The sequence below is a fragment of the Aromatoleum diolicum genome (assembly GCF_012910955.1).
GTDB classification, from domain to species: domain Bacteria; phylum Pseudomonadota; class Gammaproteobacteria; order Burkholderiales; family Rhodocyclaceae; genus Aromatoleum; species Aromatoleum diolicum.
On the sequence record NZ_WTVQ01000007.1, the window covers coordinates 57112 to 162069 of the forward strand.

The window sequence follows — 104958 nt, forward strand, 5'->3', positions numbered from 1 at the left end:
AGCCGGGCAAGATGTTCATGATCGACATGGAGCAGGGCCGCATCATCGACGACCGCGAGCTGAAGGAGTCGCTTGCACTGGCGAAGCCCTACCGTGAGTGGATCCGCCGCATCAACATCAAGTTCGACGACCTGCCCGTGCCGGAGAATGCGGATGCAGTGCAGCCGGCGGCGTCGATGCTGGATCGTCAGCAGGCCTTCGGTTACACGCAGGAGGACATCAAGTTCATCCTCGAGCCGATGGGCAAGACGGGCGAGGAAGCGACCGGTTCGATGGGCAACGACTCGCCGCTGGCGGTGCTGTCGGCGAAGGAAAAGCCGCTGTACAACTATTTCCGCCAATTGTTCGCGCAGGTGACCAACCCGCCGATCGATCCGATCCGCGAGCAGCTGGTGATGTCGCTGGTGTCCTTCATCGGGCCGCGGCCGAACCTGCTCGAGATCAACGAGATCAATCCCCCGTACCGCCTTGAAGTGACGCAGCCGGTGCTGGACTTCGACGATATGGCGAAGATCCGCAACATCGCACGTTACGCCGACAGCCGCTTCCGCTCGGCCGAGCTGGATGCGTGCTATCCGGTGGCGTGGGGCAAGGAAGGGGTCGAGGCGCGGCTGGCGACCCTGTGCGCCGAAGCCGAAGACGCGGTGCTGCAGGGCTTCAACATCCTGATCGTGTCGGACCGCAAGATCGATGCCGAGAAGGTCGCGATTCCCGCCTTGCTGACGACCTCGGCGGTGCATCAGCATCTGGTGGCGAAGGGCCTGCGTACGCGCGCCGGCCTGGTGGTCGAGACCGGCACGGCGCGCGAAGTGCATCACTTCGCGGTGCTCGCCGGCTATGGCGCCGAGGCGGTCCATCCCTATCTGGCGATGGAAACGCTGCAGCAGATCGCCGGTGGTGGCGAGGCGGGCGACAAGGCAATCAAGCATTTCGTCAAGGCGGTCGGCAAGGGCCTGATGAAGGTCATGTCCAAGATGGGCATTTCGACCTACATGTCCTATACCGGCGCGCAGATCTTCGAGGCGGTCGGCCTGCAGCAGGCGCTGTGCGACAAGTACTTTACCGGCACCACCAGCCAGGTCGAAGGCATGGGTGTGTTCGACGTCATGGAAGAGGCGATCCGCCTGCACCGCAAGGCCTTCAGCAACGACCCGGTGCTGGTCGACATGCTCGACGCGGGTGGCGACTATGCCTACCGCGTGCGCGGTGACGACCACATGTGGACGCCCGAATCGATCGCCAAGCTGCAGCATGCGACGCGCTCGGGCAAGACGGACACCTACAAGGAATACGCCAAGCTGATCAACGATCAGACCAAGCGCTACATGACGCTGCGCGGTCTGTTCGAGATCAAGCCCGCCGGTCCTCCGGTGCCGCTCGACGAGGTCGAGCCGGCGAAGGAGATCGTCAAGCGTTTTGCCACCGGTGCGATGTCGCTCGGCTCGATTTCGACCGAGGCGCATACCACGCTGGCCGTGGCGATGAACCGCATCGGCGGCAAGTCGAACACCGGCGAGGGTGGCGAGGATCCGATGCGCTTCAAGCCGATCACGCAGGCGATGCGCATGTCGCAGATCATCGGCGAGTCGCGCGTGGCGCGGGACCTCGAGCTCAAGGCGGGCGACAGTCTGCGGTCGGCGATCAAGCAGGTGGCCTCGGGCCGCTTCGGCGTCACGACTGAATATCTGGTCAATGCTGACCAGATCCAGATCAAGATGGCGCAAGGCGCGAAGCCCGGTGAAGGCGGACAGCTGCCGGGCCACAAGGTCAGTGAATACATCGGCTTCCTGCGCCACTCGGTGCCGGGCGTCGGTCTGATCTCGCCGCCGCCGCACCATGACATCTACTCGATCGAGGATCTGGCACAGCTGATTCACGATCTGAAGAACGCCAATCCGGTGGCGTCGATCTCGGTGAAGCTGGTGTCCGAAATCGGTGTCGGCACGGTGGCAGCAGGTGTCGCCAAGGCGAAGGCGGATCACGTGGTGATCGCCGGCCACGACGGCGGCACCGGCGCGAGCCCCTGGTCGTCGATCAAGCATGCCGGCAGCCCGTGGGAACTAGGTCTCGCAGAAACACAGCAGACACTGGTGCTCAATAACCTGCGCAGCCGTATCCGTGTGCAGGTCGATGGCCAGATGAAGACCGGTCGCGACGTCGTGATCGGCGCCTTGCTGGGTGCGGACGAGTTCGGCTTCGCCACCGCGCCGCTGGTCGTCGAAGGCTGCATCATGATGCGCAAGTGTCATCTGAACACCTGCCCGGTGGGTGTCGCGACGCAGGATCCGGAGCTGCGCAAGCGCTTCACGGGGCAGCCTGAGCATGTCGTGAACTATTTCTTCTTCGTCGCCGAGGAAGTGCGCGAGTTGATGGCCCAGGTCGGCATCCGCAAGTTTGACGACCTGATCGGTCGTGCCGAACTGCTCGACATGAAGAAGGGAATCGAGCACTGGAAGGCGAGCGGGCTCGACTACAGCCGTATCTTCTATCGTCCGAACGTGGCGGCGAGCGTTGCGCGCCGGCATGTCGCGACCCAGGACCACGGTCTTGAGAAGGCGCTCGACAACCAGCTCATCGATCTGGCGAAGCCGGCGCTCGAGCGCGGGGAGAAGGTGCGTATCGATCTGCCCGTGCGCAACATCAACCGCACCGTCGGGGCGATGCTGTCCGGGCGGGTAGCGGAGAAGTACGGTCATGCCGGCTTGCCGGACGACACCATCCACGTCACGCTGACCGGTACCGCCGGTCAGAGCTTCGGTGCGTTTGCAGCGCGCGGGGTGGCGCTGGAACTGGTCGGCGAAGGCAACGACTACGTCGCCAAGGGGCTCTCGGGCGGCCGTGTGATCGTGCGTCCACAGGCATCGTTCCGCGGCCATTCGACCGAGAACATCATCATCGGCAACACCGTGCTGTACGGTGCGATCGAGGGTGAGGCTTACTTCTCGGGGGTCGGTGGTGAGCGCTTTGCGGTGCGCAACTCGGGCGCAACGGCTGTCGTCGAAGGCGTCGGCGATCATGGTTGCGAATACATGACCGGCGGTACCGTGGTCGTGCTGGGCGCAACCGGGCGCAACTTCGCCGCCGGCATGTCGGGCGGCGTCGCGTACGTGCTCGACGAAGACGGCACTTTCGAGCAGCGCTGCAACATGGCGCAGGTCGCACTCGAGCCGGTGCCGGAGGAAATCGAGGCACGCAAGGGCTCGGAGTCCGGCGATGAGCTCGAGTCGCACGGCCGCGTGGACATCAACCATCTGGAGATGGGTGACGAACTGATCCTGAAGGGGCTGATCGAACGCCATCTGCGCTACACCGGCAGCCCGCGAGCTCGCGAGATCATCGAAAACTGGGGCGCCTGGCGGTGCAAGTTCGTCAAGGTGATGCCGCATGAATATCGTCGGGCGCTGGCCGAAATGGCTGCGCTCAAGCAGAAGCAACTGGAGGCCGCGTAAAAAATGGGCAAGCCCACCGGATTTCTGGAGTATCAGCGTCTGTCGGAGGCCTACGAGCCGGTTGCCGAGCGGCTGAAGAAGTACAAGGAGTTTGTGCTGCGCCTGACCGACGAGCAGGCCGCAGTGCAGGGTGCGCGCTGCATGGATTGCGGCATTCCGTTCTGCAATAACGGCTGCCCGGTCAATAACATCATTCCGGACTGGAACGATCTGGTGTATCGCGGCCAGTGGCAGCAGGCGATCGAGGTGCTGCATTCGACCAACAACTTCCCGGAGTTCACCGGCCGCATCTGTCCGGCGCCCTGTGAAGCGGCGTGTACGCTGAACATCAATACCGATCCGGTCGGGATCAAGTCGATCGAGCACGCGATCATCGACAAGGCCTGGGAGGAGGGCTGGGTACAGCCGTGTCCGCCAGCCGTCAAGACGGGCAAGAAGGTGGCCGTCATTGGTTCCGGCCCGGCTGGCCTGGCAGTAGCGCAACAACTTGCGCGGGCCGGTCACGACGTGACGGTGTTCGAGAAGAGTGACCGCATCGGTGGTCTGCTGCGCTATGGCATCCCCGACTTCAAGATGGAGAAAGGGCTGATCGACCGCCGCATGGCGCAGATGGAGACCGAGGGCGTGCGCTTCCGCACCAGCGTGCTGGTGGGGGCGTCAAACGTACCGGCGGGTATCGCCAGCGATGCGAAGGAAGTGGTCAGTGCCGAGTCGCTGAAGAAGGACTTCGATGCGGTGGTACTGGCTGCAGGCTCGGAAGTGCCGCGTGACCTGCCGGTGCCGGGGCGCCAGCTTGCAGGCGTGCATTTCGCGCTGGAATTCCTGATCCCGCAGAACAAGGCGGTCGCAGGCGATGCCCCCAATCCGATTTCGGCCGCGGGCAAGCATGTGGTGGTGATCGGTGGCGGCGATACCGGTTCCGACTGTGTCGGCACATCCAACCGTCACGGCGCAGCCAGCGTGACGCAATTCGAGCTGATGCCGATGCCGCCGGAAGAGGAGAACAAGGCGCTGACCTGGCCGTACTGGCCGATCAAGATGCGCACTTCGTCTTCGCACGAGGAAGGTTGCGCGCGGGATTTCGCCGTGGCGACAAAGGAATTCATCGGCGAAAACGGGACGGTCACCGGGCTCAAGGCGGTGCGTCTCGAGTGGAAGGATGGTCGCATGGCGGAAGTGCCGGGCTCGGAGTTCGAGGTGAAGGCCGACCTCGTGTTCTTCGCGATGGGTTTCACCAATCCGCTCGGCAGCCTGCTGGAGGCCTTCGGCGTCGAGAAGGATGCGCGCGGCAACGCCAAGGCGGCGACCGATGGTGCAGGCTGTTATGCGACGAGCGCACCGAAGGTGTTTGCGGCGGGTGACGTGCGCCGCGGGCAGTCACTGGTGGTGTGGGCAATCCGTGAAGGTCGTCAGTGCGCCCGCGAGGTCGATCAGTTCCTGATGGGCGAAACCGTCCTGCCGCGCTGATCGCACGCCATATGCAATAAGCAAAGGGCGACCTGCGGGTCGCCCTTTTTCATGCTCGCGCGATGTCGGCTCAATGCGCGTGTGCGAGCAGATCCACCGTGTAGCGCGCGATCATGCCTTCCTCGTTGGTCGGAATCACTGCGACGGCGACGCGGCTGTCCGGTGCGTCGATGCGTGTGGCGTGGGCGGCATTGGCGCTGGCGTCGATGGTTACGCCGAGCCATGCCGACAGCTTTGCCACTTGTTCACGTACCGGCGCAGCGTGTTCGCCGATGCCGCCGGTGAACACCAGCGCGTCCAGTCCGCCCGCCGCAGCCGCCAGTGAGCCGATTTCGCGCGCGATGCGGTAGCAGAACAGGTCGACGGCCTCGCGCGCTTCGCGGGCGTTCGAGGCGAGCAGGGTGCGCATGTCCTGGCTGATGCCGGACACGCCCAACAGTCCCGATTCCTTGTAGAGCAGGTTCGTCAGGGCCTTTACGTCCATGCCCTTCTGCTCCATCAGGTACAGCATTACGCCAGGATCGAGGCTGCCGGTGCGGGTGCCCATCATCAGCCCTTCGACGGCGGTGAAGCCCATCGTCGACGCCACGCTCTTGCCATCGCGCAACGCGCACATCGAGGCGCCGTTGCCGAGGTGGGCGATCAGCACCGCGCCGCGGGAGCGTTCGCCGATGACGTCCGGCAATTTGCGCGCGACGTAATCGTAGGACAGGCCATGGAAGCCGTAACGTTTGACGCCTTCGGCGCTGATCGCGCGCGGCAGCGCATAGGCTTGGGCGAGGGCCGGCTGGCTGCGGTGGAAGGCGGTATCGAAGCAGCCGACCTGCGGGACGTCGGGCATCAACGTGGCGACCGCGCGCACTGCGCGCAGATTGTGCGGTTGGTGCAGCGGCGCGAGCGGGATGAAGCCGTCGAGGTCGCGCAGCACGAATTCGTTGAGCTGGACGGGGGCGCTGTAGAGTTCGCCGCCGTGCACGATGCGATGGCCGGCCGCGACGATGTCGAGGTTCGGGTTGTGGGCGCTTAACCAGCCGAACAGGTGGTTGAGAGCGTCGCGGTGTTGTTCGTTCTGGCTGCCGCTGGCCTTGACCGCTTCGTGATAGCGCTCGCCGTGCGCGTCCTTGGCGGAGAGCTGTGGCGTGGCGCCGATGCCCTCGATCTGACCCGACAGCGCCGGGCTGCCGGCCAGCTCGGGCTCGGTGGGGAACAGCGCGAACTTCAGGCTGCTGGAACCGGCGTTGATGACGAGTACGGCTTTCATAGAAGCTTGGCCTCTCGCTTCTTGTGCGCCATCAGCTGGGCGATGGCACACGAGGCGGCGCGGGTTTCCGCGGTGTCGGCGCGGCTGGTGAGCACGATGGGCACGCGGGCGCCGAGCACGACGCCGGCCATCAGCGCGTTGGCGAGGTATTCGAGCTGCTTGGCGACCATGTTGCCGGACTCGAGGTCCGGTACGACGAGGATGTCGGCGTTGCCGGCGACCAGCGAGCGGATCCCCTTGGTCTTGGCGGCGACCAGCGACACGGCATTGTCGAACGCCAGCGGGCCGTCGAGCAGGCCGCCCGTGATCTGGCGACGGTCGGCCATCTTGCACAGCGCCGCGGCGTCGATCGTCGAGCGGATCTTGGAGGTGACGGTTTCGACTGCCGACAAGATCGCGACCTTCGGCTCGGCCAGCCCCAGTACGTGGGCGAGGTCGATGGCGTTCTGGATGATATCGACCTTGTCCTCGAGCGTCGGCTCGATGTTGATCGCGGCATCGGTGATCATCAACGGGTGCGGGTAGGTCGGCACGTCGGCGAGGAAGACGTGGCTGATGCGGCGCGCGGTGCGCAGGCCGCCGACTTTGGAGATGACGGCGCTCATCAGTTCGTCGGTGTGCAGCGAGCCCTTCATCAGTGCTTCGACGACGCCGTCGCGTGCCAGCGCCACGGCGGTTTCGGCCGAGGCGTGGCTGTGGTCGACGTCGATGATCCGGATGCCGTGCAAATCGAGGCCTTCCTGCTCGGCGACGGCGCGGATCTTGGCTTCCGGCCCGACCAGCACCGGGATGATGAGTCCGGCTTCGGCGGCCTGGATCGGGCCGCGCAGCGATTCGGGGTCGCACGGGTGGGCAACCGCCATGGGGATCGGCGCCTTGCCGGCGGTGATCGACAGCAGGTGGCCGTAGCGCAGTTCGCGATCGGAAATGGTGACTTCCGGCAGATTCATGCGCAGGCGCTTGATCTTCTCGGTCGGCGCCTGGACTTCGGCAATGCCGTCGATGACCTTGAGGCCATCCTGGTTAACGGCCAGGCAGTCAAACAGGATGTGGTGGTTGTGCTCGAATTTCTCGCGGCAGGTGACGCTGATCGTCAGCGTGTCGCCGATCGTGATCGGGCGATGGAAGTTCAGCCCCTGGGAGACATAGACGGTGCCGGGGCCGGGGAATTCGGTGCCGAGTACGGTCGAGATCAGCGTGCTGCCCCACATGCTGTGTCCGACGACTTCGCGGAACTGGCTGGAGCGGGCGAATTCCGTATCGACGTGGGTCGGATTTACGTCGCCCGACATCACCGCGAAGAGGTGAATGTCGTCCGGCCGCAGCGTGCGGACCAACTGCGCGTGGTCGCCTACCTGGATCTCGTCGAATACGCGGTTCTGGATGAATTGGGTGCCAGCATGGTCCATGGTCAGTTTCGCCTGGTTGCGTTGCAAAATCCGTATTTTAGCTGCGGTTAAAAGGTTTTTCGCCTCCGGACGTTAAATCTTGTGTGCAGTGCATCAACCTCTGTCCGATCAGTGCGACATCGCATCGCGGGTCATCGGGAGGGCATGGAGGTGCGTGCTAAAATCGCCGCCGATTCGAAGCAAAACGGGGTTTTCATGGAAGTCGTGATTCTGGCCGCTGGCCAGGGCAAGCGCATGCGTTCGGTACTGCCGAAAGTGTTGCAGCCGATTGCCGGGCAGCCGATGCTTGCGCACGTGATTGGTGCCGCGCGGGCGCTGGATGCGTCGCGCATCTGCGTAGTGTATGGACATGGTGGCGACGTGGTGCGGGAGCGCCTGCACGACGCCGAACTGCTGTGGGCGCGGCAGGAACCGCAGCTCGGCACCGGACATGCCGTGCAGCAGGCGCTGCCGCAGCTGTCGGACGGCCAGATGGCGCTGGTGCTGTATGGCGACGTGCCCCTGATCGGGGCGCCGACGCTGCGCCGCCTGCAGGCCGCGGCGGGGGCTGAGCGCCTGGCGCTGCTGACCGTCGAACTGCCGGACCCGACCGGTTATGGCCGCATCCTGCGCGATGGCGCCGGCAAGGTCACGCGTATCGTCGAGGAAAAGGATGCCAGCCCGGAGCAGCGTCGCGTGCGCGAGGTGAATACCGGCATTCTCGTCGCGCCGGTCGCCCGGCTGCGCGACTGGCTGGGGCGCATCGGCAACGACAACGCGCAGGGCGAGTACTACCTGACCGACATCATCGGTCTGGCGGTTGCCGAGGGTGTCGACATCGTCACCGTGCAGCCCGACGCGGTGTGGGAGACGCTGGGGGTCAATAGCAAGCCGCAGCTCGCGGAGCTGGAACGCATCCACCAGGGAAACATCGCGCGGCGGCTGATGGATGAAGGTGTGACGCTGCTCGATCCGGCGCGCATCGATGTGCGCGGCGCACTGCTGTGCGGGCGCGATGTCGAGATCGACGTCAATTGCGTGTTCGAAGGGCGCGTGGAGCTTGCCGACGATGTACGCATCGGCGCGAATTGCGTGATCCGCAATGCGCGCATCGGTGGCGGCACCCGGTTGGCGCCGTTTTCGCATGTCGAAGACACCGTGACCGGACGCGAGTGCGTGATCGGTCCGTACGCGCGCACGCGGCCGGGCACGACGCTCGGCGACGGCGTGCATCTGGGCAACTTCGTCGAGGTCAAGAACAGCGCGATTGCCGATCATTCGAAGGCGAACCATCTCGCCTATGTGGGTGACGCGGACGTGGGGCAGCGCGTGAATATCGGTGCCGGCACGATCACCTGCAATTACGACGGCGCCAACAAGTTTCGCACCGTGATCGAGGACGATGTGTTCATCGGATCCGACACCCAGCTCGTCGCCCCGGTGCGCGTCGGGCGCGGCGCGACGCTCGGTGCCGGCACGACGCTTACCAAGGATGCCCCGCCGGAGCAGCTTACCGTGTCGCGGGCCAAGCAGATCACCATAGCCGGCTGGAAGCGGCCGGTGAAGAAGAAGTAAGCCGGAGAAAACATCATGTGCGGCATCGTCACAGCAGTTGCGAAGCGCAACGTCGTCCCCGTCCTCCTCGAAGGCCTGCGCAAGCTCGAATACCGCGGCTATGACTCCGCGGGCCTCGCCGTGCTCAATGGCGGCCTGCAGCGCGTGCGCTCGACCGGTCGCGTCGCGGAACTCGCCGCGCTGGCCGATGCAAAGAAGCTCGACGCCGGCATCGGCATCGCGCACACGCGCTGGGCCACGCACGGGGTGCCGTCCGAGCGCAACGCCCACCCGCATGTCTCGGGGGGGCTCGCGGTGGTGCATAACGGCATCATCGAGAACTTCGAGGCGATCAAGGAGCGGCTCGTCGCGCGTGGTTACGTGTTCGAGTCCGAGACCGATACCGAGGCGATCGCGCATCTGATCCACAGCAAGCTCGCGACTCACCCCGACCTCTTCGAGGCCGTGCGTCTGGCGACCAGCGAACTCGTCGGCGCCTATGCGATCGGCGTGATTGGCGAGTCCGATCCGTCGCGTGCCGTCGTCTCGCGCCACGGTGCGCCGCTGCTTCTGGGCGTCGGCGAAGACGGCATGTATGCCGCATCGGACACTGCGGCGCTGCTGCAAGTCACGCGCAAGGTGATCTACCTCGAGGAAGGCGACGTCGCCGAGCTGCGTATCGATGGCTTCCGCATCGTGGGGCCGGACGGCACGGCGGTCGAGCGCGAGATGCATGTGTCGAGCCTGTCGGCCGATGCAGTCGAGCTTGGGCAGTACCGTCACTATATGCAGAAGGAAATTTTCGAGCAGCCGCAGGCGCTTGCGAACACGCTGGAGATCATCGCCGGCGGTGGATCGATCAATCCGCAGCTGTTCGGCAGCCAGGCTGCCGAGGTGCTCGGCGGTGTCGGCCGTGTGCTGGTGCTGGCTTGCGGCACCAGTTACCACGCCGGCCTGGTGGCTCGCTACTGGCTGGAAGCGGTCGCGAAGGTTCCGTGCACCGTCGAGATCGCCAGCGAATACCGCTACCGCGATTCGGTGCCGAATCCCGACACGCTGGTCGTCGTGATCTCGCAGTCGGGCGAAACCGCCGACACGCTGGCGGCGTTGAAGCACGCGAAGCGTCTCGGCATGACGCGCACGCTGGCGATCTGCAACGTGCCCGAATCGGCGATCGTGCGCGAGACGGCGCTGCGCTTCATCACGCGTGCGGGCCCCGAGATCGGTGTCGCCTCGACCAAGGCGTTCACGACGCAGCTGGCGGCGCTGGCGCTGCTGACGCTGTCGCTCGCGAAGCTCGCGGGGCGCTTGAGCGAGGCGGACGAAGCGCGCTATCTGACCGCGCTGCGCCACCTTCCCGTCGCGGTGCAGAAAGTGCTCGAACTCGAGCCCGAGATCGAGCGCTGGGCGCAGCGCTTCGCCGGCAAGCAGCACGCGCTGTTCCTCGGCCGCGGCCAGCACTGGCCGATTGCGATGGAGGGCGCACTGAAGCTCAAGGAAATCTCCTACATCCACGCCGAAGCCTATGCCGCAGGCGAACTCAAGCACGGCCCGCTGGCGCTGGTGGACAAGGAGATGCCGGTGATCGCGGTGGCGCCCGCCGACGAGTTGCTGGAAAAGCTGAAATCCAACCTGCAGGAAGTGCGCGCGCGCGGTGGCGAGCTGTATGTGTTTGCCGATGCCGGCAGCGAAATCCCCGCCAGCGAGGGGGTGCACATCCTGCACATGCCGGAGCACTACGGCATGTTGTCGCCGGTACTGCACGTGGTGGCCCTGCAGTTGCTGTCGTACCACGCGGCGCTGGTGAAGGGCACGGACGTGGATAAGCCGCGGAATCTCGCCAAGAGCGTGACGGTGGAATGATCGGCGGTCGTTGAATTTTTCGTCGTCGTTGTTCCCGACAATTACAGTCGAAACTCGCCATTAAAGTCGAAAACTGGATCTCTTCATGAAAACGCCCGACTTGTCGGGCGTTTTTGCTGACGGCCAGCCTTCACGGAACGAGCGGCAGCGATGCTGTGTACAGCTGTAGTTCGATTCGAGACCAGCCTGAATGGCAGCGCTCACTTGCCATCGAACTAGCCCTTCCGACTCAGAACGGCTCATTCGCGTCGCCGTCGCCTCGAACCCATGCTCGACAAACATCGCCTCGGCCGCATCAAGGATGTGGTCGCGGGTTTCGGGGCCAAGCTGACGAGTGGCGGGATCGCGCTAGAATGGCGGGAACGTTTGCCTATGTTGAATCATAGGTCTGAAGTGGCCGGCTTTCCTTGCGGCGGCCGCATCAGGAGATCGAGCGACGAAGCGGGAGCAGGCAATGGCGACAAGACATGCAGCAGGATGGGCGGCTTTCGTCGGTATGATCGGCTTCGCCCTCAGCGATACGTTTGCGGCCGACGCTGCGGCCGCCGGGCTGAGCGACGCCGACACCCGCGCCATCTTCAAGGCGGCCGGAGCGGTGCCACGCAAAGGGGGCTGGGTGATATGCACGGACGACCCCAACGCGTCCGGCGCCACGATCGACAGCGTGCGCGATCTGAACGGCGACGGGCTTCCTGAGGTGGTGCTGATGGAAGGCGGCACCTATTGCTACGGCCACGCGGGAATGGGCTTCCAGCTATTGAGCAAGCAGTCCGGCGGCGGGTGGAAGGTGATGGCGAAAGATAGCGGCATCCCCGACTTCCTCAAGAGCGTCGGAGCGAATGGCTGGCCCGACATTTCTGTCGGCGGCCCGGGCTTCTGCTTTCCGGTGCTGCGCTGGAATGGCAAACAATACGCGCATCATCGCTTCGAATACGAAGGCAAGCGCTGCAAACCGCCGCGGTAGCGACGGCCAACCGCCCAGCCGCGTCAGGCCTTGCCGGCCGCGCACAGGCGGGCGCTGGCCGGGAAGTGATCCAAGGGGTAGCGCCCGGAATGCACTGAGGAACATCTGACTCCTCGCGAACGTGGTGGCGCTGAATCCCCTGAAAGTGTGGCTGCTGCATGTCGGTACTGCAAATCCAGACGCCCACGGAGGAAGCAACCAATGCCCCCGAGCAGTATCGTCAATACGTAGCCGCTCGGATAAGAGAAGGGGGGGATAGCATCTGTTGCATTGACGATAACTTTAGCAGGACGGCACCGGACCGTAAGCGGGAAGTCCCTGTTCGGCCACTGCTGCCGCTGGGACCACAAGTGACGAACGTCCCGACTGGGCCAAGGCCGCCGTTCCTTGCGCCTTCAACAGACGACAGCTCCGCCCGACGACCCGTCCTCGGCCTTATGGAAAGCTTTCCATAAGGCCGAGGACGAGGCGGCCAGCCTGAAGAAGCGACTGGCAGCCTGAAGAGCAGAAAGCCGACTTCGACCTTGCAAGCCTCATCAGGCAGGTTAGGGGCGGCAGTGTGAATTCGAACAGAACGAAATCGGCCGTTCAGCAAAGCCCCGGAATCGGGGCAGGCCAGTGTGAGCAATAGTTCATTGACGACAGCATGCGGGAGCGACAAAGATGGCAGACATGAAAGCCTCCATCGACCCCGCGATACATCTGCTGCACGAAGCGCACCACGCCACGCTGGCGACGCACTCGACGCAGCTCGCGGGCTATCCTTATGCAACCGCCCTGCCTTGCGTCGGCGATGAGGCGCACCGGCCGCTGTTCTGCATCAGCGCGCTGGCCGAGCACACGAAGAATCTCCTTGCCGATCCGCGCGCAAGTCTGTCCGTTGTGGGGGGCGAGAACGGCAACGTCCAGGCCGCGCCGCGCCTGACCCTGCTGGGCGACGCTGAGCGCTTCGATCCGGGCCCGGAGGTCGTTGCGCGCTATCTGCGTTACCAGCCGGACGCGAAGCAGTACCTCGAACTCGATTTCATGTTCTTCCGCTTCCGGCCGAAGCGTGTCCGGTTCATCGGCGGGCTGGGGCGCATGGGCTGGATCGAGGGCGCGCAGTGGGACGCGGTGCCCGTCCTCGCGCCGCAGGACGAGGCGGTGGCGCTAAAGCGCGTCGCCGTCAATCTGCCGGCCGGCCTGCATCTGCTCGGGCTGGACTGCTTCGGCATCGATTACGAAGCGAACGGCCGCCGCGCGCGCCAGCGCTTTCCCGAGCCGATGACCCCCGAGAGCCTCGCGGGGGGCCTTCCGCGGATCGTTGCCGGCCTGCGCTAAAGGCCTACCCTTGCATAACCACGGTGCCGCTGACCGCGGCCATCAGCATCCCGTTGGTTTGCCGCGAAAGTCTAGCAATCAGGCTGACGGAAGTCGTCCTCGAGCCACGCGTTCGCGCTGGCCGCAGTCAGTTTGAACCCCGCGTCCACGCGCACCCGGGCCAGTTCTTCGCCGGCAGCATCGTAGGCCCCCAGTAGCGCATGGGGTTCGTATTCGTCGGCGACGATGTCGAGCGTGACGATGATCGGGCCCGACTCGGTGCTTACGCTGAGCTTCTTGTGGAGCATCGCATGCAGCTGTTGCTCGTGGCGGCGCAGGACTTCCGAGGCGGTCTTGACCAGGGTGTTGAACGCAGAGGAGTCGAGGGGCTTGGGGTTCTTCTTGTCGCGCCCCATCGTCCAGGGGCCGACCAGGGCAGGCTCGGGTTCGCCCTCCTTGATCATTTCGACAGCCCAACCCTCGTCGTCGATGTTCTTGATGACGCGAGCGGTCCAGCCGTCGTCGCGCCACAATCGCGCCTCTTTCACAGGGGCGGAGTCGCCGGCCTCCAGGGCCTCGTCGGTTTCAATTGTGCTCATGGGCGAATCTTACTTGCTGGCAAGTGGCTGCGGGGCGCCGCAGGGGGCGCGTGACGCCAGCTTTGCGGCGGTGCGGTCGATCCGGGCGCGCCCGTTGCGGCGAACAAAGGGGCGACGTGTCATGGGAAGGGTGTACCATGGTGGGTTAATTCTTGTTTTTACGCAGCATCAGCGGAACGTATTCATGCAATTAGAAAGCTTCATCCCGGGCAAGGACGCCTCGCTCGAATCCTCGATCAACACCATGCAGGGCAAGCTGGAGGCGCTCGGCTTCCACGTGGAGGAACGGTCGTGGCTCAACCCCGTCGATGGCATCTGGTCGGTGCATGTGCGCGACCGCGATTGTCCGCTGATGTTCACCAATGGCAAGGGCGCGTCGAAGTTGGCGGCGCTGGCGAGCGCGCTGGGCGAGTTTTTCGAGCGCCTGTCGTGCAACTACTTCTGGAACCATTATTACCTCGGCGAACAATACGCCGAGGGCGGGGCCGGGCGCAGCTTTGTCCATTACCCGCAGGAGCAGTGGTTTCAGCCCGGCGAGGGCGGCGAGTGGCCGGAAGGCTTGCTGACGCGCGAGCTGCAGCAGTTCTACAACCCGAAGGGCAGCATTCACGCCGATTCGCTGGTCGATTTCAACTCCGGCAACTTCGAGCGCGGCATCTGCGCGATTCCCTACGTGCGCCAGCGTGACGAGGCCGTGGTGCATTTCCCGGTCAACATCATCGGCAACCTGTACGTCAGCAACGGCATGTCGGCGGGCAATACGCCGGCCGAGGCGCGCACGCAGGCGCTGTCGGAAATCTTCGAACGCCACATCAAGTTCCGCATCATCAGCGAAGGGCTGTGCCTGCCGGACGTGCCGGAAGCCGTCATCGCACGTTATCCGCGCATTGCCGCCGGGATCGCTGGGTTGCGTGCCGCGGGTTTCGGCATCCTCGTGAAGGACGCCTCGCTCGGCGGCAAGTATCCGGTGATGAACGTGACCCTGCTGCATTCGCAGGACCAGGGCTGCTTCTCCAGTTTCGGCGCCCACCCGCGCTTAGAGATCGCGCTCGAGCGGGCGCTCACGGAGTTGCTGCAAGGCCGTGCGCTGGATGCGCTGGCCGGTTTCCCGGAGCCCGGTTTCGATCTGGAGGAAATCGCCAGTTCGCCGAACATCGAGATCCACTTCGTCGACTCCAGCGGCATCATCAGCTGGAACTTCCTCGGCGCGCAGCCGGACTTCGCCTTCCACGACTGGAACTTCGGCACTACGACGGCCGAAGACTACGCCTGGCTGGTCGATAGCATCCACGATGCGGGTCACGACATCTACGTGGCCGACTTCACGCATCTCGGCATGTACGCGTGCCGCATTCTCGTGCCCGGCATGTCGGAGATCTACCCGATCGACGAACTGGAATTCGAAAACAACAGTGTCGCCAACGATGTCCGTGAAGCGATCCTGCATCTGGCCGAGCTCGACGACGATGAATGCGGCGATCTGCTCGATACGCTGAACGAAAGCGGCCTGACCGACGAGCGCCTGGTGGCCGCACTGATCGGCCTGGCGCCCGGCGACGATGCGTTCTGGAGCGATCTGCGCGTCGGCGAACTGAAAACCCTGCTGGCGCTGGCCGTGGGCGACGAGGACGCAATCGCGGAAGGTTGCGAGTGGGTGCGCCATTTCGATCAGGTCAATGCCGACCGTCGCCGTGTCTACCGCTGCGTCGAATGCCTGATGAAGCTCGACGATGACGAGCGCTACGCACCGGCGATGGAAAGCCTTTATGGCGCGGACACGCTGCGGCAGGCCAATGCCCTGCTCGACGGCGAACTGCGCTTCTTCGGCCGGCCTTCGCTCGGTTTGAAGCTTGCCAATTGCGACATGCATCAACGCCTGCTTGCGGGCTACGCCAAGCTGCACAGGAGCTGACCGAAGGCATGAAGACACCCAGCAGAATCGAGCCGCTGGTGACGGACGGTCTCGTCGACCGCGTCACGCGTCAGCTGATGAGCGGCAAGGAAGCGATGGTCTTCGTCGTCGAGTGCGGCGACGAAGTGCGCTGTGCCAAGGTGTACAAGGAGGCCAACAAGCGAGGCTTCCGTCAGGCGGTCGACTACACCGAAGGCCGCAAGATCAAGAACAGCCGCCAGGCGCGCGCGATGGCCAAGGGCTCGCGCTATGGCCGGCAAGAGCAGGAGGCCGCCTGGCAAAGCGCCGAGGTCGATGCGCTGTATCGCCTCGCCGCTGCCGGCGTGCGCGTGCCGACGCCGTACAACTTCCACGAAGGCGTGCTGCTGATGGAACTGGTCGCCGACGTGAACGGCGAACCGGCGCCGCGCCTCAACGACATCGTGATGAGCGACGAGGATGCGCGGCAATACCACGCTTTTCTGCTGCGGCAGGTGGTGCGCATGCTGTGCGCCGGCATCGTGCACGGCGACCTGTCCGAATACAACATCCTCGTCGATGCCGACGGACCGGTGATCATCGACCTGCCGCAGGCAATCGACGCGGCGGCCAACAACAACGCCAGCCGCATGCTCGAGCGCGACGTCGACAACCTCGCGGCCTACTTCGGCCAGTTCGCGCCGGAACTGCTGGCGACCGATTACGGCAAGGAAATCTGGTCGCTTTACGAAGCGGGCAGGCTGCATCCGGAGATCGAACTCACCGGGGAATTCAAGCGAGACGAAAAGCCCGCCGATCTGGACGAAGTCATGCAGGTGATCGAGGCGGCGCGCGCCGAAGACGCGGCACGGCGGGCGCGCATGAGCGCAGCCAACGCGGAAGGCAACTGGCCGGGCGCGGAATAGCTGCGCGCGGGGGACTCGCAACGGCGTATCGACTGGCGGCGGAGGAACGCTCAGGCCAGCAGTCGCTTGAAGATCCAGTTGCGGTTGGTGGCGAGGTCGGGGCCCTGGACCAGTTCCCAGCCCTGCGCGCCGAGCTTGTTCAATTCGGACGAAACGACTTCGGTGTAAGCGCTCAGCCGTTCGCGTTCCCTGCTGCCGTGAGGACGGGCGGCGTTTTCGGCCTGCTCGTGAAAGTCGCTGCGGACCAGGTATTCAAAACACTGCATCGGACGCTAAGCCTCAAAGGTATTCAGCACACTGTTCGGGGATCGAAAGCCGACCGCCCTGTTCCACCCGTCCGGGTCAGCGCGGAACAATGAAGGGAACGAAATCTTCAGCGTGCTTCTTGGCGTGCTTGGCGGATTTCTTTTCCTTCGGCGTCATGACCGCTTGTTTCTTCTCTTCCTTGTTGCTTTGTCGTTGCTTGCCCATGATGCTGGCTCCTTGTGAGCACCAGCGAGCGCCGGTGCCCTTTCAGTATAGGCCGATGGCTGCCGGGGAACCGGTTGGCCAAACATATACTTCAGACATTGCCCGCCCGGTGATCATCCCGTGTGGCAGTCCGGCTTTCCGGTGTTTCAGCCGGTTGGATGAAGACCCCCGGCAGCAAGAAAGCCCCTTGCGGGGCTTTCGCTTGGCTTGCGCCAATGGTTTCGCTCAAGCGGCTTTCTTCGGCACCAGGGTCGCACCAGCGGCGAATTTCGAACCCGCGTCGGTTGCTGCGGTGACGTTGGCGGCGGTCGCTGCCGAGAGTTCGCGAACGCCGCGGGTGAACATTTCAAGGGCGGCGTTCCAGTCGGCCGTCACTGGAAACCCGACCCCGGCGAGCGGGAACTTTTGACTCAGCACTTGCGCCGCTTCCTGTTGCCCCTGGGTGATAATTTCCATGGCATTGCGGGAGTATGCGAGGGTCCGCTCGAACACCGGTTGCCCAAGGACTTCGTTGAGCGCGCTCAGGTCACGGCTGTTGATCATCCGGGATGCGGCCTGTGTGGCTGAAGCGCAATCATCGAGGGTCGTGCGGGCCGCGGACAGGGCAAGCTCGGACAGGCGCTCGGTGCTGGCCAGGTAAATCCTGGCGAGGTCGAGAAAGGCATCGACGGCATGGGTCTGGGCGGCGATGTTGTTGATTGACTTGGTGCTCATGATTTTCCTCGTGGGAATTCGTGCGTGATGTGACGCGGATGAATTGTTGTTTTAGGGGGCGCGTCACGTGGTCCGCGCTTGGCGGCTGCTTGCTGCGGCGCAGCAAGGCCCGATCCAGTATCCCCTCACTGCAGTGGGAGTCAACGGATCACTTGTAAGGGTCTAAGGATATCGCCGCCGCGGCCGTCGCCTGCATTCAGACCCGTTGCTTGCGACGCGGCGCAGGGCGTGATCTGCGCCGCGCGTCGTGGATCGGGAGGCGCTTACCTGCCCCGATGGTCCTTCTGCTCGTACATTTGCCGATCCGCCAGCGACAGGTAATCGGACAGGCTCAAGTCCGACGACGGATCGCACTGGACAATGCCGATGCTGAACGAGATCCGGCAGGGCGACGACGGCAGCGGGCGGAAATCGGCGAGATTTTGCCGAATTCTCTCCAGGATCACCTGTGGTTGCGCGGCATCCAGCGTGAAGGCGGCGAACTCGTCACCGCCAAGGCGGGCCACGACGTCGCTGTCGCGAAACGATTGCTCGAGAATCCGGGCCGCATCGTCGATGAGACGGTCGCCGGCATCATGGCCGAAGCTGTCATTGACGGCCTTCAATCCGTCGATGTCGACAAAAATCAGGGCGCTCGGTAAACCCTGGCGGCGCGCCACCTTGAAGTTCTGTTCCGCGTGAAGGAAGAAGCCGCGCCGATTCAGCATTCCGGTCATGACGTCGGTGACCGAGATGCGGTGGATCTCCTCCTCTACGCCATTGCGCCGCAGCAGTTCAATTGCATGTTGGCGGGTGGCCTCGGCAATCTCGCGGGATTGCGCCGCGAGCTGCCCTTCGAGTGACTGCCGGACGCCCGCATTGCCCAGGGCAGCCCCGGTAAGTTCGCCGAGCTGGCGCAAGGTGGAAATCTGCCTGGTGAGTTCGATCTGCCTGCCGTGGCGGTACCAAAAGGCGGCAAGGACGCCAACCGGCTTGATCGTGGGAAACGGAAAAGCAACGAGGCTCACTTTTTCGCTAGGGGGGTGTCGGCCCCCGAGCAGGCTGGAGTCGGCAACAACGGCGGGGAGAAGGATCGGCGTCTGGTTCGCGAGCGCTTGCCGTGCGTGCCGCAACAGCGCAGAGTCGGCGCGAGCGGGTTGCATGCTGCCGCGACGATCGAATTCCGTCACGTACTCCCGCTCGCCCATTTGCACCAGCAGCAAGGCGCCATCGGACAGCAGAAGGTTCGGAATGGCCTGGCCTGCCAGCTCCAGCACGGAGCCGAGGTCGGGCGCCTGCAACAGGTCACGCGCAAGGGCGAGCAGGCGCCTGAGCGCGCCGGCATTGTCCGCGGGGGGCTGGGTCATGCGGTGATCCCCCAAAAGTGCGGTCGTCATGATCGGCTGGTGAAAAGGCACTCGACCTGGTGTCTTCACGCCGATAAGGGGCGATCCGGGTTAGTGGATCAATGATCGCTGCAAAATGCTGCATGCGCTCATCGTCCTACTAGTGTATGCGGGATACGGGCGTGCCGGGCGTCGTTCGCGACTGGGGTCCGCCGGCCGGACAGGATGGCCCGTTCCGGCCTCGCGGCGTGTCGCGTGAACACCGCGCTGCGGGGCGCAGCGCGGTGGACCTCCGCTAGCGGGTGCGCTGCTTCTGCTCGCTCAGCGGGACGATGTCGGGCATCACGATGCGCTTGCGCCCGCTTTCGACTGCAGTCAGGGCATCGGTTTCGACCATCGTCGCCAGGCAGCGCAGCGTCAGATTCTGGTAGATGCCGGTGCCCTGGACTTTCCATGCCATTTCCTGCTCACTGAGCTCGCGGATCACCTTGGCCGGAGTGCCGGCGACCAGCGAGCGCGGCGGGACGACCATGCCGGCCTTGACGAAGCTGCACGCGGCGACGAAGGCGGATTCGCCGATCACGGCGTTGTCCATGATGACGGCGTTCATGCCGATCAGCGCGTTGCGGCCGATGGTGCAGCAGTGCAAGACGGCGCCATGGCCGACATGGCCGTTTTCCTCGATCACTGTGTCGTGCTCGGGGAAGCTGTGCACGACGCAGGTATCCTGGACGTTGACCCCGGCCTGGAGGATCAGCCGGCCGAAGTCGCCACGCAGGCTGGCACAGGGGCCGACGTAGCAGCCGGGGCCGACGATGACGTCGCCGATCAGCACGGCCGACGGGTGGATGTAGGCGCTGGGATCGACGACCGGCACGACGCCGTCGATGGCATAGACACGGGGCGGTTTCAAATTGGTCTCCTTGGTGCTGCCCGGTGGGGCGGTTAATTGTTTGTGCTCGAACAAATTAACCGCTTGCGCCGCGGTTGCGCAAGTTGTGTTGTGCGTCCGGTGTGTGCCGGTGCTTATGCGAGGGTGACGGCGGTGCCGCTGACGGCCACCATCAGCATGCCGTTGTTTTCGCCGAGCACTTCGTAGTCGATATCGATGCCGACGACGGCATTGGCACCGAGCTTTTCGGCCGCTTCGGCCATTTCCGCGAAGGCGGTCTCGCGTGCCGAGCGCAGGGTCTTCTCGTAGGCGCCGGAGCGTCCGCCGACGAAGTCGCGCACTGCAGCGAACATGTCCTTGAGAAAATTCGCCCCGATGATCGCTTCGCCGGTGACGACGCCGTGGTAGGCGCGGATGGTCTTGCCTTCGACGCTGGGGGTGGTGGTCATCAACATGTTGATTTCTTCCTTTTGGCGGGATGGATGCGGGAGGGTGCTGCCCCTGGCTATGACGACAGTTCGCGCAGATCGGCCAGCGGCGTCTCGCCGAAGCGGTCACTGGTCAGGTAGTCGACCAGGCGTCGCGCGCAGTCCTCCGGGGCGGCGAGGGCGCCGTCGCGTTTCAGGGCGTCAAAACGCGCGCGCAGCGGGAAAAGCGTCTCGGGGGTGGCGCGGATCTCGGCCTGCATCGCGGTATCGATGACGCCGGGCGCGAGGCTGCAGATGCGCAGCGCCGGGCTGTGGTCGAGCGCGACGGCGCGCACGTGGTGATCGAGCGCCGCCTTGGTCGCGCCGTAGACGCTCCAGCCGGGGTAGGGGGTGCGGGCGGCGCCACTGGAAATGTGGAGGATGCGCCGGTCGTGGGCGTCTGCGCTGGTGGCGGCGACGGCTGCGGCCAGCATCATGGGTGCGGCGACGTTCAGCGCGACGGCGCGGGCGATGGCGGCCGGAGCTTGCGTTTCGATCGGCCCGACGGGCTGCAGTGTGCCGGCGTTGTTGATCAGCAGCACGCTCGGGCAAGCGGACAGAAAGCGGTGGAGGTCGTTGCCGAGGAGCCACTGCGCAAGGCTGGCCGAATCGGCGAGATCGACTTCGACCTGTTCCAGCCCGTGCGGATAACGCCGCGCGAGGGCGGCATTGGGCGTGCGCGCGAGGCCCAGCACCGGAATCTTGCGAGCGAGGAGTTCTTCGGCAATGGCGGCACCAAGGCCGCGGGTGTGTCCGGTGACAATCGCTTTCATCGCTGTACCTGTCCGGTGTGGTTGCGGGGTGCCGCGGCTTCATTCGCCAGCCAGGCGCGGAAGGCGGCGACGGCGGGGCGCTGGGCGATCGCCTCTTGCATGACTAGATAATAGGCGCAGGGCGAGGGCAGCGGGATGTCGAAGGGGATCGCGAGGCTGCCGTCGGCAACCCGCGATTCGATCAGGGGGCGTGAGGCGAGCGCGACGCCGTGACCGGCGAGGGCCGCGGCGAGCGCCAGCGCGGCGTTGGCGAAGCGCGGTCCGCGCCGGGCATCGATTCCGCCAACGCCCGCGAGGGCGAGCCATTGCGCCCAGCCGAAGTGGGTGTCGGCGCCGGGCCGGGCGTCATGCAGGGTGTCGTCGTGAATCAGCACGTGCAGGGCAAGGTCTGCAGGCTGGCGCAGGGCCGTGTCGCCGGCGAGCAGGGCCGGGGCACACACCGGAACGTAATCGGGCGCGAACAGCTTTTCCACGACATGGCCGGGGTAGATGCCATTGCCGTAGAGGATCGCGACTTCGCTGCACGAGGTGCTGCGCAGTCCCGTCCTGAGCCGTTCCACGACGGCAGCTTCGCCGCGGCGATCGATGGCGTCGGGCGTGCTCGACAGCCGCAAGGCGACGTCCGGATGGGCGCGGGAAAAATCCGGCAGGCGCGGCACCAGCCAGTGGCTCGCGAAGGAGGGCGGGGCGGTCACGGTGAGCGGGCCCGTGACGGTCTGCCGCGTGGTTTCGAGTGCGGCCGCGAGGCAGTCGAAGCCTTCGCGGATCTTCGGCAGCATGGCGCTGCCCTGATCGGTCAGCGCGAGCGCGCGCGTCATGCGGTGAAACAGCGGCACGCCGACATAGGCTTCCAGCGCCTTGATCTGCTGGCTGACCGCCGCCGGCGTGACGCAGACCTCCGCGGCGGCTTTCTTGAAGCTCAAGTGGCGCGCGGCGGCTTCGAAAGTGCGCAACAGCGCAAGGCTGGGGAGCCGGTAGGACATGGGGACGCTTAAGTCTGGCTAATCCGTCGCATCATAAATCGTCGTTTGTCGCGCCGCAAAGCCATCACTAGACTGCGTGGCGCATCCATCGCGGATGCCCGGCGGTTTCCTCTCCCTCCTCCGCCGCCGGGAGTCTTCGATCGATCGGAGCGCGCGCCATCAGATCGCTGGTGGCGCGCGATTTCCGCCCCCGCCGGGGCCGCGACGCCCGTTTCCACTGCCCGCGATTGCGGGTTTCGCCAAGGGGCGGCAGGCGCGGCGATACCGGCATCGCATTCGTCCTGGAGTCGTGAAGTACATGAGCAGAGAAAACCGCGTCCATTGCGCCGCCCTGCGCGGCAAGATCATGCCGGCCGAAGCGGCGGCGAGCCTGATCCCTTCCGGGGTGAATGTCGGCATGAGCGGCTTCACCGGGTCGGGTTATCCGAAGGCGGTGCCGTCGGCGCTCGCGAAGCGCATCATGGACGCCAACCTGTACGGCAAACGCTTCAAGATCGGCGTGTGGACCGGGGCGTCGACGGCACCCGATCTGGACGGCGCGCTGGCGATGGTCGATGGTATCGAGATGCGCCTGCCCTACCAGTCGGACCCGACCTGCCGCAAGCGCATCAACGCCGGCGAGATGGAGTACATCGACATCCACTTGTCGCATGTCGCGCAGTTCGTGTGGTCCGGCTTTCTCGGCAAGCTCGACATCGCGGTGGTCGAGGTCGCCGGCATCCTCGAGGACGGGCAGCTGATTCCGTCCTCGTCGGTGGGCAACAACAAGACCTGGCTGGACCAGGCCGACAAGGTCATCCTGGAAGTGAATTCGTGGCAGAACCTTCATCTGGAAGGCATGCACGACATCTATTACGGCACGCAACTGCCGCCGAACCGCCAGCCGATCCCGCTGCTGCGCACCGCCGACCGCATCGGCGAACCCTACCTGCGCTGCGATCCGGACAAGGTCATCGCGGTGGTCGAGACGCACAGCCCGGACCGCAATTCGGCCTTCGCCGCGCCGGACGAGAACTCGCAGCTGATCGCCGGACACATCCTGGAGTTCCTCCAGCATGAAGTGAAGAAGGGCCGCCTGCCGAAGGATCTGCTGCCGCTGCAGTCGGGCGTCGGCAACATCGCCAATGCGGTGATGGCGGGGCTCAACGAAGGGCCGTTCGAGAACCTGACCGCCTATACCGAGGTGCTGCAGGACGGCATGCTCGAGATGATCAAGTCGGGCAAGCTCGCCTGCGCCTCGGCGACCGCCTTTTCGCTGAGCTCCGGCGCGCTGGCCGAGCTGAACGCCGATCTCGATCGCTATCGAGAGCGGATCATCCTGCGGCCGCAGGAGATCAGCAATCATCCGGAAGTGATCCGCCGCCTGGGCGTGATCGCGATGAACGGCATGATCGAGGCCGACATCTACGGCAACGTGAACTCGACGCACGTGATGGGCACCAAGATCATGAACGGCATCGGCGGTTCGGGGGACTTCGCGCGCAACGCCTACCTGTCGATTTTCATGACACCCTCGCAGGCGAAGAATGGCGCGATCTCCTGCATCGTGCCGATGGCCTCGCATGTCGATCACACCGAGCACGACGTGCAGGTGCTGGTGACCGAGCAGGGACTCGCCGATCTGCGCGGCCTGTCGCCGAAGCAGCGTGCGCGTACGATCATCGAAAAGTGTGCGCACCCGCAGTTCAAGCCCGCCCTGATGGACTACTACAAACGTGCGCTGGAGCATTCGCCGGGCAAGCAGACGCCGCATCTGCTCGAAGAGGTGTTCAGCTGGCACCTGCGTGCACTGCGCGGCGAGTCGATGTAAGGCCCGCTGTGGCAGTTGTCGGGTTTCATGAAGCAGTGCACGGTCGATGACCGGTGGATTTTGCCGGTGCCGGATTTGCAGATAACATGCTGCGTCCGGCTGCCCGTCGCCCGCGGCGATCGGGCGAATCCTCCCTTTTCAGGAAACCCTCGAACATGAACAAACCCGCCAAGATCGCACTCGTCGTGGCGTCGCTCGGCCTCGCGTGGCCTGCTGCGTCGTGGATGCTCGGCAAGCAGATCGAAAATGGCCTCGACACGCAATACCAGCAGCTGGCCGGGCTGCCCTATCTCAAGGTGGTCGAGCGCAAGTTCGCGCGCGGGGTGTTCCATTCGACCGAAGTGGTGAGCTTCGAGCTCAATGGCGAGTTGTTGCGCGAACTCGCCAAGGCCGGTGCGGAGGGGGCGGACGTGGCGGCGCTGCAGGATGCGCCGGCCGACGTCCCGGCGGCGCCGGTGCGTTTCACGATGCATTCCGAGATTACGCACGGCCCGCTGCCGGGGCTGACGACCGTCGCGGCTGCGGTGGCCGACAGCGAGCTGGTGCTGGACGAGGCCATGCAGAAGGAGCTCGCCGTGCTGTTCGGCGACAAGAAGCCGCTGCAGCTGAACACGGTGTATCGCTTTGACGGCGGTGGCAAGGCGACGCTGAGCAGTCCGGCATTTGCTGCGACGGTGGCGGCTGCGGATGGCGGCGAGCAGCGCGTGGCATGGCAGGGGGTAACGGCGACTGTCGATTTTGCCAAAGGCATGCAGCGCTACACCATGCGCGGCGACGCGCCGGGGCTCGAAATCCAGGACACGGCATCGCATCTGGTGCTGTCTGGCATGCAGCTGGAAGGGGATCAGCAGCGGATTTTCGATGATGAACCGCTGCTTTACGCCGGGACGCAGAAGTTCGTCATCGGGGAACTGAAATTCACGGGGCGGGGTGACGCCGATGGCGACGCTCAGGCGGAATCGGTGCAGGTGAAACAGCTCGTGTACGACATTGCGATGCCGTCGCAGGGCGAGTTCGTCGACATCACGGCGAAGCTGGGAGCCGAAGTGGTGCAGGTCGGCGAGAAGAATTACGGTCCGGCGCACTACGACCTGAGCTTCAGCCACCTGCATGCGCGTAGCGTCGCGCAACTGTCGCGCGCGGCGATGAACATGTATTCCGAGGCGTCGCTGCAACTCGCGCGCGAGGGGCAGTCCGAGGCCGTACTGGCGACGCTGATGGATCCGGCACTCGACCTGCTGGCGCACAACCCGGAAATCAGCATTGACCGCATCAGCTTCCGGAGCCCGCATGGCGAGGCCATGGTGTCCGCGCGCGTGCGCTCCAATGGTCTGCAGCCGGAAGACCTGGGCAATCCGCTGGCACTGATCGGCAAGCTTGAAGTGACTGGCCAAATGTCGCTGCCCGAGCCACTGCTCGCGGAGCTTCAGGGAGCCGGCGCCGAATCGGCGCAAGAAGCTGCGCTGAGCGCTTCGATTCTGGAAGGTCAACTTGCGGGCTATGCCGCGCAGGGTCTGCTGCTGCGCGAGCAGGGCTTCGTCAAGTCGATGCTCGAGTTCAAGAGCGGACAGCTGAAAGTGAACGGCAAGGTGGTCAATCCCTTCGCGCTGGCGGCACCGGCGCAAGCATATGAGGAAGCGGAAGGGCTGGAGCCGGAGGCACGCTGAGCACTGTTGCAGCGGACCCGGTGCGCCAACGGACCGGGTGCATTCGACGTCGTTCTGCGCGTTCAGTCGAACAGCCGCAGATTTCCCCCCGGTTCGGGCCCTCTGGCGCCCGGCTCACCGGGGGGCGTCAGGGTGCCGACCCTGACTCCCAGTAGCCGCAGGCGGCGGTCCAGCGGCACGCGCCGCAGACACGCGCGCACCGCCGCGAGTATCGTCTGCGCGTCGTCGGTCGCCTGTTCCAGCGTCGTGTCGCGTGTCACGGTGCGAAAGTCGTCGTAGCGCAATTTCAAGCCGATGGTGCGGCCGACGTAGCCTTTGCGTTCGAGATCGCCGGCAACCCGTTCGCACAGGGACAGCAGGATGCGTGTGAGCTCTTCGCGGTCGGCCTTCGCGTCGAGGTCGCGTTCGAAGGTCGTCTCGCGGCTGATCGATTTCGTCTCGCGCTCGGTGACCACCGGACGCTCGTCGCGGCCGTGCGCCGCATCATTGAGCCAGCGCCCGTAGTGCTGGCCGAATTCGCGGATCAGCATCTCAGGCGCCGCCGCCGCGAGCTCGCCGATGGTGTGGATGCCGAGCGCTTCGAGCCTGGCGCCGGCGCGCGGGCCGATGCCGTTGATCTTGCGTGCGGGCAGCGGCCAGATGCGCGTCGGTATGTCGGCGAAGTCGAGCACGGTGAGGCCGTCGGGCTTCTGCAGGTCGGAGGCGATTTTCGACAGCAGCTTGTTGGGCGTGACGCCGATCGAGCACGACAGGCCGGTGGCAGCGCGCACCGCGTCCTTGATGCGCTGCGCGAGCGCGACGGTTTCGCCGGGCCGCTCGGTGAGGTCGATATAGATCTCGTCGATGCCACGGTCCTCGATGTGCGGGGCGATCTCGGCCACCGTCGCCTTGAACAGCCGCGAGTAGCGCACGTAATCATCGAAATTGGCGGGCAGCAGGATGGCATCGGGCGCGAGTGCCGCCGCCTTCATCAGCCCGCTGCCGGAATGCACGCCGAGCGCACGCGCAGCATAGGTCGCCGTGGTCGCGACGCCGCGCCCGACATAGTCGCGCAGGCGCGGAAAATCCTCGCCGGACGTGGGCGCGAGCGTGCCGCGCCGCCCGCCGACGACGACCGGCAGGCCGGTGAGCTGGGGGTAGCGCAGCAGTTCGACCGACGCGAAGAAGGCGTCCATGTCGAGGTGGGCGATGCGGCGTTGCATGGGCTTGCGTCGGACCGTGCCGCGGCCCCGTGGGCCGGGAGCGGCCGGGACGGCGTCAGTTGGACAGCGTCGGCGCGCGTTTCAGCAGGTGGTTGCCAATGTACGACGCCACCGCGTCACCGTGCTGATTGACCGTCTTGTACAGCAAGCGCGCAATGCCGCGCTCGGGCTTGGAGCGCGAGGGCTTCACTTCCAGCACTTCGATTTCGGCATGCAGGGTGTCGCCGGGGCGCACCGGCGCGAGCCAGCGCAGCTCGTCGATGCCGGGCGAGCCGATGCTCGATTCGACGATGATGCCGGTCTGGATGAAGAGGCGAAAGGTCAGTGCAACCGTCTGGAAACCGCTCGCGATCAGGCCGCCGTAGGGCGAGCGAGCGGCGGCGTCAGTATCGAGGTGGAAAGGCTGCGGGTCGTACATCATCGCGAAATCGATGATCTGCGCTTCGGTCAGCGTGATGCCCGCGGTGACGAAGCGTTCGCCGGGCGTGAAGTCGTCAAGGTAACGGTGATGCATGGCCTGCCTCGCAGTGATCAGCCGGATATTGTGGGCCATCGTGGCGGTTTGCGGGGCGCCGGTGCGGCCGCCCCGCGCTACCGCGTCACAGCAGGTTCATGCGCCGCGCAGCCTCGCGCAGTTCGCCACGGAAGTCCGGGTGCGCGATGCCGATCAGCGCCTCGCAACGCTGTTTGGCGCTCTTGCCGCGCAATTGTGCGACGCCGTGCTCGGTGACGACGTAGTTGATGTCGTTCTTGCTGGTGGTGACGTGCGTGCCGGGAGTCAGCGTCGGCACGATGCGCGAGATGGTGTCGTCCTTGGCCGTCGAGGGCAGCACGATGAAGGCCTTGCCGTCGCGCGACCGGTTGGCGGCGCGCACGAAATCGACCTGCCCGCCGGTGCCCGAATAGGGCGAGAAGCCGAGGCTTTCCGAGCCGCACTGGCCGAGGAAGTCGATCTGCATGGTGGCGTTGATCGCCATCAGCTTGTCGTTGCGTGCCGCGTAGTACGGGTCGTTGGTGACGTCGACGGGATGCATTTCGAGCGCCGGGTTGCGGTGCATGTACTGGTAGAGCTTGTTCGAGCCGAGCGCGAAGGTCGCGAGGATCTTGCCGGGCTTGAGCGTCTTGCGCCGGTTGGTGACGGCACCGGATTCGATCAGCGTGAGGATGCCGTCGCCGATCATCTCGGTGTGGATGCCGAGGTCGTGCTTGTGCTTGAGCTGCATCACGACGGCGTCGGGGATGCCGCCATACCCGATTTGCAGCGTCGAACCGTCATCGATCAGGTCGGCGACGTACTTGCCGATCGCTTCCTGCACCGGGCCGATCTTCGGCAGTCCGACTTCGAGGATCGGCGCGTCGCTTTCGACCAGCGCCGTGACCCGCGAGATGTGAACGTGGCAGTCGCCGTAGGCGAAGGGGACGTTGGGGTTTACTTCGAGCACCACCACGCGCGCCTTCTTCACTGCCGCCATGGTGTAGTCGGGGCCGAGCGACAGCGCGAAGTAGCCATGTTCGTCCATCGGCGAAGCCATCGAGAACACGACGTCGGCGGGCGTCAGGCCGCGCTCGATGAGCTGGGGGATCTCCGAAAAGTAGTTCGGAATGAAATCGACCCAGCCGGCCTGGCCGCCCGCGCGCGAGGCGCCGCCGAAAAAATATGCGGTGTGGCGCACGTTGGCGACGGTTTCCGGATCGAAGTAGGCGTATTTCCGTAGCGGCAGGATCTGGCTGACGGTGACGCCCTGCAGGCTGTGGCGGCGTTCCGAGAGCGCTTCGAGCAGCGCCGGCGGTTCACCGACGCCGGTCGGAACAACGATGGTGTCGCCCGATTTCACGAGTCCGGCGGCATCTGCGGCGCTCATGCGCTTCTGCTGGTACTGGCTGTGTACGCTCATGACCTTTCTCTCCCCAACTTCGGTTGTTTGTGTGTCGAATCGGGCGCGATTATAGTCGCGTCCATACTGGTGCGTATGGCAAACGTACGGATGCGTATGGGCGAATCGATTGGCTCCGACTATCGGCGAGGCGATGGTCCGCACGGCGCGCAGGGGCTGCGGTGGAAAACCCGATCCTCGTCCGCGTCGGCCGGTTCGTCGTCGCTCGTGTCGGCGAGCACCGCGGCGATGTAGTCGGTGGGCAGGCCGTGGCGGCGGGCGAGTTCGTCGACCGTCTCGCCGCTCGTGCGGATCGCTGCGAACCAGCCGTCGAGGCCGGTCGACAGCGAACGGCCGGCCTTTTCGCCGTCGCGCGTATCGCCCGATTCGACATTGTACTTGTTCGCATAGCCGCGCGGCGTGACCATCAGGCCGTCGCGCACGAAGGTGTTGGAGTTGCCGATCAGCACCGTGCTGAGCATGCCGATCTCGCATTCCGTCATTGCGGCGAGCGTGGTGAACTCGATGCGCTGCTTCGGCCGGTAGGCGGACTTCACGATTGCGACCGGCGTGTCCGGGCGGCGGTGCGCGAGGAACAGGCGCTGCGCCTCGACGATCTGGCGTGCGCGGCGGCCGCTCTTCGGGTTGTACAGCGCGACGACGAAGTCGGCGGCGGCCGCGGCGTTGAGACGCCGGGCGATCGCCGGCCAGGGGGTGAGCAAGTCCGACAGCGAGATCGCGCAGAAGTCGTGCGTCAGCGGCGCGCCGACGAGGGCGGCACAGGTGTTGAGCGCGGAGGCGCCGGGGATGATCTCGACTTCGATGTCGGAGTCCGGCGTCCAGCCCGCCTGGAACAGCACTTCGAAGGTCGGGCCGGCCATGCCGTACACGCCGGCGTCGCCGGACGAGATCAGCGCGACCTTCTTGCCCTGCTTCGCGCGGTCCAGCGCCTCGATGGCGCGGTCGAGTTCCTCGGTCATTGACTTCTTCACCACCTCCTTGCCTTCGACGAGGTCGGCGACGAGGCGGATGTAGGTGACGTAGCCGATGATGGTGTCGGCCTCGGCGATCGCGGCGCGTGCGCGCCCGCTCATATGTTCGACACTGCCGGGCCCGAGGCCCACCAGCATGATCTTGCCTGTGGTCATGATGTTGTTGTTCTCTCTGTCGTTGGAGTAAGAGTCATATCCGTAGGGCGGATGAGCCGGAATTTGGCAACCGCGCCGCCGCATGTGTTATCGATGACTATCCATGCGGCGGAAGGCGCTTCGCCTTTGGCTACGCCGAAACTTCGTTTTCCGCCCTATGCCTGGGCGGGAGCGCCGAGCGTCGCCAGTGCCGGGCGCACCCAGCGGGCGACAGCCCAGCCGGCGAGGCTGCCGAGGGCAAGCCATTCGGTGGCGCTGGAGATCGCGGTGGCGATGGCAAACTGTCCGGCGAGGGCCTCCATCGTGTGCTCGGCGTCGGCGCTGTAGCCCGAGTAGGCGCCGACATCGAGGTGCGGCGCGCCGACGACGAAGGGCAGCGCCAGCACGGCGAGGCCCAGCCAGCGCGTGCGCTGCGGGACGAAGACGAGCAGCGCGAGGCCCGCGGCAGTGCTGCCTGCGGCGAGCAGCCACCAGCTTTGACGGGCGTCGAGCGGGGCGGCGGCGGCCCCGGGGATCTCCGGCGGCAGGCCGAGGGCCGGCGCGACAAAGACGCACGCAAAGCCGGCGGCGCCCCACAGCAGGCCCGTGCGGGCCGAGGCGAGCGGCCGGCCGCGCAGGTGCTCCCAGGTCGTGATGGCGGCGACCAGGATCAAGCCGAAGCCGATCGCAGTCGTCACGTTGGCAATGGCGGTCCACAGGTGCCGTTCGGCCCCGTCCTCGGGCGCCCACGCGCCCTCATCATGCTCGTGCTGTTCCTCATGGGCAGTTGCGAGCAGATGCTCCTCGTGCTCCGTGGAATGCGGGACGGCAGCCGATTCGAGGACTTCGGCAGCGGCAATGATGGGGATGACCTGCCAGTGCTGCACGGCACTCACGAGCAGGCCGGCCAGCGCCCCGACCAGCAGGGCGCACAGGACGATGCGGCGGAACAGCATGTCGGACTCCGCGCTTAGTGGCAGGCGAAGACGTTGGCGTGGCGCGTGTCGTGCGCCGCGTTGTGGGCTGCGGCGATGTGGCTGAAGCCGACGCCGTAGACGATCACGGCGCCGAGCAGCACGGCGGTGAGGACGGGCAGCGCGATCGCCATCAGGGCGCTCTTCGGGCGGGCGATGTGCAGGGTGGCTTGCTGTTGCATGGTGGTTCTCCTTCTTCGATGGGTGTGACAGCGTTTGAAAATCAGTGGGAAGCCGGCATGCGCGCGACCGACACGGTCGCGTTGCGTCCGTCGGCGCCGCGCAGCTTGTGTTTTTCGACGATCAGCGCCGTGAGATCGGCGCCCGCGGCGAGCAGCGCGGCGGCTTCCGACACAGACGGGGTGCCGGTGTAGCGGCGTACGGTCTCCGACGGGTTCGGTACCGCGACTGCAGCGAGCGCAGCCGCCGGGTGGAAGTCGATCGTCCAGCCGAGGTGCGCGGCGAGTTCGAGCAGGCCGGCCTCGTCGGCCTTGAGATCGATGCTCGCCACGGCGCGCACGTCGGCAAGGCGGGCGCCGGCCCGGGCCAGCGCCTCGTCGATGGCCCGGGCGATGGTCTCCGCGGGCGTGCCGCGGTCGCAGCCGAGGCCTAGTGCAACCTGGATCACGCCACCTCCTGTGGCGGCCGGTAGATCACGCGACGCCCTGCAAGGCGCTCGCCCCAGCCTTCGGGGAGCTCGCGGTGGCTGATCCATAGCACGGCGCCGAACGTCTGCGGGTCGATGTCTTCGAGGCGCTCGAAGCGTTTCAGGTTCGCGGGCAGCGGACCGCTGCGGCCATTCGCATGGCGCGCCCACCAGTCATGGCTGCCGGCTTCCTGCACGAGCGCGACCGGCTCGTCGTTCACGACCGCGGCGCTGGCACGCACGATCTCGTCGTGGCTCGCGTCGAAGGTCCAGCCCAACTCGCGGCCGAGCAGGTCCACGGCAAGCGTGGCGCGCGCGTCGGAGGCGGTGGTCAGCACCGGTTGCGCGCCGAGCGCCGCCGCCAGCACGCCGGCCAGCGCATTGGCGCCACCGAGGTGGCCCGACAGCATCGGGATCGCGTAGCGGCCGCCTTCGTCCAGCACGACGATGCCGGGGTCCTGTTCCTTGTCCTTCAGGTGCGGCGCGATCAGGCGCACGACGGCGCCGAGCGAGACGATCGCGACGATGCCGTCGAAGCCCGCGAACAGTGCCGGCACCTGGTCGCCGGTCTTGCCCGTGTAGCAGGTCGCCGCGCCGGGTGCGGCGGCCTCGGCTTCGGCGCGGAATTTCTCGGGGGCGAAGAGCCGTGCGCCGGGGAGTGTGGCAACGACGCGTCCGGCGAGTGCGAGGCCGTGACGCGTGATCGAGACGACGGCGACGCGTTGATTGGGGAAAGGGAGTTGCACGCTCATGCCGGGGCCTCCTCGGTGGTGACGATCGTGCCGATCTCTACGGCGGCGGCACGCTTGCGGCAGCCGCGGCGCAGTTCGCCGCGCGCGCGCTTGGGGTTCTGCACCAGCAGCAGCGACAGGTAATTGACCTTCTCGCCGCGCAGGCTCGCGACGTCCTTCACGACGCGCTCCTCGGGCGAGCCGACTTTCTCGACGAAGCAGCTCGTCGCGACGAGGTCGCGCGCTTCGAGAAGATCGAGCACCTCGTCGAGCAGCGGCTTCACCTTCATCAGCACCAGCGTGTCGAACTCGTCGAGCAGGTGGTCGATCACCGAGACGCCGTACGCGGCGGGGATCACGGCAAGCGTCTCGTCCTCTTCGGCGAGCGCGATGTCGGCGCAGGCCGCGGCGGCGGCGAAGGAGCTGACACCGGGAATCGTCTCCACTTCGACTTCCGGTGCAAGCTCGCGCACGGTGCGGGCGAGGTGGCGGAAGGTCGAATAGGTCGACGCGTCGCCCTCGACCAGGAAGGCGACGTCGCGCCCGTCGGCAAGGAGTTCGGCCGTGCGGGCCGCGGCGCGCGCCCAGGCTTTCGCGAGCGCCGCGGCGTCGCGCGTCATCGGGAACACCAGCTCGACTGCGTCGGCGGGCACGGACAGGCCGCCGCGGCGCACGATGTCGAGCGCGTAGGAGCCTTCCTCGGCCTTCTTCACCGGATAGGTCCAGCGCGCCGCCGACAGCAGCGCGGCCCAGCCGCGGCGCGTGATCAGTTCGGGATCGCCAGGGCCGAGCGAGACGCCGATCAGGCGGCCGTAGCGGGGGGAGGGGAGGTCGTTTGTCATTGTCGTCATGCTGTTATGAGTGTCGGTATGTTGGGTTGGCACCGACCTAGTGGGAGCGGCTTCAGCCGCGAATCGGCGCGCATTCGCGGCAGAGCCGCTCCCACGTGCTTATCCACGGTTCTCCTGCAAAGTGTCCGTTGCCACGGAGCCTCCCTTGCGCGCGGTGATGATCCACACCGGGTTCTGCGCGGCGAGGCGGTGCATGTCGAGGATGGGCTGGCTGCGCGCGGCCGACAGCATCGTCACCTCCCACTCCGCGCCGGCGGCGGCGAGCGCGGTGGTCGCGGTGGCGAGGTTTTCGAGAGTGACGAAGTTCATCACGAGGCGCCCCGCGGGTCGCAGCCGCGCGAGGCACAATTCGATCAGGTGGGCGAGTTCGCCGCCCGAGCCGCCGATGAACACCGCGTCCGGATCGGGCCAGGTGTCGAGGCCGTCCGGCGCCTTGCCTTCGACCAGCGTGTAGTTCGTCGCCTGCAGGCGCTGCGCGTTCTCGCGTGCATTCGCGGCGTCACCGGCGTTCTTCTCGATCGCCCACACGTGACCGAGGCGCGCGATGCGCGAGGCTTCGAGTCCCACCGAACCGGAGCCCGCGCCGATGTCCCAGACGCGGCTGTCGGCGCGCAACCCGAGTTTCGCGAGCGACACCGCGCGCGCTTCGAGCTTGGTAATCAGGCCCTTTTCGGGCTGGCGCTGCACGAAAGCGCCGTCCTCGAAGCCGAACACCGCGCACGGCGCGGGAGCTGCGACACGGTCGATGACGACGATGTTGGGGTCGGGGAAGCGGCGGGCGGAAGCGTCCGCGAGCGACAGGTCCTGGAAGATGGCTTCGTCCGGCAGGCACAGCCGCGCCGCGACCGAGATGCGCAGGTCTTCGCCGTAGCCCGCGGCAATTAGCGCGCGTGCGACGCGGTCGGGACCGTTCGCGGGGCTCGTGAAGGTCGCGACACGCGCATGCTCCGTGACCGCGCGCACGATCGCATAGAGGCCGTGTTCGGGTGTCGCCCCGGTCTGCCACTCGCCGGCATCCGCGCCATGGCAGGAACGGACCGCGGCGTCCTGCCAGGGCTTCTTCAGCCGTGCGCAGGCGAGTGCGATCGTCGACGGGGCGGGCAGCACCTCAACCTGTGCCGCGCCAATCTTGTCGATCAGGAAGCGCGCGATGCCGTGGCATAACGGGTCGCCGGTCGCGAGCACGGTGACCGGCAGGCGGTCGGCGAGCGCGGCGCGCACCCACTCGGGCGTCTTGCCGAGCGAACCGTCCATGTCGCGCAACTCGACTTCGGCGCCGAGATGCGGCGCCACCAGCTCCAGCGTGCGGCGCGCGCCGATCACGACGCGGCTCGCGGCGAGCCGTTCGCGGGCGGTGGCAGAGAGCCCCTCCCAGCCGTCGTCGAGGATGCCCAGGATCAGGCAGGGACGTTCAGACATTCGGATTCCTCCACGGTGACAATGGGCACGCCCTCGAAATTGCACGCGAGCACGGTGAGGCGGTGCGGGCCGGGATAGCGGCTGCGCAGGCTGCGGATCGCGCGTACCGCCAGCGCGCGGTGGAAGGCCACGGTGAGCCCCAACTCACCGAGGCGTTCGGCGGCGAAGCGCGCGGTCTCGGCGGCGCGAATCTCTTCGACGAGGTCCGGCGGTGCGCCGACCTCGATGGCCGCGTCGGCGATCAGCTCGCGGTCGATTTCCTCGCGCCACGCATGCGTCACCGACAGGCCCTGCGCGATCTTCGTGAGCTTGCCGACCATCGCGCCGACGATCACGTGCTGCATGCGCTGATTCACCGCGGTCGTGAACGCCGCCTTGACGAAGTCGCCCATCTGCACGAAGCAAGCCTCGTCGAGTTCGGGGAGCTCGCGCATCGCGCATTTCTCGGTGCGCCCGCCGGTCGTGAACACGACGGTGGTCTGGCCCTGATTCGCCGCGACATCGACCGCCTGGATCACGCTGGCGCGGAAGGCTGCAGTCGAATACGGCCGCACGATGCCGGTCGTGCCGAGGATCGAAATGCCGCCGAGGATGCCCAGGCGCGCGTTCAGCGTCTTCTTCGCCATCTCCTCCCCGCCCGGCACCGAGATCGTCACCTCCAGGCTGTCGCCGGCGGCGAGGATGGCGGCGCCGGCGCGCGCGACGTTCTCGGCGATGTTCCTGCGCGGCACCGGGTTGATCGCCGGGCCCCCGACTTCGAGCCCCAGACCCGGCTTCGTCACGACGCCGACGCCGGATCCGCCCTTCAGGATCACCACGCCGCCGCCGCGGATGCGCCGCACGTCGGCGGTCAGATGCGCGCCGTTGGTGGCGTCCGGGTCGTCGCCGGCATCCTTGATGCTGACCGCGTGGGCGCACTCGCCTTCAACGCGCCCGTCGATGATGCGGAAGACCACGTGCCGGGTGTTCGGCAGCACGCACTCGATCTCGCCGGGTACCTCACCGTGCACCAGGCCAAGCGTCGCCGCGGTCGCCGCGGCGGCCGAGTTCGCGCCGGTCGAGAAGCCCGTGCGGTTGCCGCGCTCGCGCTTCGCGTCGCCCTTGCGCACCTTCTCCGGCAAGGCGTGGCCCGCTGCCATGGCGATCTTTACGCCTGCTGTGCGCGCTGGCGCTCTTCGGCGAGGCCCAGCAGCGCATGGATCGCCGCGACGACCAGCGTCGAGCCTCCCTTGCGCCCGCGGATCACGATCCACGGCACCTCATCGACTTCGGTCATCAGCTCCTTCGACTCGGCCGCCGACACGAAGCCGACCGGCATGCCGATCACCAGCGCGGGCCGCGCGCCTTCCTCGCGGATCAGGCGCACGATTTCGATCAGCGCCGTCGGCGCGTTGCCGATGCCGACGATCGCGCCATCCAGCAGGCCCTGACGGTGCGCCTTCCTCATCGCCTGCACGGCGCGCGTGGTGCCCTCGGCCTTCGCCTGCTCGATCACGTCGGCGTCGGAGATGAACTGGTGTGTCCGCATGCCGAAGTGCGCGAGGCGCGACGCCGACAGGCCGACGCAGATCATCTCGACGTCGGCGACGACGTGCGTGCTGCCCGCGAGGATCGCGTCGAGCCCCGCGGCGACCGCGCCGGGGTGGAAATCGGTCAGGCCGTTGAATTCGAAATCCGCGTTCGCATGGATCATGCGGCGCACGACCGGCCACTGTTCGGGGCGGTAGTCATGGCGGCCGACCTCCGCGTCGATGATCGCGAAGGAATCGTGCTCGATCGCGCGCCCGGCGGCGGTGAGCTGTTCGGTGACGACGTTCGTGTTCATGGTTCAGGCGTGGGCGTGGTGAGTGCAGCCGGCGTGCGGTGCACGGTCGTGGGCACAGGCGTGGCCGTGCTCGTGGTGGTGATGCACATGACCGTGATCGTGGCCATGCTCGGGATGGATCTGCGTGTGGCTGTGGTCGTGCAGGTGCTCGGCTTCGGCGGCGAGGCGGTACTTGCAGCCGTCGCATTCGAGCAGGCTCGCCGCGCCTGCGGCAGAACCTTCCGCGGCAGCGGCGACGCGTGCCTCGACCAGGTCGAAGATCCCGGCATCGAAGCCGAAATGCGTGCCGAGCGCGAAGGCGATCTGCGGATACTGCGCGCGCAGGCGCTCCAGCTGCCCCTTGATGCGCTCGATCAGGACACCGGTGAAGAGATACACCGGCACCACCGCGATCTGCGTCATGCCGAGGCGCACCTGACGCTGCACCGCGGTCTCGAGGCGCGGCCAGGTCACGCCGGTGAAGGCGAGATCCACCAGTTCATGGTCGCTGTCCTCGAAGATCCAGCGCGCCATCTTCGCCAGTTCGCCATTCGCACCGGCGTCCGACGAGCCGCGCCCCAGCAGGATCACGCCGGTCGTGCACGGGTCCGGCATGTGCAGCTCGCGCATCAGGCGGTCGAGCTGTCCCGTCAGTACGTCGAAGATCTCGCGCCCCATGCCCAGGTGGCGCGTGCACTCGAAGGCCACGCCGCGGTGGCGGTCGCGCGCATGCGAGATCGCAGCCGGCAACTCCATCTTCACGTGGCCCGCGGCATTGAGGATGAAGGGGATCACGATCACACGGCGCGCGCCGTGCGCGGCGCGGTCCAGGCCCGCGTCCAGCAGCACGTCCGCGTATTCGATGAAGCAGGCCTCGATGCGCCAGTCGGGATGGCGCTCGCGCCATTGCGCGGCGAAACGTTCGATCTCGTCGTTGCCCGCGCGATTGCGCGAACCGTGGCCCACCAGCAGGATCGTCGTGTCGTTCATGATGTGGTTTCCGTAGATGCCCGGCGGAAGCGGTGGCTGAAGGCCGGGTCGTAGAGTTTGGAACGGGCGATCTCGGGCCAGTCGCGCGCGCCGAGCGCGGGGCTCGCGATGATCATCGCCTGCGAGGCGATCTTTTCCGCCTGGCACTTCTTCTTGATGTCGGCGAGGGTGCCGCGGACGACCTTCTCCTCGTCCGGCCAGCTCGCCTTGTGCACGACCAGCATCGGCGCGTCCTCCGCCCAGCCGGCGCGGCGCAGCGCGTCCTGCACCTCGTGCAGCAGGGTGATCGACAGGAAGATGCACAGCGTCGTGTGGTGCGCCGCCAACGCATCGAGCTCCTCGCCGCGCGGCATCGGCGTGCGCCCCGCCACGCGCGTCAGGATCACGGTCTGCGTCACTTCCGGCAGCGTCAGCGTCTCGCCCGCGGCCGCGGCCGCGGCCAGCGCCGATGAGACGCCCGGCACCACTTTCCACGGCACGTTGGCTGCGTCGAGCAGGCGTGTCATCTCCACGAGCGCGCCGTACAGTCCCGGATCGCCGGTCTGCAGGCGCACGACCGTCTCGCTGCGCGCTGCCGCGTCGATCAGCCATGCGCCCATCTGCTCGAGCGTCATGTCCTTCGAATCGCGGATCGCGCAGCTTTGCGGCGCATAGAGGGTGGCGGCCTGGTCGACGAGCGAACCCGCGAACAGGATCGCGCCCGCCTGCTCGAGCAGACGACGGCCCTTGACGGTGATCAGGTCCGGGTCGCCCGGACCGGCGCCGACGAACCAGATGGTGCCCGTCGCCATCGGTTCAGGCGCCCGGCGCGCATTGCGCCGACCGATGATTGACGACAGGCCGCCGGCCCGTCCCGGTTTGATCGAATTGCATGACGACTCCCCGCGAGTTCGTGACAAACGCGCACCGGGAGACGGAGACGACGGACCGAGGCCGCGAAAATCGGGCACAGTCCGGTCGATTCTTGAGGCTGGTCGAAGAGTGGCTGCGCGCGGGCGGTCGAAGCCCGTCGCAGACGCGATCGAAAACCAGTCGGCAAGCCCTCACCCCGGGGCACACACCTACCAATTCGATCGGGCCGGTCTTCTGGCTTGCCTTCTCCCGGATGTCGCCGCCTTCCCGAGCACAAGGCTCAGTGGCGTATGGCGAATCCGTCAGGCTTACAGCAGCGGGGGCTGCGCCGGACTGGTCGGGGGATCGCGTCCCCGGACGTCACCGGACTTCCCGTTTCACCCCGTCACGCGGTCGCATGGCGGGGAACCCGGATCGAAAACAGCGCGAGGATAGGCGATCAGGGCAGGGCCGCGCAAGTTGCCCTTACGTCAGTCGCCATGATCGCCAATCGCTGCCAATCGCCACATAATCGCCGATGCGATTGCCGGCGGCGTTTTGCTGCTGTAACGGACATTTCTTGTGGATATGCGGAAGGCGTTCCAAGTCGCAGAATCTCCGGTTATGCTGGCGTCCATGAAGACATCGCCTGCCGACATTTCCATGCCGCCGCCGGTACCCCGCGTGAGCGCCGTCCCCGTTTATCTGTCGCGGACCTATCACTGGGCCTACCTCAACCGTCATACCCTGCCGTGGCTCGACCGCTCGCTGGTCGTGTCGGCGATTCTGTGGGGCAATGCCGGGCGCCTGATGCGCGCCGCCGTCACGGAATTCTCCCCCGGACAGCGCCTGCTGCAGGCCGCGTGCGTGTACGGGCCGTTCTCGCGCATGCTCGCGGAACGGGTCGGGGGCGACGGGGTGCTCGAGGTGGTGGACGTGGCGCCGATTCAGGTCGCCAACGCGCGCCGCAAACTCGTCGGCTTGCCGCAGGCGCAGGTGCGCCAGGGCGATCTGGCGGCGCCGGGGTGCGTGGCCGCCGAGGCCTACGAGGCCGTGTGCTGTTTCTTCCTGCTGCACGAAGTGCCGCCGGTCGAGCGCGCCTGCATCGTCGACAACCTGCTGGCCGCAGTGCAGCCCGGCGGCAAGATCGTCTTCGTCGACTATCACCGCACCCACGCATGGCATCCGCTGCGTCCGATCATGGCGCAGGTATTCCGCTGGCTCGAGCCGTATGCGCCGTCGCTGCTCGCTACCGACATCGTGTCGCTGTCGGCACGTGCGGACGGTTTCACATGGAAAAAGACCACCTGTTTCGGTGGTCTCTATCAAAAGCTCGTCGGCTTGCGGCGCGGCTGATTCAGCCCGCCGCCGCGACACGTTCAGTCGTTGCGGTTGCCGGACTTTGCGCTGAACAGCGCGGCCCGCGGCGCCGAACGGTGGCCCGCATCAGGGCGTGCCGCAGTGCGGTTTCCGTCGTTCGCGCGCGGCGCGCGATTGCCATTGACCTCGGGATTGCGCGGCGCGCGATTGCCGTTAGCGTCGCCGGTACGTGCGGCACGGTTACCGTTGGCTTCGCCGCGCGGTGCGCGGTTGCCTGCGGTGTCAGGGTTGCGCGGCCGTGCAGGCGGGTGGCCGGTGGCGGCGTGACCCGGCGCGCGCGGTGCGGGGCGCTCCGCGTGTGCCTTGCGCGGCGCATTGCCGTCGTTGCGGCGGCCCTGCTGCGCGCGCGGTTGCCGCGGCGGCCGATCGGCCTCGCCGGGATCGGGAGCGTGCGTCACGAATTCCGGTAGCGGCGCGCGCTCGATGCTGCGCTTGATCAATCGCTCGATCGACGTCAGATACGACTTTTCTTCCCCATCGACGAACGAGATCGCAGCGCCGCTGGAGCCGGCACGACCGGTGCGGCCGATGCGGTGCACGTAATCTTCGGGCACGTTCGGCAGTTCGAAGTTCACTACTTGCGGCAACTGGTCGATGTCCAGTCCGCGTGCCGCGATGTCGGTCGCGACCAGCACCGGCAGCGAACCGTCCTTGAATTCCGCCAGCGCGCGCGTGCGTGCCGACTGGCTCTTGTTGCCGTGGATCGCGGCGGACGGGATGCCCTGCTTGCCAAGATATTCGGCGAGCTTGTTGGCGCCATGCTTGGTGCGGGTGAACACCAGCACCTGATGCCAGTCGTGGGTCTTGACCAGGTGTGCAAGCAGATCGCGCTTCTGTTTCTGCGGGACGAAATAGATCGACTGCTGCACCAGTTCCGACGCGGTATTGCGCCGTGCGACTTCAACACAACCGGGGTTGTGCAGCAGGCCGTTGGCCAGTTCGCGGATCTCGTCCGAGAAGGTCGCGGAAAACAGCAGGTTCTGACGCTGCTTCGGCAGCAGCGCGAGCACCTTGCGGATGTCGCGGATGAACCCCATGTCGAGCATGCGGTCGGCTTCGTCGAGGATCAGGATCTCCACGCCCGACAGGTCGAGCGTTTTCTGGCCGACGTGGTCGAGCAGGCGTCCCGGTGTCGCGACGAGGATGTCGACGCGCTTTTTCAGTGCCTGGAACTGCGGATTGATGCCGACGCCGCCGAACATCACCATCGACGTCAGCGGCAGGTGCTTGCCGTAGGTCTGCACCGATTCCTCGACCTGCGCCGCGAGTTCGCGCGTCGGGGTGAGAATCAGGCAGCGCGGGCGCCCGGCCTTCGGATTGGCGGCGGGCTTGGCGGAAAGGATGTGCAGCACCGGCAGCGTGAAGCCGGCTGTCTTGCCGGTTCCGGTCTGGGCCGCGGCAAGCAGGTCGCCCCCGGCCAGCACCAGCGGGATCGCCTGTGCCTGGATCGGCGTGGGCGTCGTATAGCCGGATTCGGAAATGGCGCGCAGCAGCGGTTCAGCCAGTCCAAGACCGGCAAAGTTTACTTCGGATGTCATCAAGAAAAGCTCCAGCGACGGCCTGTCGCTCTAGCTGAGTGACACCAATCGAGGCGGGCGGGGAAGTGCGACCGGAAAAGGGTCGTTGTGAGAAGACTGCGGCCGATTGGCTGGGCTCGCAGGGTGCGCGGATTGTACGGGCTTTTGCCGCGGTGCAGCGAGAATCTTTTTTTTCACGCCGCCACGCGGGATGTCCGTCACACTGATGGTGGTATCGGCGCAGTGCCGCGGGTGACCCGCGGGCCGATTTGTGTCTATCTATTACCAAGGTGCAATGTTCTGTTTACCCGATGTTGGGTATAGTCCATGTCCTTTCCATGGTTTTTATTGCGGAGCCTGGCCCATGGCAACATTTCGATTACGCCTGTCGCGCACGCGTTCGCGCCTTGCGCGCCGCCTGGGGCTGCGAGCGGTGGGAGGGCTGTCCGTGCTCAGCCTGGCGGTGGGCTGTATCGGGCTGACCGCAGCCTGGCTCGTCGGCAAGACCTGGGGCGCGCTGGTCGCCGGCGAGGTGCTGCACGCCATCGTGTCCGTCGCCGTGTTCATGGTGACGGTCGCGGTCGGCGCGCTCTGCGTCGGCTGGCTGTTTGCGCCGACGGCGCGACCCGACGGTGTCCGCCTGCCGCGTGAGGCCGCCGAGTCGCTGCATCGCCTGGTGGACCGCATGGGGAGCCGTTTCGGCGGTATCGCGATCGACGCGGTGTGGGTCGTCGGCGACATGAACGCCGCCATTCTGCAGCGTCCGCGCTGGGGATGGATGGGGCCGATGGAGACGCATCTGATGATCGGCCTGCCGCTCGCGCACAGTGTTTCGCGCAGGCAGTTCAGCGCCATTCTTGCGCATGAATTCGCTCACCTGGCCCTGCAGCGTCAGGGGCTGCATGCCTGGTGGGGGCATCTGCGGGCGTGGTGGTTCCGGGTGCTCGACCGTTGCATCGAGGACATGCCGCGCCTGGGACGTGTGCTGGAGCGCTGGTCGGCGCGCGACCTGCACGACGCGATGCGCCTGTCGCGCCTGGAAGAGTTCGAAGCCGATGCCATGGCGGCCCAGATCGTCGGCGCCCGCCGGGTGGGCGAAGCGCTCGTCGAGGTCGCGCTCAAGGAGCGTTTCCTGAGCGAGGATTACTGGCGCAAGGTGATGGAACAGAGCCGCTTCACGCCGCAACCGTCGATCCGTCCGTTCCGGGAAATGGGGCTGGGGGTGATGGCCGGCTTCCGTCGGCCGATGCCCGGCACGGTGGATATCCGTGGCATGTTCGGCGGCGCTGCGTCGGAGGCCGACTTTCATCCGACACTCGCCGAACGTCTGCGCGTGCTCGGCGTAATGCCCGCAGTGCCGCGCGGCGACTCCACGTCGCTGGCGACGACCCATCTGACGCCACTGCTGCCGACCCTCGCGTGGATCTTCGATCGCGCCTGGTGGGAGGACTCGCGTCGCGACTGGCGTCGCCGCTACGAGCACGCCCGTCAGGCGTAGTGGAGCTGCGTCAGGCCTCCGGGCTGCGTTTGCGGCGGGCAGTCTCGAGCTGTTCGCACAGGATCGCCGCGCCCTCGAGAATCCGTGGCGTGTGACGCTGGATCAACTCGGGCGGCACGAAATACAGGTTTCCACTGGCGTTGGCCGCGAGCTTCGGCCAGCGCTTCCAGCTCTCCAGCCATTCCGGGCGCGCCTCGCCCATGCCGCTGGCGACGATGACTTCCGGGTTGGCCGCAAGCACTCCCTCGACGCCCAGGCTCGGCGCGAGTTGTTTCAGCTTGCCGAACACGTTGTCGCCGCCGCACAGGCGGATCACGTCCGAAATCAGATGCTCGTCATTGACGGTCATCAGTGGCTTGTCCCAGATCTGGTAGAACATCCGGACCCGCGGACGCTCGCCGTAACGCTTCCCCAGTTCCTCCTTGCGGGCGCGGAAACTCGCGGCCGCGGCGCGCGCAGGCGGCTCGTTTCCTGCCAGCACGCCGAATGCCTCGAGGCTGCGGGCAACGTCATCAAGGCTGCGTGGCTCGTTCATGTAAACCGGAATGCCGAGGGCGGCGAGCTTGTCCAGGTGCGCATCGCGGTTGCCGCTTTTCCACGCGATCACCAAGTCCGGCTTGAGTCCGGCGATGGCTTCCATGTCGACGTTGCTGTAACCCCCGACTCGCGGCAGTTTGCGCGCGGTTTCGGGGAAGTCGCTGTATGCGACCGCGCCGACAACCCGCTCCCCGGCGCCGGCGGCGAACAGCAGTTCGGTGATGTGCGGCGCAAGGCTGACGATGCGCTGCGCGGGTTGCGCCAGCTTCACGGGTTGGCCGGTATCGTCCCGCACCGTGAGTTCGGCGTGCGCCGAAAACGCGAGCAGGGTGCTTGCTAGAACGGTAGCAAGTGGGACCCCGCGGCGGAATCGGGGGGCGTGCTGGGGCGACGGTCGATGCGGCATGGAGCTTTGTCAGTTTAAAACGACCGGCAGGGCCTGCCTCAGGTCGGGTTGCTCGAAGCGGGAGTAGGCGGTAGCGGCCGAGTGGTGAGGCTACCCTGACCGCCCGTGGCGGCCAGCCGGCGCGCAATCGCATGGATGCCTTCGAAGCGGCCCGCGCACCAGGGCGGGGCCAGCAGTGTCGGTGCATTCGCGGTGGCCGAAACGCGATGATAAACGACTGGTGCGGGGGTGCGGCGAATCATCTCGGTCGCGACGTCGGCATAGTGGCCGGCGTCGGGCGGGGCGACCTCGCCGCGGCGCCACGCGGCAGCGAGGCGGCTGCCCTTGACGATCATCAGCGGGTGCAGCTTGAGGCCCGCAACGCCGAGTTCGAGCACGCGGTCGAGCGTGTCGAGGCTGTGCTCGGGCGTCTCGCTCGGCAGGCCGACGATCAGATGGGTGCACACCGGAACGCCACGGGCATGCGCGCGGGCCACCGCGTCGGCATAGGCGGCGAAGCCATGGCCGCGGTTGATGCGTGCGAGGGTGTCGTCGAAGGCGCTTTGCAGACCGAGCTCCAGCCACACTTCGTAACCGCGTGCGCGATAGCCGGCGAGCAGGTCGAGCACCGCGTCGGGCACGCAGTCCGGTCGGGTGCCGACACACAGGCCGACGATGTCTGCGCCCGCGAGCGCCTCCTCGTAGAGCCGCTGCAGTGTCGCGACTTCGGCATAAGTGCTGGTGTAGGCCTGGAAATAGGCGAGGTAGCGTCGCGCGCGATGCATCTTCGTGCGCCCTTCGTCGAGCTGATGCGCGAGCGGCGCAGCTTCATCCCGGTTGAAGGACCGCACATTGCAGAACGTGCAGCCGCCGCGCCCGAGCGTGCCGTCGCGGTTCGGGCAGGTGAAGTTCGCGTGCAGCGGCAGCTTGTGCACGCGCTCGCCAAAACGGCCGCGCAGGTGACGCCCGATGGTATTGACGTAATGATCGAGTTGCATGGGGTCCGGGCTCAGAGATTGGCGAGGGCGCGCGCGAGGCGCGTCCATCCGGCTTCGTCCGGCGGCAAGCCGAAGCGCAGGCTGGCCGGTTCGTCGAAGCGGCGTACGAGGATGCCCTGACGGGCGAGCCGGTCGTGCAGCGTCGCGGCGTCGCGATGACGCAGCCACTGAAACAGCGCCGGTCCCGAGGGGGCGCCGAGGCCGTTGCTGCGCAGGAGGTCGGCAAGGCGGACGCCTTCGTGTGCGAGACGCTCCCGCATCGTCGTCTGCCACGTCGTGTCGGCGAATGCATGACGCGCAACATGGCGCGCCGGCCCGCTGATCGTCCACGGCCCGAGCTGCTCGGCAAGGCGCTGGCGCAGCCCGGCTGGCGCAAGCACGCAACCGACGCGCGCACCGGCCAGCCCGAAGAACTTCCCGAGCGAGCGCAGAACGACCAGATTCGGGCGTCCCGCCGCGCTGGCCAGGCTTTCGGTCGGAGCGGCGTCGATGAAGGCTTCGTCGACGATCAGCCAGCCGCCGCGGGCGACGAGGCGGGCGTGCCAGTCGAGCAGTTGCGCGTGCGGAAACTGCACGCCCGAGGGGTTGTTTGGCTGGACGAGCAAGAGTACGTCGGTGTTGGCGACGGCAGCGTCGATGGTGTCGGCGCTGCATGCGCGCACGCGGCGATCGCGCCATGCGTGCGCGTGTTCGGCGTAGGTCGGCGCGAGCACCGTGACGCGCTCGCCGGGAATCAGCCCCGGCAGCGCCTGGATTGCCGCTTGCGAGCCGGCGACCGGCAGCAGCTCGTCCGTGCCGTAATACTGTGCGGCGGCCGCTTCGAGTCCGTCGTGTTCTTCCGGCAGGCGCTGCCAGGCTTCGGGCGGGACCGGCGGCACCGGCCAGGCGTGCGGATTGATGCCGGTCGACAGGTCCAGCCAGTCGGACAGCGGGATGCCGTATTGCAGCGCGGCGCGGCGCAGGCGGCCGCCGTGCTCAAGCATGGCCGAGCAGTCCTGAGAGGGGAACGGATAGCGCCGCGATGGCGATGGTCCCCAGCCACAGCAGCATGCCGTGCTGCATCAGGCGCACCGCAGCACGGATGCTGGCGGCGTCCGGTGCCTTGCCGCAGCCGAGCGGCGGGCGTTGTTCCTCGCGGCCGTGGTAGATCGCCGCGCCGCCCAGTTGCACACCGAGCGCGCCGGCGCCGGCGGCCATCACCGGGCCGGCGTTGGGGCTGTCCCACGCCGGAGCCTGGCTGCGCCAGCAGCGCAGGGCGTCGCGACTGCGGCCGATGAGGGCGTAGGTCAGCGCGGTGAGGCGTGCGGGAGCCCAGTTGAGCACGTCGTCGAGGCGTGCCGCGGCCCAGCCGAAGCGGATGAAGCGTTCCGTGCGATAGCCCCACATCGCGTCCAGCGTGTTGGCGAGGCGGAACATCAGCGCGCCCGCGCCACCGGCGACGCAGAACCAGAACAGCGCGCCGAATACCGCGTCGTTGCCGTTTTCGAGCACGGATTCGGTGCCGGCCTTGGCGACTCCTGCCGCATCGAGGGCGCGCGTGTCGCGGCTGACGATCCAGCCGACGCGCACGCGTGCGGTGTCGAGGTCGCCGGCGGCAAGCGGCGCGGCAATGGCCTCGGCGTGCTGCGCAAGGCTGCGCGCGCCGAGCGCGAGATACAGCAGGCCGATATCGATGACCCAGTGCGCCAGCGGATGGCTTTCGCGTAGCACCAGCGCCAGTCCGAGCCACGGCCCGATCGCCAGCGCCCACGCGAGCAGGCCGCCGACGCGATTCGGCAGCAGCGGGCGCAGGTGCGCTTCGAGCCAGCCCGCCCAGCGGCCGAAGCCGATCAGCGGGTGCCAGCGCCGCGGTTCGCCGAGAAGGCGGTCGAGCGCGATGCCGGCGGCGAGTTTGACGAACAGGGAAATCATCGGCGCGGTGCTTTCGGCGATAATCCGCCGCTTTGAAAGAGCCGGGATTTTACGCCATGCCACAAGCAATCGCCCTGATGGTGCAGGGAACGACCTCGGACGCCGGGAAAAGCACGCTGGTCGCCGGGCTGGCGCGGCTGCTGGCGCGGCGCGGCGTGCGCGTGGCGCCGTTCAAGCCGCAGAACATGGCGCTCAATTCGGCGGTGACCGTCGACGGCGGCGAGATCGGCCGCGCCCAGGCGCTGCAGGCGCTGGCGGCGGGGCTTGCGCCGCATACTGACTTCAACCCGGTTCTGCTGAAACCCTCGACCGACATCGGTGCGCAGGTGATCATCCACGGCAAGGTTGCGGCGAACCTGTCGGCGCGTGACTACCACGCCTACAAGCCGACCGCGATGGCTGCGGTGATGGCGTCGTGGGACCGGCTCACCACGGCCTATGAGTGCGTGCTGGTCGAAGGCGCGGGCAGCCCGGCCGAGATCAACCTGCGCGACCGCGATATCGCCAACATGGGGTTTGCCGAAGCGGCCGACGTGCCGGTGATCCTGGTGGCCGACATCGACCGTGGTGGCGTGTTCGCGCATCTGGTGGGCACGCTGGAGCTGCTGTCGCCATCCGAGCAGGCGCGCGTCAAAGGTTTCGTCATCAACCGCTTCCGTGGCGACATCGGCCTGCTGCAATCCGGACTGGACTGGCTGGAAGCGCGCACCGGGCGGCCGGTGCTGGGGGTGTTGCCCTATCTGCACGGACTTTTTCTCGACGCCGAGGATGCGCTGGCCGACGCGCGCGCCGAGAAGGGCGAGACGCGCCTGCGCGTGGTGGCGCCGGTGTATCCGCGCATCTCGAACCACACCGACCTCGACGCGCTGCGCCTGCATCCGCAGGTGGACTTCCGCTGGGTTGGGCCGGGTCAGGCGATGCCGCCCGCGGACCTGATCGTGTTGCCCGGCTCAAAGAGCGTGCAAGCCGATCTGGCATGGCTGCGCGCGCAGGGCTGGGACGCGGCGATCCGGCGTCATCTGCGCTACGGCGGCAAAGTGGTCGGCATCTGCGGCGGTTTCCAGATGCTCGGCGCGACGCTGTCCGACCCGCTCGGGCTCGAAGGGGGCGCAACGACAGTCGCGGGCCTCGGCCTGCTCGACATGGATACCGTGCTCGAAGCGGAAAAGTGCCTGGAAAATGCCCGCGGCACGCTTTTGCTGCCGGGCGGCGCGGAGGTGTCCGGCTACGAGATCCACATGGGCGTGAGCCGCGGTCCGGCGCTCGATTGCCCGGCGTTGCGTTTCGCCGACGGGCGTGCCGACGGCGCGTTGTCGGTCGATGGCCAGATTCTCGGCACGTATCTGCACGGCCTCTTCGACGCGCCCGCAGCCTTGCCTTCCCTGCTTGCCTGGGCGGGCGCCGGCGACCTCGCGACGGTCGATCTCGCTGCGCGGCGCGAGGCCGATCTCGACCGGCTCGCCGATGTGATCGAGCGTCACCTCGATCTCTCAACGCTGTTCCCGGCCGCCTGGGGCGCGGCGGGCGGCTGAACGCAGGTCCAATCTTTACTATTTCTTAACCCGCCCGGCGCCAGAATCCGGGCGCTATGAATATTCTCGCAAATGCCCTCGGCGTCGTCCGGCTGTCGCGGGTCAATGGCGCACTGCGCGTCTATTTTCCGGTGCTGAACGCGCTCGGCCTGATCATCATGATCTTCGGCCTGCTGATGGCGTTCCCCCTCGTGGTGTCGTTCATCCTCGACGACGGCGCGACCGAAGCCTACGACATGGCGATCCTCGCGACCTTCTTGCCCGGCGCGCTGTTGTGGGCGCTCACCCGCGGCGCGCGGCGCGACCTGCGGGTGCCCGACGGCTTCCTGATGGTGGCGGCGACCTGGACGGTCGTGCCCATTTTCGGCGGTCTGCCGCTGATGTTCTATCTGCCGCAACTGTCGTTCACCGATGCCTATTTCGAAGCCGCGTCAGGACTCACCACGACCGGCGGGACGGTATTGACCGGGCTCGACGGCATGGCGATCTCGATCCACCTGTGGCGCACCTTCATGCACTGGGTCGGCGGCATGGGCGTCATCGTGCTGATGGTCGCGATCCTGCCCCTGCTCGGTATCGGCGGGCGCCAGATCTTCAAGGCCGAGGCGCCGGGTCCGATGAAGGAGTCCAGCCTCACACCGCGCATCGCGGAAACCGCGAAGGGTTTATGGACGGTGTACCTGCTTCTGACCATCGCGTGCGGGCTGGGTCTTTACCTTGCCGGGTTACCGCCGTGGGAGGCATTGATCCATGCCTTCTCGATCACCGGCCTGGGCGGATTTTCGAGCAAGGATGCGAGCCTCGGCTTCTTCAACAGCGTGCCGGTGGAACTGGTCACGATGCTGTTCGCGTTGCTCGCGGGTTTCAACTACGCGACGCACTACCTCGCGTTCGCCCGCCGCAGCCTGGTGCCCTATGCGCAGGACCCGGAAATCCCGTGGTTCCTTGCCGTGCTGGCGGTCAGCATCGTCTGCCTGACTGTCTACCTGCTTCCGTTCAATGCGCACGAAGACGTCGCCCAGACGCTGCGCTACGTCGCCTTCCACGCGATTTCGCTCGCCACGTCACTGGGGCTGGCAACCTACGACTACACCGCGTGGCCGATGTTCGCGCAACTGTGGATCCTGTTCCTGTGCAGCTTCGCGGCCTGCTCGGGTTCGACTGGCGGCGGCATCAAGATGATGCGCGCGATCATTCTTTACAAGCAGACCTACCGCGAGGTGATCCGCTCACTGCACCCGAACGCGGTGGCGCCGGTACGCCTGGGGGGGGTACCCGTGTCGGACAATGTCCTGCATGCGGTGCTTGCCTTCAGCTTCATGTACATGGTGACGAACGTGGTGCTGACGCTCGTGCTTTCGGCGAGCGGGCTCGACATCATCAGCGCGTTTTCGGCGGTCGTGGCCTGCCTCAACAACACCGGGCCGGGGCTCGGTGCGGTCGGTCCGGCTGCGAACTACCAGGGACTCAACGACTTCCAGATCTGGGTGCTGTCATTCACGATGATCCTCGGTCGCCTCGAGATCTTCACGCTGCTGGTGGTGATGACCCCGGTGTTCTGGCGGCGCTGAACGCAGGGCGCGCTACAGCACCAGCCGGTAGCCGATTCCCGATTCGGTGAGGATGTGCGCCGGGAAACCGGGATTGGGCTCCAGCTTGCGTCGCAGGCCCGCCATGTAAACACGCAGGTAATGCGTGTGTTCGACATGGTTCGGCCCCCAAATCTGTGACAGCAGCTGCCGGTGCGTGAGCACGCGCCCGGCGTTGGCGATCAGGTGGCCGAGCAATTTGTATTCGATCGGCGTCAGATGCACCGGCTCGCCCTTGCGCGTGACGGCGCGCTGCGCCAGATCCACCTCGATCTCGCCGAACTGCACCAGCGCCGGACCGTCCATTTGCGGGCGGGTTGCACGCCGCAGCAGCGCGCGCACCCGCGCCAGCAGCTCTGCCACGCCGAAGGGCTTGGTCAGGTAATCGTCGGCACCGGCATCCAGCGCAGCCACCTTGTCAGCCTCGTCGCTGCGGGCCGACAGCACCAGCACCGGCACCGACGACCAGCCGCGCAATTGCGCGATCATCTCCAGACCGTCGCGGTCGGGCAAGCCGAGATCCACCAGCACCAAGTCCGGCTTGCGCGAGCCGGCCTCGATCAACCCGCGTTCCGCGGTGCTCGCCTCGCTGACCTGCCATTGCTCCGATTCGAGCGCGCGGCGCAGAAAATGGCGGATGTGCGGCTCGTCCTCGACAATGACGGCAACCGGTGCGGGCGCTCGTGCGTCCTTCATGCGTGACGCTCCGGCAGCGCGGGCGGTTCGCCGCGCGGCAATTCGATGACGAAGCGGGCGCCGCCGCCGGGGCGATTCTCCGCCCGCACGCTGCCCCCGTGCGCTTCGGCCACCGCCTGCACGATCGACAGCCCCAAACCGACGCCCGGGATGCCGGATTCGCCCTGTCCGCGGCTGAACTTGTCGAACAGCTGGCGTTCGCGTCCCGGCGGCAGCCCCGGGCCGTCGTCGGCGACAACGATGTCGATATGGGTCTCGCGCTCGCGCGCGGCGATCTCGATCGTGCTGCCGGGCGGCGTGTACTTGGCCGCGTTTTCCAGCAGATTGCACAGGGCGCGCTCCATCAACACCGCGTCCACCTCGATCAGCGGCAACTCGGCGGGCAGATCGAAGCTCAGGCGGTGATTTGCGAGCTGCCGCGCGCGTGCCTGCAAGGCGGCGCCGACCACTTCTTCGAGCGGTTGCCATTCGCGCCGCAGACGGATCTGACCGGATTGCAGGCGCGCCATGTCGAGCAGGTTATGCACCTGCGCGCTGCTGCGCAGGGCATCGTCGCGGATCGCCTGCACCAGTTCGGTTTGCGCCGCCGAAAGCGGCGGCGTGCTCATTTGCAGGGTGTCGGCCAGTCCGACCAAGGCCGTGAGCGGCGTGCGCAAGTCATGCGACAGCGCCCCGAGCAGCGAATTGCGCAGACGCTCCGACGCCATGTCCAGCTGCGCCGCCTGCGCGACGGCGACGTAATGCACGCGTTCGAGGGCAATCGCGATCAGCGTCGCAAAGGTTTCAAGCAGCTGGCGCTGTTCGGCCGTGAAGCCCGGACTGCCGTCGGGGCAAACGATCGCCATCGTCCCGTGCGCGCGCGTCGGCGCCTGCAGGGGGAGCAGCAGGTGCGCGTCGTCCTCGGTGTGGCGGGTGCTCGTCGCGGGCGCTGCGTCACCCGTGTCCGCCTGCAGTAGCGTGGCCTGGGCGCCAAAACCGTCATGCACGAAGCGTTCGGCGATCTCCGCGATCTGTTCCGTGGTCAGTGCGCCCGACAACTCGCGCCCCATCTCGTAGAGCGCGCGTGTTCGCTTTTCGCGCTCCTCGGCGGCATCGCGCTGCGCCCGCAGGCCGGTCGCGAGCTCGGCCGTGATCAGTGCCACCGCAAGCATCACGCCGAAAGTCACGAGGTACTGCAGATCGCTGACGGCGAGCGTCAGGTGCGGGGCGACGAAGAAAAAATCGAACAGCACCACCGACAGGAAGGCCGCCAGGACCGCCGGGCCGCGTCCCAGCCGCACCGCCGCGAACAGCACCGCGAGCGGAAACAGCATCACGATATTGACCGGGTCGACGTGGCGCAGCAGCGGTGCGCTCGCCGCCGCAACGGTGCACACGACCGCCGCCGCAATGGCGTACGCGCGCCAGCCGGCAGGGCGGTCGGTGAGCGGGGCGAAGAGTTTGCGGGCCGACGTGGGCATCGGTGAACTTTAACCTGCCCGCGCCCTTGCGACCTGAGTCTCAAGTGTGTGGCATTAAGCCAGCCAGCGCGGAGTTGTTCCCTGCGGCTCTCCAACTCGCCGCGCTATCGTCCGCTGAAGCGGGGTGCGCGCTTCGCGAAGAAGGCGTCCATGCCTTCGCGATAGTCGTCGGTGTCGAGGAACGCGAAGGCCGCCCGCTTTTCGTCCAGGCTCAGTGGCCGATCCTGCGTCAGCCGATGCACCCACTGTTTGTGCCAGCGCGACACCAGCGGTGCCCCTGCGGCGATGCGTGCGGCGCTGGACTGCGCCTCGTCGAGCACCTGTTCGTCGTCGGTGACGCGGGTCAGCAGCCCTTTTTGCAGCGCCTCGCGGGCGCCGAGGATGCGTCCCTCGAGCAGGATTTCGAGCAGTACCGCCGGGCCGACGAGTTCCAGCAGTCCCGCCATCTCTCCCGGATACATCGAAAAACCGAGGCGGTTGATCGGTGCGCCAAAGCGTGCCGATTCGCCGGCGATGCGCAGGTCGCAGCAACCGGCAATTTCCAGTCCGCCACCGATGCACGCCCCCTGGATCGCAGCGACGGTGGGAATCGGGCAGGTGCGGATCGCGTCCAGCGCGGCGGCCACCAGGGTGTCGTGATAGTGCAGCGCGTCGTCGACGGTCGCGCGCACGGTCAGAAATTCCTCGATGTCTCCGCCGGCCGCAAAGGCCTTGTCACCTGCACCGCGCAGGACCACGCAACGCAGCTCCGGGGTCGCGGCGATGCCGTCAAACGCCTCGCGCAGCGCCACCCACATCGCCGAATCGATGGCGTTGAGCTTGTCCGCGTTCGACAGGGTCAGGGTGGCGATGGCGCCATCCGAAGAAAAGAGTATTTCGCCGCTCATGGCTGGGCCCCAAAGCTAAAAACTGAGTGCAACACTCGGAAATTATTGAATTGTTGCGCTGCGCAAAAAAACTTCCATACTGTGTGGTATGGAGTCATATAGATGATATATCATCCGCTCGTCGAACCCACCGCAGCAGACGGCCGGGTCGGCACCCAGGGGGTGGTTGGAGGAGGTGACGTGCTTGACGTTGCTTTTTTGAGGAGGGAGGAAATATGTCCGTTTCAATGTATGCGCACATAAGGCGCAATCCGCGTTTTGACGAACTGGTGTCGAAGCGCACCCGTTTCGCGACGATCCTGTCGGTCATCGTACTGACGATTTTCTATGGTTTCGTGATGATGGTCGCGTTTGCACCCAGCGTGATCGGCATGCGACTGTCCGAGGGCAGTAACCTGACCTTCGGAATCGCGGCCGGTCTGTTCCAGTTCGTGTTCTTCTGGGTGCTGACCTTTGTGTACGTGCGTCGCGCCAACGGCGAATTCGACGACATCAATAACGAGATCGTGCGCTCCGCATGGAAGGACGAAAAATAATGAAAGCGCCTTTCCTGTCCCGTCTCGCCGCCGGCCTGCTGTCGCTGTCGGTTGCCGCCGCAGCCTTCGCCGGTGACGCAATTGCACAAACCGAAAAGCAGGGTCTCAATCTCACTGCCATCGGCATGTTTTTCGTGTTCGTGCTGATGACCCTCGGCATCACCTACTGGGCGGCCAGCCGCACCAAGACCACCGCCGACTTCTACACCGCGGGCGGCGGCATCACCGGCTGGCAGAACGGCCTGGCGATCGCTGGCGACTACATGTCGGCCGCGACCCTGCTGGGTCTGACCGCGATGATGTACACCCAGGGCGTCGATGCCTACATCTACATGATCGCGTTCTTCGTGGGCTGGCCGATCATCCTGTTCCTGATGGCCGAACGCCTGCGCAACCTCGGCAAGTTCACCTTCGCCGACATCACCGCCTACCGCCTCGACCAGGGGAAGGTGCGCACGATGGCGGCAATCAGCTCGCTGACCGTGGTGTGCTTCTACCTCGTCGCGCAGATGGTCGGTGCCGGCCAGCTCATCAAGCTGCTGTTCGGTCTCGACTATGTCTACGCGCTGTTCGTCGTCGGCGCGCTGATGATGGTCTACGTGACCTTCGGCGGCATGGTCGCCACCACCTGGGTGCAGATCATCAAGGCCTGCATGCTGCTGATCGGCGGCACCACCGTGATGCTGCTCGCATTCAGCCAGTTCGGCTTCAGCTTCGACGAACTGACGACGCGTGCGATGGAAGTGCACAAGCTCGGGGACAAGCTGCTGGCTCCGGGCAGCCTGCTCGCCGATCCGGTCACCGCGATCTCGCTCGGCCTGGGCCTGATGTTCGGTACCGCCGGCCTGCCGCACATCCTGATGCGCTTCTTCACCGTCACCGACGCCAAGGAAGCGCGCAAGTCGGTGCTTTACGCCTCGGGCATCGTCGCCTACTTCTTCAACGTCATCGCCATCATGGGCCTGTGCGCGATCCTGATCGTCGGCACCAGCCCGGAGTTCTTCGAAGGTGGCGTGATCGGCGGCAAGGTCATCGGCGGCGGCAACATGATTGCGATGCACCTGGCCAAGGCGGTCGGCGGCAACCTGCTGCTGGGCTTCCTGTCGGCTGTGGCGTTCGCGACGATTCTTGCCGTGGTGGCCGGTCTGGCACTTGCCGGCGCGTCGGCGATCTCGCATGACATCTACTCGCGCGTCATCATGAAGGGCAAGGCGTCGGAAAAGACCGAACTGCGCGTATCGAAGTTCGCCACGATCGGCCTCGGTATCGTCGCAGTCCTGCTCGGCATCGCGTTCGAGAAGATGAACATTGCGTTCATGGTCGCGCTGGCCTTCGGCGTCGCGGCTTCGGCCAACTTCCCGGTGCTGATCCTGTCGATGTACTGGAGGGGCCTGACGACCCGCGGCGCGTTGTGGGGCGGCTACTCGGGCCTCATCAGCGCGGTGCTGTTCGTCGTGCTGTCGAAGTCGGTGTGGGTCGACGTGCTGCACAACGCTGCAGCGATCTTCCCCTACACGCAGCCGGCGCTGTTCTCGATGCCGATCGCGTTCCTGCTGGCGATCATCGTCTCGAAGATGGATAGCAGCGTGCGCGCCAAGAGTGAAATCGAGGCCTTCGAAGACCAGTACGTCCGCGCGCAGACCGGTGTCGGCGCAGAGACTGCTGCAGCGCACTAAGCCCCTCTAGCAACATCCCGCCGCGCCATACGGTGCGGCGGCAAAACCCCCGTCAGGGCCAAGCCCTGACGGGGGTTGTTTTTTTGTGCAGCCCTTGCGGGCGAGGGGTCAGTCTTTCGCGGTAAGGGGAGCGCGCGCGACCGCAAGCTTTGCTGCGGGAACGCGGGCGACGGTGCTGCAAAGGCCGAGTGCGGCGCAGGCATCGCTCGTCGTGAGGTCGCGTCCCAGCATCAGTCGCACATCGACAACCATGTTCGATGCCGCCGCCTGGATCGTTGGCCGGAAGGGCAGACGGGCAGCAAACGCCTCGGCGGCGTCACGGTAGCCATCGCGATACTCGACGTAGGAAGCCGGCTGGTTGTAAGGCTGTTGATTCGTCAGCCGCGGGCGCGCAACGCCCTGCTTTCCGAGCAGCGCCGCGAGCCGCCGGGCGAGGCCTTCACCGCCATGACCGTTCGCGATCTCGTAGCGCGCAGACCGCAATACGGCTGCGACCGGCGCGGACACGGGCGCTGGGGATCCCGCCGCCTCGGTGGCTGCTCGCTGGGTTGGGGAAAGCGTGGGAGCGGATACCGAAGGTGCTGGAGCGGGCACTGAAGGAGGCGCGACGGCTGCAATGATCGCCGCGGCTTCGAGCACCGCTGCGGCCGGCTTTGCCGGGCCGTTGTGCAATTCGAAAACGTTGTTTGCGACTTTCACCAGCACCGTGCGCGGCGTGGTGCTGACCGAAAGCGCTGGCACCGTAGCGGGGCTGACGGGAGCCGGACGTTCGACTTTGCTCGCGGGTTGATCGAATGGCCGCGCCACCGTGTTCGGTACAGCAAGCAGCGGCATCGGTGCCGTGGTGGCAGGCGTTTCCGTGCTTATCGGGCTTACCGTGCTAACCGGGCTTACCGTCACAGCCGTTGCCGTTGCCGTTGCCGCTGCCGTTGCAGGGGCTGTCGTCGCGGGCCGCGTGGCATGCCCGGTGGGGGCGGGGGCTGGCGGCCAGGCGCCGCTGGCGCGGGCATCAGCAAATTCGGCCTTGTCCTGCATGCCGAGGCGTTGGTATGTGGTCGCCAGATTGCTCCAGGCGCGGCGGTTGTTGCCGTCGAGTTCGACCGCCCGGCGCAGCGATGCGACGGCGGCTTCGTCCCGGCCGGCGAGTTGCAGCGCGTAACCGAGGTTGTTGTGCAGGTGACTCGCGCTGGGGGTGATGCTCACCGCCCGTTCGAGCGCCTTCAGGCCGTCGTCGAACTGGCCCATTTGCACCTGCAGCGAGCCCAGCGCGCTCCACGCGGCGGCGTATCCGGGGTCAGCCTCGAGGGCCTTGCGGTACGCGGCAATCGCCTGTTCGTTCGCGCCCTGGCCTTCCTTGTAACGTCCAAGGGCGAAATAGCCCGTCGCATTCGATCCGCCGTGACGCACGGTTTGCACCGGTGCAACTTTCCAGGCATTTACCGGCATCGTCGGGCTCGTGCTGCAGGCGCCAAGCACGAGCGCCGCAAGCACGGGTTTCAACGTGAGCGCAAACTTGTTCATCCCGGTTCTCCTGGGTGTCAGCCGCCGCTGCTGCCGGCCATCGTCGGTAGCAGGATGCGGTAAATCTGGATCATCGCTGGCCCGAGCAGCACCAGCATCAACGACGGGAAGATGAAGAAGATCAGCGGGAAAAGCAGCTTCAGCGCGATTTTCGCGGCGGCTTCCTCGGCGCGCTGGCGGCGGCGCGTGCGCAGCATGTCGGAATGGACTCGCAGCGAGGCGGCAATGCTGGTGCCGAAGCGTTCCGCCTGGATGATCATCGCGACGAAGCCCTCCACTTCCTCGACACCGGTGCGGTTGGCGAGGTTGCGCAAGGCGCGCGCACGTTCGAGACCGGCGCGCAGCTCCAGTGTGACGAGATGGAGTTCCTCGGCGAGCGTCTCGCTTTTGTGCTGCATCTCGTCAGCGACGCGAACGAGCGCCGCCTCGACGCCAAGCCCGGCCTCGACGCAGACCGTCATCAGGTCAAGCGCGTCCGGGAAGGTCTCGAAGATCTCGCGCTGGCGCACGAAGATCAATCGATTGAGCACTATGTTCGGCAGGTAGTAGCCGACGGTCGCAGCAAGCAGCACGACGAACAGTGTGCCCTGAAACTGCAGCTCGGGGCTTGAAATCAGCACCGTGAAATACGCGAGCAGAGGAAGGCCGAGCGCCAGCGCGGTCTTGATGCCGAAAAAAGCGAGCGGTGCGGACGCGTGACGGATCCCGGCGTGCATGAAGCGTGCGCGTAGTGCGGAGGTGTCCTCGCTGTCCTCGGGGGCCGAGAGCTTCGCAAACGGTCGGGTGAGCCTTACTGTTCGCTCAACCCACGTGTCGGCGGAGGGCGTCGCCACCCCCTTCCCACCACCCAGCGCGATCAGACGCTCCGCGGTCGGCGAGCGCGAGAAAAGACTCATCACAAAGAACGCACCGGCCGAAACGGCGATGAACAGTAGTCCGAGAAATGCGACCTGGGTATAGTTCATGTTTGTCCCCTTGTCATTGCCGTATAGTTAGACCCGGATGCGGATGATCTTGCGCATCCAAAGGACGCCGAGGACCATCAAGCACAGCGCGCCATATATGAAGTTGATGCCCGCGGGGTCTTCCCACAGCACTTTCATGAAGTCGGGGTGGACAATGTTAACCATGGCCGCCGTCGCAAACGGCAGGCTACCGAGAATCCACGCCGACAGCCGTCCCTCGGCGGACAAGGTGCGGATTTCACCATACAGTTTCAGGCGCGCGCGGATGATCGCGCTGATGTTGTCCAGCAGTTCGGCAAGGTTGCCGCCGGATTCGCGCTGGATCAGCACCGCGATCACGAAGTAGCTCAGGTCCGTGCTGTCGGTGCGTGAGGCAAGGTTCAGCAGCGCCGTCTGCTGCGGCACGCCGTAATTCATCTCGTCGAACAGGATGCGGTACTCGCCTCCGATCGGGTCCTTCATTTCCTCCGCGACCATCTTGATTGCAGTTGGAAACGCATGCCCTGCACGCATCGCCCGCCCCATCAAGTCGAGGGCTTCGGGCAATTGCCGCTCAAAGTGCTGCATGTGCTGGGAACGTGCCCGCAGCACATAAAACGTTGGCAGCGCGGCCAGCACCCCGCCCACCACTAGGCCGATGAACATGGGCCGGTTTAGCAGTACCGGCAGCGCGAATCCCAGCGCGGCGAGCGCCACTGTCCAGCCGAGGAACTGAGTGAGGGACAGTGACAGGCGCGACTGGATGATCATCCGGTTGACGCCTTCCAGGTGCGTTATCGCCGAGAGCAGTCGGTCGCCACTTGCCGAGCCCGTGGCATTTTGTTCCTTGTACAGCGACGCAGCGCGCGTGCCCTGCACGCCGGTCGAAACCTCTTCGAGACGCCGGTTGAGGCGTTTTACTTCAGCGCTGTGCGTCGAGGCCCACCACAAATAACCGCCTTCGAGGAACAGCACGACGGCGATGAAGGTCGCCAGTGCAAAAAGCAGGGTCAGGATGTCCATGTCAGCCTCACTCGAAGCGTCGCGTCGGGTCGAACATATCCTCGGGCAGGCGGATGCCGAAGGATCGCAGGCGGTCGGCGAAGTGCGGACGCACGCCGGTTGCGGCGAACTGACCCTGCACCACGCCGGCTTCCGATATGCCCTGCTGGCGGAAGGTGAAGATCTCCTGCATCGTGATCATGTCGCCCTCCATGCCGGTGATCTCCTGGATGCTCATCAGCTTGCGCTTGCCGTCGGCCAGCCGGCTTGCCTGCACGATCACGCCAATCGCGCTGGCGATCTGTGCGCGCGCGACCTTTGGCGGCAGATTCGCGCCGGACATGCCAATCATGTTCTCCATGCGGCCCAGCGCGTCACGCGGGGTGTTCGCATGCACCGTCGTCATCGAGCCCTCGTGGCCGGTGTTCATCGCCTGCAGCACATCGAAGGCCTCGGCGCCGCGCGTCTCGCCGAGGATGATTCGGTCCGGCCGCATGCGCAGCGCATTGCGTACGAGGGAACGCTGCGTCACCTCGCCTTTGCCCTCGATGTTCGGCGGGCGGGTTTCAAGCCGCACCACGTGAGGCTGCTGCAGCTGCAGTTCGGCCGCGTCCTCGATCGTGACAATGCGCTCGTCCTCGGGAATGTTGTGCGACAGGATGTTCAGCAATGTCGTCTTGCCGCTGCCGGTGCCGCCGGATATCAGGATATTCACCTTAGCCCGCACCAGCCCGGCGAGCAGTTCGGCCATTCCGGGGGTCAGTGCCTTGAACTCGATCAGCTTCTCGATCGTCAGCGGAATCGCAGCGAAACGGCGAATCGACACCACCGGCCCGTCGAGCGCCAGCGGCGGGATGATGGCGTTCACCCGCGAGCCGTCGGGCAGGCGCGCATCCACCATCGGGCTCGATTCATCGACACGCCGTCCGACCCGCGACACAATCTTGTCGATGATCTTCATCAGGTGCGCGTCGTCGCTGAAGGTGATGTTCGTAAGTTCGATCTTGCCGTGGCGTTCGACGTAGATCTGCTGAGAGCCGTTGATCAGGATGTCCGATACGGTTGGGTCGGCCAGCAGCGGCTCGATCGGCCCCAATCCGAGCATCTCGTACTGGATGTCGCGCACCAGGTCGCGCCGTTCGTTGGTGTTAACGACAACGTTCTCTTCGGCAAGCAGGCGCTCGACCATCAGGCGCAACTCTTCGCGCAGCCGCTCCGGTGCGAGGTTCTCCATCGCCTCCAGGTCGATGCGCGACAGCAGCAGCTGATGGATGCGCATCTTCAGGCTCTGGTAAGCCTTGCTGGCACCGGCATCGGGCGCGACCTGCGGGCGCAGGGCACTTTCCGCCGAGACTGATTCGAGGCGCTGACGCAGACTCATTTCATGTTCCCCTCAGAAAACGGCGGTAATGCGCCTCAATGGGTGGCAAACAGGCGCGAGAGCCAGCCCTTGCCGTTTTTTTCCTGCACGGTGTCGAGCGATGCGGCGATTTCGCGCAAGGCTTTCGTCACCGGACTGTTCTTTGCCAAGCGTGCAATCGGCTCGCCCTGATTCACCGATGCGGCGACCTCCTCGTAACAATTCGGCACAGCCTTGAACACCTTCGCATTCACCGTGCGCTCCAGATCCTGCAAGCCGATCTCGGCGTTCTTTTGGTGGCGATTGACGATCAGTCCGACCTTCGACATTGGATACCCGAGCGACATCAGTACCGCAACCAGCCGCTTTGCCTCGCGGATGAACGGCAAGGTAAGTTGCACCACCGGAAAGATCATGTCGGCCATGTCGAATGGCTGCAGGCTGACTGCATCGAGCGAGCGGCCGACGTCGACGATGACGAAGTCGTAGTTTGCGCGTGCTACCTTCAGGATCGCCTCGACGTGTTCGGGCTTTACGTCGGTGGCGTGCGCAGGATCTTCCGGGGCCGCGAGCAGATGGAAATCGGGCGCGACCTCGATCATCGCCGATGCAAGAAATGCGGCGTCCAGCCGATGGATTTGCTGGCACACCAGTGCGAGATTGCTCGCAGGTTTCTGGTCGGTGACGTACATCGCGGCGTCGCCGAACTGCAGGTTCAGATCGATCAGCGCGACCCGCTTGCCATGCACCGCCGCCAGCACCCACGCGAGATTCGTCGCAAGAAAAGTCGCGCCGCTGCCGCCTTTGCACGAGGTCATTGCGAGGATCTTGCCGTCCGCGACGGGGCTCCCGGTGACACCGCGCTTGTGCGCGATACGTGCCAATGCAGCGTGCAGCGCTTCGGTAGTCGGTGCGCTGGGTAGTACCTCGCGCACTCCGGCGCGGAACGCCTTGAGCAGGAAGTCGGATGAGGTCTCGGCAGTGATCACGATCGGGTCGATCTGCGGATAACGAAGCGTCATTTGCTCGAGAGCAGCGAGGCCGCTCGCCTTGAACGCATCGAGCACGACGATATCGGGGATTGTGCCGTTGACCGCGCCAATCGGCTCGCTCGACGTCGCATGACCGACTGCAACGTCCATCATCTTGCCGGCCTGAGCCAGCGCTCCACGAAGGCGCTCGGCGTTGTCATTGCTGTCGGAAAGGATCTTGATTTTCATTTCCACGTCCTCAGTTGCATACGTTTGCTGCGTCCATCATTGACACACCGGATTGTTGACGTCATCCACCTCGCTCGCTAGGCTCTCGCGCGGTAGCGTGGTGGCGAAGGCGGGCAGGTTCAGGGTGAGTGGAATGTATGGTATCAACGTAGTCACCGCGACCGGCTGGATGCGGACGGTAACTTCATCGCAAGTTTCGACGCTGCATCCCGCAGGGGAATACAGCACCTGAATATTGTCTCCTGATACCATTGGAAACAGGCTGCTCATCTTCGTTTTGATCGCCGAATCGTTGACGTCGCATACCACCGCGATTCGCGCTCCGAGCCGGGTCGCTTCTGTCGCCGTGTTCCAGTAGAAGAGCACCCGCCCCATCTCCATCACGCCAATCAGCAGGCTGAAGAACAGCCCGGCCACGAGGGCGAACTCCACTGCCGCCACGCCCCGTTGGCTCCTGTTGCCGATCTTGAAAGGCATATCCTGTTTCATCACATCACCTGTCTCATCGTGACGCTGATGTCGCCAAACGTGATGTTCGTTGCGACAAACGGCACCAGCGAAACAAACTGGTAACCATCGATCGTCACCGTCACCAGGTTGATCACGCCGCTACCGGTGGGCTGGTTCTGGTGCGTGCCCGGGTCGGTAATCTGGTCGTGTACCTGGACGTTTGACAAAGTTAGCCCGGGGGCAAGTGGGGTGCCGCTGCAAGTGCGATTACCATGCACTGCGAGGCATCTGGCGGTACCCGACCCTTCGCCAGGTCCCTGTTGGGACAGGTAACGCGTGGCGTCGCGAACCGACTTTGCCAGCGTGTTGTAGTGGTATATCGCCCGCCCGAACTCGGTGATGCCAAAGGCCATCAGTATCAGCGGAATCATCACGAGGGCCAGTTCTACTGCGGCCACTCCACGTTGTTTGCGTCGGCATCTCATGGTCTGTCCCTCACTGGACCAGTGCCGGCACCAGCGGCCCGATGCTGCCAGGGCCCCCGACCGAACCTGCGGTGGCACAAGGGCTTGCGGAATCGCTGGCGCTGCCTCGATACTCGAGCCACACTTCCTCGCCCGCAGCCGGACCGTTTTCGCCTGTCATCGGGTGGAGCATCAGGACGCAGGCATAGCCGAGAATGGCGACCGTCTGTGGATTGGATACTTTCCATCCCTCGCAATCGACGACGGGAACCACCACCGTCCGCCGATCCGCGCCGTAACTCTGATGTTCGGCGGCGGTGCTTGGCTTAAAGCCCTGACCTAAGGACGGCCCCTGATAGGGAGCATACAGCGATCGCGCAGATTTATAGTTGGGCAGGGCGCCCGCCGACGTCCCGGCGTAGGCGTTGAACTTCTCAGGCCAGGAAAGCTGCGTATAGCTGATACCGGTCCAATCCGGCGGTGCGGAGGTGACCGAGTCGCTGCCCTTGTAGATGCCGAAGCGCGTATTCCACGCTTTGCCGAGCGACGCAATGTTCCCCTGCTGGCCAACCTGGTTCCCCGGGCCCGGCGCTTCAAGCGTGCATTGGCCAGAACCTTTCAGGAGATTTGCGAGTTCACTTGCACCACCGCCGTCGCCGGGCGTGAAGTCGATCCAGTCAAAGCTCCCCGTCGCGGATTCCGTGAGTTTGCTTGTCACCCATTGGCCAACGGTGAAGCCGTCGAATGGGGAGGTGGGAGGCACCCCTGGGGGTTTGCACAGGCCGATTGGGATCGCGCAGTTGGTCTGGGCCTTGCTTAAGGTTGCCACCGCGTAAGCGGAAACGTCCTGTGCGCCAAATCCCAGGACCTGCATGAACCACGGCGGGATACCTTGGGCGCGTGCGATACACATGACGAAACGCGAGTTTACATTGGCGCCCGGCATCGGCAAATAGGACTCATTTGGTGCCAGTGCGGTGTAAAAGCGGACATCCCCGGGAGCAATCGTGACCGCGCTGCCCTGGAAGTCACGATTATTCCGGGCGGCCACGGCTGTACCCGCGGCCACTGCGTTTTCCAGGTAGCTGCTGGTGCAAGCGCCAGCCGAAGGGTCGCAAGTCAGTTCGCGGGACGCCGCCAACGCGCATGCGTCGGCCGCGTTCTGCAGTTCGGTCTTATTGACATAGAGATGACCAAGGTCCAGCGCGAGGCCGACGAAACCGACCAGCGCCACGAGCGACAGCGCAGTGATGATCGCGACGGCGCCGCGTTGCCGACGCGGAGTTGAAGAGCGGTCTCGCATTTTGGTCATCTCCCGTGCTAACCGTTCAGCGCCCCGAACCGCCGCCGACCCCGATTGTCAGCACGTTGGGTTGCGGTTCTGGCTGTGTGAAGCTCTTGGCATACTCGCCCATCGCCGCTTGTGCGGCCTTACCATCGACTCCGATGACCGGGTCGGCATTGCGCGATGCGTCCGGGGCGATAACCTGCTGTGCAGCGACGATCCTCGCAGCTTCGCCGAAACGGGCGTCCCAGTTTGGCGAGGTGGCGGCACAGCCGGTTATGGCCAGAATCATCAGGGCACCGGTCAGTTTCGTGACTATTTTCATGATCCGCGTCCTCACTTGGGTTCGAAGCCGCCACGGGCGGGGTCGGCTACGCCGGACGTTGCTTCCGTCCTGTCGGCCGGTGTAGGGCCATCGCCCTCGACCTTGCCGCGCCAGATTACGTCGGAGCGGCTAGGCTCGATGTAATTGTCAGTCGGCAACACGAAATCCGGGGGCAGCGGCTTTACCAGTCGCGGGGTGATGACGAACACCAGCTCCGAGCGGTCGGTCTGGAATTCCGTGCTGCGGAATAGCGCGCCCAGTACCGGGATTTCGCCGAGGAAGGGGAAGGCGCGGATGTTCGTAGTGGTGTTGTTCTTGATCAGGCCGCCGATCGCGAAGCTCTGGCCATCCAGGAGCTGGACTGTGGTGAAGGCACGGCGCGTCGTGAAGGAGGGAAGGATCGCCAGGCCATTGACACCGGGCGCACTAAGGCCGACGCCCTCTCGGTTCAGTTCAGACACCTCGGGCCGCACGGCGAGGTTAATTCGTCCGCCTTCGAGCACTGTCGGCGTAAATTTCACCGAAACACCGAATTCCTTTTCCTCCAGCGTGACCGTCCTTGACCCACCATCGTTCTGCGACACCGGGATGAAGATCTTGCCGCCGGCGAGGAAGCTGCCTTCCTGGCCGCTGATTGCCATCACTGTCGGCTCGGCGAGAATCTTGATCAGGCCGTCGCTCTTCAGTGCGTCGACCCCGATCATCGTGCTGTTCTTGCCGGAAATCAGTGGAATCGTCGTAGAGTCTCCCCCGATCGTCGCATTGCCGATCGGCGCGGTGAGCGCGCTGGTGGCGCTGCTGTTGCTGAGGGAATCGACGACGCCTCCGCCGACGCGGGCTCCCACGGTACCGGAGACCTGTCCGCCGACGGCGCTCTTGCCGCCGAAAACACCCGACAGGAAGCGGATCATGGTTCCGTCACCGGACGCATACGCGCGGGTGAAGTCGATGCCGAAGCGATCGAGCACGGCTTTCGAGACCTCGGCGACTTTGACTTCAAGCATCACCTGCTGCGGCGCCCCAACACGGAGCATGTTCAGGACCCGCGTGTTGCGCCCGCTCTCGCCGCCGCCATCTCGTACATAGGCCGAGGCGATTTCGACTGCGCGATCAACTTTCGTCGCATCGCTCACGGTGCCGGTCAGGACCAAAGAGTCATAGGCGGAACTCACCTTGATGCCGGTTTCGTCTGGCAGCAGCGTCGCAATCGCCCCCTGGACTGAAGTCACGTCCATCGCCACGGTCACGTCGAGGGCCGTGCAACCGCCAGCACGGTCGACGAGCACGACGTTGGTGGAGCCGACCGACTTGCCAAGCAGGTAGATCTCGTTCGGGCTGAGCAGTAGCACGTCGACTTGGGCGACGCCAGGGCGGCCGTCATCCTTTTTCGCCTGCTGCTGGGCGCCCTTGTCGTCCTTCGCGGCTTCAGTACTCGGGCGGGCCGCTTGGGCGTTTTCCGGGTTACCCAGCAGGATGCGCGTGACTGGCGTCTGGGGCCGAATCACCGAGGACTTGCCAACGGGGATCGTCACCATCGGCGCGATTTCGACTCGCCCGCATGGAGAACCGCCGGTGGTTGTTACGGCAACGGGTTTTCTCGCCGGTGGCGTATTAGTCACCGCTGTCTGCGCTGTGCCGGATAGCAGCAGCGCAATGATTGCCGGTGCGACAAATCGCGCGAGCCTGCGACTGGACTTGTTTTTCTTCGTGGTCATGATGTCCCCTGCGATCCGAAATAGTTTGGAATGGGCTAGAAGCATTCGTTGACCTTATTGACGCCGCGGATCACTTCGACGCAGACCTGTGCGCTGGGCACCGCCGCGGGGCGCGGTTTCGCGGACGTGCGCCGCGGGGCCGCGGTCTTGACCGGGGCCGGTGCAGGCGGCACCTCTACCGAGGTGCGCAGCAGCATCGCCTTGGTGATGCCTGCCGTGGCGGTCGGATTCGAATCGACCTGGTTGCGCAAGACCAGCGACAGGTTGCCGACGCTGCGGGCGAGGTCCAGCCGCTCTGCCTGTTCGGGGGTAACTTCCAGCGTGACGGCATTCACCACGCGCGGCTTGGTCTCGTCGCGGTTGGCCTCCTGGGCGACGGCGAGGACCAGGATGCGCTCGAGCACGATCTTCGAGATCATCTGATCCTGATTGTTACGGTTCGCCCCCGCAGCCTCAGTATTGACCATGATGTCTACATAGTTGCCGGGTAGCGTGAAGCCGGCGACGCCGACGACGTCATTGACGCGCACGGTGATCGCGCGCTTGCCGTCGGGTACGACCGCGGACAGGCCGCCTTTCGTGCCCACGGGGGCCAAGCGCGATTCCAACACCGGTTCGCCGGGTTGGATGCCGGTGATTGCAACGCGTCCGTCAAGTGCAGCAAGATCGGTGAAGGCTCCGGTGGGGGTGCTGCCGGACGGCCAGTCCACGAGGCGGATTGCTTCCGGTGTGATACGGCCGCCAAGTTGCAGTTCAACGGCTGCAACGGCGATGCGGTTGCCGTCGGCGCCGGCCTTATCCTGCAGCCAGCGTGTTCCGAGTACGACTGCGGCAAGGCCGGCGAGCATCGCGACGAAGAGAAAGACAAGACCTTTGGCCTTCATGTGAGTCCCCTTGTTTCCGGACCGTCAGTCACCGCCTGCCGGTCCCGTAAGTGCCCGCCGTGGCGGGCGTTCCGGTGCAGTGCCGGCGGTCACAGAACCGGCCGCCGTCGCCTCCCTCCGAATCGCGGCCCTAGCGGGTCGCGAAGTAGTTGTGCCAAGCCCAGTGCAGTGCGTCCGGGGTCAGTCGTGCGGGTTCGCCGAGATAGCGGGCGAGGTCGGCAATCTGATTCACCAGGTCGCGTGGATAGCACGCCAGCAGCGGCTGCCCATGCACTGCGTGATAGTCGTTCAACAGTGTCTGAAATGCGCCTTCATCAAAGGGTACGCCCCGCTCTTCGCAAACGCGCGTGAATATGTTCCTGTATTCGTCCTCATTCATCGGCCCAATGTGGATCTTGTAGCCGAGTCGGCGCAGGAAGGCAGGGTCGGCGACGTCGGACGGCATCAGGTTGGTCGAGAACACCAGTACGACGTCGAACGGCAGCGTGAACTTAGTGCCGCTATGCAGTGCCAAGTAGTCGTGATGCCGGTCCATCGGCACGATCCAGCGGTTCATCAGCTGTTCCGGCGTGACCAGTTGCCGTCCGAGGTCGTCGACGACGAACAGACCGTTGTTGGCCTTGACATGCGGCGGTGCCTGATAGAATCCTGTGCTTGCGTCATAGTCGAGATCGAGCATGCGCAGCGTCAGTTCGCCGCCGGTGATCGCCACCGGGCGGCGGCAGCGTACCCAGCGCAGGTCCGGGCGCATCAGGTTGTCGAGCACGGCGGGACGCTGGTCGTCCTCGACCGGCGAATGGATCAACGGGTCGAACACCTGGATGATCTCGCCGTCGACGAGGATCGCGTGTGGCACGGCGACGTCACCGTCGAGCAGCAGCGCAAGGCGCTCGGCGAGATAGGTCTTGCCGGCGCCGGCCGGGCCGTACATGAACAGCGCCCGGCCCGAGCCCATCGCTGCGCCGAGCTGGTCGCGTACCTCCGGCTTGATGATCAGGCCGCGGAACGCTTCGTTTACGTCCTCGCGGGTGACGCGCATCTTCGTCACCGACTGGCGCTCGACCTGGGCGACATAGGCCGTCAGGCCGACCGGTGCCGCACCGGCGTACTTGCAGCGGTTCAGGTATTCCGCTGCACGGATGCGGCCCGCGTCGGTGAGTTCGTAAAGGATGTCGCCGTCGGTCTCGCCGCGCCGGATGACCTCGCACAGGCGCTCTGCGCGCATGAAGGCGAGCAGGCTTTCCAGCACGGTCGCCGGCAGGCGCAGTTGCTGCGATAGCTCGGTGAGGCGCAACTGGCCGCGCACGAACAGCAGCTTCGCCGCGAGTTCGACTAGGAACAACAGCGGCAGGCCGGTTTCTTCGAGCGTGCGCGGCGCCCGCGGGAAAAGGGTGGGTTCGTCGAAGGGGATTACCTTGGCGCTGGAGGGGGCGTTCATGAGGTGGCTCCGCAAAGATCCATTCAGCTCAGTGCCCAGCCGCCGGATCGGACCAGGAGAAGCTGTAACAAAGTGCCGGCAGCGATCGCCACCGCATAGGGCATGCGCCCGGCGGTCTGCTGCAGCGGCTCGAAGCGAGGGCTTTCGCCGCCCGCGGCGCGCATAGCGCTGGTGGTCAGCATGAAGCGCAGATTCAGCGCCAGTTGGCCGAAAGATCGTTGCCATAGCGCCATGACAAGGGCCAAGACACCACCGGCCGCGAAGGTTAGCATCACGACGCCAAGTGTTTGCAGCGGACCGAGAAAGGCGCCCACCATCATCATCAATTTGACGTCGCCGGCCCCCATCGCTCGCAGCGCGTAAAGGGGGAACAAGGCGGCGAAGCCTACGGCGACTCCGCCCAAGGAAGACAAAAGGCCGATTGCGCCGCCAGAGACGTCAAGGATTCCTGCGCCAGGCGCTGCCACCGCATGGATGCCGGAGGCGGCGAGTATGCCGCCGAGGACCAGGAGATTCGGCACCTTGCGCGCATGCAGATCGGAGAGCACTGCAATTGCAAGTGCGCCGAGCAGGCATGCGAGTCCGAAAGTCATTTGAGCCACCGGTTAGTTCAAGAGTCATCAATGCCCTTGGTCAAGGATCGTGGGGCCGCCGTCCTGCGACCCAACGATCCTGCCGTGCAAGGCGTTTGGGCTACTCAAAGAGCGCCGGCCAGCGCAGCACTGACCGCGCCGAACACGCCCTGCAGATTGGTGCCGACAAGCTGAACGCTGGCGATAATGACTACGGCGATGAGTGCCGCAATCAGACCGTATTCGATCGCTGTGACGCCTTCTTCATCCCGGATGAATTGCCTGATCAGTTCCATTTCGATCTCCATCTATCCAAAAAGAAACAACACTGGTTTCCTGCGTACCGGTCTCGTGCTCGGCAAGGTTCGTTGGGGCACATTTCGGCAATTCCAACAAACCTTCCGTGCAAGCGCGTGCTCAGAGGGCGCCGGCGAGGGCAGCGCTGACCGCGCCGAATACCCCTTGCAGGTTCGTGCCAACCAGTCGCACGCTGGCGATGATGACTACGGCAATTAGTGCCGCAATCAAGCCGTATTCGATCGCTGTAACGCCTTCTTCGTCCCGAATGAATTTCTTGAGCATGTCCATTTCAGCCTCCATCTATCAAAGAACTACAAGGCCGGTTCCCCGGCTACCCATCCGAAACGGGGAACCCGGTCCGGAAAATTTGAAGCGAAACGCGGGGCTTCGCTCGATTTGTTGCCCACGATCACGGGAACACCCCGGCCACGAAGGCGAAGAACGCAGCCAGATTGGTGCCCACCAAGCCGACGGACGCCGCGATGACCGTGAAAATCAAGGCTGCGAGCAGCGCATATTCAATCGCCGTGACGCCGTCCTGCTCTGCGAAGAATGCGTTTAGCATTCCCTTGATTTGCACGGTATTCATTTCTGTCGTCCCTTTCTGTGCGTCCTGAGTTCAGATTAGGCTCGGCCGAGTGTGGTGGCATCGGCAATTGCGCCCGGTGCTGCTAGTCATATGCAACGGGGGGGGCGGGTGACAATTGTCATGGCTGGCATTGAGCTTTGGTGTGCTGCCATCTAGCGCCTGAGAATGACTTCCGGGAGGCGACTGCGTGGCGCGAGACGATGCAGATCGCGATCCACCGCTGAGCTGATGACCAATTGCGTGTGGTTGGAGAGGTCGTGGAACGGCAAAGCACACGTGGCCTCCCGCAAGTTGGAGGCCGCATTGTCGAGGCCGCAGGGGTGCGTCAGAACACAAAGGGGATGAGCCGCCACCTTACGCGGCTCTGGTACGCACGGTACTCGGCTGTCTGCCCGAGAAGCCTTTCCTCGAAATACACACGTGCCAACAGCAGGCCCAGGCTGGCTATCACGATCAGCAGATTTTGGATCGAAACGTTGGCAGCAAGATAGAACGAAAATGAGATCAGGTAGCTGAAGTAAATCGGGTGTCGCACAAGGCGATACATGCCCGCGGTCTTCAGTTCCCGCAGCGCAGGCACCAGTGCCAGACTGCGATTCAGAGACAGCACGCCAGCAATCTGCATCGCCGAGCCAAGCATCAGGCCCCACTCGGCGACAGTTACGGGCGTGTCGGGTGTTGGACGGAGGAGCAAGGGTAGAAATGTTCCCAACACCGCGATGACCCATTCGCGGGGGCTACTCGTGAATGTCTTCGGTTGGGTACGGAGCAGGAAAAATACTGCAATGAGGGTCTCGGCGACACCGAACACAAGGAGACTCGCTTTTCCGGTGAGCTTGAAGGTGACAAGGTGCGCAATCGCGAAGAAGACCCACAGCGCGGAGAGGATGGCCCCGGTAAGAATTTGCATGCGTGCCGACGCGATGATTTGAGGGATTCGGGTCATTTGGCAGATCTCCAGGTAGGGTTCGCTTACGAAACGGCCGTGCCTCCAGAGGTTTTCCGGAGAGGCGAGCCAGCGACTGCGGGCTAGTTTTCGAAGTCTTGGCTGCTTGTTGGAGTGTTTGCCAGCCATCACCGCGCGCTGCATCCGCGTATCTATGATGGTCCGGACCGCGTACTGCCACATCGGTCGATGCGACTGCTTAGGGTGGTTTCCTTGAACCGGTCGCTTCGTGACAACTGTCACGCCTGCCGGCTTATTCCATGGCGCCGAGAATCGCGGCGATCAGGTCGCTGCCTGAAGATGTCTTAGGCACGAAGTCGGCCGCGCCGAGGCGCAGCGCCCGGTGGCGTGCGTCAGGTTCGGTGAGGCATGTGAACACCACGATTGCTGCTTGGCATTTGGCTTGCAGTAGCGGAATGAGCGCAATGCCGTCTTCGCCTGCCAAGTCGGCATCGAGCACGATGATATCCGGCTGGATGTCGTGCGCGAGTTCAAGTGCTTCGCGTCCGCATCGCGCCTGGCCCGTGACCTGCATATGCGGGGACTCGCACGCGATCAATGCCGTGACGCCGGCCAGGATTGCACGCTGGTCATCGACGAGCAGGACTTCGATCGGAGGAGCAAGGGTGAGGCAGGGCACGATGGCGTGCTCCACGCATGCGGCACAGGCCACGATGGGTTGAACATACCGGAAATTGGGTAGTTTCGCCCATAGGAGGAACAGCGCGTACGACCATGACAAATTGCCTGGAAGGGGCGCCGCGCGGCGCCCGCCGAGTCAGTCCTCGGCGAAGATTTCGTCGAGGCTGGCGGCGTCGATTACGCGGTCGGCCCAGGCACGTTTTGCTGCGGAAAACTTCCTGTCAGAAGCCTTGGAAAAGCAGGTCCAACGCGTTCGTGATGTCGTGACGCCGGCCTTCGAAATTGGCAACGGCAGTTTTGAGCATATGGGCAGGAACCGCTGCGAGAAATTGAGTCACCATCGCTACAGCCTCCCCTTCCACCTCAAATACGGGATTGAGGGATTTGGCAGGCACCGGCGCAACGTTCAGGGGCAGGAGCGGCACCACGACGCGAGTGTTCAGGTGGTCGAGCAAATCAGCCTGGACATCGAGCAGGTAACCGGCGCCGTCCGGATTCTTGAAAACGCTGAATCGGGGCATCAAAACCCCCTGTAGCGCGCCAGAGGGAGACCGTTCGCTTCGACATACGCATTGGAACTATCCAGCGCTTCCCGATTCTCGGCCAACCACAACTCAGCGCGTCGTTCGGCTACGGCTCGAGCCAGTCCGGCCTCCGCCGCCTGCGAAATGTTAATTTTCAATGATTTCGCCTCGGCCAGAAGGGTTTCGCCAAGCGTCACATTTGTGGCCTTGCGCGCGCTTCCCTGCGTTGTGGTGGTTCTCATGGAGACTCCTCGGCTGTCAATATGGTTATATTGGCATCTATGCGCATGCATATCAACATGTGACTGCGCATACGCCCCCGAGGAGCCGTCTGGGCGTGGCACTAGAAGGCGACTATCGCGTCATTCGAGCAGATGGCTGTTCCCGTCTCGCACACCTTGTAGGTGTAGGAGCCGCCGCCGTTCTTGTTGATGGCGTCGGTGTAGGCGCCGTCGTTATTCTCCGGCGCTGCGGACACGATGCTGCCGTTGCGCCGGATGTCGACATGCGTCGACGTCGCGCCGCTCCATTGCAGATCGGCCTTCTGCAGGCCTTTGAGTTTGTAGCCGCTGGCAGTCAGCGTGATGCTGGCAGGTGGCGGTGGCGGGGGAGTGTTGGCGGTCAGGGCCAAGTGGGCATTCACTCGTCCGTATTTCACCCAGGCGCGGAAATTCTGGCCAAGTGCGCCTTGGGCGTTTGCGTTGTTTTCAACGTAGCCACGCGCTTGTGTGTTGGTGATGCCGGGGTAGTGGGCGAGGACCAGTGCCGCGACGCCGGCAACGTGCGGTGATGCCATCGATGTGCCGGACAGCCAGTTGTAACAGCCCTCCGGGTCATTCTCGGGCAGACCGCAGGCGCTGTTCGGATACGCCGAGAGGATGTTGTGGCCGGGGGCGGCGACGGACACCCAGGCCGAGCTGAAGGTCGAGAAATACGCCAGGTTGTCGTGCCGGTCGGTCGCCGCGACGGAGATGACTTCCGGGAAGGCGGCAGGGTAGTGGCGGGTTGTCGCGTAGTCGTTGCCGGCGGCCGCCACCAGCACCACACCCTTGTTCCAGGCGTATTTGATCGCGTCCGCCTCGGCCTGCGACGGGGAATAGGGATCGGGGTCGCTGCCGTAGCTCATGTTGACGACGCGGTAGCCCTGGTCGGCGGCGTAGAGCAGGCCTTCGACCGAGTCCGCGACGTCGCACATGCCGAGCAGCGGAAAGGATTCGGACGGGTATTCGCGGCACACCTTGAGCGAAGCGACTTTGGTGTTCCAGCCCACGCCGGCGGTGCCTGCGCCGTTGTTGGTGTTCGCGGCGGCGATGGCCGCGACGTGGGTTCCATGCCCGAGCAGGTCGCCGGGGGTGCTGCTGATCGTGAAGTTCTTCTGCTCGATGCATTTGCCAAGCAGATCGACATGCGTGCATTCGACGCCGCTATCGAGGATCGCGATCGTCACGGTGTCGCTGCCGCGCGAGACATCCCAGGCCTGCGGTGCGTCGATATCGGCATTGACCGTGCCCGATACGCTGCCGCCGGTTTCCGGGTCGTACAGTGCCTGGGCGGTGTTGTTGAGCCCCCATTGTTCGGGCAGGTATTCGATACCGAGCCCCGCCGGCGGTTGCGGATCCTTGCCCTCGGTGGGCAGGATCAGGGGCCGATAATAGTTGGGTTCGGCGTAGCGGACATTGGGATTGCGCTGATAGACGGCCACCGCGCCCTCGACTGTCCCCGAGGGCACCGCGAGCACGTGCACGCCGATCGCGTCGAAGCGTTTCACCAGCAGGGCACCGGCGGAGGCGTGCGCCTGCGCGATCTCGGCGCCCGGCGTGCCGGGCTGGAAGGCCACCAGGACGCGATCCGGAGCGAAGCGCGGTAGCGGCTCGAGGCGTTGCGATGGCCCTGCAGCAGGCGCTAGCGGCGCGCTTAGCAGGAAGAAGGCGCCGGCGAGCGGTGCGAGGATGGCGGCGTGACGCATGATTTCTCCTCCGGAACGAAGTCTCAGGCTTCAGGAAACGGGAGAACCCGGCATGACGCTGCACTGGCCTTCGGATCGTACTGCGTGCCTCGGGCGTGCCGGTCACTCTACAGCCGACGGGCTCGCGCAAACTTGCGGAGCTCGACGGATACAACAAGCTTAGTGGTCCGTGGACGCACCGCGCGCGGGAGGAGATGCCTGCGGCGGGTGTGACAATTCGACTAGTGTACTGAGGCGGAAGTCGTGTTTCGCTAAGCGGATACGCCGAGCCCGTGTTCCTTCGCATACACGTACAGTTCGAGCCGGCCGTGGACCTCGAGCTTTTGGTAAATCGCCGTCAGGTGATTGCGCAGGGTGTGCTCGCTGATTTTCAGATCCTCGGCGAGGATCAGGCTTTTGGCGCCTTTGTGCCGGACGACCGCGGCGACCACTTCGTGTTCCTTGGGCGTAAGGCCGCTAGCCTTCGGCACGGGGGGCGCGCTGGCCGGCTTGTTGCCGGTCAGCATGTTCATGATGTCGCCGATGAGCGCGCGGTTGACCCAGACGTCGCCCTCGTGGACTTTTTCGATGGCGCGCAGCAGCACGTCCACCGGTTCTTCCTTCCTGACGACGCCGCGGGCGCCAGCCATCACCGCCTTGCGATGCGCGTCGAGATCGCGCGCGCCGGTGAGCACCAGCACGCGGGCTCCGTGGGTGCGAAACAGCTCGTCGAAGGAGTCGGTCGAGTTCTGGCCGCCCAGATCAAGGTCGATCACGATGACGTCCGCTTCGTGGCTTGCCGGTGAAGCGAGCAGTTCGGAAATGCTGGTGGCACTGCCGACGAGACGCATACGGCCGGTGGCGCTGTCGATAAGCCGCTCCAGGCCCCATAGCGTGGCGCGGTGGTCATCCACGAGAAATACGCGGATCAGTCGTTCGGTGACTTCTACCATGATTATTTGCCGCTTATGAAGTCTTCGGGATGGTGATGATTAGATCAGTGAATCCGGGTCGCTGTAGGTCGACTATTACACATCCACTTACAGATTCTGCCCGCTCGACGATCGAACGTGGCACGAACGGGGCGGGTGGTGCCGCCGGGTCGTGGGCGTTGGTGATTTTCAGCACGTAAGCATCGGCTTCGGTGCTGACGAGAATGTCGGCGCGCGTGGCGCTGGTGTGACGCCGGATGTTGGTGAGCGCCTCGCTGAGCATCGGGAAGATGGCGGCGACGAGCTTGCGACGGATCGTCAGGTCGCCATCGCATTGCACGGAAACCTCGATGCCGAAGAGTTCGGAAAAGCGCGTGGCCTGGCGGCGCAGGGCTGGCGCGAGGGCGTCGTCGGCACCGCTGGCGCCGCTGCGCATGCCGGTCACCAGTTCGCGCAAGTGATGCAGTTCGCTGACGACGACTTCCTGCAGGGACTGGATGTCGTCGTGCAGGGGGTTGTCGGCGGCGGCCTTGCGCGCGAGCGCTTCGATGCCGTACTTCAGGCCGAGATAGGGCTGGATCGCGTTGTCATGCAGATCGCGGCCGATGCGGGCGCGCTCGGTGGCCATCGCTTCGTCAGACAGCCGTTCGAGCAGGCCGGCGTTTTCGATGACGGGGGCGAGCTGTTCCATCACGCCGGCGAGCAGATCGACGTCGCGCGAGCGGTAGCGCCGCTGTCCCGATTCGAGTACCAGGCGACAGGGGTAGGGGGCGCGGCGGCAGATCGGGAGCGCGATCAGCGAGCGGGCGTCGAGCGATTCGGCAAGATCTTGCGTGGCGGATCGGGCCGCGCCGGTCGGCAGCTTGGTGACGAGATCGAAGCCGCTGTGGTAGCGGATGGGGAGTCGCCCGAACAGGTGTGCGTGGTGGTGCACGCTGGCGATGTCCGACGGTAGCCGGGTCAGAAGTTCGAGCATGTTGGCGTGCAGTTCGCCGGACACTTCGTTGATCTTGCCGTTGCGGTCGCAGCGAAACAGGCGGGGTTCGCTTTGCGGCAGCCAGATCAGCAGCAGCCCCAGGTCGGCGGCAAAACGTCGCGAGAGGGCGCGCAGCAGGGTTTCCGCAACCCGTTTCACGCCCAGCCGAGGATCGGCCTCGCCGAGCAGGCGTTCTGCAATCGTGACTTGTTCGTTCATCTGCACGCCGGCCCGTGCCAGTCCGGCGACCAGCGGGCCGAGCAGGAGGATCGACAGCGGCTGGAGTATGGTTTCCAGCGAGAGCGCCTGGTTGGGCTGGTCGCGGAAGATGAGCAGGGAGACCCCGCCGGCAGCAGCGAACAGCGACACCAGCAGTCCGGAAACGAAACCGAAGCTCAGGGAGGCGAACAGCACCGGAAACAGCAGCAGCAGGATGAACAGGCTGCTCTGCACGCCGGCCAGTCCGGCGAACAGCAGAATCCAGATCGCATCGATCCACGAGGTGAGGCGGGACATGACCGGACGGTTGCCGCTGAGCTCGACCCAGCACAGCCAGCCCGCAAAGGCGGCGTAACCGAGGACGGCGAGCATCAGCGTCGGACGGGTGGCGAGCGACAGCGAGGTGGCTTCGGTCGCGGCGACGATCGCGACGAGTACCCGAATGTTGGCCAGAACCCGCCGGAGTTCAGGGCTGTTCTTCGCGCGTTCGATCTTCGGGCCGGCTGTTGGCGAGGAAGCGAGGCCGGCGGTGGGGCGGTCCATCTGACAGTCTCCGTTCGGTCGTTGCGCTTTACGCGTCTGTCGGGGTCATGCCCCTTATGCCAATTACGATTTCTGGCGATCATAACGGCATCATTGAGCTTGCACAAAGTTACATTTTCACGAATTGATAGACTTAGTGAGTGCCGGGGAATCCCCACCACTGGCGAGCGTCAAATCGGATGTGGCCGGGAAGCGGCCGGGAGACGATGATGAGCGTGACACGCACTGAAACCGATTCGATGGGCCCCGTCGAGGTCGCAGCAGACCGCTACTGGGGGGCGCAAACGGAGCGATCGGTGGCGAATTTCCCGATCGGCACCGATCGCTTCCGCTGGGGGCGGCCGATGATCCGCGCGCTCGGCATCCTGAAGAAGGCGGCCGCGCAGGCGAATGCGGACCTGGGCGAGCTGCCGGTGGAGATCGCCGAGCTGATTGTTCGCGCGGCCGACGAGGTGATCGACGGTACGCTGGACGAGCATTTTCCGCTGGTCGTGTTCCAGACGGGTTCCGGTACGCAGTCCAACATGAACGCGAATGAGGTCATCGCGAATCGCGCGATCGAGATCGCCGGCGGCGTGATGGGCTCGAAGCGCCCGGTGCATCCGAATGATCACGTGAACCGCGGCCAGTCGTCGAACGACACCTTTCCGACCGCGATGCACATCGCGATCGTCGAGGAGTTGCAACATCGCCTGCTGCCGGCGGTGGCGCGGCTGCGCGGCACGCTTGCGGACAAGGCGAAAACTTACGAGGAAGTGGTGAAGACCGGGCGCACGCATCTGCAGGATGCGACGCCGGTCACGCTCGGGCAGGAGATCGGCGCCTGGGTGGCGCAGATCGATTTCGGCGCGGCCGCCGTCCAGGCAAGCCTGCCGGGGCTGTTCGATCTGGCGATCGGCGGTACCGCGGTGGGCACCGGGCTCAACGCCCATCCGCGCTTCGGCGATCGCAGCGCCTCGGGCATCGCGGCGCTGACCGGACAGCCGTTTCGCAGTGCGCCGGATCGCTTCTTCGCGCTCGCCGCGCATGATGCGCTGGTCCATGCGTCGGCGGCATTGCGTACGCTGGCGGGTGGCCTGATGAAGATGGCCAACGACGTGCGCTGGCTCGCGAGCGGGCCGCGCTGTGGCATTGGCGAACTATTGATTCCGGAGAACGAACCCGGGTCGTCGATCATGCCGGGCAAGGTCAATCCGACGCAGTGCGAGGCACTGACGATGGTGTGCGTGCAGGTGTTCGGCAACGATGCGGCGGTGGCATTCGCCGGCACGCAGGGCAATTTCCAGCTCAACGTGTACAAACCGGTGATGGCGCACAACGTGCTGGAGAGCATCGCACTGCTGGCCGATGCCTGCGATGCCTTCGAGGCGCATTGCGCGCGCGGCCTGATGCCCAATCTGGCACGCATCCGCGAGAACCTGGAGAAGAACCTGATGCTGGTGACGGCGCTCAATCGTCACATCGGCTATGACAAGGCCGCCGAAATCGCCAAGACGGCGCACCGTGAAGGCTTGTCGTTGCGCGAGGCGGCGCTGGCGTCCGGCTACGTTGGCGCCGAGGAATTCGAGCGCTGGGTGGATCCGGAGGCGATGACGCGACCGGGCGGCTGAGTGCGCCGTAGCGTGCCCCGTAGGCGCGGCTTTAGCCGCGAATGAGCTGCCCGTGGTGACTGGTAGAGGTGTTCGCGGCTAAAGCCGCTCCTACGGAGCCAAGGCGCCGGCATGCCGGTCGTGCGGTTCAGGCGACCTTGTTTTTCGCCGTCGCGATGCGCGCCAGTGCCGCGCGGCCGCTGCTGATATGCGTACGCATCAGCATTTCCGCCTCGTCGGCCTTGCGCGCGGTGAGTGCGGCAAGAATCTGCCGGTGCTCCGCGAGCGATTGTTCCAGGCGCCCTTCGCTGAACAGTGAATGATGGCGTGACAGCTTGATGACCTTGCGCAGGTCTTCGATCGCGTGCTGCAGCCAGCGATTGTCGGTAATTTCCTGCAGGGCGAGGTGAAAAGCCTGGTTGGCTTCGAAGAAGCCGTTGATGTCGTCCGCACCGGCAGCGGTTTCGAGCTGCAAGTGGATTTTGCGCAGGCGTTCCAGATCGGCCTCGCTGGCCTTGCGCGCGGTGGTCTGTGCGCACTGGCCTTCGAGCAGGGCCATCACGGTGAAGATTTCGTCGAGGTCGCGTTCCGAAATCTCGGTGACGTAGCAGCCGCGGCGCGGCTTCAGCGTCACCAGCCCTTCGGAGGCGAGCACTTTCAGCGCCTCGCGCAGCGGCGTGCGCGAAATCCCGTAATCGTCGGCCAGCGCCTGCTCGTCCACCCAGGTGCCGGGTGGCAACTCGTGCGAAAAAATACGCTGGCGCAGCCTCTCGGCCACCTCCTGATAGAGGGCAAGCGGGGCGATGCGGGATGCAGTCATGGGCAGTTTGCTACGCAGGTTTCGACGGCCGCGAACGGGACCGCGAAGAGGGCCGATTCGGGAGTTGCATTCATAATTATGGATAAAGTATTATTCGCCGGCCAGCACAAGTCAACTTCCCCTGCGCGGCGTAGGATGGGAGGCTATATATCCGGATGTAATCCCGGATATATGGCGAAGGAGAGGGAGCCACGCCGAAAGCAAGGGGGCGCCGGCGGCCGCCCGCGGTGTATGCCGCGGGCGGTCTCGTCGTCGCACGACGGGCTGTGCAGGGCATGTTGGTTCGCAGTTCCGTGCTTGTATCGGCCTTGCCGGCAGCACGGGTTGCCGTAGCACCGAACATCGTTATCGCCGCCGTCCGCGGCCAATCGAATAAGAGAGGGTTTGTCATGTCGAACGACAAGATGCCGGCGTATTCCCAGTCGGATCTGGATGCCTGGAACAAGGCGGCTGCCAAGCACGCGCCCGGTGGCGATGTCGCCAAGCTCAACTGGGTGACGCCGGAAGGCATCGCGGTCAAGCCGCTGTATACCCAGGCCGATGTCGCCGATCTGGCGCACACGGATACGCTGCCCGGTTTCGAGCCCTTCCTGCGCGGTCCGCAGCCGACAATGTACGCGGTGAAGCCGTGGACGATCCGCCAGTACGCGGGCTTTTCCACCGCGGAAGAATCCAATGCCTTCTACCGCCGGGCGCTCGCCGCCGGCGGTCAGGGCGTGTCGGTGGCCTTCGACCTCGCGACCCACCGCGGCTACGACTCGGATCATCCGCGCGTGACCGGCGACGTCGGCAAGGCGGGCGTGGCGATCGACTCGGTCGAGGACATGAAGATCCTCTTCAATGAGATCCCGCTCGACAAGGTGTCGGTGTCGATGACGATGAACGGCGCGGTGCTGCCGATCCTCGCCGGCTACATCGTCGCCGCCGAAGAGCAGGGCGTGAGCCAGGAGAAGCTCTCCGGGACCATCCAGAACGACATCCTCAAGGAGTTCATGGTCCGCAACACCTACATCTATCCGCCGACGCCGTCGATGAAGATCATCGCCGACATCTTCGGGTACACGGCGCAGCACATGCCGAAGTTCAACTCGATCTCGATTTCCGGCTATCACATCCAGGAAGCGGGCGCGAACCAGGCGATCGAGCTGGCCTTCACGCTTGCCGACGGTCTCGAGTACGTGCGCACCGGCATCAACAGCGGCATGGACGTCGATGCCTTCGCCGGCCGCCTGTCCTTCTTCTGGGCGGTGGGGATGAACTTCTACCTCGAGATCGCCAAGATGCGCGCGGCGCGCCTGCTGTGGTGGCGGATCATGAAGGGCTTCAACCCGAAGAGCGCGAAGTCGATGATGCTCCGGACGCACAGCCAGACCTCGGGCTGGTCGCTGACCGAGCAGGATCCGTACAACAACGTCGTGCGCACGACGATCGAGGCGATGGCGGCGGTGTTCGGCGGCACGCAGTCGCTGCACACCAACGCGCTCGACGAAGCCATCGCGCTGCCGACCGAGTTCTCGGCGCGTATTGCCCGTAATACCCAGATCATCATCCAGGAAGAGACGCACATCTGTAACGTCGTCGACCCGTGGGCCGGCTCCTACATGATGGAAAAGCTGACCCAGGACATGGCCGACAAGGCGTGGAGCCTGATCGAGGAAATCGAGGCGATGGGCGGCATGACCAAGGCGGTCGAGTCGGGCTGGGCCAAGATGAAGGTCGAGGAATGCGCCGCCGACAAGCAGGCGCGCATCGACTCGGGCAAGGACGTCATCGTCGGCGTGAACAAGTACAAGCTGGCGAAGGAAGATCCGATCGAGATCCTCGATATCGACAACCACGCCGTGCGCGAGTCGCAGATCGTGCGCCTCAACAAGATCCGCGCGACGCGCGATACGGCGGCGGTGCAGGCTGCGCTGGACGCGCTGACCGCGTGCGCCAAGGCGGGGCAGAACGGCGGTGGCGAAGGCAACCTGCTCGACCTCGCCGTCAAGGCGGTGCGCCTGCGCGCGACCGTCGGGGAAATCTCGGACGCGCTGGAAAAGGTCTTCGGCCGCTATCGTGCCAACCCGCAAGCCGTGTCCGGCGTGTATGGAGCCGTCGTGGAAAACGATGCCGACTGGAAGGAACTGAAGGCCGACATCGAGGCTTTCGTCGCCGAAGAGGGCCGTCGCCCGCGCATCATGATCGCCAAGCTCGGCCAGGACGGCCACGATCGCGGCGCGAAAGTCGTCGCGTCGGCTTTCGCCGATCTCGGTTTCGACATCGACATCGGGCCGCTCTTCCAGACGCCGGAAGAAGCCGCGCGTCATGCGGTGGAGAACGACGTGCATGCGGTGGGATGTTCCAGCCTCGCCGCGGGCCACAAGACGCTGGTGCCGGCGATCATCAACGGCATCAAGGCGCTGGGCGCGGACGACATCATCGTCTTTGTCGGCGGCGTGATTCCGGCGCAGGATTACGACGCGCTGTATGCTGCCGGGGCCAAGGGCATCTTCGGGCCGGGGACGCCGATCCAGGTGGCCGCGCGCGAAGTCCTCAAGCAGATTCGCGCCGCGCGCGCCAAGGCCTGATCCGCAGCTACGGGGCGACCGGTCGTGTGGCCGTGTCGCCCTTGTATTGTTGACCTTGCGGGCCGCCCCGCGATTGCGATGCACTTCCGATCGATGCCGATGAACCTGTCTGAACGCTTGCCTGAAAGTATGGCCGAACGCGCGTCCGAGCTTGACCCTGCCGACCGCGCGCTGGTCGACGGCGTGCTCGCGCATCAGCTGCGCCCGCTGGCGAAGACCATTACGCTGCTCGAATCTCAGCGCGACGATCACAAGGCGCGCGCGCGTCACGTGCTCGAAGCGCTGCTGCCGCATACCGGCGGTGCGATGCGGGTAGGGATTTCGGGCGTGCCGGGGGTGGGCAAGTCGACCTTCATCGAGGCGCTCGGGCTGTATCTGATCGAACAGGGCCTGCGTGTCGCGGTGCTGGCGGTCGATCCGTCCTCGTCGCTGACGGGCGGTTCGATCCTCGGCGACAAGACGCGCATGGAGTTGCTGAGCCAGAATCCCGCGGCCTTCATCCGGCCGAGCCCGTCGGCGGGCAGCCTTGGCGGGGTCGCCGAGAAGACGCGCGAGACGATGCTGGTGTGCGAGGCCGCCGGTTTCGACGTGATCATCATCGAAACCGTCGGGGTGGGACAGTCTGAGACCGCGGTCGCCGGCATGAGCGACATCTTCTGCCTGCTGCAGTTGCCCAACGCGGGCGACGACCTGCAGGCGATCAAGAAAGGCATCATGGAGATCGCCGATCTCATTGTCATCAACAAGGCGGACATCGATGCGGGTGCGGCGATGCGCGCGAAGTCGCAGATGAAGACGGCGCTGCACATGCTGCGCCCGGCCAGCCCCAACTGGACGGTGCCGGTGCTGATGCTGTCGGCGCTGCACAAGCAGGGCATCGCCGATTTCTGGGCCGCGGTGACGGAGTACCGTCGCGTGCTCAGCGCCACCGGCGAGTTCGAGGCCAAGCGGCGCCATCAGGCGCTGGCGTGGATGTGGGATCTGATCGACGCCGGGCTGCGCAGCCGTTTCCGCAGTCATCCGCGGGTGAAGCACGAATTGCCGGCGCTGGCGCAGGCAGTGGAGGAGGGGACGACCACGCCCTCGGCCGCCGCACTGCGCCTGCTCGGCTATCTGAATTGAGTTGAACACCCGGCTGCCCTGCGTGGCCGGGGTGGCAGAAACTGTTAAGGAGGTCATCAATGCACGACATCATTCGTCAGCTGGACGAAAAGCGCGCCAAAGCCTGCCTCGGTGGCGGACAGAAGCGCATCGACGCCCAGCACGCCAAGGGCAAGTTGTCCGCGCGCGAGCGCATCGAACTGCTGCTCGACGATGGCAGCTTCGAAGAATGGGACATGTTCAAGGAGCACCGCTGCACCGAGTTCGGCATGGATGCCGACCACACGCCGGGCGATGGCGTGGTGACCGGTTATGGCACGGTCAACGGCCGTCTGGTGTTCGTGTTCTCGCAGGACTTCACGGTGTTCGGCGGTTCGCTGTCGGAAACCCACGCCGAGAAGATCTGCAAGGTGATGGACCACGCGATGAAGGTCGGCGCGCCGGTGATCGGCCTCAACGACTCGGGTGGCGCGCGCATCCAGGAAGGCGTCGATTCGCTCGGCGGCTATGCCGACGTGTTCCAGCGCAACGTGATGGCGTCCGGCGTGGTGCCGCAGATCTCGCTGATCATGGGGCCGTGCGCCGGCGGCGCGGTGTATAGCCCGGCGATGACCGACTTCATCTTCATGGTGAAGGATTCGTCTTACATGTTCGTGACCGGTCCGGAAGTCGTGAAGACGGTGACGCACGAGGAAGTGACGGCCGAGGAGCTGGGCGGTGCGGTGACCCACAACACCAAGTCGGGTGTCGCCGATCTGGCCTTCGAGAACGACGTCGAGGCGCTGATGATGACGCGCCGGCTGGTCGGTTTCCTGCCTGCGAGCAATCGCGAGAAGCCGCCCACCGTGCCGTCGATCGACCCGGCCGACCGCATGGACATGTCGCTTGACACGGTGGTGCCGAGCAACCCGAACCAGCCGTACGACATGAAGGAAGTCATCTTCAAGATGGTCGACGATGGCGACTTCTTCGAGCTGCAGCCCGACTACGCGAAGAACATCATCACCGGTTTCGCGCGCATGGAAGGCTCGCCGGTGGGCATCGTCGCCAACCAGCCGCTGGTGCTCGCCGGCTGCCTCGACATCAAGAGCTCGATCAAGGCGGCGCGTTTCGTGCGCTTCTGCGACGCGTTCAACATCCCCGTGGTGACGCTGGTCGACGTGCCGGGCTTCATGCCGGGTACCGCGCAGGAATACGGCGGCATCATCAAGCACGGCGCCAAGCTGCTCTATGCGTACGCCGAATGCACGGTGCCCAAGGTCACGCTGATCACGCGCAAGGCCTATGGCGGTGCGTACGACGTCATGTCGTCGAAGCACCTGCGCGGCGACGTGAACTTCGCCTGGCCGTCGGCGGAGATCGCGGTGATGGGGCCGAAGGGTGCGGTGGAAATCATCTTCCGCAGCGAGAAGGACGATCCGGCCAAGCTCGCCCAGCGCGAAGCCGAGTACAAGGCCCGCTTCGCCAACCCCTTCGTGGCCGGCGCGCGCGGCTTCATCGACGACGTCATCCTGCCGCACGAGACGCGCAAGCGCGTGTGCCGCTCGCTGTCGATGCTGAAGAACAAGGAACTCGAAAACCCGTGGCGCAAGCACGGCAACATCCCGCTGTAAGCCAGGGAAAGGGGAAAGCATGTTTAAAAAGATCCTGATCGCAAACCGTGGCGAAATCGCCTGCCGCGTCATCAAGACCGCCCGCAAGATGGGCATCAAGACCGTTGCCGTGTATTCCGAAGCCGACAAGGACGCGCTGTTCGTCGAAATGGCCGACGAGAGCGTGTGCATCGGCCCGGCGGCGTCGAAAGAGTCCTACCTGGTGATCGACAAGATCATCGCCGCCTGCAAGCAGACCGGCGCCGAAGCGGTGCATCCGGGCTACGGCTTCCTGTCCGAGAACGCCGAGTTCTCGCGCCGCCTGGAAGAAGAAGGCATCACCTTCATCGGTCCGAAGCATTATTCGGTCGGCCAGATGGGCGACAAGATCGCTTCCAAGAAGCTCGCCAAGGAAGCCCAGGTCAATACCATTCCGGGTTATGCCGACGCGATCGATACGGCGGAGCAGGCGGTCGAGATCGCCAAGGGCATCGGTTACCCGGTGATGATCAAGGCCTCGGCCGGCGGTGGCGGCAAGGGCCTGCGCGTCGCGTTCAACGACAATGAGTGCCTGGAAGGTTTCACCTCCTGCCGCAACGAAGCGAAGACCGCCTTCGGCGACGACCGCATCCTGATTGAAAAGTACGTTCTCGAGCCGCGTCACATCGAGATCCAGGTGCTCGGCGATGCGCACGGCAACTGCGTCTATCTGCACGAGCGCGAGTGCTCGATCCAGCGCCGTCACCAGAAGGTGATCGAAGAGGCGCCGAGCCCGTTCATCGATCCGGCAACGCGCAAGGCGATGGGCGAGCAGGCGGTGGCGCTGGCCAAGGCGGTAAAGTACCAGTCCGCCGGCACGGTCGAATTCGTCGTCGGTGCCGACAAGTCCTTCTACTTCCTCGAAATGAACACCCGCCTGCAGGTCGAGCACCCGGTAACGGAAATGATTACCGGCCTCGATCTCGTCGAGCAGATGATCCGCGTCGCGGCCGGCGAAAAGCTGTCCTTTACCCAGGACGATCTGAAGATCAACGGCTGGTCGATGGAATGCCGCATCAACGCGGAAGACCCGTTCCGCGGCTTCCTGCCCTCGACCGGCCGTCTGGTGAAGTTCCAGCCGCCTGCCGACGTCGCGGGCCAGGTGCGCGTGGATACCGGCGTGTATGAGGGCGGCGAGATCTCGATGTTCTACGACTCGATGATCGCCAAGCTGATCGTGCATGGCGCGAACCGCGAGCAGGCCATCGAGCGCATGCGCGATGCCCTCAACGGCTTCGTGATCCGCGGCATCAGCTCCAACATCCCCTTCCAGGCCGCGCTGCTGCAGCATCCGCGCTTCTGCTCCGGCAACTTCAACACCGGCTTCATCGCCGAGGAGTTTCCGCAGGGCTTCGATGCCTCGATGGTGCCGCACGACGATCCCGCGCTGCTCGCGGCCGTCGCCACCTTCGCGCGCCTGCGCTACATCGACCGCGCCGTACAGATCGACGGCCAGCTTGCCGGCCACGGGCGCAAGGTGTCCAGCGACTGGGTGGTGGTGATGGGCGGCAAGCAGTACCCGGTGTCGGTCGAGCGCGCCGGTGGCGGCATGGCGATTACGCATGGCGACAAGACGTATCGCATCGTGTCCGACTGGACGTTCGGCGACCTGTTGTTTACTGGCACGGTGAATGGCGCGCCGGTGTGTCTGCAGATCGAACGGCGCGGCCTGCGCTATCGCATCTCGCATTTCGGCCTGCAAGTCGAGCCGATGGTGATGACCGGGCGCGCCGCGTACCTGTTGTCGCTGATGCCGGCGAAGCTGCCGCCGGACATGTCGCGCTTCCTGCTGTCGCCGATGCCGGGCCTGCTGCGCGAGATCGCCGTTGCCGAAGGCCAGGAGGTGAAGGCGGGCGAGAAGCTGGCGGTGATCGAAGCGATGAAGATGGAAAACGTGCTCAAGGCCGAGCAGGACGGCAAGGTGAAGAAGCTCGTCGCCAAGCCGGGCGCCAGCCTGTCGGTCGACGAGGTGATCATCGAGTTCGAGTGATCGAGGACGGCGCTGCCGCAATCGCGGCGGCGCCTCTGCATCCCCGCATGAGCCCGCGCAAGCGGGTTTTTTTATTGTGCGCAACGATTGGTGACGAGACGCCGGGCATGTGGCCGCCAACGTGGACCATAATCAACAATATCAAGTGCGGACATTCTGTCGGGAGGATGCATGCTGTTTCGCAAGGGCCGCGAAAGCCAGAATGTCGAGGATCGCCGTGGGAGCCACTTTGGTGGTGGTCGCACTATCGGCATCGGCACCATCGTCCTCGCGCTGGTGGCGATGTATTTCGGCATCGACCCGAGCATCGTGCTCGACACTGCCGGCGTCACGCAGTCGCCTGCACCGGAGTCGGCCAAGGACGCGGCGCCACGATCGCCAGCCGAGGATGAGCTGGCGCGCTTCGCGTCACTGGTTCTAGCGGACACCGAGGACACCTGGGGGCCGATTTTCGAGGCTGGCGGCCAGAAGTACCAGGAGCCGCGCATGGTGCTGTTCACCGGGGCTACGCGTAGCGGCTGTGGCGTCGGCGAGGCGGCAATGGGGCCGTTCTATTGTCCGGCCGACCACAAGGTATACCTCGACCTGTCGTTCTTCAACGAACTGCAGCAACGCTTTCGCGCACCCGGCGATTTCGCGCAGGCTTACGTGATTGCGCATGAAGTCGGGCACCACGTGCAGAACCTGCTGGGGATCTCCGGCAAGGTCCAGGAGGCGCGCGAGCGGGCCTCCGAGCGCGAAGCAAATCAGTTATCGGTGCGTCTGGAATTGCAGGCGGATTGCTTTGCCGGGGTGTGGGCGCATCACGCCGACCGCACCCGCCAGATATTGGAGGCGGGTGACGTCGAGGAGGCGCTGGGCGCGGCGACGGCGATCGGCGATGATCAGTTGCAAAGGCGGACGCAGGGGCGAGTGATGCCTGACAGCTTTACGCACGGCAGTTCCGCCCAGCGCGTACGCTGGTTCCGCGCCGGGCTCGAAAAAGGCAGTGTGCGCGCCTGCGATACCTTCAACGCGACGAATCTTTAGGTGGAGGGCGGCGTTTTCGGAGTCGCGTCGCGCGGAAAGCAGCGCCTCCCGCCGGGCGTAACAGGTGCGCGCCGATGCGACGGATAACGCCACAGGCGTATCCGCCCAGAGGCTTGCGCCGGGTGCTCAGCCAGCCAGTTTTGCGAAGGCCGCGGTGACTTCGGCGGGTGCCTGCACCAGTTCGACCAGCACGCCTTCGCCTCCGATCGGGAATTCCTCGTTGCCTTTCGGGTGCAGGAAGGTGATGTCGTAGCCTGCGGCGCCGCGACGGATGCCGCCCGGTGCGAAGCGCACGCCGTTTGCCGACAGCCATTCGACCGCCTTCGGCAGGTCATCGACCCACAGGCCGACGTGGTTCAGCGGCGTGGCATGCACGGCAGGCTTCTTCTCGGGGTCGAGCGGCTGCATCAGATCGACCTCGACCTTGAACGGCCCCTTGCCCATCGCGCAGATGTCCTCGTCGACGTTCTCGCGTTCGCTGACGAAGTTGCCAGTGACTTCCAGCCCCAGCATGTCGACCCACAGGGTCTTGAGCTTGTCCTTGCTCGGACCGCCGATGGCGATCTGCTGAATGCCGAGGATCTTGAACGGGCGCTGCGTCATGGAAATCTCCGTGGAACGATGTCTAGGATTAAGAATTCATAATTATGGCGAGTTGACGACAGGCCGTCGAGTGGCTGCCCGGTGGCTCGGCTACTCCCAGCTGACCTGCGCCGAAAACAGGTAGCCGGCACCGTATACGGTCTTGATGAGCTTGGGGCTGTGCGGGTCGTCGTCGAGCTTGCGGCGCAGTCGCGAGATGCGCACGTCGATGCTGCGATCAAAGGGGTCGACGTCGCGCTCGCCGAGCAACTGTTCGCGGCTCAGGATCCTGTTGGGGCTGCGCAGCAATGCGAGCAGCAGCGTCGCTTCGGCCGCCGAGAGGCTGACCTCGTCGCCGTCGGGTCGCGCCAGCGCATGGCGGCCGCTGTCGAAGCACCAATTGGCGAAACGTGCGATGGTGCGCTCGCTGGCGGTGACGTCGGCCGGTGCCTCGGGCGCTGCGGTACGCATGTAGCGGCGCAGGATGGAGCGTACGCGCGCGACGAGTTCGCGCGGTTCGAACGGTTTGACGATGTAGTCGTCGGCGCCCAGTTCAAGGCCGAGCACGCGGTCGGTAATGTCGTTGCGGCCGGTCAGGATCAGCACCGCGCAGGGGCTGCCGTCCTGCAGTTCGCGCACCACCTGCATGCCGTCCATGTCGGGCAGCCCGAGGTCGATGATCACCAGGTCGGGCGAGGTCTGCCGCGCCCGCGCAAGGAACTCGCGGCCGGTGCGGATGTGTTCGCTGCGGAAGCCGTAGCCGGCCAATGCATCGCAGATGAGGCGGGCAATGTCGGGTTCGTCTTCGAGGACCAGGATAAAAGGCGAAGATGCTTCCGTGGCGGTCATTGCGCGATGTTTTCCTCTTCGGGTTCGAGCTTGTCGAGGGCGGCGGCGAGCGTGTCGGGGTCGAAAGGCTTGCGCAGGACGGGCACGTCGAGCTCGGCGGTGCCGGCCAGGGCATTGTCGCTGGCGTAGCCGGTAATCAGCAGGATGGGCATTTTCGGGCGCAGCGCGCGCGCACGCGCGACCAGTTCGCGCCCGCCGATGCCGCCCGGCATGATGGTATCGGTGACGAGAATGGCGATGTCGGGAATGCTTTCGAGCAGGCTCCATGCCTCGACGCCGTCGCTGGCCTCGATGACCGCGTAGCCAAGGTCGGTGAGCTGCATGCGGATGATGCGGCGCACGTCCGGCTCGTCCTCGGCAAGCAGCACCGGGCCGCGGGGGTGGCGGTTGGCGCGCTCGCTGGCGGCCGGCGCGTCGGCGACTGGCGCTGTCGGTTCGTCGGCGCGCGGCAGGACGAAGGTGACGGTGGTGCCGCTGCCCGGTGTGCTGCGGATGCGGATGTTGCCACCTGACTGGCGTACGAAACCGTACACCATTGCCAGCCCCAGTCCGCTGCCGCGCCCGAAAGGCTTGGTGGTGAAGAAGGGCTCGAACAGGCGCGGCAGCAGTTGCGCATCGATGCCGCTGCCGGTGTCGGTGACATCGATCTGCACGTAGTCGCCGACGGGGAGCTCCACCAGCATCGCCAGGCTGTCGGGGATGCGGCGCTCACCGACCGTAATGCTCAAGTCGCCGCCGTCGGGCATCGCGTCACGGCCGTTCAGCGCGAGGTTGAGCAGCGCGTTTTCGAGCTGGTGCGGATCGACGAAGGCGTAGAGTGGCGTCTCCGGCAGGTGCGTATGGACGCGCACGTTTTCGGTCAGCGAGCGCGAGAGCAGCTGGGCCATGTTATGCACCAGTGCGCCGACTTCCACGGTGCTCGGTTCCAGGGCCTGGCCGCGCGAGAAGGTCAGCAACCGCTTGATGAGGTCGGCGCCGCGCCGCGCGGCGTGCAACGCCGGGTCGAGATGCTCGCTCAGCTCTCCGCCCGGGGGCAGGCGCGATTGCAGCGCCGCGAGGTTGCCGATGATGATGGTGAGCAGGTTGTTGAAGTCGTGGGCGAGACCGCCGGTGAGCTGGCCGACCGCTTCCATTTTCTGCGCCTGCACCAGCGCGGCCTGGCTCGCCTTCTGCTCGGTGATGTCGGTGGACAGCACGAAGTAACCGACGACTTCCCCCTGCGTGGACACTTCCGGCACGATTACGCTGCGCGCATGCACGGTGCGCCGGTTTTCCAGCGTGCGGGCGTATTCGTAACTGACGCGCTCGCCGGTTGCCGCGACCGCCAGGTGCTTTCGGACCACCGGGTAGAGCTCCCCGCCGAACACGTTTTCGATGCTGCGCCCGACGATCTCGTCCTTCGCCAGGCCGAACCATTCGGCGTATCCGCGGTTGGCGAATTGATAGATTTCGTGGCGATCGACATACGCGATGAGCGCCGGGATCGAGTCGATAATGAGCTTCAGCCGTTCCTCGCTACGCCGCAGTGCACCGGCGATCTCGTCGATTTCGGCGTTGGCGTGGGCGAGGCGCGAATTGGCGTTCTCGAGTTCCTTGGTGCGTGCCTTGACGCGCGCTTCAAGCTCCAGGTTCTGGCGCTCGATCACGGCCTCGTAGCGGCGCTGCTCGGTAATGTCGGTCCACAGCGAGATGAAGCCGAGGTTTGGGATCGGCACGCCGCGGATCGCGAGGATCTTGCCGTTCGGACGTTCGCGCTCGACGTAATGGGGCAGGAAGGCGCGCGCGGCGGCCATGCGCTCGGCGATCAGCTTTTCCAGCTCGCCTTCGCCGTATTCGCCGCGTTCGGCATTGAAGCGGACGAATTCCTCGAACGGCGTGCCGACCCGCACCATGCTTTCGGGAAAGTCGAGCAGGCGCAGCATGGCCTTGTTCCACGTCACCAGCTTGGGTGTCGCGTCGAACACCGCGATGGCCTGGTCGAGCAGATCCAGCCCCGCGAGCAGCAGGTCGTAGCGACGCAATTCGTGCGACGACATGCGCGGTGCCGGGGCAGGTTTGGCGGATTCGGGCGAGGGGGCGTTGCGCAGCATCAGTTGGGTGTTCCCCGGCGGAATTCTGCAGCCATTCTAGTGCAGGTCGCAGGGTGGATGAGCCGAAGGCGTTATCCGCCAGTGTTGCCCGGCGGCAATCGGGGGCTTGGCGGGTGGCGCTGTGCGTTCCCGCCTTATGGGTCCGAGGTGCGCTCATGCCCGGTGGCGCCCGGATGGGGGTGCAACTGCCGGCGGAAGCGCTCGGGCGACATGCCCGTCCACGCAACGAAGGCGCGATAGAAGGTCGACGTGTCGGCATAGCCGAGTTCGGCGGCGATCGTCGCGATCGGCTGGCGGGTCTTGGTCAGGCGCGACAGGGCGATGTCGCGGCGCATCGCGTCCTTGATCGTGCGGAAGCTGGAGCCTTCGTCTTCGAGCCGGCGGTGCAGGGTGCGCGGCGACAGATGCAGGCGTGCGGCGATGTCCTCGAGGGCGAGGCTGGCGGGCAGCGCATCGCGCAACAGGTCGCGCACACGCAGCACCATGTCGCGGTCGCGCCGGTACAGCATCGTGATCTTGCCGGGGGCGCCGGCGAGAAACGCGCGCAGCGCCGCCTCGTCACGGCGTACCGGAAGGTCGAGCAGGTTGTCGCGCAAGCGTGCGATCAGGACCTCGCCGTCGAAGTCGGAATGCTCCGTATAGACCAGCGCATAGTCGTCGGCATGGGCAGGGCGCGGGTACGGAAAGCTCACCGAGTCCAGCGCCAGTCCGCGCCCGACCAGCCAGCAGGCGAGACCGTGGATCAGCCGCAGCAACCATTCGAAAGCGAACACGCGCGCGGGGTCGTCCCGCGATTCGCGCAGCGGCCGGGTTTCGGCGATACGTAGCTCGGCGCGCTCGCCGCTGCGCTGGATCGACACCGCCAGTTCGGGCAGCACCAGACGCAGGAAGCGGCTCGCGCGGTCGAGTGCTTCATCCAGCGTCGCCGCCCCGAGCATGCCGCGGCACAGAAATTCGAAGCACCCCGGCCGCAGTGGCTGCGCGAACAGGCCGAAGCCCTCGTCGCCCATGTCGCGGGTGATGTCGTTATACAGGGCTGCGTAGCGCTCGATCGGAATCCGTGTGGCAGCGTCTGCAAGGTCGATCCCCGCTGCGGCCAGCAAACGGGCCGGATCGCGGCCGTCCCGCTGCATGCCGGCGAGCATGCCGGTGACGAAACCCATCGCCACCGTCGCGCGCTTGCGGCGGTGCGGGACTTCATCGGGAGTAGCGCGGGCAGGAAATCGGGCCATCGCAGGCGGGCGGTGCCAAGGGTGGGAAGTTTGGCGGATTTTGCACGATAGACGTCCGCGCGAGCAATGGCAAATAGCCCGTCGCCCCTCTACTATTAATCGGATAACGCCTATACGGGGGAAAACCGACATGACCAATCTGAGTGAAGCCAAGAAGCTCGTCACCTACAAGCCGAAGCACAAGGTCCGCTTCGTCACCGCCGCCGCGCTGTTCGACGGCCACGACGCGTCGATCAACATCATGCGGCGGATTCTGCAGTCGACCGGCTCCGAGGTCATTCACCTGGGTCACAACCGCTCGGTCGGCGAAATCGTCAACGCCGCGCTGCAGGAAGACGTGCAAGGCATCGCGATCACCAGCTACCAGGGCGGCCACGTCGAGTTCTTCAAGTACATGATCGATCTGCTCAAGGCCAATGGTGGCGAGAACATCAAGGTCTTCGGCGGTGGCGGTGGCGTGATCGTGCCGTCCGAAATCAAGGAGCTGCACGAATACGGCGTCACGCGCATCTACTCGCCCGAAGACGGCGCGATGATGGGCCTGCAGGGCATGATCAACGATCTGGTCGCCAATTCCGACTTCGACCTGACCGGCGCCGCGCCGGCCTCGGGCGAGCAGATCCTCAAGCAGCTCACCAGCGGCGAGCGCAGCGCGCAACTGCGCAGCCTGTCGCGCATCATCACCGCGCTGGAAAACGGCGCCTATGGCGACGACGTCAAGAAGGCGCTGACCGAGGCTGCCGCCAAGCTCAAGACCCCGACGCTGGGTATCACCGGTACCGGCGGTGCGGGCAAGAGCTCGCTGACCGACGAGCTGGTGCGCCGCTTCCGCCTCGACCAGAACGACAAGCTCAGGATCGGCATCGTCTCGATCGACCCCTCGCGCAAGCGCACCGGTGGCGCGCTGCTCGGCGACCGCATCCGCATGAATGCGATCGAGCACGAGAACATCTACATGCGCTCGCTGGCGACGCGCGACACCGGCTCGGAAATCTCCGCCGCGCTGCCGGAAGTCATCGCTGCCTGCAAGCTTGCAGGCTTCGATCTGATCATCGTCGAAACCTCCGGCATCGGCCAGGGCAACGCCGCGATCGTGCCCTACGTCGACCTGTCCCTGTATGTCATGACGCCCGAGTTCGGTGCGGCAAGCCAGCTCGAGAAGATCGACATGCTCGACTTCGCCGACTTCGTCGCGATCAACAAGTTCGACCGCAAGGGCGCCGAAGACGCGCTGCGCGACGTGCGCAAGCAGTACCAGAGGAACCGCGAACTGTTCACCACGCCGACCGACGACATGCCGGTTTACGGCACCATGGCGGCGCGTTTCAACGACGACGGCCTGACCGCGCTGTACCAGGCGATCTTCCCGAAACTGGTCGAGAAAGGTCTCAAGGCCAAGCCGGGCAGCCTGCCGAAAGTGACGACGAAAGCGTCGTCGCACGGCCGCGCGATCGTGCCGGCCGAACGCACCCGTTATCTGGCCGAAATCGCCGACAGCGTGCGCGGCTACCACAAGCACGTGCAGCAGCAGGCCCGCGTCGCGCGCGAGCGCCAATCGCTGAAGATCGCCAAGGCGCTGTTCGAGCAGTGCGGCAAGGACGCTGGCTCGCAGGTGACATTTGACGAACTGATCGGTTGGAAGGACGGCGAACTGACCCCGGCGGCGAAGAAGCTGCTCGAAATGTGGCCGACGACCAAGGAACTCTACGCCGCCGACGAATACGTCGTGAAAATCCGCGACAAGGAAATCCGCACCAAGCTCACGTCCGAATCGCTGTCGGGCAGCAAGATCCGCAAGGTCGCGCTGCCGAACTTCGACGACGACGGCGAATCGCTGAAATTCCTGATGAAGGAAAACGTCCCCGGCTCCTTCCCCTACACCGCCGGCGTGTTCGCGTTCAAGCGCGAAGGCGAGGATCCGACGCGCATGTTCGCGGGTGAAGGCGACGCCTTCCGTACCAACCGCCGCTTCAAGCGCGTGTCCGAAGGCATGCCCGCGCACCGCCTGTCGACCGCGTTCGACTCGGTGACGCTGTACGGCTGCGACCCGGATCCGCGTCCGGACATCTACGGCAAGATCGGCAACTCCGGCGTGTCGATCGCGACGCTCGACGACATGAAGGTGCTGTACGATGGCTTCGACCTGTGCGCGCCGACCACCTCCGTGTCGATGACGATCAACGGCCCGGCACCGATCATCCTGGCGTTCTTCTTCAACACCGCGATGGACCAGCAGGTCACGAAGTTCCGTGCCGACAACGGCCGCGAACCGACCGAGACCGAGTTCCAGAAGATCAAGGAATGGACCCTGTCGACGGTGCGCGGCACCGTCCAGGCCGACATCCTCAAGGAAGACCAGGGCCAGAACACCTGCATCTTCTCGACCGAATTCGCGCTGAAGATGATGGGCGACATCCAGGAGTTCTTCGTCCATCACAAGGTGCAGAACTTCTACTCGGTGTCGATCTCCGGCTACCACATCGCCGAAGCCGGCGCGAACCCGATCTCGCAGCTCGCTTTCACGCTGTCGAACGGCTTCACCTACGTCGAGTCGTATCTGGCTCGCGGCATGCACATCGACGATTTCGCGCCCAACCTGTCGTTCTTCTTCTCCAACGGCATGGATCCGGAGTACTCGGTGATCGGCCGTGTCGCCCGCCGCATCTGGGCGGTCGCGATGAAGGACAAGTACGGCGCGAACGAGCGCAGCCAGAAGCTGAAGTACCACGTGCAGACTTCGGGTCGCTCCTTGCACGCGCAGGAGATGGACTTCAACGACATCCGCACCACGCTGCAGGCGCTGATCGCGATCTACGACAACTGCAACTCGCTGCACACCAACGCCTACGACGAGGCGATCACCACGCCGACCGAGGAATCGGTGCGCCGCGCGATGGCGATCCAGCTGATCATCAACCGCGAATGGGGCCTGGCGAAGAACGAGAACCCCAACCAGGGCGCCTTCATCATCGACGAACTGACCGATCTCGTCGAGGAAGCGGTGCTCAAGGAGTTCGAGGCTATCGCCTCGCGCGGCGGCGTGCTCGGTGCGATGGAAACCGGCTACCAGCGCGGCAAGATCCAGGAAGAGTCGCTGTACTACGAGCACAAGAAGCACGACGGCTCCTACCCGATCATCGGCGTGAACACCTTCCTCAACCCGAAAGGCAGCGCGCAGCCGGAAATCGAACTCGCGCGCTCGACCGACGAAGAGAAGCAGGGGCAGCTCAAGCGTCTGGCCGATTTCCAGGCGCGCAACAAGGCCGAAGCGCCCAAGTGGCAGGCCAAGCTGCGCCAGACCGTGATCGAGAACGGCAACGTGTTCGAAGTGCTGGTCGACGCCGTGCGCTACTGCTCGCTCGGCCAGATCACCGACGCGCTGTATCTGGTGGGCGGGCAGTATCGTCGTAGCATGTAAGCGGTGATCGGCTCGGCATCAAGGGAAACGGCGCTACGGCGCCGTTTTTTTTACACGGGCAGTGTGCGTTCGCGTGGGGCGGGAGAGTGGCTCGTGGCTCGCCGGCGGAGGCGCCGCCCGGGGTGCTGCGGGGGCTGCGGGGAAATCGGTGAATCAGTTAATGGCACCAAATCGGGGCGAAACTCGATGCAACAAGAATGTCTTGATTGGAATCACCAGATGCATAAAGCAATGAAAATTTGTCGTCCGTATCACTTCATGCACCATCTGAGGGCATAAAATGAAATATCAGTCGCTCGAGGATCTGACGAGCCTTGGTGCTGCGCATGCGTCCGTGCGGCTCAGTGTGCCCCCTGACGGCGAACGCGGCATTCTAGTTCAGCGGCCGGTCCTCGATCACGGGGGCCGGCCGACTCCATGGTGACTGCGCCTCCCAGTCGTTGAACTGGGCGGTCGGAATCGGCCGGCCGACGAAGTGGCCCTGCGCGGTGTCGCAGCCGAGCGTCTGCAGGCGATCCCACACTGCCTCGCTTTCCACGCCTTCGGCAACGACGCCGAGTCCGAGGTTGTGGCCCAGTTCGACGGTGGAACGGACGATGATCGCCGACCCCGCATTGGCCAGCATGCTCATGACGAAGGACTGATCGATCTTGAGCGAATCGACCGGCAGTTTCTGCAGATAGCTCAGGCTCGAGTAGCCGGTGCCGAAATCGTCGATGAACAGCTCCACGCCCATCGCTTTCAGGCGCGCCAGGGTTTCCAGCGCGCCCGCGGGATCTTCCATCAAGGCGCTTTCGGTGAGTTCGAACTGCATCATTTCCGGTGGCATCGCCCAGGTCGCGAACAGTCCGGTGATGCGCTCGATCAGCCGCGGGTCGCGCAAGTCCTGCGCCGAAAGGTTCACCGACAGCGGTCGTCGCATGCCGCTTTCGTACCACGAGTAGCTCTGCCGGAAGGCGGCCTCCAGCACCCAGCGCGTGAGCGGCATGATCAGGCCGGCGTGTTCGGCGAGTGCGATGAATTCGCCGGTGGCGATCATGCCGTGCTGGGGATGCTGCCAACGTACCAACGCCTCAGCGCCACACACTTCGCCAGACTTGATCACCACTTTCGGCTGGCAATACAGCAACAGCTCGTTCTGGTCGATGGCGCGCCGCAGATCGCTCATCAGCGCCAGCCGCCGCGTGCTTTCCCGGTCTTCCGTGCCGCGGTACAGGGTGTACTTGCACGCCGTGTTCTTCGCCTGCACCGCCGCGATCTTGGCGCGGCGCAACAGCGCGTCGGGCGTATTGCCATGGCCGGGATACAGGGCAATACCAATATAGGCGTGCGGGTCCATGGTCAGCCCGCAGATCGACACCGGATCGCATACCTCGCGCATCGCGTGATGGGCCGTGCGCGTCGCCGTCTCGGCGCTCGCATTGGGGAGGATGAGGGCGAACTCGTCCTCGCCGACGCGTGCCACCGATTTGTTGTCGCCGGCGATGTGCGCGAGGCGCGCAGCCATTTCGACGATCAGGTGGTCACCCTCCTGGTAACCCAGCGTGTCGCTGATTTCCTGGAATCGCCCGACCTTCAGCAGCAGCACGGCCAGTGACTGGTTCTCGCGCTGTGCGCCCTCGATCGTCGCGCTCAGGTTCTCGTGCAGCGAGGTGCGGTTCGGCAGATCGGTGAGCGCATCGAAATACGCCATGTGGCGGATGGTCTCCTCCGCCTGCTGGTGTCGCACCCGCATGCGCAATGTCGAGATGCCGAAGGCAAGATCGTCCGCCATCTCGCCGAGCAGGGCGCATTCACTCTCGTCGAAAGCGTCCCGCTCTGCGGCGAATATCGTCAGGTTGCCCGCCACCTCACCGGCGATGATCAGCGGAAACGCGGCGACCGACGCGTAACCGCGACTGAGCGCTTCCGTGAGTGGGATGGGGAAGTGGTCGGCCACCAGCGTGCTGACATCCTGCGCCACCGCCCGCTTACCGGTCCTTACCGCCTCAGCGGTCGGGCCGCCCTCGCCTTCGGCCCACGTGAAGTGCGCGATATCGAAAAAGCCCTCTTCGAAACCGTGGTGGGCAACCGGCCGAAGCGTCCTCTGCTCGTCGTGTTCGGCAAAACCGACCCACGCCATGCGGTATCCGCCCAGTTCGACGATCACCCGGCACATATCCTGCAGCAGCGTCTGCTCGTCCTGGGCGCGCAGCAGCGTGCGGTTTCCGGCACTCAGCGTGCGCAGCGCACGTTCGGCGTAGCTCATGGCTTTCCTCCTCGCCGAGTCTCACAGGACCGGCGTCCGGGTGTGCCGGCCTTTGTCGTACCTGCCTCGAACGGTCTATCGTCGCTTCCGCTATCCGCGCGGTTATTCACGACCCCTCGCGGGAAGGGCAGCGGTGAACGCAGCCGCGCTTATCAATTCATCCTAGTGCCGAAGTGGATGTGACGCAACGGTGACGCCGGCGGGTCACGCCGGAGAACGCGCCTTCCACGCACCGATCGCGACCGGCAGTAGCGAGAGCACGATGATGCCAACGATCACCAGGGTCAGGTTCTGCTTGATCCACGGCATGTTGCCGAACCAGTAGCCGGCCAGCGTCAGCGACACGACCCACGCCAGCGCGCCGACGACGTTGAACAGCGTGAAGCGCGCGTAGCCCATGCTGCCGATGCCGGCAACGAACGGCGCAAAGGTGCGGAACAGCGGCAGGAAGCGCGAGATCACCAGCGTCTTGCCGCCGTGCTTCTCGTAGAACAGGTGCGTCTTCATCAGCGCCGCCTTGTTGAACAAGCGCGAGTTTTCCCAGTGGAAAACCTTCGGCCCGAAATAACGGCCGATCGAGTAGTTGACCGTATTGCCGAGAATGGCGGCGAGCGTCAGGGCGACGATCAGCAGCGTGATGTCCATGCCGCCCAGTGCCGCCAGCGCACCGGCAACGAACAGCAGCGAGTCGCCGGGCAGGAAAGGCGTCACGACGAAGCCCGTTTCGCTGAAGATCACCGCGAAAAGAATGGCGTAGATCCACACCCCGTAGGACTGGACGAGGGCCGCGAGGTGCTTGTCGAGGTGCAGGACGATATCGAGTAACGGAGCAAGGAATTCCATGGGGGATACGGTAGGGTCGGCCGGCAAAGTCCATGATTCTACCTGAGCAGCGGTATCCCGGCCGCGGGGTGGACCAGGCGCGGGTGACCCATGAGTTTCCGTGATATACGAGGTGGATATTGTTGCGGATCGCGGTACATAGATTTCAATGATGCGATCTTGTAGCGCAACATCCGCCGCCCTATAGTGAGCGCCCGCTCCGAGTCGGCTGCATCAATCCGCATGCAATTCGTGCGCGATGTCCGTGATACCCATCGCTGGCGTGCGCGGCCCCGGACGTATCGTGAGAGTCGTGGATGTCCGGTTTGCTGCGCATGATCTGGATGGAGCCGCCGGTGCGGGCGGTGATCCTCCTGACCACCCTGATGGTCTCGACGCTGGTCGGCGGCACCGCCTTCCTGCTCTATGACCTGCGTCAGCGCGAACTGGAATACGCGCGCGCCGAAATTCAAAGTCTGAGCCGGATTCTGGCCGAGCAGACCAGTCGTACGCTCGACGGTGTGTCGCTGGCCCTGCGCGGGGCGCAGGAACGCCTGTCCGACGACATCGGGCAGGGCTTCGAGCTCGACAGTTACCCGGTGCTCGCGCTGCTCAAGGCGCGTACCGAAGGCTTGCCGCAGTACAGTTCGATGTTCGTCCTCGATCCCAACGGCATCGTCATGAATTCCTCGCTGCTCGGGCGGCGTCCGGGGTTTTCGGTGGCCGACCAGGACTACTTCGCCGGCCTCGTGCCAGGTGGCGAAAAAGTCCTTATCAGCCAGTTGTACCGCCGGCGCTTCGACGGGGAATGGACTTTCTACCTCAGCGCCCGGCTCGTTGACGGGGCGGGAAACTTTCGTGGCGTCGTCGCGGCTGCCGTGCTCGTGGACTATTTCGAGTCCTTCTATCGCCGCCTGGATTTGCGTTTCGGCAAACAGATCCAGTTGATCAACGCGCGCGGGAAACTGGTGGCAAGTTTTCCGAGCCACGCCGACAGCATCGATCAGCCGATCGGCGGGCTGCCGACTTTCCCCGAAATGCGGGAGCGGGGGACGGACGAGACCACGATCATCACCGAGAAGGTGGGCGGCGAAAAGCGCTTTGTCGCCTATCATCCGGTGCCGCAGTATCCCTTCCTGATCGGCGTTGCGATTGACCAGGAGGCCGCGCTGATCTCGTTGCCGATGGCTGCGCGGCCGATCGTCATCGGCGCGGGGGCCGTCGCTGCGCTGATCCTTGCCGCCTCTGCAGGGGTGGTCTGGAGCATGCGGCGGCGGGCGGTGATGGCGCGCGCCCTGCAAGAAAGCGACGAGCGCCTGCGCCAGATGGTTGAATCGGTGATGGACGCCATCGTCACCGTCGACGAGGACTTGTGCATCGTCCTGTTCAACAAGGCCGCCGAACAGATGTTCGGCGTCGGGGCGGCCGAGGTCATCGGAACGCCTTTCGAACGGTTGCTGGCGAAGGCGGTGCGTCCGGGCTATCGAGCCATGCTCGGCGGTCATAATGAAAATGGAGCACTCGATCGAGCCAGTATGGGCCGCGCCGAAACCGTCGGTCGCCATGCCAATGGCCGCGAATTTCCGGCTGACGCAAGCTTCTCTACGACGTTTTCCCGCGGCAAACGCTTCTTCACGGTGGTGCTGCGCGATCTGACGGAACGGAAGAAGATCGAAACCCATCTGCGTGAATCCAACCGTCAGCTTCACGAGCTGTCGACCTCCCTGCAGAATGTGCGTGAGGAAGAGCGGGCGGGGGTCGCACGCGAAATGCACGACGAATTGGGGCAGTTGCTCACCGGCATCAAGCTCGAACTTTCCTGGCTCGGTGGCCGTCTGCCGGGCGAGCGCGCGGACCTGCAGGATAAAGTCGGGGTCATCAAGGGGCAGCTCAATCAGACGATCGCCTCGGTGCGACGCATCACGTACGAACTGCGGCCGCTGATCCTCGACGACCTCGGGCTCCTGGCGGCGATTTCCTGGCTCACCGATGATTTTTCACGACGCACCGGTGTCGAAGTGGTGCTCGATATCGATGGCGATGAGCCGGAGCGCGGCGGCGCCGAGGCGACGACGCTGTTCCGCCTGCTGCAGGAATCGCTGACCAACGTTACCAAGTACGCGCGCGCGACGATGGTGTGGATCAGCTGCCGCCGCGAAGGTCGCAACTGGCGCCTGACCATCCGCGACGACGGTGTCGGCTTCGTCCTGAATCCGGCAAGGAAAGCCGGGTTCGGCCTGGTTGGCATGCGCGAGCGGGTACGTCTGCTGGAAGGCACGTTCGCGATCCATTCCGCTCCGGGCGAGGGCACCAGAATCGAAGCGACGATCCCGGCACGAGGCTGACAGGGAAGGAACATGGAAAAACTGAGGGTGTTGCTTGCCGATGACCACGCCATCATTCGCGATGGTCTGAGGCAGATTCTCGCCGACACGGACGATCTCGCGGTCGCGGGCGAGGCCGCTAACGGGCTCGAGGCGCTGCACATGGTGCGTGACCACGAGTGGGACGTGCTGGTGCTCGACATTTCCATGCCGGGCCGCAGCGGGCTTGATCTGATCCGCCTGATCAGGGATGAAAAGCCCAAACTGCCGATCCTCATCCTCAGCATGCATCATGAGGAGCAGTACGCGCTGCGAGCCCTGCATGCCGGCGCATCGGGCTACCTGACGAAGGAGAGCGACGCCGAACTGCTGGTGCATGCGATCCGCCGCGTCGCGCGCGGTGGCGTCTATGTCAGCGAGACGGTTGCGGAACTCATGGCGCGCGGTCTCATGCCCTCCACCCACGAACTGCCGCACACCACGCTGTCAGACCGCGAATACCAGATATTCCACATGCTCGTGCTCGGTCAGGGACTTACCGAGATCGCTACCGAGCTGTCGCTGAGCGTCAAGACCGTCAGCACGCACAAGACGCGCATCCTGCAGAAAATGGGGATGACGAACACCTCCGAGCTGATCCGTTACGCCATCGCCCACCACCTTAGCGAAGCGAGCGACATGTAATCGGCGTCGCTGCCCGTCACTTTCTCGTTCGGGCTTCGCGCGACCTTTTTCTCGTACATCGCCATTTTCCCGGTTCGCCGGCTCTCGGCGCGCGAAATCCCGCCGGATTTGTGATCCTTCGCGGGCAGATAATCCCTTTGCCCCATTTGTCATCGCGATGATTTGATTTATGCTTTATTGCACCGGTTCGCGGACACGCTGGTTCGCATGGGGAGTCCGGTGTGGTTTCAGGTCAAAGAGGCGTCATTAGGAATTGTCCTGCAAGCAATCTAAATCCATGACTGATTAGTGGTTTCTGGAATTGAATGAAAATTTGTCTACATTGGATTTGGCCTCATGGCGCCGTCCATATGTAAAAACCAGCTTCTAAGGAGTACCCCAAGATGAAGTTCAGCCTCAACCGCATCTCGCTGCTGGTTGCAGCCTCCGCAGCGATCCTGACGTCGTCGGCTGCGTTTGCAGCCGTCGATGCGGACGCTGCCAAAGCGTTGGCGAAGAAGAACGACTGTTTCAAGTGCCACGCGGTCGACAAGACGAAGAAGGGGCCTTCGTACAAGAAGATCGCAGCCAAGTACAAGGGCAAGGAAGCCGAAGGCTTCGAAAAGATGCACAAGAACATGACCACCGGGCCGAAGGTCAAGCTCGAGGATGGTTCGGAAGAAGATCACAAGATCATCGATACCAAGGATGAAGCTGCCATCAAGAATTTGATGCAGTGGATTCTCGCGCAGTAATCGTTCTGTTCTGAATCACGCCGTTCCTCGCGGGACGGCGCGGTAATGAATTCCAGATTTCAGGGGGTAATATGAAGAAAATGCGACGCTTGCTGGCGGTGCTCGCCTGTCTCGGCAGCTTTTGCGCGGGGGCGGCTTACGCAGCAGATGAGCCCAAAGAGGCACCCAAGGACATCGTCCTGACTGGCGATGCCAAATGCACAACCTGTCACGACGAGAACGATTCGCCGGAAGCGCTGGCTATCGGCAAAACGCGACATGGCACGGTTGCGGACAAGCGCACGCCGGGCTGTACGAAGTGCCACGGCGACAGTGAGCGCCATGTGAAAGAGGCTGGTCGTGGAGGCGGCGAGGCGCCGCCGGTCGACGTCGGTTTCAACACGAAGAATCCCGCCTCGGCGGAAGCGCGCAATGCGGCCTGTCTGAACTGTCATCAGGGAAGCACCCGCATCTTCTGGCAGAACAGCACCCACAGCCGTCGTGATGTCACCTGTGCGTCCTGCCACAAGATCCATGATGGCCACGACAAGGTGCGTGAAGCCAAGACACAGCCCGAAGTCTGCGCGACGTGTCACAAGGAGCAGCGCGCCCAGTTTGCGCGTCCGTCGCACCATCCGGTGCCGGAGGGCGCAATGAGCTGCTCGTCGTGCCACAACGTGCATGGCGACAATCCGTCGCAGCTCGCCAAGCCCAGCGTCAACGAGACCTGCTATTCCTGCCACATGGAAAAGCGCGGCCCCTTCGTGCATAACCATCAGCCGGTAGCCGAAGACTGCGCGATTTGCCACAACCCGCATGGCACGAACGTCGCGAACCTGCTGAAGTCGCGTCCGCCGTACCTGTGTCAGGAATGCCATAGCCACGACAGCCATCCCAGCCAGCTCGCCGGCCTGCCCACCGGGGCGACCACCAGCACCTCGCTGCTCGGCACCGTCGGACGCGGCTGCCTGAACTGTCATACCAACATCCATGGCGGCAACAGCACTGTGAATAGTGCTACCGCTGGGCGCTTCCGTCGCTGATTGGCCTGAGGGAGAATGACATGAAAAACACGACTACGACATTCAGGCTCACCGCGGTCGCGGCCGCCCTGTGCGCTGCTTACGGATCAGCCTTTGCGGAAGACGACGAGATCAGGCAACTGACCAAGCCGGACAGTTCGATCTCGGTCGGCGCCGGCTTCTGGTCCAACGATCGCCAGCAGCAGGGCATCTACGATGGGATGCGCGACGACGGGCTGTACGGCCTGGTCGACGCCGACATCGTCAAACGCGACGATGCGAGCGGAACCTGGTTCACCTTCACGGGTGAGCGTCTCGGACTGGAGAGCCGCAAGTTCTCGGCTGAAGTGCAGCAGCAGGGGAATATGGGCGGCTTCGTCAACTACTCGCGCACGCCGCGCGAGCACCCGCTCGTCATCCGCTCGGGACTCCGTGGTATCGGTCAGGACACCCTGACCATCAGTGGTGCGGGGGCGAATGCGCTGCCATTCCGCGACGTCGAACTGAGCACCTACCGCGATCTCATCCATGTCGGGTTCAACAAGAACCTCCTGAGCGGGCTTGACGTCAAGGTCAGCTTCAAGAACGAGGAGAAGAACGGTAGCCGGCATTGGGGTCTCGGCAGCCAGGCGTTCTTCCTGGCCGAACCGATCGAGAGCACCACGCGGCAACTGGACGTGACGCTGGAGTACACGGGCGAGCGCCTGCAGCTGGCCGGCGGCTATGCGGGCAGCTGGTATGGCAATCACAACGACCTGGTGTTGGCGACCGTCAGGGGGGTGACGACCAACACTACGGGTGCTCCCAACCCGACGCCGCTGTCGCTGCCGCTCAACAACGAGGCTCACCAGTTCTTCCTGAACGGGGGGTATTCATTCACGCCTTCGACGCGCGGAACCTTGAAGGTCTCGCGTAGCGTTGCGACCCAGGACGAGTCCATCCCGAGTATTTTGCTGGGTGGGGTCAATGCGCCGTTCGTGGGTTCGCCGCGCAGTCTGGACGGCGAAATTGTGACCTCGCTGGTCGAGCTGGGGCTGAGCTCAAGACCCACCAGCAAGCTGTCGTTGAGCGGGAGCCTGCGCTACTACGATGTCGACGACAAGACGCCGCTCGTGGGCTTGGTGGGGAGCAACACGACCAGGGTGGCGACGGTGCATAACACGCCGCACTCGTATACGACCAACACCGGCAAGTTCGAGGCAGCCTACCTGCTGCCGCAGCGCTTCAAGGTAATTGGCGGCATCGACGTCAAGCAGCAGGACCGCTCGGCGCCGAAGTTCGTTAGCGAGCGTTTCGTGCCCTTCAACGAGCAGATCGACGAGACCACCTACCGGCTGCAATTGCGGCGTTCGATGTCCGACACCGTAAATGGCTCCATCGCCTTCCTGCACAGCACTCGGGACGGCTCGTCGCGTGAGTCGCCGCATGATCCGGAGATCTTCGACACGATCAATCCGCTGCACATCGCCGACCGTACGCGCAACAAGTGGCGGTTGTCGCTGGACTGGGCACCGGTCGAAGCCTTTAGCCTGCAGTTCAACGTCGAGGATTCGCACGACGACTATGCGAGCGAGGATGGTCGTCCGTTCGGTCTGAAGGATGGCCGCGCGACGCTGGTGTCGGTGGATGCGCGCTATGCACTGACCGACGAGTGGCAAGTCACCGGCTGGGCGTCGCACGATGTCACCCGCGCCAAGCAGCTTGCAGGGCGTTGGCCGCAGGGCTCGGATGAATTCGCCGATATCGACATGGTCAAGGATGCCGACCTGAGAGACACGGGCGACTCAGTCGGCTTGGGTCTGCGCGGTGCGTTGAGCGACAAGCTGAAGATCGGTGTCGACGTGCAGTGGACCCGCACGGAGAGTTCGTATGACGAGGACACGTCGCCTAGTACTGCAACCTTCCCGACTTCGGCCGGCGTGACCGCGGCGCGGTTGCCGGACATCGAAAACACGCTCACGCGTCTTTCGATGTTCGCCCGTTATGCGGTTCGCAAGAACGCGGACGTCCAGCTCGACCTGATCCACGAGCGCTGGAAGACCGATGACTGGAGCTGGAGTTTTGCGAACGGATCTGCCTTCACCTACGGTACGACCACCGATCGCACCAGCGTCTCGGTCAAGCCGAAGCAGACGGCCAACTTCATCGGCATGCGTTACATCTACAAATTCCAGTAAGCCGGATCGGTAATTGACCGATGTCACAGGGCGACGCAAGTCGCCCTGTTTTCTTTATGAGACGTCATAAAAATGACAAATATATATCGTGAGTCGATGCCTTGGAGAGCGCGGTTGCTCGGCTCCCCGGCACGAATTCTCGGTCTCGCCGCCGTCGCCGTGAGCTTGTTCTGTGGTACACCGGGCGACGCCATGGCGGCGCCCGAAATGGCAGACAAGTCTGCTGGCCTCGACAACGCGACCTGTCTGGAGTGTCACGAGACCGGCAAACGCGAAATCGAGGTCACCGACAAGGATGGCGAAGCGGTAGCGCTGCCGGCCGTCGCGCCGGACAAGTTCGCCAAGAGCGTGCACGCCGGCATGGACTGTGTCGCCTGTCATACCGACATCGTCGATGCGAAGGAAGCGCACCAGAAGGCCGCCAACGTCGCCAAGCCGGACTGTGCGAGCTGCCACGTGCAGCTGTGGGACGAGGCGA

General features: G+C 65.0%; 91 protein-coding genes, 1 pseudogene and 1 riboswitch (1 of these 93 only partly in view). Of the genes and pseudogenes, 29 read left to right on the forward strand and 63 right to left on the reverse strand.

Annotated features, from left to right (window positions below):
- Positions 1-3449, forward strand: partial view of a glutamate synthase-related protein gene (locus GPA25_RS05960; protein WP_169259452.1) — the 3' portion only. 1225 nt of this gene lie to the left of the window's left edge; only the last 3449 of its 4674 coding nucleotides appear in the window; its start codon lies off the left edge, out of view; the stop codon is at positions 3447-3449.
- Positions 3450-3452: 3 nt separating this feature from the next.
- A complete protein-coding gene (locus GPA25_RS05965) occupies positions 3453-4916 on the forward strand; it encodes a glutamate synthase subunit beta (RefSeq protein WP_169259453.1) in 1464 nt (487 codons plus the stop codon).
- A gap of 70 nt (positions 4917-4986) precedes the next feature.
- Here the strand turns inward: GPA25_RS05965 and GPA25_RS05970 are convergent, their stop codons facing one another.
- A complete protein-coding gene (locus GPA25_RS05970; protein WP_169259454.1) occupies positions 4987-6177 on the reverse strand; it encodes an acetate/propionate family kinase in 1191 nt (396 codons plus the stop codon).
- A complete protein-coding gene (locus tag GPA25_RS05975; protein WP_169259455.1) occupies positions 6174-7586 on the reverse strand; it encodes a bifunctional enoyl-CoA hydratase/phosphate acetyltransferase in 1413 nt (470 codons plus the stop codon). The genes GPA25_RS05970 and GPA25_RS05975 overlap by 4 nt, the downstream gene beginning before the upstream one ends.
- A 195-nt stretch (positions 7587-7781) precedes the next feature.
- Between GPA25_RS05975 and glmU the strand changes: the two genes are divergently transcribed.
- The 4 genes from glmU (at position 7782) to GPA25_RS05995 (ending at position 13266) form a co-directional block, all read left to right on the forward strand.
- Positions 7782-9140, forward strand: coding sequence for a bifunctional UDP-N-acetylglucosamine diphosphorylase/glucosamine-1-phosphate N-acetyltransferase GlmU (glmU, locus tag GPA25_RS05980; RefSeq protein ID WP_169259456.1), 1359 nt, complete (start codon positions 7782-7784; stop codon positions 9138-9140).
- Positions 9141-9155: 15 nt separating this feature from the next.
- Positions 9156-10982: a glutamine--fructose-6-phosphate transaminase (isomerizing) gene (gene glmS, locus GPA25_RS05985; protein WP_169259457.1), complete on the forward strand. Its 1827-nt coding sequence runs from the start codon at positions 9156-9158 to the stop codon at positions 10980-10982.
- 454 nt (positions 10983-11436) lie between these two features.
- Positions 11437-11946, forward strand: coding sequence for a hypothetical protein (locus GPA25_RS05990; RefSeq protein ID WP_211162972.1), 510 nt, complete (start codon positions 11437-11439; stop codon positions 11944-11946).
- Positions 11947-12609: 663 nt separating this feature from the next.
- Positions 12610-13266, forward strand: coding sequence for a HugZ family pyridoxamine 5'-phosphate oxidase (locus GPA25_RS05995; protein WP_246265410.1), 657 nt, complete (start codon positions 12610-12612; stop codon positions 13264-13266).
- A gap of 71 nt (positions 13267-13337) precedes the next feature.
- Here the strand turns inward: GPA25_RS05995 and GPA25_RS06000 are convergent, their stop codons facing one another.
- On the reverse strand, positions 13338-13844 hold the full coding sequence (locus GPA25_RS06000; RefSeq protein ID WP_169259458.1) for a hypothetical protein: 507 nt from the start codon (positions 13842-13844) through the stop codon (positions 13338-13340).
- Positions 13845-14028: 184 nt separating this feature from the next.
- Here GPA25_RS06000 and ycaO point away from each other — a divergent pair, with 184 nt between their 5' ends.
- The gene (gene ycaO / locus GPA25_RS06005) at positions 14029-15756 is read left to right on the forward strand and encodes a 30S ribosomal protein S12 methylthiotransferase accessory factor YcaO (protein WP_169259459.1); all 1728 of its coding nucleotides are present in this window, start codon (positions 14029-14031) and stop codon (positions 15754-15756) included.
- An 8-nt stretch (positions 15757-15764) separates the two neighbouring features.
- Positions 15765-16640: a PA4780 family RIO1-like protein kinase gene (locus tag GPA25_RS06010; protein ID WP_169259460.1), complete on the forward strand. Its 876-nt coding sequence runs from the start codon at positions 15765-15767 to the stop codon at positions 16638-16640.
- A gap of 50 nt (positions 16641-16690) precedes the next feature.
- Here the strand turns inward: GPA25_RS06010 and GPA25_RS06015 are convergent, their stop codons facing one another.
- The 8 genes from GPA25_RS06015 to gcvA all read right to left on the reverse strand — a co-directional run bounded on the left by GPA25_RS06015 (position 16691) and on the right by gcvA (position 22265).
- Complete coding sequence (locus GPA25_RS06015; protein ID WP_169259461.1) at positions 16691-16906, reverse strand: hypothetical protein; 216 nt, start codon at positions 16904-16906, stop codon at positions 16691-16693.
- Between the two features lie 76 nt (positions 16907-16982).
- Positions 16983-17111 carry a hypothetical protein gene (locus GPA25_RS24190; RefSeq protein WP_281357688.1) on the reverse strand — a complete coding sequence of 43 codons (129 nt, stop codon included), beginning with the start codon at positions 17109-17111 and terminating at the stop codon, positions 16983-16985.
- Positions 17112-17336: 225 nt separating this feature from the next.
- Positions 17337-17825 carry a phasin family protein gene (locus tag GPA25_RS06020; RefSeq protein WP_169259462.1) on the reverse strand — a complete coding sequence of 163 codons (489 nt, stop codon included), beginning with the start codon at positions 17823-17825 and terminating at the stop codon, positions 17337-17339.
- Between the two features lie 263 nt (positions 17826-18088).
- Positions 18089-19105 carry a GGDEF domain-containing protein gene (locus GPA25_RS06025; RefSeq protein WP_246265411.1) on the reverse strand — a complete coding sequence of 339 codons (1017 nt, stop codon included), beginning with the start codon at positions 19103-19105 and terminating at the stop codon, positions 18089-18091.
- A gap of 340 nt (positions 19106-19445) precedes the next feature.
- Entirely contained in the window at positions 19446-20063 is a 618-nt protein-coding gene (locus GPA25_RS06030) for a transferase hexapeptide repeat family protein (protein WP_169259464.1), read from the reverse strand.
- Between the two features lie 113 nt (positions 20064-20176).
- A complete protein-coding gene (locus GPA25_RS06035; protein WP_169259465.1) occupies positions 20177-20497 on the reverse strand; it encodes a heavy metal-binding domain-containing protein in 321 nt (106 codons plus the stop codon).
- 50 nt (positions 20498-20547) lie between these two features.
- Positions 20548-21282 (reverse strand): SDR family oxidoreductase, encoded by a 735-nt coding sequence (locus GPA25_RS06040; RefSeq protein ID WP_169259466.1) that lies wholly within the window; start codon positions 21280-21282, stop codon positions 20548-20550.
- Complete coding sequence (gcvA, locus tag GPA25_RS06045; protein WP_169259467.1) at positions 21279-22265, reverse strand: transcriptional regulator GcvA; 987 nt, start codon at positions 22263-22265, stop codon at positions 21279-21281. Before gcvA ends, GPA25_RS06040 begins: the two co-directional genes overlap by 4 nt.
- Positions 22266-22563: 298 nt before the next feature.
- Between gcvA and scpC the strand changes: the two genes are divergently transcribed.
- Together scpC and GPA25_RS06055 are read left to right on the forward strand one after the other, a co-directional pair.
- The gene (gene scpC, locus GPA25_RS06050) at positions 22564-24075 is read left to right on the forward strand and encodes a succinyl-CoA:acetate CoA-transferase ScpC (protein WP_169259468.1); all 1512 of its coding nucleotides are present in this window, start codon (positions 22564-22566) and stop codon (positions 24073-24075) included.
- Positions 24076-24230: 155 nt separating this feature from the next.
- The gene (locus GPA25_RS06055) at positions 24231-25742 is read left to right on the forward strand and encodes a YdgA family protein (protein ID WP_169259469.1); all 1512 of its coding nucleotides are present in this window, start codon (positions 24231-24233) and stop codon (positions 25740-25742) included.
- A gap of 62 nt (positions 25743-25804) precedes the next feature.
- Here the strand turns inward: GPA25_RS06055 and dinB are convergent, their stop codons facing one another.
- The 14 genes from dinB to cobM all read right to left on the reverse strand — a co-directional run bounded on the left by dinB (position 25805) and on the right by cobM (position 38151).
- Complete coding sequence (gene dinB, locus GPA25_RS06060) at positions 25805-26944, reverse strand: DNA polymerase IV (RefSeq protein WP_169259470.1); 1140 nt, start codon at positions 26942-26944, stop codon at positions 25805-25807.
- Between the two features lie 55 nt (positions 26945-26999).
- Positions 27000-27497 carry a MaoC family dehydratase gene (locus GPA25_RS06065; protein ID WP_246265413.1) on the reverse strand — a complete coding sequence of 166 codons (498 nt, stop codon included), beginning with the start codon at positions 27495-27497 and terminating at the stop codon, positions 27000-27002.
- A gap of 46 nt (positions 27498-27543) precedes the next feature.
- Positions 27544-28839, reverse strand: a complete 1296-nt coding sequence (locus tag GPA25_RS06070; protein WP_169259471.1) for an acetyl-CoA hydrolase/transferase family protein — start codon at positions 28837-28839, stop codon at positions 27544-27546.
- A 119-nt stretch (positions 28840-28958) separates the two neighbouring features.
- The gene (gene cobJ, locus GPA25_RS06075; RefSeq protein ID WP_169259472.1) at positions 28959-29966 is read right to left on the reverse strand and encodes a precorrin-3B C(17)-methyltransferase; all 1008 of its coding nucleotides are present in this window, start codon (positions 29964-29966) and stop codon (positions 28959-28961) included.
- A 155-nt stretch (positions 29967-30121) separates the two neighbouring features.
- Positions 30122-30901, reverse strand: a complete 780-nt coding sequence (locus GPA25_RS06080) for a CbtA family protein (protein ID WP_169259473.1) — start codon at positions 30899-30901, stop codon at positions 30122-30124.
- A gap of 14 nt (positions 30902-30915) precedes the next feature.
- Positions 30916-31101 carry a CbtB domain-containing protein gene (locus GPA25_RS06085; RefSeq protein ID WP_169259474.1) on the reverse strand — a complete coding sequence of 62 codons (186 nt, stop codon included), beginning with the start codon at positions 31099-31101 and terminating at the stop codon, positions 30916-30918.
- 41 nt (positions 31102-31142) lie between these two features.
- Entirely contained in the window at positions 31143-31544 is a 402-nt protein-coding gene (locus GPA25_RS06090; protein ID WP_343034852.1) for a cobalamin biosynthesis protein, read from the reverse strand.
- A complete protein-coding gene (locus GPA25_RS06095) occupies positions 31544-32317 on the reverse strand; it encodes a cobalamin biosynthesis central domain-containing protein (protein WP_169259476.1) in 774 nt (257 codons plus the stop codon). The genes GPA25_RS06090 and GPA25_RS06095 overlap by 1 nt, the downstream gene beginning before the upstream one ends.
- The gene (gene cobI, locus GPA25_RS06100) at positions 32314-33138 is read right to left on the reverse strand and encodes a precorrin-2 C(20)-methyltransferase (RefSeq protein ID WP_169259477.1); all 825 of its coding nucleotides are present in this window, start codon (positions 33136-33138) and stop codon (positions 32314-32316) included. The genes GPA25_RS06095 and cobI overlap by 4 nt, the downstream gene beginning before the upstream one ends.
- A 108-nt stretch (positions 33139-33246) precedes the next feature.
- Positions 33247-34566: a precorrin-6y C5,15-methyltransferase (decarboxylating) subunit CbiE gene (cbiE, locus tag GPA25_RS06105; RefSeq protein ID WP_169259478.1), complete on the reverse strand. Its 1320-nt coding sequence runs from the start codon at positions 34564-34566 to the stop codon at positions 33247-33249.
- Positions 34545-35705, reverse strand: coding sequence for a cobalt-precorrin-5B (C(1))-methyltransferase (locus GPA25_RS06110; protein WP_169259479.1), 1161 nt, complete (start codon positions 35703-35705; stop codon positions 34545-34547). Before GPA25_RS06110 ends, cbiE begins: the two co-directional genes overlap by 22 nt.
- Before the next feature lie 8 nt (positions 35706-35713).
- A complete protein-coding gene (locus GPA25_RS06115) occupies positions 35714-36391 on the reverse strand; it encodes a precorrin-8X methylmutase (protein WP_169259480.1) in 678 nt (225 codons plus the stop codon).
- A 3-nt stretch (positions 36392-36394) separates the two neighbouring features.
- Positions 36395-37360 carry a sirohydrochlorin chelatase gene (locus GPA25_RS06120; RefSeq protein ID WP_169259481.1) on the reverse strand — a complete coding sequence of 322 codons (966 nt, stop codon included), beginning with the start codon at positions 37358-37360 and terminating at the stop codon, positions 36395-36397.
- Complete coding sequence (cobM, locus tag GPA25_RS06125; RefSeq protein WP_169259482.1) at positions 37357-38151, reverse strand: precorrin-4 C(11)-methyltransferase; 795 nt, start codon at positions 38149-38151, stop codon at positions 37357-37359. The genes GPA25_RS06120 and cobM overlap by 4 nt, the downstream gene beginning before the upstream one ends.
- Before the next feature lie 268 nt (positions 38152-38419).
- Positions 38420-38641: riboswitch (cobalamin riboswitch) on the reverse strand.
- A 174-nt stretch (positions 38642-38815) separates the two neighbouring features.
- Between cobM and rquA the strand changes: the two genes are divergently transcribed.
- Positions 38816-39547 (forward strand): rhodoquinone biosynthesis methyltransferase RquA, encoded by a 732-nt coding sequence (gene rquA, locus GPA25_RS06130; protein ID WP_169259483.1) that lies wholly within the window; start codon positions 38816-38818, stop codon positions 39545-39547.
- Between the two features lie 23 nt (positions 39548-39570).
- Here the strand turns inward: rquA and GPA25_RS06135 are convergent, their stop codons facing one another.
- Positions 39571-41109 carry a DEAD/DEAH box helicase gene (locus GPA25_RS06135; protein WP_169259484.1) on the reverse strand — a complete coding sequence of 513 codons (1539 nt, stop codon included), beginning with the start codon at positions 41107-41109 and terminating at the stop codon, positions 39571-39573.
- 343 nt (positions 41110-41452) lie between these two features.
- Between GPA25_RS06135 and GPA25_RS06140 the strand changes: the two genes are divergently transcribed.
- Entirely contained in the window at positions 41453-42586 is a 1134-nt protein-coding gene (locus GPA25_RS06140; protein ID WP_169259485.1) for a M48 family metallopeptidase, read from the forward strand.
- A gap of 10 nt (positions 42587-42596) precedes the next feature.
- Here the strand turns inward: GPA25_RS06140 and GPA25_RS06145 are convergent, their stop codons facing one another.
- From GPA25_RS06145 to cbiB, 4 genes are read right to left on the reverse strand one after another with little or no spacing between them, the layout of a single operon-like run.
- Entirely contained in the window at positions 42597-43529 is a 933-nt protein-coding gene (locus GPA25_RS06145) for a cobalamin-binding protein (RefSeq protein WP_169259486.1), read from the reverse strand.
- A gap of 38 nt (positions 43530-43567) precedes the next feature.
- Positions 43568-44506, reverse strand: coding sequence for a tRNA modification radical SAM protein MnmL/YtqA (gene mnmL / locus GPA25_RS06150; protein ID WP_169259487.1), 939 nt, complete (start codon positions 44504-44506; stop codon positions 43568-43570).
- A gap of 11 nt (positions 44507-44517) precedes the next feature.
- A complete protein-coding gene (cobD, locus tag GPA25_RS06155; protein WP_169259488.1) occupies positions 44518-45489 on the reverse strand; it encodes a threonine-phosphate decarboxylase CobD in 972 nt (323 codons plus the stop codon).
- Positions 45482-46417: an adenosylcobinamide-phosphate synthase CbiB gene (gene cbiB, locus GPA25_RS06160; protein WP_169259489.1), complete on the reverse strand. Its 936-nt coding sequence runs from the start codon at positions 46415-46417 to the stop codon at positions 45482-45484. Before cbiB ends, cobD begins: the two co-directional genes overlap by 8 nt.
- Positions 46418-46473: 56 nt before the next feature.
- Here cbiB and GPA25_RS06165 point away from each other — a divergent pair, with 56 nt between their 5' ends.
- Together GPA25_RS06165 and GPA25_RS06170 are read left to right on the forward strand one after the other, a co-directional pair.
- Positions 46474-47949, forward strand: coding sequence for a cobyric acid synthase (locus GPA25_RS06165; protein WP_169259490.1), 1476 nt, complete (start codon positions 46474-46476; stop codon positions 47947-47949).
- A gap of 113 nt (positions 47950-48062) precedes the next feature.
- Entirely contained in the window at positions 48063-49520 is a 1458-nt protein-coding gene (locus GPA25_RS06170; RefSeq protein ID WP_169259539.1) for a TrkH family potassium uptake protein, read from the forward strand.
- 12 nt (positions 49521-49532) lie between these two features.
- Here GPA25_RS06170 and kdpE read toward each other — a convergent pair whose 3' ends face one another.
- From kdpE to GPA25_RS06185, 3 genes are all read right to left on the reverse strand, one after another.
- Positions 49533-50234 (reverse strand): two-component system response regulator KdpE, encoded by a 702-nt coding sequence (gene kdpE / locus GPA25_RS06175; RefSeq protein WP_169259491.1) that lies wholly within the window; start codon positions 50232-50234, stop codon positions 49533-49535.
- Complete coding sequence (locus GPA25_RS06180) at positions 50231-51694, reverse strand: DUF4118 domain-containing protein (RefSeq protein ID WP_169259492.1); 1464 nt, start codon at positions 51692-51694, stop codon at positions 50231-50233. The genes kdpE and GPA25_RS06180 overlap by 4 nt, the downstream gene beginning before the upstream one ends.
- 104 nt (positions 51695-51798) lie before the next feature.
- Positions 51799-52581, reverse strand: coding sequence for an enoyl-CoA hydratase/isomerase family protein (locus GPA25_RS06185; RefSeq protein WP_169259493.1), 783 nt, complete (start codon positions 52579-52581; stop codon positions 51799-51801).
- Between the two features lie 215 nt (positions 52582-52796).
- Between GPA25_RS06185 and GPA25_RS06190 the strand changes: the two genes are divergently transcribed.
- Positions 52797-53117, forward strand: a complete 321-nt coding sequence (locus GPA25_RS06190; protein ID WP_425486362.1) for a DUF485 domain-containing protein — start codon at positions 52797-52799, stop codon at positions 53115-53117.
- Positions 53117-54793 (forward strand): cation acetate symporter, encoded by a 1677-nt coding sequence (locus GPA25_RS06195; protein WP_169259494.1) that lies wholly within the window; start codon positions 53117-53119, stop codon positions 54791-54793. Before GPA25_RS06190 ends, GPA25_RS06195 begins: the two co-directional genes overlap by 1 nt.
- A 108-nt stretch (positions 54794-54901) precedes the next feature.
- On the opposite strand, the gene GPA25_RS06200 is transcribed toward GPA25_RS06195, so the two are convergent.
- From GPA25_RS06200 to GPA25_RS06310, 23 genes are all read right to left on the reverse strand, one after another.
- Entirely contained in the window at positions 54902-56314 is a 1413-nt protein-coding gene (locus GPA25_RS06200) for a tetratricopeptide repeat protein (RefSeq protein ID WP_169259495.1), read from the reverse strand.
- 17 nt (positions 56315-56331) lie between these two features.
- On the reverse strand, positions 56332-57279 hold the full coding sequence (locus GPA25_RS06205) for a type II secretion system F family protein (RefSeq protein ID WP_169259496.1): 948 nt from the start codon (positions 57277-57279) through the stop codon (positions 56332-56334).
- Between the two features lie 27 nt (positions 57280-57306).
- Positions 57307-58281: a type II secretion system F family protein gene (locus GPA25_RS06210; protein ID WP_169259497.1), complete on the reverse strand. Its 975-nt coding sequence runs from the start codon at positions 58279-58281 to the stop codon at positions 57307-57309.
- Between the two features lie 7 nt (positions 58282-58288).
- Positions 58289-59641, reverse strand: coding sequence for a TadA family conjugal transfer-associated ATPase (locus tag GPA25_RS06215; RefSeq protein WP_169259498.1), 1353 nt, complete (start codon positions 59639-59641; stop codon positions 58289-58291).
- Between the two features lie 35 nt (positions 59642-59676).
- Positions 59677-60840, reverse strand: a complete 1164-nt coding sequence (locus GPA25_RS06220) for a CpaE/TadZ family protein (RefSeq protein ID WP_169259499.1) — start codon at positions 60838-60840, stop codon at positions 59677-59679.
- A 36-nt stretch (positions 60841-60876) separates the two neighbouring features.
- Positions 60877-61329, reverse strand: coding sequence for a TadE/TadG family type IV pilus assembly protein (locus GPA25_RS06225; RefSeq protein WP_169259500.1), 453 nt, complete (start codon positions 61327-61329; stop codon positions 60877-60879).
- Positions 61329-61748 carry a TadE family protein gene (locus GPA25_RS06230; RefSeq protein ID WP_343034849.1) on the reverse strand — a complete coding sequence of 140 codons (420 nt, stop codon included), beginning with the start codon at positions 61746-61748 and terminating at the stop codon, positions 61329-61331. The genes GPA25_RS06225 and GPA25_RS06230 overlap by 1 nt, the downstream gene beginning before the upstream one ends.
- A gap of 37 nt (positions 61749-61785) precedes the next feature.
- Positions 61786-63057, reverse strand: a complete 1272-nt coding sequence (locus GPA25_RS06235) for a pilus assembly protein TadG-related protein (RefSeq protein WP_211162973.1) — start codon at positions 63055-63057, stop codon at positions 61786-61788.
- A gap of 25 nt (positions 63058-63082) precedes the next feature.
- Positions 63083-63364 (reverse strand): pilus assembly protein, encoded by a 282-nt coding sequence (locus tag GPA25_RS06240; protein ID WP_169259503.1) that lies wholly within the window; start codon positions 63362-63364, stop codon positions 63083-63085.
- Positions 63365-63375: 11 nt separating this feature from the next.
- Positions 63376-65079: a type II and III secretion system protein family protein gene (locus GPA25_RS06245; RefSeq protein WP_169259504.1), complete on the reverse strand. Its 1704-nt coding sequence runs from the start codon at positions 65077-65079 to the stop codon at positions 63376-63378.
- A gap of 35 nt (positions 65080-65114) precedes the next feature.
- The gene (gene cpaB / locus GPA25_RS06250; RefSeq protein ID WP_169259505.1) at positions 65115-65963 is read right to left on the reverse strand and encodes a Flp pilus assembly protein CpaB; all 849 of its coding nucleotides are present in this window, start codon (positions 65961-65963) and stop codon (positions 65115-65117) included.
- A 130-nt stretch (positions 65964-66093) separates the two neighbouring features.
- Positions 66094-67401 carry an ATP-binding protein gene (locus tag GPA25_RS06255; RefSeq protein WP_169259506.1) on the reverse strand — a complete coding sequence of 436 codons (1308 nt, stop codon included), beginning with the start codon at positions 67399-67401 and terminating at the stop codon, positions 66094-66096.
- 23 nt (positions 67402-67424) lie between these two features.
- On the reverse strand, positions 67425-67994 hold the full coding sequence (locus tag GPA25_RS06260; RefSeq protein WP_169259507.1) for an A24 family peptidase: 570 nt from the start codon (positions 67992-67994) through the stop codon (positions 67425-67427).
- A gap of 104 nt (positions 67995-68098) precedes the next feature.
- Positions 68099-68269, reverse strand: coding sequence for a Flp family type IVb pilin (locus tag GPA25_RS06265; protein ID WP_211162975.1), 171 nt, complete (start codon positions 68267-68269; stop codon positions 68099-68101).
- Between the two features lie 121 nt (positions 68270-68390).
- Entirely contained in the window at positions 68391-68561 is a 171-nt protein-coding gene (locus GPA25_RS06270) for a Flp family type IVb pilin (RefSeq protein ID WP_169259509.1), read from the reverse strand.
- 121 nt (positions 68562-68682) lie between these two features.
- Positions 68683-68862, reverse strand: a complete 180-nt coding sequence (locus tag GPA25_RS06275; RefSeq protein WP_169259510.1) for a Flp family type IVb pilin — start codon at positions 68860-68862, stop codon at positions 68683-68685.
- A gap of 325 nt (positions 68863-69187) precedes the next feature.
- Positions 69188-69808 carry a methyltransferase family protein gene (locus GPA25_RS06280; RefSeq protein ID WP_169259511.1) on the reverse strand — a complete coding sequence of 207 codons (621 nt, stop codon included), beginning with the start codon at positions 69806-69808 and terminating at the stop codon, positions 69188-69190.
- A gap of 253 nt (positions 69809-70061) precedes the next feature.
- Positions 70062-70463, reverse strand: a complete 402-nt coding sequence (locus GPA25_RS06285) for a response regulator (RefSeq protein WP_169259512.1) — start codon at positions 70461-70463, stop codon at positions 70062-70064.
- 208 nt (positions 70464-70671) lie between these two features.
- On the reverse strand, positions 70672-70971 hold the full coding sequence (locus GPA25_RS06290) for a CcdB family protein (protein WP_169259513.1): 300 nt from the start codon (positions 70969-70971) through the stop codon (positions 70672-70674).
- Positions 70971-71216 (reverse strand): type II toxin-antitoxin system CcdA family antitoxin, encoded by a 246-nt coding sequence (locus tag GPA25_RS06295; protein ID WP_169259514.1) that lies wholly within the window; start codon positions 71214-71216, stop codon positions 70971-70973. Before GPA25_RS06295 ends, GPA25_RS06290 begins: the two co-directional genes overlap by 1 nt.
- A 101-nt stretch (positions 71217-71317) precedes the next feature.
- Positions 71318-72940, reverse strand: a complete 1623-nt coding sequence (locus GPA25_RS06300; RefSeq protein WP_169259515.1) for a S8 family peptidase — start codon at positions 72938-72940, stop codon at positions 71318-71320.
- A 251-nt stretch (positions 72941-73191) separates the two neighbouring features.
- Positions 73192-73872 (reverse strand): response regulator transcription factor, encoded by a 681-nt coding sequence (locus tag GPA25_RS06305; protein ID WP_169259516.1) that lies wholly within the window; start codon positions 73870-73872, stop codon positions 73192-73194.
- Between the two features lie 13 nt (positions 73873-73885).
- Positions 73886-75589 carry a sensor histidine kinase gene (locus GPA25_RS06310; protein ID WP_169259517.1) on the reverse strand — a complete coding sequence of 568 codons (1704 nt, stop codon included), beginning with the start codon at positions 75587-75589 and terminating at the stop codon, positions 73886-73888.
- 209 nt (positions 75590-75798) lie between these two features.
- On the opposite strand from GPA25_RS06310, the gene fumC reads away from it, so the two are divergent.
- Positions 75799-77199, forward strand: a complete 1401-nt coding sequence (fumC, locus tag GPA25_RS06315; RefSeq protein WP_169259518.1) for a class II fumarate hydratase — start codon at positions 75799-75801, stop codon at positions 77197-77199.
- A gap of 127 nt (positions 77200-77326) precedes the next feature.
- On the opposite strand, the gene GPA25_RS06320 is transcribed toward fumC, so the two are convergent.
- Positions 77327-77998: a GntR family transcriptional regulator gene (locus tag GPA25_RS06320; protein ID WP_169259519.1), complete on the reverse strand. Its 672-nt coding sequence runs from the start codon at positions 77996-77998 to the stop codon at positions 77327-77329.
- 389 nt (positions 77999-78387) lie between these two features.
- Between GPA25_RS06320 and scpA the strand changes: the two genes are divergently transcribed.
- From scpA to ypfJ, 5 genes are all read left to right on the forward strand, one after another.
- On the forward strand, positions 78388-80568 hold the full coding sequence (scpA, locus tag GPA25_RS06325) for a methylmalonyl-CoA mutase (protein ID WP_169259520.1): 2181 nt from the start codon (positions 78388-78390) through the stop codon (positions 80566-80568).
- A gap of 93 nt (positions 80569-80661) precedes the next feature.
- Positions 80662-81690, forward strand: a complete 1029-nt coding sequence (gene meaB / locus GPA25_RS06330; RefSeq protein ID WP_169259541.1) for a methylmalonyl Co-A mutase-associated GTPase MeaB — start codon at positions 80662-80664, stop codon at positions 81688-81690.
- A 59-nt stretch (positions 81691-81749) separates the two neighbouring features.
- Positions 81750-83282 carry an acyl-CoA carboxylase subunit beta gene (locus GPA25_RS06335; protein ID WP_169259521.1) on the forward strand — a complete coding sequence of 511 codons (1533 nt, stop codon included), beginning with the start codon at positions 81750-81752 and terminating at the stop codon, positions 83280-83282.
- A 19-nt stretch (positions 83283-83301) separates the two neighbouring features.
- Positions 83302-85290 carry an acetyl-CoA carboxylase biotin carboxylase subunit gene (gene accC / locus GPA25_RS06340; RefSeq protein WP_169259522.1) on the forward strand — a complete coding sequence of 663 codons (1989 nt, stop codon included), beginning with the start codon at positions 83302-83304 and terminating at the stop codon, positions 85288-85290.
- 171 nt (positions 85291-85461) lie between these two features.
- Positions 85462-86319, forward strand: a complete 858-nt coding sequence (ypfJ, locus tag GPA25_RS06345) for a KPN_02809 family neutral zinc metallopeptidase (protein ID WP_169259523.1) — start codon at positions 85462-85464, stop codon at positions 86317-86319.
- Positions 86320-86445: 126 nt separating this feature from the next.
- Here the strand turns inward: ypfJ and GPA25_RS06350 are convergent, their stop codons facing one another.
- From GPA25_RS06350 to GPA25_RS06365, 4 genes are all read right to left on the reverse strand, one after another.
- Complete coding sequence (locus GPA25_RS06350; RefSeq protein ID WP_169259524.1) at positions 86446-86922, reverse strand: VOC family protein; 477 nt, start codon at positions 86920-86922, stop codon at positions 86446-86448.
- A 90-nt stretch (positions 86923-87012) separates the two neighbouring features.
- Positions 87013-87750 (reverse strand): response regulator transcription factor, encoded by a 738-nt coding sequence (locus tag GPA25_RS06355; protein WP_169259525.1) that lies wholly within the window; start codon positions 87748-87750, stop codon positions 87013-87015.
- Positions 87747-89840, reverse strand: a complete 2094-nt coding sequence (locus GPA25_RS06360; protein ID WP_211162976.1) for a PAS-domain containing protein — start codon at positions 89838-89840, stop codon at positions 87747-87749. Before GPA25_RS06360 ends, GPA25_RS06355 begins: the two co-directional genes overlap by 4 nt.
- Before the next feature lie 134 nt (positions 89841-89974).
- On the reverse strand, positions 89975-91003 hold the full coding sequence (locus tag GPA25_RS06365; RefSeq protein WP_211162980.1) for an AraC family transcriptional regulator: 1029 nt from the start codon (positions 91001-91003) through the stop codon (positions 89975-89977).
- A 199-nt stretch (positions 91004-91202) separates the two neighbouring features.
- Here GPA25_RS06365 and icmF point away from each other — a divergent pair, with 199 nt between their 5' ends.
- The gene (gene icmF / locus GPA25_RS06370; protein ID WP_169259527.1) at positions 91203-94490 is read left to right on the forward strand and encodes a fused isobutyryl-CoA mutase/GTPase IcmF; all 3288 of its coding nucleotides are present in this window, start codon (positions 91203-91205) and stop codon (positions 94488-94490) included.
- 373 nt (positions 94491-94863) lie between these two features.
- Here the strand turns inward: icmF and GPA25_RS06375 are convergent, their stop codons facing one another.
- Together GPA25_RS06375 and GPA25_RS06380 are read right to left on the reverse strand one after the other, a co-directional pair.
- Positions 94864-96738: a putative bifunctional diguanylate cyclase/phosphodiesterase gene (locus tag GPA25_RS06375; RefSeq protein WP_169259528.1), complete on the reverse strand. Its 1875-nt coding sequence runs from the start codon at positions 96736-96738 to the stop codon at positions 94864-94866.
- A 204-nt stretch (positions 96739-96942) separates the two neighbouring features.
- Positions 96943-97581, reverse strand: a complete 639-nt coding sequence (locus tag GPA25_RS06380) for a DedA family protein (RefSeq protein WP_169259529.1) — start codon at positions 97579-97581, stop codon at positions 96943-96945.
- A gap of 296 nt (positions 97582-97877) precedes the next feature.
- On the opposite strand from GPA25_RS06380, the gene GPA25_RS06385 reads away from it, so the two are divergent.
- From GPA25_RS06385 to GPA25_RS06410, 6 genes and pseudogenes are all read left to right on the forward strand, one after another.
- The gene (locus tag GPA25_RS06385) at positions 97878-99905 is read left to right on the forward strand and encodes a cache domain-containing protein (RefSeq protein ID WP_246265414.1); all 2028 of its coding nucleotides are present in this window, start codon (positions 97878-97880) and stop codon (positions 99903-99905) included.
- A gap of 12 nt (positions 99906-99917) precedes the next feature.
- Entirely contained in the window at positions 99918-100568 is a 651-nt protein-coding gene (locus GPA25_RS06390) for a response regulator (RefSeq protein ID WP_169259530.1), read from the forward strand.
- Positions 100569-100951: 383 nt separating this feature from the next.
- Positions 100952-101302: a c-type cytochrome gene (locus GPA25_RS06395; protein WP_169259531.1), complete on the forward strand. Its 351-nt coding sequence runs from the start codon at positions 100952-100954 to the stop codon at positions 101300-101302.
- 71 nt (positions 101303-101373) lie between these two features.
- Positions 101374-102324: a DmsE family decaheme c-type cytochrome gene (locus GPA25_RS06400; protein ID WP_343034851.1), complete on the forward strand. Its 951-nt coding sequence runs from the start codon at positions 101374-101376 to the stop codon at positions 102322-102324.
- Between the two features lie 20 nt (positions 102325-102344).
- Positions 102345-104480 (forward strand): MtrB/PioB family decaheme-associated outer membrane protein, encoded by a 2136-nt coding sequence (locus GPA25_RS06405; protein ID WP_169259532.1) that lies wholly within the window; start codon positions 102345-102347, stop codon positions 104478-104480.
- Positions 104481-104687: 207 nt separating this feature from the next.
- A pseudogene (locus tag GPA25_RS06410) lies at positions 104688-104958 on the forward strand (DUF4926 domain-containing protein); the annotation flags it as partial.

What these genes read in the sequence shown, in the direction of transcription:
- GPA25_RS05965 (WP_169259453.1), top strand. Translation starts at nt 3,453, where the DNA reads ATGGGCAAGCCCACCGGATTTCTGGAGTATCAGCGTCTGTCGGAGGCC.
- GPA25_RS05970 (WP_169259454.1), bottom strand. Translation starts at nt 6,177, where the DNA reads ATGAAAGCCGTACTCGTCATCAACGCCGGTTCCAGCAGCCTGAAGTTC.
- GPA25_RS05975 (WP_169259455.1), bottom strand. Translation starts at nt 7,586, where the DNA reads ATGGACCATGCTGGCACCCAATTCATCCAGAACCGCGTATTCGACGAG.
- glmU (WP_169259456.1), top strand. Translation starts at nt 7,782, where the DNA reads ATGGAAGTCGTGATTCTGGCCGCTGGCCAGGGCAAGCGCATGCGTTCG.
- glmS (WP_169259457.1), top strand. Translation starts at nt 9,156, where the DNA reads ATGTGCGGCATCGTCACAGCAGTTGCGAAGCGCAACGTCGTCCCCGTC.
- GPA25_RS05990 (WP_211162972.1), top strand. Translation starts at nt 11,437, where the DNA reads ATGGCGACAAGACATGCAGCAGGATGGGCGGCTTTCGTCGGTATGATC.
- GPA25_RS05995 (WP_246265410.1), top strand. Translation starts at nt 12,610, where the DNA reads ATGGCAGACATGAAAGCCTCCATCGACCCCGCGATACATCTGCTGCAC.
- GPA25_RS06000 (WP_169259458.1), bottom strand. Translation starts at nt 13,844, where the DNA reads ATGAGCACAATTGAAACCGACGAGGCCCTGGAGGCCGGCGACTCCGCC.
- ycaO (WP_169259459.1), top strand. Translation starts at nt 14,029, where the DNA reads ATGCAATTAGAAAGCTTCATCCCGGGCAAGGACGCCTCGCTCGAATCC.
- GPA25_RS06010 (WP_169259460.1), top strand. Translation starts at nt 15,765, where the DNA reads ATGAAGACACCCAGCAGAATCGAGCCGCTGGTGACGGACGGTCTCGTC.
- GPA25_RS06015 (WP_169259461.1), bottom strand. Translation starts at nt 16,906, where the DNA reads ATGCAGTGTTTTGAATACCTGGTCCGCAGCGACTTTCACGAGCAGGCC.
- GPA25_RS24190 (WP_281357688.1), bottom strand. Translation starts at nt 17,111, where the DNA reads ATGGGCAAGCAACGACAAAGCAACAAGGAAGAGAAGAAACAAGCGGTC.
- GPA25_RS06020 (WP_169259462.1), bottom strand. Translation starts at nt 17,825, where the DNA reads ATGAGCACCAAGTCAATCAACAACATCGCCGCCCAGACCCATGCCGTC.
- GPA25_RS06035 (WP_169259465.1), bottom strand. Translation starts at nt 20,497, where the DNA reads ATGTTGATGACCACCACCCCCAGCGTCGAAGGCAAGACCATCCGCGCC.
- GPA25_RS06040 (WP_169259466.1), bottom strand. Translation starts at nt 21,282, where the DNA reads ATGAAAGCGATTGTCACCGGACACACCCGCGGCCTTGGTGCCGCCATT.
- gcvA (WP_169259467.1), bottom strand. Translation starts at nt 22,265, where the DNA reads ATGTCCTACCGGCTCCCCAGCCTTGCGCTGTTGCGCACTTTCGAAGCC.
- scpC (WP_169259468.1), top strand. Translation starts at nt 22,564, where the DNA reads ATGAGCAGAGAAAACCGCGTCCATTGCGCCGCCCTGCGCGGCAAGATC.
- GPA25_RS06055 (WP_169259469.1), top strand. Translation starts at nt 24,231, where the DNA reads ATGAACAAACCCGCCAAGATCGCACTCGTCGTGGCGTCGCTCGGCCTC.
- dinB (WP_169259470.1), bottom strand. Translation starts at nt 26,944, where the DNA reads ATGCAACGCCGCATCGCCCACCTCGACATGGACGCCTTCTTCGCGTCG.
- GPA25_RS06065 (WP_246265413.1), bottom strand. Translation starts at nt 27,497, where the DNA reads ATGGCCCACAATATCCGGCTGATCACTGCGAGGCAGGCCATGCATCAC.
- GPA25_RS06070 (WP_169259471.1), bottom strand. Translation starts at nt 28,839, where the DNA reads ATGAGCGTACACAGCCAGTACCAGCAGAAGCGCATGAGCGCCGCAGAT.
- cobJ (WP_169259472.1), bottom strand. Translation starts at nt 29,966, where the DNA reads ATGACCACAGGCAAGATCATGCTGGTGGGCCTCGGGCCCGGCAGTGTC.
- GPA25_RS06080 (WP_169259473.1), bottom strand. Translation starts at nt 30,901, where the DNA reads ATGCTGTTCCGCCGCATCGTCCTGTGCGCCCTGCTGGTCGGGGCGCTG.
- GPA25_RS06085 (WP_169259474.1), bottom strand. Translation starts at nt 31,101, where the DNA reads ATGCAACAGCAAGCCACCCTGCACATCGCCCGCCCGAAGAGCGCCCTG.
- GPA25_RS06095 (WP_169259476.1), bottom strand. Translation starts at nt 32,317, where the DNA reads ATGAGCGTGCAACTCCCTTTCCCCAATCAACGCGTCGCCGTCGTCTCG.
- cobI (WP_169259477.1), bottom strand. Translation starts at nt 33,138, where the DNA reads ATGACAAACGACCTCCCCTCCCCCCGCTACGGCCGCCTGATCGGCGTC.
- cbiE (WP_169259478.1), bottom strand. Translation starts at nt 34,566, where the DNA reads ATGTCTGAACGTCCCTGCCTGATCCTGGGCATCCTCGACGACGGCTGG.
- GPA25_RS06110 (WP_169259479.1), bottom strand. Translation starts at nt 35,705, where the DNA reads ATGGCAGCGGGCCACGCCTTGCCGGAGAAGGTGCGCAAGGGCGACGCG.
- GPA25_RS06115 (WP_169259480.1), bottom strand. Translation starts at nt 36,391, where the DNA reads ATGAACACGAACGTCGTCACCGAACAGCTCACCGCCGCCGGGCGCGCG.
- GPA25_RS06120 (WP_169259481.1), bottom strand. Translation starts at nt 37,360, where the DNA reads ATGAACGACACGACGATCCTGCTGGTGGGCCACGGTTCGCGCAATCGC.
- cobM (WP_169259482.1), bottom strand. Translation starts at nt 38,151, where the DNA reads ATGGCGACGGGCACCATCTGGTTCGTCGGCGCCGGTCCGGGCGACCCG.
- rquA (WP_169259483.1), top strand. Translation starts at nt 38,816, where the DNA reads ATGCTGGCGTCCATGAAGACATCGCCTGCCGACATTTCCATGCCGCCG.
- GPA25_RS06135 (WP_169259484.1), bottom strand. Translation starts at nt 41,109, where the DNA reads ATGACATCCGAAGTAAACTTTGCCGGTCTTGGACTGGCTGAACCGCTG.
- GPA25_RS06140 (WP_169259485.1), top strand. Translation starts at nt 41,453, where the DNA reads ATGGCAACATTTCGATTACGCCTGTCGCGCACGCGTTCGCGCCTTGCG.
- GPA25_RS06145 (WP_169259486.1), bottom strand. Translation starts at nt 43,529, where the DNA reads ATGCCGCATCGACCGTCGCCCCAGCACGCCCCCCGATTCCGCCGCGGG.
- mnmL (WP_169259487.1), bottom strand. Translation starts at nt 44,506, where the DNA reads ATGCAACTCGATCATTACGTCAATACCATCGGGCGTCACCTGCGCGGC.
- cobD (WP_169259488.1), bottom strand. Translation starts at nt 45,489, where the DNA reads ATGCTTGAGCACGGCGGCCGCCTGCGCCGCGCCGCGCTGCAATACGGC.
- cbiB (WP_169259489.1), bottom strand. Translation starts at nt 46,417, where the DNA reads ATGATTTCCCTGTTCGTCAAACTCGCCGCCGGCATCGCGCTCGACCGC.
- GPA25_RS06165 (WP_169259490.1), top strand. Translation starts at nt 46,474, where the DNA reads ATGCCACAAGCAATCGCCCTGATGGTGCAGGGAACGACCTCGGACGCC.
- kdpE (WP_169259491.1), bottom strand. Translation starts at nt 50,234, where the DNA reads ATGAAGGACGCACGAGCGCCCGCACCGGTTGCCGTCATTGTCGAGGAC.
- GPA25_RS06180 (WP_169259492.1), bottom strand. Translation starts at nt 51,694, where the DNA reads ATGCCCACGTCGGCCCGCAAACTCTTCGCCCCGCTCACCGACCGCCCT.
- GPA25_RS06185 (WP_169259493.1), bottom strand. Translation starts at nt 52,581, where the DNA reads ATGAGCGGCGAAATACTCTTTTCTTCGGATGGCGCCATCGCCACCCTG.
- GPA25_RS06190 (WP_425486362.1), top strand. Translation starts at nt 52,797, where the DNA reads ATGTCCGTTTCAATGTATGCGCACATAAGGCGCAATCCGCGTTTTGAC.
- GPA25_RS06195 (WP_169259494.1), top strand. Translation starts at nt 53,117, where the DNA reads ATGAAAGCGCCTTTCCTGTCCCGTCTCGCCGCCGGCCTGCTGTCGCTG.
- GPA25_RS06200 (WP_169259495.1), bottom strand. Translation starts at nt 56,314, where the DNA reads ATGAACAAGTTTGCGCTCACGTTGAAACCCGTGCTTGCGGCGCTCGTG.
- GPA25_RS06205 (WP_169259496.1), bottom strand. Translation starts at nt 57,279, where the DNA reads ATGAACTATACCCAGGTCGCATTTCTCGGACTACTGTTCATCGCCGTT.
- GPA25_RS06210 (WP_169259497.1), bottom strand. Translation starts at nt 58,281, where the DNA reads ATGGACATCCTGACCCTGCTTTTTGCACTGGCGACCTTCATCGCCGTC.
- GPA25_RS06215 (WP_169259498.1), bottom strand. Translation starts at nt 59,641, where the DNA reads ATGAGTCTGCGTCAGCGCCTCGAATCAGTCTCGGCGGAAAGTGCCCTG.
- GPA25_RS06220 (WP_169259499.1), bottom strand. Translation starts at nt 60,840, where the DNA reads ATGAAAATCAAGATCCTTTCCGACAGCAATGACAACGCCGAGCGCCTT.
- GPA25_RS06225 (WP_169259500.1), bottom strand. Translation starts at nt 61,329, where the DNA reads ATGAAACAGGATATGCCTTTCAAGATCGGCAACAGGAGCCAACGGGGC.
- GPA25_RS06235 (WP_211162973.1), bottom strand. Translation starts at nt 63,057, where the DNA reads ATGCGAGACCGCTCTTCAACTCCGCGTCGGCAACGCGGCGCCGTCGCG.
- GPA25_RS06240 (WP_169259503.1), bottom strand. Translation starts at nt 63,364, where the DNA reads ATGAAAATAGTCACGAAACTGACCGGTGCCCTGATGATTCTGGCCATA.
- GPA25_RS06245 (WP_169259504.1), bottom strand. Translation starts at nt 65,079, where the DNA reads ATGACCACGAAGAAAAACAAGTCCAGTCGCAGGCTCGCGCGATTTGTC.
- cpaB (WP_169259505.1), bottom strand. Translation starts at nt 65,963, where the DNA reads ATGAAGGCCAAAGGTCTTGTCTTTCTCTTCGTCGCGATGCTCGCCGGC.
- GPA25_RS06255 (WP_169259506.1), bottom strand. Translation starts at nt 67,401, where the DNA reads ATGAACGCCCCCTCCAGCGCCAAGGTAATCCCCTTCGACGAACCCACC.
- GPA25_RS06260 (WP_169259507.1), bottom strand. Translation starts at nt 67,994, where the DNA reads ATGACTTTCGGACTCGCATGCCTGCTCGGCGCACTTGCAATTGCAGTG.
- GPA25_RS06265 (WP_211162975.1), bottom strand. Translation starts at nt 68,269, where the DNA reads ATGGAACTGATCAGGCAATTCATCCGGGATGAAGAAGGCGTCACAGCG.
- GPA25_RS06270 (WP_169259509.1), bottom strand. Translation starts at nt 68,561, where the DNA reads ATGGACATGCTCAAGAAATTCATTCGGGACGAAGAAGGCGTTACAGCG.
- GPA25_RS06275 (WP_169259510.1), bottom strand. Translation starts at nt 68,862, where the DNA reads ATGAATACCGTGCAAATCAAGGGAATGCTAAACGCATTCTTCGCAGAG.
- GPA25_RS06280 (WP_169259511.1), bottom strand. Translation starts at nt 69,808, where the DNA reads ATGACCCGAATCCCTCAAATCATCGCGTCGGCACGCATGCAAATTCTT.
- GPA25_RS06290 (WP_169259513.1), bottom strand. Translation starts at nt 70,971, where the DNA reads ATGCCCCGATTCAGCGTTTTCAAGAATCCGGACGGCGCCGGTTACCTG.
- GPA25_RS06295 (WP_169259514.1), bottom strand. Translation starts at nt 71,216, where the DNA reads ATGAGAACCACCACAACGCAGGGAAGCGCGCGCAAGGCCACAAATGTG.
- GPA25_RS06300 (WP_169259515.1), bottom strand. Translation starts at nt 72,940, where the DNA reads ATGCGTCACGCCGCCATCCTCGCACCGCTCGCCGGCGCCTTCTTCCTG.
- GPA25_RS06305 (WP_169259516.1), bottom strand. Translation starts at nt 73,872, where the DNA reads ATGGTAGAAGTCACCGAACGACTGATCCGCGTATTTCTCGTGGATGAC.
- GPA25_RS06310 (WP_169259517.1), bottom strand. Translation starts at nt 75,589, where the DNA reads ATGGACCGCCCCACCGCCGGCCTCGCTTCCTCGCCAACAGCCGGCCCG.
- fumC (WP_169259518.1), top strand. Translation starts at nt 75,799, where the DNA reads ATGAGCGTGACACGCACTGAAACCGATTCGATGGGCCCCGTCGAGGTC.
- GPA25_RS06320 (WP_169259519.1), bottom strand. Translation starts at nt 77,998, where the DNA reads ATGACTGCATCCCGCATCGCCCCGCTTGCCCTCTATCAGGAGGTGGCC.
- scpA (WP_169259520.1), top strand. Translation starts at nt 78,388, where the DNA reads ATGTCGAACGACAAGATGCCGGCGTATTCCCAGTCGGATCTGGATGCC.
- meaB (WP_169259541.1), top strand. Translation starts at nt 80,662, where the DNA reads ATGCCGATGAACCTGTCTGAACGCTTGCCTGAAAGTATGGCCGAACGC.
- GPA25_RS06335 (WP_169259521.1), top strand. Translation starts at nt 81,750, where the DNA reads ATGCACGACATCATTCGTCAGCTGGACGAAAAGCGCGCCAAAGCCTGC.
- accC (WP_169259522.1), top strand. Translation starts at nt 83,302, where the DNA reads ATGTTTAAAAAGATCCTGATCGCAAACCGTGGCGAAATCGCCTGCCGC.
- ypfJ (WP_169259523.1), top strand. Translation starts at nt 85,462, where the DNA reads ATGCTGTTTCGCAAGGGCCGCGAAAGCCAGAATGTCGAGGATCGCCGT.
- GPA25_RS06350 (WP_169259524.1), bottom strand. Translation starts at nt 86,922, where the DNA reads ATGACGCAGCGCCCGTTCAAGATCCTCGGCATTCAGCAGATCGCCATC.
- GPA25_RS06355 (WP_169259525.1), bottom strand. Translation starts at nt 87,750, where the DNA reads ATGACCGCCACGGAAGCATCTTCGCCTTTTATCCTGGTCCTCGAAGAC.
- GPA25_RS06360 (WP_211162976.1), bottom strand. Translation starts at nt 89,840, where the DNA reads ATGCTGCGCAACGCCCCCTCGCCCGAATCCGCCAAACCTGCCCCGGCA.
- GPA25_RS06365 (WP_211162980.1), bottom strand. Translation starts at nt 91,003, where the DNA reads ATGGGTTTCGTCACCGGCATGCTCGCCGGCATGCAGCGGGACGGCCGC.
- icmF (WP_169259527.1), top strand. Translation starts at nt 91,203, where the DNA reads ATGACCAATCTGAGTGAAGCCAAGAAGCTCGTCACCTACAAGCCGAAG.
- GPA25_RS06375 (WP_169259528.1), bottom strand. Translation starts at nt 96,738, where the DNA reads ATGAGCTACGCCGAACGTGCGCTGCGCACGCTGAGTGCCGGAAACCGC.
- GPA25_RS06380 (WP_169259529.1), bottom strand. Translation starts at nt 97,581, where the DNA reads ATGGAATTCCTTGCTCCGTTACTCGATATCGTCCTGCACCTCGACAAG.
- GPA25_RS06385 (WP_246265414.1), top strand. Translation starts at nt 97,878, where the DNA reads ATGTCCGGTTTGCTGCGCATGATCTGGATGGAGCCGCCGGTGCGGGCG.
- GPA25_RS06390 (WP_169259530.1), top strand. Translation starts at nt 99,918, where the DNA reads ATGGAAAAACTGAGGGTGTTGCTTGCCGATGACCACGCCATCATTCGC.
- GPA25_RS06395 (WP_169259531.1), top strand. Translation starts at nt 100,952, where the DNA reads ATGAAGTTCAGCCTCAACCGCATCTCGCTGCTGGTTGCAGCCTCCGCA.
- GPA25_RS06400 (WP_343034851.1), top strand. Translation starts at nt 101,374, where the DNA reads ATGAAGAAAATGCGACGCTTGCTGGCGGTGCTCGCCTGTCTCGGCAGC.
- GPA25_RS06405 (WP_169259532.1), top strand. Translation starts at nt 102,345, where the DNA reads ATGAAAAACACGACTACGACATTCAGGCTCACCGCGGTCGCGGCCGCC.